The sequence below is a fragment of the Streptomyces sp. Ru73 genome (assembly GCF_002920575.1).
Lineage (GTDB): Bacteria > Actinomycetota > Actinomycetes > Streptomycetales > Streptomycetaceae > Streptomyces.
In genome coordinates this window covers 1-113,439 of sequence record NZ_PQSQ01000008.1, presented here as the reverse complement: position 1 = coordinate 113,439, position 113,439 = coordinate 1, and the positions used below count along the sequence as shown (strand labels likewise).

At 73.7% G+C, this 113,439-nt stretch carries 99 protein-coding genes and 1 pseudogene (1 of these 100 only partly in view); 44 read left to right on the top strand and 56 right to left on the bottom strand.

The window, feature by feature from the left end; translation table 11 throughout:
- On the top strand, window positions 1–302 hold the 3' portion of the coding sequence (locus tag C3486_RS06000; protein WP_103831520.1) for a helix-turn-helix domain-containing protein. Its footprint begins 274 nt before the window's first position; the window shows 302 of its 576 coding nt (coding positions 275–576); its start codon lies off the left edge, out of view; it ends in the stop codon at window positions 300–302.
- A gap of 158 nt (window positions 303–460) precedes the next feature.
- Entirely contained in the window at window positions 461–1,765 is a 1,305-nt protein-coding gene (locus tag C3486_RS05995; protein ID WP_258052625.1) for a DUF1479 domain-containing protein, read from the top strand.
- 61 nt (window positions 1,766–1,826) lie between these two features.
- On the opposite strand, the gene C3486_RS05990 is transcribed toward C3486_RS05995, so the two are convergent.
- Window positions 1,827–2,822 (bottom strand): hypothetical protein, encoded by a 996-nt coding sequence (locus C3486_RS05990; protein ID WP_146074967.1) that lies wholly within the window; start codon window positions 2,820–2,822, stop codon window positions 1,827–1,829.
- Window positions 2,823–2,937: 115 nt separating this feature from the next.
- The gene (locus C3486_RS05985) at window positions 2,938–4,134 is read right to left on the bottom strand and encodes an ROK family transcriptional regulator (RefSeq protein WP_103831518.1); all 1,197 of its coding nucleotides are present in this window, start codon (window positions 4,132–4,134) and stop codon (window positions 2,938–2,940) included.
- 172 nt (window positions 4,135–4,306) lie between these two features.
- Between C3486_RS05985 and C3486_RS05980 the strand changes: the two genes are divergently transcribed.
- Together C3486_RS05980 and C3486_RS05975 are read left to right on the top strand one after the other, a co-directional pair.
- Window positions 4,307–4,894: a nucleosidase gene (locus tag C3486_RS05980; protein WP_181138459.1), complete on the top strand. Its 588-nt coding sequence runs from the start codon at window positions 4,307–4,309 to the stop codon at window positions 4,892–4,894.
- 218 nt (window positions 4,895–5,112) lie between these two features.
- Entirely contained in the window at window positions 5,113–6,234 is a 1,122-nt protein-coding gene (locus C3486_RS05975) for an NADH:flavin oxidoreductase (RefSeq protein WP_103831516.1), read from the top strand.
- A 91-nt stretch (window positions 6,235–6,325) separates the two neighbouring features.
- On the opposite strand, the gene C3486_RS05970 is transcribed toward C3486_RS05975, so the two are convergent.
- From C3486_RS05970 to C3486_RS05950, 5 genes are all read right to left on the bottom strand, one after another.
- Window positions 6,326–7,246, bottom strand: a complete 921-nt coding sequence (locus tag C3486_RS05970; RefSeq protein WP_103831515.1) for an alpha/beta hydrolase fold domain-containing protein — start codon at window positions 7,244–7,246, stop codon at window positions 6,326–6,328.
- Between the two features lie 82 nt (window positions 7,247–7,328).
- Window positions 7,329–8,054: a TetR/AcrR family transcriptional regulator gene (locus C3486_RS05965; protein ID WP_258052624.1), complete on the bottom strand. Its 726-nt coding sequence runs from the start codon at window positions 8,052–8,054 to the stop codon at window positions 7,329–7,331.
- A 162-nt stretch (window positions 8,055–8,216) separates the two neighbouring features.
- Window positions 8,217–9,656 carry an APC family permease gene (locus C3486_RS05960; RefSeq protein WP_103831513.1) on the bottom strand — a complete coding sequence of 480 codons (1,440 nt, stop codon included), beginning with the start codon at window positions 9,654–9,656 and terminating at the stop codon, window positions 8,217–8,219.
- Between the two features lie 440 nt (window positions 9,657–10,096).
- The gene (gene pstS, locus C3486_RS05955) at window positions 10,097–11,254 is read right to left on the bottom strand and encodes a phosphate ABC transporter substrate-binding protein PstS (protein WP_103831512.1); all 1,158 of its coding nucleotides are present in this window, start codon (window positions 11,252–11,254) and stop codon (window positions 10,097–10,099) included.
- 57 nt (window positions 11,255–11,311) lie between these two features.
- Window positions 11,312–11,917, bottom strand: a complete 606-nt coding sequence (locus C3486_RS05950; protein WP_181138458.1) for a flavodoxin family protein — start codon at window positions 11,915–11,917, stop codon at window positions 11,312–11,314.
- Between the two features lie 324 nt (window positions 11,918–12,241).
- Between C3486_RS05950 and C3486_RS05945 the strand changes: the two genes are divergently transcribed.
- A complete protein-coding gene (locus C3486_RS05945; protein WP_103831511.1) occupies window positions 12,242–13,702 on the top strand; it encodes an aldehyde dehydrogenase family protein in 1,461 nt (486 codons plus the stop codon).
- 97 nt (window positions 13,703–13,799) lie between these two features.
- Here C3486_RS05945 and C3486_RS05940 read toward each other — a convergent pair whose 3' ends face one another.
- Complete coding sequence (locus C3486_RS05940; RefSeq protein ID WP_103831510.1) at window positions 13,800–15,161, bottom strand: MFS transporter; 1,362 nt, start codon at window positions 15,159–15,161, stop codon at window positions 13,800–13,802.
- A gap of 247 nt (window positions 15,162–15,408) precedes the next feature.
- A complete protein-coding gene (locus C3486_RS05935) occupies window positions 15,409–16,308 on the bottom strand; it encodes a LysR family transcriptional regulator (protein ID WP_103831509.1) in 900 nt (299 codons plus the stop codon).
- A gap of 131 nt (window positions 16,309–16,439) precedes the next feature.
- On the opposite strand from C3486_RS05935, the gene mdlC reads away from it, so the two are divergent.
- A complete protein-coding gene (mdlC, locus tag C3486_RS05930; RefSeq protein ID WP_103831508.1) occupies window positions 16,440–18,032 on the top strand; it encodes a benzoylformate decarboxylase in 1,593 nt (530 codons plus the stop codon).
- Between the two features lie 126 nt (window positions 18,033–18,158).
- Window positions 18,159–19,062, top strand: a pseudogene (locus tag C3486_RS05925) (NADP-dependent oxidoreductase).
- Between the two features lie 48 nt (window positions 19,063–19,110).
- Here C3486_RS05925 and C3486_RS05920 read toward each other — a convergent pair.
- Window positions 19,111–23,604: an HAD-IC family P-type ATPase gene (locus tag C3486_RS05920; RefSeq protein ID WP_219822198.1), complete on the bottom strand. Its 4,494-nt coding sequence runs from the start codon at window positions 23,602–23,604 to the stop codon at window positions 19,111–19,113.
- A gap of 244 nt (window positions 23,605–23,848) precedes the next feature.
- On the opposite strand from C3486_RS05920, the gene C3486_RS05915 reads away from it, so the two are divergent.
- The gene (locus C3486_RS05915; protein ID WP_103831506.1) at window positions 23,849–24,166 is read left to right on the top strand and encodes a hypothetical protein; all 318 of its coding nucleotides are present in this window, start codon (window positions 23,849–23,851) and stop codon (window positions 24,164–24,166) included.
- 126 nt (window positions 24,167–24,292) lie between these two features.
- Here C3486_RS05915 and C3486_RS05910 read toward each other — a convergent pair whose 3' ends face one another.
- Both C3486_RS05910 and C3486_RS05905 read right to left on the bottom strand, forming a co-directional pair.
- Window positions 24,293–25,261 carry a YihY/virulence factor BrkB family protein gene (locus C3486_RS05910; protein WP_103831505.1) on the bottom strand — a complete coding sequence of 323 codons (969 nt, stop codon included), beginning with the start codon at window positions 25,259–25,261 and terminating at the stop codon, window positions 24,293–24,295.
- A 149-nt stretch (window positions 25,262–25,410) separates the two neighbouring features.
- Window positions 25,411–26,205: an SDR family NAD(P)-dependent oxidoreductase gene (locus C3486_RS05905; protein ID WP_103831504.1), complete on the bottom strand. Its 795-nt coding sequence runs from the start codon at window positions 26,203–26,205 to the stop codon at window positions 25,411–25,413.
- A gap of 90 nt (window positions 26,206–26,295) precedes the next feature.
- Between C3486_RS05905 and C3486_RS05900 the strand changes: the two genes are divergently transcribed.
- Entirely contained in the window at window positions 26,296–26,901 is a 606-nt protein-coding gene (locus C3486_RS05900; protein ID WP_103831503.1) for an AAA family ATPase, read from the top strand.
- Window positions 26,902–26,961: 60 nt separating this feature from the next.
- Here C3486_RS05900 and C3486_RS05895 read toward each other — a convergent pair whose 3' ends face one another.
- On the bottom strand, window positions 26,962–27,495 hold the full coding sequence (locus tag C3486_RS05895) for a hypothetical protein (protein ID WP_103831502.1): 534 nt from the start codon (window positions 27,493–27,495) through the stop codon (window positions 26,962–26,964).
- A gap of 163 nt (window positions 27,496–27,658) precedes the next feature.
- On the opposite strand from C3486_RS05895, the gene C3486_RS05890 reads away from it, so the two are divergent.
- The 5 genes from C3486_RS05890 (at window position 27,659) to C3486_RS05870 (ending at window position 33,681) form a co-directional block, all read left to right on the top strand.
- A complete protein-coding gene (locus C3486_RS05890; protein WP_103831501.1) occupies window positions 27,659–28,153 on the top strand; it encodes a DUF2243 domain-containing protein in 495 nt (164 codons plus the stop codon).
- Window positions 28,150–28,989 (top strand): cytochrome c oxidase assembly protein, encoded by an 840-nt coding sequence (locus C3486_RS05885; RefSeq protein ID WP_258052623.1) that lies wholly within the window; start codon window positions 28,150–28,152, stop codon window positions 28,987–28,989. Before C3486_RS05890 ends, C3486_RS05885 begins: the two co-directional genes overlap by 4 nt.
- A gap of 115 nt (window positions 28,990–29,104) precedes the next feature.
- Complete coding sequence (locus C3486_RS05880; protein WP_103831500.1) at window positions 29,105–30,571, top strand: aldehyde dehydrogenase family protein; 1,467 nt, start codon at window positions 29,105–29,107, stop codon at window positions 30,569–30,571.
- Window positions 30,572–30,607: 36 nt separating this feature from the next.
- The gene (locus tag C3486_RS05875) at window positions 30,608–32,149 is read left to right on the top strand and encodes a GMC family oxidoreductase (protein WP_103831499.1); all 1,542 of its coding nucleotides are present in this window, start codon (window positions 30,608–30,610) and stop codon (window positions 32,147–32,149) included.
- Window positions 32,149–33,681 carry an APC family permease gene (locus C3486_RS05870; protein WP_103831498.1) on the top strand — a complete coding sequence of 511 codons (1,533 nt, stop codon included), beginning with the start codon at window positions 32,149–32,151 and terminating at the stop codon, window positions 33,679–33,681. Before C3486_RS05875 ends, C3486_RS05870 begins: the two co-directional genes overlap by 1 nt.
- Window positions 33,682–33,719: 38 nt before the next feature.
- Here C3486_RS05870 and C3486_RS05865 read toward each other — a convergent pair whose 3' ends face one another.
- Together C3486_RS05865 and C3486_RS05860 are read right to left on the bottom strand one after the other, a co-directional pair.
- Window positions 33,720–34,448 carry a hypothetical protein gene (locus C3486_RS05865; protein ID WP_103831497.1) on the bottom strand — a complete coding sequence of 243 codons (729 nt, stop codon included), beginning with the start codon at window positions 34,446–34,448 and terminating at the stop codon, window positions 33,720–33,722.
- A 106-nt stretch (window positions 34,449–34,554) separates the two neighbouring features.
- Complete coding sequence (locus C3486_RS05860; RefSeq protein ID WP_258052622.1) at window positions 34,555–35,577, bottom strand: SDR family oxidoreductase; 1,023 nt, start codon at window positions 35,575–35,577, stop codon at window positions 34,555–34,557.
- Between the two features lie 157 nt (window positions 35,578–35,734).
- Between C3486_RS05860 and C3486_RS05855 the strand changes: the two genes are divergently transcribed.
- The 11 genes from C3486_RS05855 (at window position 35,735) to C3486_RS05805 (ending at window position 48,893) form a co-directional block, all read left to right on the top strand.
- Complete coding sequence (locus tag C3486_RS05855) at window positions 35,735–36,226, top strand: SRPBCC family protein (RefSeq protein ID WP_103831496.1); 492 nt, start codon at window positions 35,735–35,737, stop codon at window positions 36,224–36,226.
- A gap of 1 nt (window position 36,227) precedes the next feature.
- Complete coding sequence (locus C3486_RS05850; RefSeq protein ID WP_103831495.1) at window positions 36,228–37,856, top strand: NAD(P)/FAD-dependent oxidoreductase; 1,629 nt, start codon at window positions 36,228–36,230, stop codon at window positions 37,854–37,856.
- A gap of 608 nt (window positions 37,857–38,464) precedes the next feature.
- Entirely contained in the window at window positions 38,465–39,637 is a 1,173-nt protein-coding gene (locus tag C3486_RS05845; RefSeq protein ID WP_103831494.1) for a Gfo/Idh/MocA family protein, read from the top strand.
- A gap of 7 nt (window positions 39,638–39,644) precedes the next feature.
- On the top strand, window positions 39,645–40,592 hold the full coding sequence (locus C3486_RS05840) for a PmoA family protein (protein ID WP_103831493.1): 948 nt from the start codon (window positions 39,645–39,647) through the stop codon (window positions 40,590–40,592).
- A 14-nt stretch (window positions 40,593–40,606) separates the two neighbouring features.
- Window positions 40,607–41,353, top strand: a complete 747-nt coding sequence (locus tag C3486_RS05835) for a cupin domain-containing protein (RefSeq protein ID WP_219822197.1) — start codon at window positions 40,607–40,609, stop codon at window positions 41,351–41,353.
- Window positions 41,354–41,355: 2 nt separating this feature from the next.
- Window positions 41,356–42,639 carry an ABC transporter substrate-binding protein gene (locus C3486_RS05830; RefSeq protein WP_103831492.1) on the top strand — a complete coding sequence of 428 codons (1,284 nt, stop codon included), beginning with the start codon at window positions 41,356–41,358 and terminating at the stop codon, window positions 42,637–42,639.
- A gap of 11 nt (window positions 42,640–42,650) precedes the next feature.
- Window positions 42,651–43,625 (top strand): carbohydrate ABC transporter permease, encoded by a 975-nt coding sequence (locus C3486_RS05825; RefSeq protein WP_103831491.1) that lies wholly within the window; start codon window positions 42,651–42,653, stop codon window positions 43,623–43,625.
- Window positions 43,625–44,461 (top strand): carbohydrate ABC transporter permease, encoded by an 837-nt coding sequence (locus tag C3486_RS05820; RefSeq protein ID WP_103831490.1) that lies wholly within the window; start codon window positions 43,625–43,627, stop codon window positions 44,459–44,461. The genes C3486_RS05825 and C3486_RS05820 overlap by 1 nt, the downstream gene beginning before the upstream one ends.
- Entirely contained in the window at window positions 44,458–45,063 is a 606-nt protein-coding gene (locus C3486_RS05815; RefSeq protein WP_103831489.1) for a hypothetical protein, read from the top strand. The genes C3486_RS05820 and C3486_RS05815 overlap by 4 nt, the downstream gene beginning before the upstream one ends.
- 147 nt (window positions 45,064–45,210) lie before the next feature.
- Window positions 45,211–47,742, top strand: coding sequence for an ATP-dependent Clp protease ATP-binding subunit (locus C3486_RS05810; protein ID WP_103831547.1), 2,532 nt, complete (start codon window positions 45,211–45,213; stop codon window positions 47,740–47,742).
- 122 nt (window positions 47,743–47,864) lie between these two features.
- A complete protein-coding gene (locus C3486_RS05805) occupies window positions 47,865–48,893 on the top strand; it encodes a CDP-alcohol phosphatidyltransferase family protein (RefSeq protein WP_103831488.1) in 1,029 nt (342 codons plus the stop codon).
- 27 nt (window positions 48,894–48,920) lie between these two features.
- Here the strand turns inward: C3486_RS05805 and C3486_RS05800 are convergent, their stop codons facing one another.
- The 4 genes from C3486_RS05800 to C3486_RS05785 form a co-directional block, all read right to left on the bottom strand.
- Window positions 48,921–49,937 carry an aldo/keto reductase gene (locus C3486_RS05800; RefSeq protein ID WP_103831487.1) on the bottom strand — a complete coding sequence of 339 codons (1,017 nt, stop codon included), beginning with the start codon at window positions 49,935–49,937 and terminating at the stop codon, window positions 48,921–48,923.
- Window positions 49,937–50,692 (bottom strand): SDR family NAD(P)-dependent oxidoreductase, encoded by a 756-nt coding sequence (locus C3486_RS05795; RefSeq protein WP_103831486.1) that lies wholly within the window; start codon window positions 50,690–50,692, stop codon window positions 49,937–49,939. The genes C3486_RS05800 and C3486_RS05795 overlap by 1 nt, the downstream gene beginning before the upstream one ends.
- Window positions 50,689–51,000 carry a hypothetical protein gene (locus tag C3486_RS38735; protein WP_374936839.1) on the bottom strand — a complete coding sequence of 104 codons (312 nt, stop codon included), beginning with the start codon at window positions 50,998–51,000 and terminating at the stop codon, window positions 50,689–50,691. Before C3486_RS38735 ends, C3486_RS05795 begins: the two co-directional genes overlap by 4 nt.
- Window positions 51,001–51,108: 108 nt before the next feature.
- The gene (locus C3486_RS05785; protein WP_103831485.1) at window positions 51,109–51,933 is read right to left on the bottom strand and encodes an amidohydrolase; all 825 of its coding nucleotides are present in this window, start codon (window positions 51,931–51,933) and stop codon (window positions 51,109–51,111) included.
- A 198-nt stretch (window positions 51,934–52,131) separates the two neighbouring features.
- Here C3486_RS05785 and C3486_RS05780 point away from each other — a divergent pair, with 198 nt between their 5' ends.
- The 4 genes from C3486_RS05780 (at window position 52,132) to C3486_RS05765 (ending at window position 56,642) form a co-directional block, all read left to right on the top strand.
- Complete coding sequence (locus C3486_RS05780; protein ID WP_219822195.1) at window positions 52,132–53,496, top strand: sugar porter family MFS transporter; 1,365 nt, start codon at window positions 52,132–52,134, stop codon at window positions 53,494–53,496.
- 86 nt (window positions 53,497–53,582) lie between these two features.
- Complete coding sequence (locus C3486_RS05775; protein WP_258052621.1) at window positions 53,583–55,292, top strand: alpha-L-fucosidase; 1,710 nt, start codon at window positions 53,583–53,585, stop codon at window positions 55,290–55,292.
- 35 nt (window positions 55,293–55,327) lie between these two features.
- Entirely contained in the window at window positions 55,328–55,867 is a 540-nt protein-coding gene (locus C3486_RS05770) for a cupin domain-containing protein (RefSeq protein WP_103831482.1), read from the top strand.
- Window positions 55,860–56,642, top strand: a complete 783-nt coding sequence (locus C3486_RS05765; protein ID WP_103831481.1) for an SDR family NAD(P)-dependent oxidoreductase — start codon at window positions 55,860–55,862, stop codon at window positions 56,640–56,642. Before C3486_RS05770 ends, C3486_RS05765 begins: the two co-directional genes overlap by 8 nt.
- Here C3486_RS05765 and C3486_RS05760 read toward each other — a convergent pair.
- The 5 genes from C3486_RS05760 to C3486_RS05740 all read right to left on the bottom strand — a co-directional run bounded on the left by C3486_RS05760 (window position 56,620) and on the right by C3486_RS05740 (window position 61,632).
- On the bottom strand, window positions 56,620–57,597 hold the full coding sequence (locus tag C3486_RS05760) for a LysR family transcriptional regulator (protein WP_181138457.1): 978 nt from the start codon (window positions 57,595–57,597) through the stop codon (window positions 56,620–56,622). The genes C3486_RS05765 and C3486_RS05760 overlap by 23 nt on opposite strands.
- Before the next feature lie 91 nt (window positions 57,598–57,688).
- On the bottom strand, window positions 57,689–57,925 hold the full coding sequence (locus C3486_RS05755; RefSeq protein ID WP_103831479.1) for a hypothetical protein: 237 nt from the start codon (window positions 57,923–57,925) through the stop codon (window positions 57,689–57,691).
- Window positions 57,926–58,129: 204 nt separating this feature from the next.
- Entirely contained in the window at window positions 58,130–60,211 is a 2,082-nt protein-coding gene (locus C3486_RS05750) for an ATP-binding protein (RefSeq protein ID WP_103831478.1), read from the bottom strand.
- Window positions 60,208–60,849 carry a DUF4255 domain-containing protein gene (locus tag C3486_RS05745; RefSeq protein ID WP_103831546.1) on the bottom strand — a complete coding sequence of 214 codons (642 nt, stop codon included), beginning with the start codon at window positions 60,847–60,849 and terminating at the stop codon, window positions 60,208–60,210. The genes C3486_RS05750 and C3486_RS05745 overlap by 4 nt, the downstream gene beginning before the upstream one ends.
- A gap of 141 nt (window positions 60,850–60,990) precedes the next feature.
- A complete protein-coding gene (locus C3486_RS05740; protein WP_103831477.1) occupies window positions 60,991–61,632 on the bottom strand; it encodes a response regulator transcription factor in 642 nt (213 codons plus the stop codon).
- 204 nt (window positions 61,633–61,836) lie between these two features.
- On the opposite strand from C3486_RS05740, the gene C3486_RS05735 reads away from it, so the two are divergent.
- Window positions 61,837–64,653, top strand: coding sequence for an AAA family ATPase (locus C3486_RS05735; RefSeq protein WP_103831476.1), 2,817 nt, complete (start codon window positions 61,837–61,839; stop codon window positions 64,651–64,653).
- A 48-nt stretch (window positions 64,654–64,701) separates the two neighbouring features.
- Here the strand turns inward: C3486_RS05735 and C3486_RS05730 are convergent, their stop codons facing one another.
- Genes C3486_RS05730 through C3486_RS05700 form a run of 7 tightly spaced genes read right to left on the bottom strand, consistent with a single transcriptional unit; the run spans window position 64,702 to window position 72,108 of the window.
- Window positions 64,702–65,973: a zinc ribbon domain-containing protein gene (locus tag C3486_RS05730; protein ID WP_103831475.1), complete on the bottom strand. Its 1,272-nt coding sequence runs from the start codon at window positions 65,971–65,973 to the stop codon at window positions 64,702–64,704.
- Window positions 65,970–66,539: a phage tail protein gene (locus tag C3486_RS05725; protein WP_103831474.1), complete on the bottom strand. Its 570-nt coding sequence runs from the start codon at window positions 66,537–66,539 to the stop codon at window positions 65,970–65,972. The genes C3486_RS05730 and C3486_RS05725 overlap by 4 nt, the downstream gene beginning before the upstream one ends.
- Window positions 66,536–68,494, bottom strand: coding sequence for a putative baseplate assembly protein (locus C3486_RS05720; protein WP_103831473.1), 1,959 nt, complete (start codon window positions 68,492–68,494; stop codon window positions 66,536–66,538). Before C3486_RS05720 ends, C3486_RS05725 begins: the two co-directional genes overlap by 4 nt.
- Window positions 68,494–68,994, bottom strand: a complete 501-nt coding sequence (locus tag C3486_RS05715; RefSeq protein WP_103831472.1) for a GPW/gp25 family protein — start codon at window positions 68,992–68,994, stop codon at window positions 68,494–68,496. Before C3486_RS05715 ends, C3486_RS05720 begins: the two co-directional genes overlap by 1 nt.
- Before the next feature lie 55 nt (window positions 68,995–69,049).
- Window positions 69,050–70,945, bottom strand: coding sequence for a VgrG-related protein (locus tag C3486_RS05710; protein ID WP_103831471.1), 1,896 nt, complete (start codon window positions 70,943–70,945; stop codon window positions 69,050–69,052).
- Window positions 70,945–71,670 (bottom strand): LysM peptidoglycan-binding domain-containing protein, encoded by a 726-nt coding sequence (locus C3486_RS05705; RefSeq protein ID WP_103831470.1) that lies wholly within the window; start codon window positions 71,668–71,670, stop codon window positions 70,945–70,947. The genes C3486_RS05710 and C3486_RS05705 overlap by 1 nt, the downstream gene beginning before the upstream one ends.
- On the bottom strand, window positions 71,671–72,108 hold the full coding sequence (locus C3486_RS05700) for a phage tail protein (RefSeq protein ID WP_103831469.1): 438 nt from the start codon (window positions 72,106–72,108) through the stop codon (window positions 71,671–71,673). It abuts the gene before it with no gap.
- A 1,781-nt stretch (window positions 72,109–73,889) separates the two neighbouring features.
- Here C3486_RS05700 and C3486_RS05690 point away from each other — a divergent pair.
- Complete coding sequence (locus tag C3486_RS05690) at window positions 73,890–74,309, top strand: hypothetical protein (protein WP_146074966.1); 420 nt, start codon at window positions 73,890–73,892, stop codon at window positions 74,307–74,309.
- Between the two features lie 1,276 nt (window positions 74,310–75,585).
- Here the strand turns inward: C3486_RS05690 and C3486_RS37160 are convergent.
- From C3486_RS37160 to C3486_RS05675, 4 genes are all read right to left on the bottom strand, one after another.
- Window positions 75,586–75,744: a DUF6760 family protein gene (locus C3486_RS37160; protein WP_181138456.1), complete on the bottom strand. Its 159-nt coding sequence runs from the start codon at window positions 75,742–75,744 to the stop codon at window positions 75,586–75,588.
- Entirely contained in the window at window positions 75,741–76,256 is a 516-nt protein-coding gene (locus C3486_RS05685; protein ID WP_103831466.1) for a hypothetical protein, read from the bottom strand. The genes C3486_RS37160 and C3486_RS05685 overlap by 4 nt, the downstream gene beginning before the upstream one ends.
- The gene (locus tag C3486_RS05680; RefSeq protein ID WP_103831465.1) at window positions 76,256–76,699 is read right to left on the bottom strand and encodes a phage tail protein; all 444 of its coding nucleotides are present in this window, start codon (window positions 76,697–76,699) and stop codon (window positions 76,256–76,258) included. The genes C3486_RS05685 and C3486_RS05680 overlap by 1 nt, the downstream gene beginning before the upstream one ends.
- 107 nt (window positions 76,700–76,806) lie before the next feature.
- Entirely contained in the window at window positions 76,807–78,390 is a 1,584-nt protein-coding gene (locus tag C3486_RS05675) for a phage tail sheath family protein (protein ID WP_103831464.1), read from the bottom strand.
- Between the two features lie 274 nt (window positions 78,391–78,664).
- On the opposite strand from C3486_RS05675, the gene C3486_RS05670 reads away from it, so the two are divergent.
- Window positions 78,665–80,068: an RICIN domain-containing protein gene (locus C3486_RS05670; protein WP_258052620.1), complete on the top strand. Its 1,404-nt coding sequence runs from the start codon at window positions 78,665–78,667 to the stop codon at window positions 80,066–80,068.
- 76 nt (window positions 80,069–80,144) lie between these two features.
- Here C3486_RS05670 and C3486_RS05665 read toward each other — a convergent pair whose 3' ends face one another.
- From C3486_RS05665 to C3486_RS05645, 5 genes are all read right to left on the bottom strand, one after another.
- The gene (locus C3486_RS05665; protein WP_103831462.1) at window positions 80,145–82,475 is read right to left on the bottom strand and encodes a glycoside hydrolase family 3 N-terminal domain-containing protein; all 2,331 of its coding nucleotides are present in this window, start codon (window positions 82,473–82,475) and stop codon (window positions 80,145–80,147) included.
- A gap of 119 nt (window positions 82,476–82,594) precedes the next feature.
- Window positions 82,595–83,017: a thioesterase family protein gene (locus tag C3486_RS05660; protein ID WP_103831461.1), complete on the bottom strand. Its 423-nt coding sequence runs from the start codon at window positions 83,015–83,017 to the stop codon at window positions 82,595–82,597.
- 63 nt (window positions 83,018–83,080) lie between these two features.
- On the bottom strand, window positions 83,081–84,727 hold the full coding sequence (locus C3486_RS05655) for an MDR family MFS transporter (RefSeq protein WP_258052619.1): 1,647 nt from the start codon (window positions 84,725–84,727) through the stop codon (window positions 83,081–83,083).
- Window positions 84,724–85,971, bottom strand: a complete 1,248-nt coding sequence (locus C3486_RS05650; protein ID WP_103831460.1) for a glycosyltransferase — start codon at window positions 85,969–85,971, stop codon at window positions 84,724–84,726. The genes C3486_RS05655 and C3486_RS05650 overlap by 4 nt, the downstream gene beginning before the upstream one ends.
- A gap of 56 nt (window positions 85,972–86,027) precedes the next feature.
- Entirely contained in the window at window positions 86,028–87,341 is a 1,314-nt protein-coding gene (locus C3486_RS05645; RefSeq protein ID WP_103831459.1) for a UDP-glucose/GDP-mannose dehydrogenase family protein, read from the bottom strand.
- 161 nt (window positions 87,342–87,502) lie between these two features.
- Here C3486_RS05645 and C3486_RS05640 point away from each other — a divergent pair, with 161 nt between their 5' ends.
- From C3486_RS05640 to C3486_RS05630, 3 genes are all read left to right on the top strand, one after another.
- Complete coding sequence (locus C3486_RS05640) at window positions 87,503–88,153, top strand: TetR/AcrR family transcriptional regulator (RefSeq protein WP_258052618.1); 651 nt, start codon at window positions 87,503–87,505, stop codon at window positions 88,151–88,153.
- A gap of 151 nt (window positions 88,154–88,304) precedes the next feature.
- Entirely contained in the window at window positions 88,305–89,438 is a 1,134-nt protein-coding gene (locus C3486_RS05635) for an LLM class flavin-dependent oxidoreductase (protein WP_103831458.1), read from the top strand.
- The gene (locus tag C3486_RS05630) at window positions 89,438–90,196 is read left to right on the top strand and encodes a glucose 1-dehydrogenase (protein WP_103831457.1); all 759 of its coding nucleotides are present in this window, start codon (window positions 89,438–89,440) and stop codon (window positions 90,194–90,196) included. Before C3486_RS05635 ends, C3486_RS05630 begins: the two co-directional genes overlap by 1 nt.
- On the opposite strand, the gene C3486_RS37910 is transcribed toward C3486_RS05630, so the two are convergent.
- From C3486_RS37910 to hsaA, 6 genes are all read right to left on the bottom strand, one after another.
- Entirely contained in the window at window positions 90,190–90,315 is a 126-nt protein-coding gene (locus tag C3486_RS37910; RefSeq protein ID WP_258052617.1) for a hypothetical protein, read from the bottom strand. The two genes, C3486_RS05630 and C3486_RS37910, sit on opposite strands and share 7 nt — an antisense overlap.
- A 166-nt stretch (window positions 90,316–90,481) precedes the next feature.
- Complete coding sequence (locus C3486_RS05625) at window positions 90,482–92,173, bottom strand: FAD-dependent oxidoreductase (RefSeq protein WP_103831456.1); 1,692 nt, start codon at window positions 92,171–92,173, stop codon at window positions 90,482–90,484.
- Window positions 92,173–92,670, bottom strand: a complete 498-nt coding sequence (locus tag C3486_RS05620) for a flavin reductase family protein (RefSeq protein WP_258052616.1) — start codon at window positions 92,668–92,670, stop codon at window positions 92,173–92,175. The genes C3486_RS05625 and C3486_RS05620 overlap by 1 nt, the downstream gene beginning before the upstream one ends.
- Window positions 92,658–93,551: a VOC family protein gene (locus tag C3486_RS05615; RefSeq protein WP_103831455.1), complete on the bottom strand. Its 894-nt coding sequence runs from the start codon at window positions 93,549–93,551 to the stop codon at window positions 92,658–92,660. Before C3486_RS05615 ends, C3486_RS05620 begins: the two co-directional genes overlap by 13 nt.
- A gap of 66 nt (window positions 93,552–93,617) precedes the next feature.
- Window positions 93,618–94,499 carry a 4,5:9,10-diseco-3-hydroxy-5,9,17-trioxoandrosta-1(10),2-diene-4-oate hydrolase gene (gene hsaD / locus C3486_RS05610; protein ID WP_258052615.1) on the bottom strand — a complete coding sequence of 294 codons (882 nt, stop codon included), beginning with the start codon at window positions 94,497–94,499 and terminating at the stop codon, window positions 93,618–93,620.
- The gene (gene hsaA, locus C3486_RS05605; RefSeq protein ID WP_103831454.1) at window positions 94,499–95,683 is read right to left on the bottom strand and encodes a 3-hydroxy-9,10-secoandrosta-1,3,5(10)-triene-9,17-dione monooxygenase oxygenase subunit; all 1,185 of its coding nucleotides are present in this window, start codon (window positions 95,681–95,683) and stop codon (window positions 94,499–94,501) included. The genes hsaD and hsaA overlap by 1 nt, the downstream gene beginning before the upstream one ends.
- Window positions 95,684–95,852: 169 nt before the next feature.
- Here hsaA and C3486_RS05600 point away from each other — a divergent pair, with 169 nt between their 5' ends.
- Window positions 95,853–96,698 (top strand): IclR family transcriptional regulator, encoded by an 846-nt coding sequence (locus C3486_RS05600; RefSeq protein WP_103831453.1) that lies wholly within the window; start codon window positions 95,853–95,855, stop codon window positions 96,696–96,698.
- A 24-nt stretch (window positions 96,699–96,722) separates the two neighbouring features.
- Here the strand turns inward: C3486_RS05600 and C3486_RS05595 are convergent, their stop codons facing one another.
- The 5 genes from C3486_RS05595 to C3486_RS05575 all read right to left on the bottom strand — a co-directional run bounded on the left by C3486_RS05595 (window position 96,723) and on the right by C3486_RS05575 (window position 101,104).
- Window positions 96,723–97,766, bottom strand: a complete 1,044-nt coding sequence (locus C3486_RS05595) for a ferredoxin--NADP reductase (RefSeq protein WP_103831452.1) — start codon at window positions 97,764–97,766, stop codon at window positions 96,723–96,725.
- The gene (locus C3486_RS05590) at window positions 97,759–98,010 is read right to left on the bottom strand and encodes a hypothetical protein (protein WP_219822194.1); all 252 of its coding nucleotides are present in this window, start codon (window positions 98,008–98,010) and stop codon (window positions 97,759–97,761) included. Before C3486_RS05590 ends, C3486_RS05595 begins: the two co-directional genes overlap by 8 nt.
- On the bottom strand, window positions 98,003–99,145 hold the full coding sequence (locus C3486_RS05585; protein WP_103831450.1) for a Rieske 2Fe-2S domain-containing protein: 1,143 nt from the start codon (window positions 99,143–99,145) through the stop codon (window positions 98,003–98,005). Before C3486_RS05585 ends, C3486_RS05590 begins: the two co-directional genes overlap by 8 nt.
- 203 nt (window positions 99,146–99,348) lie before the next feature.
- Window positions 99,349–100,260, bottom strand: a complete 912-nt coding sequence (locus C3486_RS05580; RefSeq protein WP_103831449.1) for an SDR family oxidoreductase — start codon at window positions 100,258–100,260, stop codon at window positions 99,349–99,351.
- Between the two features lie 67 nt (window positions 100,261–100,327).
- Complete coding sequence (locus C3486_RS05575) at window positions 100,328–101,104, bottom strand: SDR family oxidoreductase (protein WP_103831448.1); 777 nt, start codon at window positions 101,102–101,104, stop codon at window positions 100,328–100,330.
- Between the two features lie 88 nt (window positions 101,105–101,192).
- On the opposite strand from C3486_RS05575, the gene C3486_RS05570 reads away from it, so the two are divergent.
- From C3486_RS05570 to C3486_RS05550, 5 genes are all read left to right on the top strand, one after another.
- A complete protein-coding gene (locus C3486_RS05570; protein ID WP_103831447.1) occupies window positions 101,193–101,948 on the top strand; it encodes an enoyl-CoA hydratase family protein in 756 nt (251 codons plus the stop codon).
- Entirely contained in the window at window positions 101,945–102,808 is an 864-nt protein-coding gene (locus C3486_RS05565) for a CoA transferase subunit A (protein ID WP_103831446.1), read from the top strand. The genes C3486_RS05570 and C3486_RS05565 overlap by 4 nt, the downstream gene beginning before the upstream one ends.
- Window positions 102,805–103,575, top strand: a complete 771-nt coding sequence (locus C3486_RS05560) for a CoA-transferase subunit beta (RefSeq protein ID WP_103831445.1) — start codon at window positions 102,805–102,807, stop codon at window positions 103,573–103,575. Before C3486_RS05565 ends, C3486_RS05560 begins: the two co-directional genes overlap by 4 nt.
- Entirely contained in the window at window positions 103,572–104,660 is a 1,089-nt protein-coding gene (locus C3486_RS05555) for a nitronate monooxygenase family protein (protein ID WP_103831444.1), read from the top strand. The genes C3486_RS05560 and C3486_RS05555 overlap by 4 nt, the downstream gene beginning before the upstream one ends.
- A 115-nt stretch (window positions 104,661–104,775) precedes the next feature.
- On the top strand, window positions 104,776–105,693 hold the full coding sequence (locus C3486_RS05550; RefSeq protein ID WP_103831443.1) for a tyrosine-protein phosphatase: 918 nt from the start codon (window positions 104,776–104,778) through the stop codon (window positions 105,691–105,693).
- 15 nt (window positions 105,694–105,708) lie between these two features.
- Here C3486_RS05550 and C3486_RS05545 read toward each other — a convergent pair whose 3' ends face one another.
- Window positions 105,709–106,614, bottom strand: coding sequence for a DMT family transporter (locus C3486_RS05545; RefSeq protein WP_103831442.1), 906 nt, complete (start codon window positions 106,612–106,614; stop codon window positions 105,709–105,711).
- Window positions 106,615–106,682: 68 nt separating this feature from the next.
- Between C3486_RS05545 and C3486_RS05540 the strand changes: the two genes are divergently transcribed.
- Window positions 106,683–107,546 (top strand): LysR family transcriptional regulator, encoded by an 864-nt coding sequence (locus C3486_RS05540; RefSeq protein ID WP_103831441.1) that lies wholly within the window; start codon window positions 106,683–106,685, stop codon window positions 107,544–107,546.
- Between the two features lie 59 nt (window positions 107,547–107,605).
- Here C3486_RS05540 and C3486_RS05535 read toward each other — a convergent pair whose 3' ends face one another.
- The 4 genes from C3486_RS05535 to C3486_RS05520 are packed head-to-tail and all read right to left on the bottom strand — an operon-like array spanning window position 107,606 to window position 111,403.
- Window positions 107,606–108,763 carry an acetyl-CoA C-acetyltransferase gene (locus C3486_RS05535; RefSeq protein WP_103831440.1) on the bottom strand — a complete coding sequence of 386 codons (1,158 nt, stop codon included), beginning with the start codon at window positions 108,761–108,763 and terminating at the stop codon, window positions 107,606–107,608.
- Between the two features lie 55 nt (window positions 108,764–108,818).
- Complete coding sequence (locus C3486_RS05530; RefSeq protein WP_103831439.1) at window positions 108,819–109,406, bottom strand: TetR/AcrR family transcriptional regulator; 588 nt, start codon at window positions 109,404–109,406, stop codon at window positions 108,819–108,821.
- A 48-nt stretch (window positions 109,407–109,454) separates the two neighbouring features.
- Window positions 109,455–110,240, bottom strand: a complete 786-nt coding sequence (locus C3486_RS05525) for an SDR family oxidoreductase (protein WP_103831438.1) — start codon at window positions 110,238–110,240, stop codon at window positions 109,455–109,457.
- Window positions 110,237–111,403, bottom strand: coding sequence for an acyl-CoA dehydrogenase family protein (locus C3486_RS05520; RefSeq protein WP_103831437.1), 1,167 nt, complete (start codon window positions 111,401–111,403; stop codon window positions 110,237–110,239). Before C3486_RS05520 ends, C3486_RS05525 begins: the two co-directional genes overlap by 4 nt.
- A gap of 46 nt (window positions 111,404–111,449) precedes the next feature.
- Between C3486_RS05520 and C3486_RS05515 the strand changes: the two genes are divergently transcribed.
- Both C3486_RS05515 and C3486_RS05510 read left to right on the top strand, forming a co-directional pair.
- Window positions 111,450–112,301, top strand: a complete 852-nt coding sequence (locus C3486_RS05515) for an enoyl-CoA hydratase (RefSeq protein ID WP_103831436.1) — start codon at window positions 111,450–111,452, stop codon at window positions 112,299–112,301.
- Window positions 112,301–113,439, top strand: a 1,139-nt coding sequence (locus C3486_RS05510) for an acyl-CoA dehydrogenase family protein (protein WP_103831435.1), incomplete at its 3' end; no start/stop codon positions are given. The genes C3486_RS05515 and C3486_RS05510, both read left to right, overlap by 1 nt.

The window sequence follows — 113,439 nt, the reverse complement described above, 5'->3', positions numbered from 1 at the left end:
AGCGCTTCGAGGAGCCGCCGGCCGTCACCGACATCTTCCGCATCCGCATCGCCGCCGGCAGCGTCCAGGAGTCGGCCGCGCACATCGCGGACACGTCGGAGAGCCTGATGGTGCTCACGGGTACGGCCGTGGTGGGCGATCCGGCGGAGCCGCAGACGGCGGGTCCCGGCGAGTACGCGCACTGGCGTGCCGACGTCCCGCACGTCTACAGCGCCCCGCACGGCGACGTGCACGGCATTCTGTTCGTCCGCTACCCACAGGCGGCGGCCCCCGAGGCCCCCGAGACTCCCGCGGCCGACTGACCCGCACCCCTCCCCTCTGCCGCGCCGGAGCCTTTAGTCAGGAGGGTTGCCCAACACCGCCCCCGGCGTTAGGTTGCTGCGCACATGGTTAGTAAGGAGCCCTGACCAAAAACAAACACCCAACGCCAAACCCCACATCGCGACCGAAGGAGCCGGGCGTGGCCGACGTGAACACCGCATCCGCACAGGGCCGGGAACTCCCGCCCCTGCCCCACTGGCAGACCGTCCCCGACGACCTGCCCGCGGCGATCCGGCAGCTCAAGCCGGCGCTGCGCGCCCGTATCGAGGCTTCCGGGCGCAGCGTCGCCGAGGTCTTCGCCGCCGTGGAGCGCCGGGTCGCCGCCCGGGTGGCCGAGATCAAGGCCGAGAAGGAGCGCGGCGAGGGCGTGTGGCCGGTCATCGAGTACGCCGACATCGCGAACGGCACCGTGCCGGCCGGCCGGCTGGACAAGCTCCGGCGGCGCGGCTGCCTCGTCGTACGCGGCCACTTCGACCGCGACCAGGCGCTCGCCTGGGACGCGGACATCGTCGACTACGTCGAGCGGAACAGGTTCTTCGAGCACTACCGGGGGCCGGGTGACGACTTCTTCGGGAGCGTCGGTTCCAAGCCGGAGATCTACCCGATCTACTGGTCGGCCGCGCAGATGGAGGCCCGTCAGAGCGACCGGATGGCCCGGGTGCAGACGTTCCTCAACTCCCTCTGGAAGCACGAGTCGGAGGGCGTGCGGTGGTTCGAGCCGGACCGGGACGCGCTGTACCCCGACCGCATCCGGCGCCGCCCGCCGGGTGCGGACTCCGCGGGACTGGGCACCCACTGCGATCCCGGGACGCTGGACCTGTGGATGACCCGGGAGTACCAGCTCGCCTTCCGCCACCTCTTCGACGGCAGCGTCGAGGAGTACGACCCGTGGGACGCCGCCCACCGCACCGCCGGGCCCCAGTACCCGGGCTCGACCATGTGCTCGGCGTTCCGCACCTTCCAGGGCTGGACCGCGCTGTCGGACATGGATCACGACCAGGGCGTGCTGCACACCGTCCCGGTCCCGGAGGCGATGGCGTACCTGATGCTCCGTCCGCTGCTGCCGGACGTGCCCGAGGACGACATGTGCGGCGTCACCACCAACCAGGTGTTCCCGGCGAGCGAGAAGTGGCATCCGCTGCTCATGGAGGCCCTCACCGGCATCCCGGACGTCCGGGCCGGTGACTCGGTGTGGTGGCACTGCGACATGATCCACAGCGTCGCCCCGGTCACCGCACAGAAGGGCTGGGGCAACGTCATGTACATCCCGGCAGCGCCGTGGTGCCCCCGCAACGAACGGTACGCGGCCGAGGTGCGCCACGCCTTCCGCACCGGCTCGAGCCCCGCCGACTTCCCCGAGGAACACTACGAACGCACCTGGCCCGACCGCTTCCCCCCGGACCGCCTCAACTCCCGGGCCCGCCAGGCGCTGGCACTCCCGTAACGCCGGGCCGGGCGCACTCCCCTGCCCCGCCCGGGCCGCTGGGCGAGCGGGCGTGGGGCGGTCAGCGGATCGTTACGGAGTTGTGGGACTGGTAGAGGCCGCACCATTCGTTGTACGGGCGGCGGTCGCAGGTGTAAGGGTTCCTGATGGGGCGGCCGGAGTTGTCGACGTTGCGTACCGGGGTGCGGCCCGGCTTGTGGGCCCAGAGACCTCCTGGGTGCAGCCGGTACCAGTGGTAGTCGCGGAAGCCGCCCGGGAACGTGCCTGTCACGAGTGCGATGACGTAGCGGAGGGTGCCCTGCGGCTGGCAGTTGCCCCAGACCCGGATGCCGTCGCGCTGGGCGCCGATGGAGACCTCGTTGCAGCGGACGGTGCCGGGGATGGTGTAACCGTGTGCGCGGCCGGGCTGCGCGAAGGTGTTCGTGCGGCGGTTGACGGCGAAGTTGTAGCAGTTGTTCCGGGGCCGCGTGTCCGGCCGGTTCCAGAATCCCGGATTGTATGGCGTCACATCGTACGCACAGGCAACGGCGGCGGACGGGACGAGCGTCTGGAGCTGTTTCTCCACCTCCAATAAGCTGCCTTCGGAGAAACTTCCCGGCTCGGGCGGTTCGATGGTCATGGCCCCGCCGGCGCCCTCACGCACGGTGTGCCGGATCTGCTCGCGCACGGAATCGCGGAACGCCTCGGGATAGCTTTCCTCCGTAGGCTGTTCGCCGCCCGCCGCGGTCTCGTCGGGCGGCGGTTCGGCCGCGGCTCCGGCCCCGGTCGGCATCGTGTCCAGCAGCCGTTCGGCCAGTTCGGCGGCCGCGTAGGGGTCCTGCGAGCCGTCGCCGGCCACCTCGAACTCGGTCGGCAGTCCGGCGGTGTCCAGGTCATCGGTGAGCTCTACCTGAATACCACGGAATCCCAGTCCGGTGTATCCGGTGGCCGGTTCGGCGAGCGCGGTGCGATGGCCCGCCATGAACTCCAGCAGTTCCCGCACCTTTTCCGGTTCATGTATTTCCCAGGTCGGATTGGGAATTCCGGAGAAAATGTCCACGGTGATACGTATACTCATGCCGGCTTCTCCTCTCGCGAGTCGCGGCAATCGTCTTGTACTGCGGCGTTCCGGCAGCGTCAACGGCGGCGGTGGGTATTCCGAATACGGCCGGATTCCGCGTGCCGGGTGCGGGTCAGCCGTTCGCGCGGGACCACAGGTCCGTGCGGCCGCGGTGCACCGCCAGGGCCAGGGCGCCCCGGAGGGACGCGTCCTCGCCCAGCGTGCCGGTCCGCACCGGCGGGCTCAGCGGCGCGAGGTCGGCGACCGTGTCGCGGACCGGTTCCAGCAGCGCGGGGTGGGCGCCGATGGGGCCGCCGAGAAGGACCAGTTCGGGGTCGACGACCGCGCAGACCGCGGCGACGGCCTCGCCGATGGTGCGCCCCTCGCGCGCCACCACGGCCCGTGCCGCGTCGTCACCCTCGGCCGCCCGGTCCAGGATCGCGCGGGCCGACTCGACGGCCGCCGCGCCCCGCGACTCCGGCTCCCCGGGGGCCGCGAAGCCCTCCGCGACCGCCCGCGCGAAACCGTGCCGGCCGCCCGCCCGGCCGTGGCTCCCGCCGAGGTAGCCGATCTCGCCGGCCACCCCCCGGGCGCCCCGTACGAGTTCGTCGCCGATCACCAGGCCCATGCCCATCCCCGCACCGATGTGCACGTACGCGCAGCTGTCGGCCTCCCGCGCCGCGCCGTGCCAACGCTCCGCGAGCGCCGCGAGGTTGACGTCGTTCTCGACCAGGAGCGGTGCGTCGGTGAGGCCGGCCAGCGCCTTGCGGGGGCGGAAGAGGCCCGCGGGGTGCGGGGTTTCGGGCAGCGGGACGACCGCCGAGGTCTCGGGGTCGACGGGGTTGGCCATGGAGAGGCCCACCGCGAGCAGCGGGCCGCGCGCGGCCCGGCCGGCGGCGAGCGCGTCGCGCACCATCGTGCGCAGCTGGCCGGCCGCGTCCGCCGGGTCGCCGGAACCGGCCGGCGGGGCCGAGGTCTCGTGGAAGGGCGTGCCGAAGAGGTCGGCGGCGGTCAGCCGTACCTCGGTGGAGTTCAGCGCGGCGGCGATGACGAAGCCGGCCTCGGCTGCCACCTTGTAGTACGTACCGACCCGGCCCTGCCGGCCCGTCTGCGCACCGGCCGGCAGCAGCAGGCCAGCGCCCTCCAGACGGCGTACCGCCTCGGAGACGGTGGTCTTGGAGATGCCGGTCACCTGGGCGATCTCGGCACGGGTGAGGGGCGCCCGCTCGAACACCGTGTCCAGCACGATCCGGTCGGTGAGTTCCCGCAGCAGCGTCATGCTCGGCAGTGCGGCGCGGCCGAGCCCGCCGGGTCCCCTGCGGATGTCCATGCCGCCCCTCGTACGCGCCACGATCGTTGCTGACGTCGCTCACCCTATCGCCGGCGTGCCCGCTGACCGCGCGTGCGCGGAAGTGCTGCCCGACTGACCGCGCGCTGCCCGACCCGGGTTACCGCGGGCCCCGCTCGCCACCGCTGAGGCTGCTGAGGCTAACGTGACCTCCATGGAACTGATAGGTGAGATCGCCGCCGACCGCCCGCTGCTCGTCGTCGCCGTCAAGGAGGAGGCGCAGTTCCTCGGGGCCGGCCTCCCGGTCCTCCTCACCGGCATGGGCAAGGTCAACGCGGCCACCGCGCTCGCCACCGTACTGGCGCGCGGCACCCGCCCCTCCGGCATCGTCAACCTCGGCACGGCCGGCGCGCTGCGCCCGGGCCTGCGGGGCACCCATGTGATCAGCTCCGTGATCCAGCACGACCTGGACAGCGAGCTGCTGGCGACGCTGACGGGCGAGACCACGGGCGCGCCGCTGGACCTGGCCGACCGGGGCGGACCGGTGCTCGCCACCGGCGACTCCTTCATCGCCGACGACGCCGCCCGGGACCGGCTGGCGGCGCGGGCCGCGCTGGTGGACATGGAGGGTTACGCGCTGGCGCACGTCGCGCAGCAGGCGGGCGTGCCGGTCCGGCTCGTCAAGCACGTCAGCGACGAGGCGGGCGACGGTGCCGACCGGACGTGGCAGGAGACGGTGACGGCCTGCGCCCGCGAGCTGGCGGCCTGGGCGGCGGAGAACGTCCCGGCGGCAGGCAGCTGAGCCACCCGTCCTGAGGGACCCGCCCTGATGGCGCCCTTCCTGATGCGCCCGTCCTCAGGCGCCCGCCCTGAAGTGCCCGCGGCTCCTCACGGGCGCGCGCTGTGACGAAGGCCACGCCGATAAGCGGATGCTGGCTCCGGTTGGCGGTGTTCCGTACAGCGGAACGTCCGCCCACCGGCGGCGTTCTCCCAAGCTCTTTCCTACCGAGGAGAACCCACGTGACATCCAGCGACCGCGCCGCCCGGGCGGCCGAGGTGCTCTCCCGCCCCTTCTCCCTGGGCGGGCTCACCGTGCCGAACCGCATCGCCATGGCGCCGATGACCCGCGAGTTCTCGCCGGGCGGCGTGCCGGGCGCGGACGTCGCCGAGTACTACGCGCGCCGGGCGGCGGGCCGCGTCGGCCTGATCATCACCGAGGGCACGTACGTCGACCACCCGGCCGCCGGCACCAGTGGCGCCGTCCCCCGCTTCCACGGCGAGGACGCGCTGGCCGGCTGGGAGCGGGTCGTGGCGGCGGTGCACGCGGCCGGCGGGACGATCATGCCGCAGCTGTGGCACGTGGGCATGGCGCGCGAGGCGGGCGCGCCGCCCTTCCCGGACGCCCCGCCGTCCGGTCCGTCCGGCCTGGCCCTCGACGGCACGCCGTCCGGCCACGCCATGACGCAGCAGGACCTCGACGACGTGATCGCGGCGTTCGCCAAGGCCGCGGCCGAGGCCGAGCGCATCGGCTTCGACGGCATCGAGCTGCACGGCGCGCACGGTTACCTCATCGACCAGTTCCTGTGGTCCGGCACCAACCGGCGCACCGACGGCTACGGCGGCGACCTGGCGGCCCGTACCCGCTTCGCCGCTGAGATCGTCGCGGCCTGCCGCGCCGCGGTCTCGGCGGACTTCCCCATCCTCTTCCGGATGTCGCAGTGGAAGATGAACAACTACGAGGCCAGGCTCGCCGACACCCCCGAGGAGCTGGACGCCATCGTCGCGCCGCTCACCGCGGCGGGCGTCAGCGCCTTCCACGCCTCGACGCGCCGCTACTGGCTGCCGGAGTTCGAGGACTCGGACCTCAACCTCGCCGGCTGGGTGAAGAAGCTGTCCGGCCGTCCGACGGTCACCGTCGGCTCCGTCGGCCTCGACAACGAGTTCATCCAGGCGTTCAAGGGCGAGCAGGCCGGCGTGGCGGGCATCGACCGGCTGCTGGACCGGATGGAGCGTGACGAGTTCGACCTCGTGGCCGTGGGCCGGGCGCTGCTCGGCGACCCGGAGTGGGCCGCGAAGATCTTCGAGGGGCGTACCGACGAGCTCGTACCGTTCGACGCCTCGATGCTGCGCACGCTGAGCTGAGCGGTCGCGCCGCCGGGCCGCCGCCCGCTGGAACCCCGGCCCGGTCGCGCCGTTGACCGACGTGCGGCCGCCCCGGCCGCCGCGCGTCGGCTCAGCGTCCGGCCAGCGGCGCCTCGGCGCGGGCCGGCAGGGTCGCGAGCAGGTGGCGGCGGGCGCGGTGGGCCTCGGGCGTGGGCCAGAGCGGATAGACGTGGATCTGTCCCGGCTCCTCGGTGAAGTCCACGTCGACCCCCTCGGCGCTCGCCCGGTCGCGGAAGCCGCGGGCGTCGGCGGTGAGGATGTCACGGGTGCCGGCGAACACCGTCGTACGGGGCAGCCCCGCCAGGCTGCCGCGTACCGGGCTCACCCACGGGTGGGCGAGGTCCAGCTCGCCGGCCCACAGGGAGCCGCAGTACCGCAGCGCCTCCACGCCCAGCATCGGATCGTGCGGCTGCAGAGGCTCGATGCCCGGGTTGTCCAGTACGGCGTCCAGCCAGGGCGAGATCAGCACCAGCTCGGCCGGCGGGGTGCCGCCGGTGTCCCGCAGCCGCTGCGCCAGCGTGACGGACAGTCCGCCGCCGGCCGAGTCGCCCATGAACACGGTGGGGAGCTCGCCGTCCCCGGTGAGCCGGCCCGCCAGCGCGGTGAGGTCGGGGACGACCGCGGAGGCCGTGCCGCGCGGCGCGAGCGGGTGCACCGGGACGACCACGCGGGCCGCCCCCGTGGTCGCGAGCTGCTCGATCAGGTTCCAGTGGTTGTCGCCGATCTCCTCGATGTAGGCACCGCCGTGCAGGTACAGCACCTGCACCCGTGCGGCCGCGTCCCGCGGGGCGACCTCGTAGCAGGGCCAGCCGTGCCGGAAGTGGGCGGTCACCCGGCAGTGCCGGTCCAGCCGCCGGGGCGGCCCGAAGGCGGCGGGCCGCCGCTGCTGCTTCTCGACCTTCCGCCGGACCTCGTCCAGGTCGCGGTACCCCATCTTGTGCCCCAACGCCGAGGCGACGAGCAGCAGGGCCCGACTGCTCAAGCTGGGCACGGCGCCACCTTCCTCTCGCTGTGTTCTCGCGTCTCTCCGTGCACAGACGCGTTCCACACAGCGCGGATCGGAAACCGGTGGCCTACTCCGCGGCGGGCGGCCGGTAGTCCTCGCCGAGCCCCATCCGGGCCATCAGCTCCTGCATCAGCAGCTCGAACATCGGCTCCTGGTCGGGCACCAGCGGCGCGAAGTGGTCGAAGACCTCCAGCGCGACCTGGCCGTAGATCGACCGCCAGCAGGAGAGCATCACGACCAGGGCACCCAGGGGGATGTCGACCCCGGTGGCGGTGCGGTAGTCCGCCAGCTGCTGCCGCAGCCGCGGGTCCAGCTCCTCGTCCGGCCGGACGGGGTACGGGCGGGCGGCCCAGAGCTGCATGAACACCCGGCCCCACACCCCGGCGAGGTCCCGCACCCAGCCGCTGGTCATGTCCCGGTGCGCGTCACCGGCCGCCGTCGTCGGCGTCCCGAACAGCAGGCTGAACTCCTGCCGGTGGGCCAGGGACCAGCGGCGGAAGACCCGGGACGGTGCGATCGTCCGGGCCGCGTAGTCGGTCTCCTCCTCCGCGTCGACCGCGGCCTGCAGCTCGGCCGTGAGCTCGGTGACGATGTCCCGCGCGGTGTGCCGGACGATGTCGGCCAGGCCGTCGAAGTGGCGGTACAGCGCTGCCGGGGTGACCCCGACCCGGCGGGCGATCTCGGCGAGGGAGAGGGCTTCCACCCCCTCGCCGGTGATGATCTCGCGCGCTGCGGCCCGTACGTCTTCGGACATCTGGACGCGCAGTCGGTCGCGTCGGGTCGGTGTGCGCAACGGGCCGGGCCTTCCTCTGCCTCAGGTCTCCTTGAACGGCGTCTCGGGGTCGACGATAGGCGGTGGGACACGCCTCTGGGCGGGCCGGGATCGTCTTCCGGTCCGCCCAGGGATGTCCACACCTCCCTGACTCGCCGTCAGGATTACTGGCAGACAGGCTAGTTACTCGGTGACGGCGTCCTCGGGGAGGGTCACCAGCCAGTGGGTCTCCCGGCGGGGGCGGAGGTAGCACGCCCAGTACACGGTCGCCACGGCCATGATGCCGCCGGTCCACAGCAGGTACTGGGTCTCCTGCTGGCTGAGGATGTAGATCAGGACCGCGATCAGCAGCAGCGGCACCGCAGGCCACAGCGGCATCCGCCAGGCGGCCGTCTTCTTGTGCGCGCCGCGCCGGGCCGCGAGCGCGGCGATGGCGACGAGCAGGTACATGCCGCTGACCGAGACGCCGGTCACGCCGTAGAGCGTGTCGAGGTTGACGAAGCAGAGGGCGGCGCCGGGGAGGCCGACGACCAGGGTCGCCACCCACGGGGAGCCGAAGCGGCCGAGCCGGGACAGTGCGTCGTTGACCGGCTGGGGCCATGCCTTGTCGCGGGCGGAGGCGAACAGCACCCGGGAGTTCTGGATGACCATGACAATCCCGGCGTTGATGATCGCCAGGGCGACGCAGAGGCTGACGAAGGTGCCGACCGCCGAGTTGCTCCAGGCGATGACCATGGTGCTGATGTCGCCGGAGGTGAGCGCCTTCAGGCTCGGGGCGCCGAGGGTGATGGCGATGACCGGGACGAGGATGACGGCGGTGGAGATCGCCAGGGTGGCCAGCACGGTGCGGGCGACGTTGCGGCGCGGGTCCTCCAGCTCCTCGGAGAGGTAGACGGCGGTGGAGAAGCCCTGGGTGACGAAGAGCGCGATGGCCAGGCCCGAGACGATGAGCAGCGCGGTGACCGGGCCGGGTACGCCGCCGGGACCGGCCACGGTGCCGTGCAGGAGCGCCGAGCCGCCGCGCTCGGTGTGCGCGAAGCCGAGGACCGCCACGACGCCTGCCGCGATGACCTCCAGAACCAGGAAGATGCCGGTGATCCAGGCGTTGGCGCGCAGGTCCAGCAGGCCGGCGAGGGTGGCGAGCAGCATCACGGCCGCACCCGCGACGGGGGCCGGGATGTGCACGACGGGGGCGAGGTAGTCCGCCGTGCCCATGGCGATCACGGGCGGCACGATCATCACGACCAGCAGCGAGAGGACGAACACCAGCCAGCCGGCCAGCCGCCCGGTCAGCGTGGACACCATCGCGTACTCGCCGCCGGCGCTCGGTATGAGCGTGCCCAGCTCCGAGTAGCAGAAGGCCACCGCGATGCAGAGGACGGAACCGATCGCGATGGTCAGCGCGGTGGCGGTGCCCAGGTCGGCGAAGAGGTCCGGCACCACCACGAAGAGCGTGGAGGCGGGCGTGACGCAGGACAGGGTCAGCAGGGTGCCGCCGACGACGCCGATCGAGCGCTTGAGTGTGCGCGCACCGTCCGGAGCGGGGGCGTCGGCAGGGCGGGCGTCGGCGCCGGGCGCGTCGAGGCGGTCGCCCGCGGGTGGCTGGCTGAGGATGTCGGTCATGCAGCGGTTCCGATCGACTGGGTGTGGCATGTGCGGTCGGGAGCGGTATCGCCTCCGTGGACGGCTGAATCAGTGCTTCCGATGTGCTCCCGGCCGACATAGAAGCCCGACGAGATCCGGAGCGTCAAGGGCCTGCGTCATACGGAATCCGTTGCCCGCGGGCGACGTGAGTGCGCTTTCCGCAAAAGTCGACAGTGGCTGAACATAGAGCCGTCGGTGCCGAAACGGCGCGATGGCGTTAGAAAGTGCGGGCAGAACCCAGCGCATACCTTCGATCCGCAGGCGAGAGGCGTGCGGGAGTGAGGGGCGGCTGCACACACGCCGCTCACTACGGGAACCGCAGACCGTCCGCCGCGATCGATTTCCCAGGTCAGGGGTGATGCCGGGGCACGGCCATGACCGCCGTGCCCGGCGGGGTGTCCATCAGGAAGGGGCGCTGCTCAGGAGAGGTCCTTGAGCTTGGCGCGCACCTTGTCCATGACCTTGGCGGGGAGGGTCGCGTAGCCCTGGAAGGAGAGGTCCTGCTGGCCTTCGGCGCCGGCGGTGTAGTTGAGGAAGGCCCGGGTGGCCGGCCAGGTCGCCGCCTTGTTGCCCTTGTCGCAGACGATCTCGTACGTGACCATCGCGATCGGGTAGGCGCCGGCGGCCTTGGTGGTGTGGTCGAGGTCGAGGACCAGGTCGTCGCCGGAGCCGGTGGTCTTCGCGCCGGCGAGCGCCTTCGAGGCGTTGACGACGGTGGCCCCGACCGGCGCGGCGGCGCCGGTGTCGATCGCGGCGGTGGGGAGCGTCCTGCCGAGCGCGTAGGCCAGTTCGACGTACCCGACGGCGCCGCGGGTCTGCTTCACCTCGCCGGCCAGCTCCGAGGAGCCGCCCGCGGCGGTGCCGCCTTCCGCCGGCCACTTCTGACCGTGCGGGTGCCGCCAGTCGTCCGGGGCCGCGGCGTGCAGATACGCGGTGAAGTTGTCGGTGGTTCCGGAGGCGTCGGAGCGGTGCACCGCCTTGACGGGGGTCGCGGGCAGGTCGGCCTTCGGGTTGAGCTTCGCGATCGCCGGGTCGTTCCACTTGGTGATCCGGCCGTCGAAGATCCGGGCGAGCGTGCGGCCGTCGAGTACGAGCTTGTCGACGCCCGGCAGGTTGTAGGCGACCGCGATGGGGCCGCCGAGCATCGGCAGGTGGACGGCGCGGCCGCCCTTCCCGCACGCCTTCTTGGCGCGGGCCGCCTGGGCCGGCCGCAGCGCGGAGTCCGAGCCGGCGAAGGCGGTGCGGCCGCCGAGGAAGTCCGCCTGGCCGGCGCCGGAGCCGGACGCCTCGTAGTCGATCCGCGTGCCGTGGCAGCGCTTCTCGAAGTTCCTGATCCAGAACCGCATCGCGTGGTGCTGCGCGGTCGAGCCGGAGGCCCGTACCGTCGCGGCCTTGCCGCACTGCGCCGCGGAGCCGGGCGAGGCGGTGCGGGAGCCGGAAGCCGACGGGCCCGAGGCGCTGGACGACCCGTCCGACTTCGGCTCGCCGGAGCCGCAGGACGCGAGGACCAGTACGCCCGGGAGGACCGCCAGGGCGGCGGCCAGGGGGCGCAGGCCCCTGCGGCGCTGTGCTGTCACGGTGGACCACTCCTAGAGGGGGTGCGGCGGGATACGAGGCGGTGCGAGCGGGCGAGGTCAGGACGGCGGGACCGGGAGCGGGTGCTCGGCGAGGGCGCGGGCCGCGTGGACGAGGTTGGAGGCCATCGCGCGGCCGGTGGACGCCGACCAGTCGTGGCCGCGGCCGTCGTCGAGGTAGTCGGGGCCCGGCCCCGGGCCCAGGTGCCAGTACGTCCAGCTCTGGCCGGGGATGGTGTAGCCGATGTCGACCAGGGCGCCGTTGATCTCGCTGATGACGTGGTGCGCGCCGTCCTCGTTGCCGGTGACGACGACGCCGGCCACGCGGTTGAACGCGATCGGCCGGCCCTCGTCGTCGGTCTCGCTCAGCATCGCGTCCATCCGCTCCAGTACGCGCTGGGCGACGGAGGAGGGGCGGCCGAGCCAGGTCGGCGAGGCGATGACCAGGATCTCGGAGTTCACGATCTTCTCGCGTACGGAGGGCCAGTCGTCGCCCTCCCCCATGTCGCTCTCCACGCCGGGCCGGAGGTCCAGGTCGACGGCCCGCACCGTCTGCGAGGTGACCCCGTGGCCGTCCAGGGCCTTGACCACGACATCGGCAAGGGCTTCGGTGTTCGACGACTGCGGAGAGGGCTTGAGGGTGCAATTGATCACGAGGGCACGCATGGCACGTCTGTACCCCGGAAGGACGCCGGCCCCCGGGGAAAGGCGGGGGCTTCACCCGCACGGCAGCCCGTACGGCGGTCCGCACGGCAGTCCGGACGGCAGCCCGGACGCCTCGGCCGTCGCGGTGGCGCCCTGCGGCACGCGGTGGCGCCCTGCGGGACGGGGCGCGGATCTTGACATTCGGGACGGCCGGAAGCAGCATTTTCGGAACGAGTGAACGAAAGTTCACCATACGAACCTACGCACCTGCTGCGGACCCCGCCGCTCCGCGCGGCCCCTCCCCCGCTTCCCCCTGCCCGCCCGCGACAAAGGATCATTGACCTCATGGCGACCACCCGTGAACTGTTCATCGGCGGCGAGGACGTACCCGCCGCCTCCGGCCGCACCGCAGCGGACATCAGCCCCTTCACCGGCGAGGTCTACGCGACCGTCGCCGCCGGCGGGCCCGAGGACGTCACGCGGGCCGTGGACGCGGCGGAGGCGGCGTTCCCCGCGTGGGCAGCGCTCGCGCCGTTCGCGCGCCGGGCGATCTTCCTCAAGGCCGCCGACCTGCTCGACGCCAAGGGCGAGCAGGCGGTCGAGCTGATGGCGCAGGAGGTCGGCGGCACGGCGCCGTGGGCACACTTCAACGTCGCGCTCGCGGCCAACGTGCTGCGCGAGGCCGCCGCCGCGATCACCGCACCGCGCGGCGAGGTGCTGAGCACCCAGGAGACCGGCGCGCTGGGCATGGCGATACGCGAACCGCTCGGCGTCGTCGCGGCGTTCGCGCCCTGGAACGCGCCGCTGATCCTCGGCGTGCGCGCCGTCGCGGCGCCGCTCGCCGCGGGCAACACCGTCGTGGTCAAGCCGAGCGAGGACGCGCCGCTGGCCTGCGGGCTGTTCGTCGCCGACGTGCTGCGCGAGGCGGGCCTGCCGGACGGCGTGCTGAACGTGGTCACCAACGCCCCCGAGGACGCGGCCGAGGTCGCCGAGGCGCTGATCGCCGACGCGCGCGTACGGGCCGTCAACTTCACCGGTTCCACCGGCGTCGGCCGGATCATCGGCACCCACGCGGCCCGGCACCTCAAGCCCGCCGTGCTGGAGCTGGGCGGCAAGAACGCGATCCTCGTACTGGACGACGCGGACGTGGACTACGCGGTGGACGCGGTCACCTTCGGCGTGTTCATGAACGCGGGGCAGATCTGCATGTCCGGTGACCGCATCCTCGTGCACGAGAGCCTGGCCGAGGAGTTCACCCGGAAGTTCACCGAGAAGGTCGCGGCGCTGCCCTCGGGCGACCCCCGCGACCCGAACACGGTGGTCGGGCCGCTGGTCAGCGCGGCGGCAGCGGAGCGCGTCGCGGCGCTGGTGAAGGACGCGGTGGACAAGGGCGCCACGGTGCTGACGGGCGGCGGAGCGCCGGACGGCGCGGTGCACCCGGCGACCGTGCTGACCGGCGTGACCAAGGACATGGACCTCTACTACGGCGAGGCGTTCGGGCCGGTCTGCGTGGTCGAGACGTTCGCCGACGACGCGGCGGCCATTGAACTCGCCAACGACACCGAGAACGGCCTGACCTGCGGCATCCTCACCGAGAACGCCACCCATGGGCTGGCCGTCGCACGCCGGATCCGTACCGGCATCGTGCACGTCAACGACCAGTCCGTCGGCGACGAGCCGCAGGCCCCGTTCGGCGGCGTCAAGGACTCCGGGTACGGCAGGTTCGGCGGCCGCTGGGGCATCGAGGCGTTCTCCAGCACCCGCTGGGTCACCGTGGCGACGCAGCAGGCGCAGTACCCCTTCTGATCTGACGAACCGCTCACGGGGCGGCCGGCCTTCGGGTCCGGCCTCCCCGGCACGGTCGTGCTGTTGCGTTCATCCCGTCGCGGTCGTCCCGGCCCGGTCATCCCGTCGCCGCGACGTCGCGGGGCGCCGAGCGGTCGTCGCGCCGCGTCCGCCGTACGAGCGGGACCAGCGCGACGGCAGCGGCGCCGATCAGGCCCGCCAGCGCGAACGCGGTGAAGCCCCGCGCCTGGCTGCCGGTCGCGGCGAGGATGCCGATCAGCCAGGGGCCGAAGGCGGCGCCCATCCGGCCGACGCCGGTGACCATGCCGAGCCCGGCGGCGCGTTCGCTGTCGCGGTAGACCGTGTCGGTGACCGCGTAGACCATCACCTGCGCGCTGAACAGCCAGACGCCGGTGAGCGCGACGACCACGTACGTGACGCCGAGCGGCAGGTGCGACTTCAGGAGCAGCGCGCCGGCCGCGGTGAGGGCGAACCAGAGCGCCGAGATGCGTACGGCACCGAAGCGGTCGGCGGCGCGGCCCGCGACGAACATGCCGACGATGCCGCCGCCGTTGATGACCATCAGGAAGGTGACCGAGGAGCTGAGGCCGTAGCCGGAGGCGCGCATCATCTGCGGCAGCCAGGTGGACACGCCGTACACCAGGACCAGGCCGCAGAAGGACGCCAGCCAGAGCAGCAGGGTGGCCCGGCGGGACCCGGCGGCGAAGAGCGCGCGGACGGCGGCCAGCCGGCCCTTGGCGCCGGCGGCGGGAGCCTGCACGGGGGTGGGGCGGGGCAGGCCGTAGCGGTCGGCGACGGCGTCGGCGCGGGTGCGGTCGCCGCGCGCGAGCAGCACGCCGGGCGATTCGGGGAGGTACTTCAGCAGCAGGGGCACGGCGATGACGGCGGGCAGCACCCCGGCCCAGAAGACGGCGCGCCAGCCAGCGGCGGGCGCGAGGCCGAGGCCGATGCCGGTCGCCGCCATGCCGCCCGCGTGGTACGAGGACATCAGCAGGCCGGTGGTGAGCGCGGCGCGGCCCGGCGGCGCGAACTCCAGCACCATGGCGAGGGCGAGCGGGGTGAGGCCGCCGAGGCCGAGGCCCGCGACGAACCGGCCGGCACCGAAGAGGGCCGGTCCGGCGGCGAGGGCGCAGACCGCCGAGCCGAGGGAGAACAGCACGACGCTGGCGACGAGCGTGGAACGGCGGCCGAGCCAGTCGGTGAGGTTGCCGGCGGCGAGCGCGCCGAAGAGCATGCCGAAGGCGGTCCAGCTGCCGATGGTCCCGGCGGTCGCCGGGGTGAGGCCGAGCCCCGCGTCGTCGAGCATGTGCGGCATGACGGCGCCGTAGATGTTGACGTCCATCCCGTCGAAGAAGACGGCCAGCCAGCACAGGGCGAGGACCGGGAAGACCGTGCGGAAGGTGTGCGGCGGGCGAGCGGTGTGCGGGCTGCCTGGCCCGGGCATGCCGGAGGAAGTCATGGGTGTCCCTGGTGTCCTGGAGTCTGTGCGGCTCTTGCGTCCGCTGCGGCGCGGACGTTCCGTGCGGCTCGTGCGGGCGTGCACACCGGCACGCCGTTCGCCTGGTGAAAGGTCATTCACCAGATGAGTGGCATGAGTGTCGGGCCGCTTCCCCCGGCTGTCAATGGCCGGACGTGAGATACGCGGCCGTCAACGGCCGGACGCGGGATGCGCGGCCGTCACTGCCCGGATGCCGGATGCCCGGCCGTCAACGGGCGGACGCCAGCAGCCCGGTGACCGCGGCGCGCAGCCACTCCACCGCCGGCGCCGGCAGCGTCCTGCGGTACGTGTACAGCGCCACTTCGGCGGTGGGGATGTCGAACGGCAGGGTGAAGGTGCGCACCGGCGCCGCGCGGATGAAGGAGCGGACGGCGCGGCCGGGGACGACCGCCAGATACCCGGTGCGCGCGACCAGTTCGGGCAGCACGGCGAAGTGCGGTACGTGGGCCACGATGTCGCGCGGGTGGCCGAGCCGGGCCAGCACCTCGTCCGCGTCGACGTGGCCTGCCGCCGCCGCGACGGCGATGTGCCGCTCGGCCAGGTACTCCCCCAGCGCCGGCCGGTCGCCGATGCGCGGATGGTCCTCGGCGCACAGGCCGACGTAGCGCTCCTGGAACAGCGCGTCGCGCCGGAGGTCGGGCGCGTCGATGCGCGGCGTGCAGATGACGGCGTCGGCACGGCCCTGGCGCAGCTCCTGGGCGGCAGCGGCGGAGTCCAGCGGCGCGACCTCCATCCGGCAGTGCGGCGCGCGGGTCTCCAGCTCGGCGAGCACGGCCGGGAGCAGGATCAGCTCGCCGAGGTCGGTCGCGCGGAGCCGGAAGGTGCGCTGCGAGGTCAGCGGGTCGAAGGTGCCGGTGCCGGCAACGGTCTCCGTGATCACCTCCAGCGCCTGACGCAGCCGGGGGTACATGCGCGCCGCGGTCTCCGTGGGCCGGAGCCCGTCGGCGGAGCGGACGAAGAGGTCGTCGCCGAAGTGCCGGCGCAGCCGCCGCAGGGCGTGGCTGGCCGAGGGCTGCGTGATGAAGAGCGCCTGCGCGGTCCGGGTGACGCTCCGGGTCTCGTAGAGCAGCACGAACGTCTTGACGAGGTTGAGGTCGAGGTCCGGCACGCGGCCGACCCTAGAACACGCGAACGACCGCGTATAGATCTCTTCTATGCGGCCATCGAGAGCAGTCATTGGCCCTATGGGCGTGCCCTCCCTACCGTGAGGCGGGTCACCGCCGCAGGAACGGAGAACCGATGGCCACCGTGAGCGAAGCGACGTACGCGCTGCTGAGGGCGCACGGCCTGACGACGGTCTTCGGCAATCCGGGCTCGAACGAGCTGCCGTTCCTCGCCGGCATGCCGGCGGACTTCCGCTATGTCCTCGGGCTGCACGAGGGCGCGGTGCTGGCCATGGCCGACGGGTACGCACAGGCCCGTGGCGAGGCCGCGTTCGTGAACCTGCACGCGGCCGCCGGCACCGGCAACGCCATGGGCATGCTCACCAACGCGGTGTACGCGCACAGCCCGCTGGTGATCACCGCGGGCCAGCAGGTCCGCTCGACGGTCGGCCAGGAGGTCATGCTGGCCAGCGTGGACGCGCCCGCCCTGCCGAAGCCGCTGGTCAAGTGGGCCTGCGAGCCGGCCTGCGCGGCGGACGTGCCGCGCGCGCTGAGCCAGGCGATCCATCTGGCGAACCTGCCGGCCAAGGGCCCGGTGTATGTGTCGGTGCCGTACGACGACTGGGCGCAGGAGGCACCCGACGACGCCCGCCTCCTGACGGAACGTCGGACGGCGGCGGCCGGTGCGCTCGGCGAGGCACAGCTCGACGGCCTCGTTGCGGCCCTGGACGGCGCGGCCAACCCCGTGCTGGTGCTCGGCCCCGAGGTGGACGCCGAGGAGGCCAACGCCGACGCCGTACGGCTGGCGGACGCGCTGGGCGCGCCGGTGTGGATCGCGCCCTCCGCTTCCCGCTGTCCCTTCCCCACCCGGCACCCCGCCTTCCGCGGTGTGCTGCCGGCGGCCGTGCGGGGCGTGAGCGAAGCGCTGGCGGGGCACGACGTGATCCTGGTGGCCGGGGCGCCGGTGTTCCGGTACCACCAGTTCGTGCCCGGCGCGTATCTGCCCGAGGGGGCCCGGCTGATCCAGCTGACCAGCGATCCGGGCGAGGCCGCGCGGGCGCCGATGGGCGAGGCGCTGGTCGGCGGGGTGCGGGACGCGCTGGCGCGGCTGGCCGAGCGGGTGACGGGTGGGCGCCGTCCGGCGCTGCCGCCGCTGCCGGACTTCCGGCCCGCGCCCACGGCCGCTTCCGGGGACCGGGTGCACCCCGAGGAGCTGTTCGCGCTGCTGCGCCGTACCGCGCCGCGGGACGCGGTGTACGTGAAGGAGTCCACCTCGACCACCGGCGCCTTCTGGGCCCAGATGGACCTCTCCCTGCCGGGCAGTTACTTCTTCCCGGCCTCCGGCGGGCTGGGCTTCGGCCTGCCGGCCTCCGTCGGCGCGCAGCTGGCGCACGACCGGCGGCAGGTCATCGGCCTGATCGGGGACGGCTCGGCGAACTACGGCATCACCGCGCTGTGGACGGCGGCCCGGTACCGCATCCCGGTGATCATCGTGATCCTGAACAACGGGACGTACGGTGCGCTGCGCTGGTTCTCCACGGTCCTGGGCTCCGGGGAGACGCCGGGCCTGGACGTGCCCGGCATCGACTTCGTCCGGCTCGCAGGTGGTTACGGGGTACGCGCGACCGCGGTGCGCACGGGCGAGGACTTCGTACGGGCCCTCGAGGACGCGCTCGGCAGCGGCGAGCCGGCCGTGATCGAGGTCGCGACGGAGCTGACCGAGCCGTAGCCGTAGTGCGCGGTGCCGTGCCGTGAAGGGGCGGATCGTGCGGTGACGTACGGTGGGCGAGGCGTCCCCCGTGTGCCGTCGCACGCGCGGTGAGTGTGACGCCCGAGTCGACTTGCGGAGCACGTGATGAAGGCAGTCCGTTTCCACCGGTTCGGGGGCCCGGAGGTACTGGAGCTCATGGAGCTGCCCGATCCCCGGCCGGGCCCCGGCCAGGTGCGGATCGCGGTGCGCGCGGCCGGGGTCAACGCGAGCGACTGGAAGAAGCGCCGGGGCCTGATGGACCCGGAACTGCCGCAGCCCCTGGGCTACGAGGCGGCGGGCGTCGTCGACGCGCTCGGCGAGGGCGTGACGGACGTGGCCGTCGGCGACCCGGTCTTCGGCTTCTCGGCGGAAGGTGCGGCCCAGGCCGAACTGGCCGTGCTGGCCCACTACGCGCCGGTCCCGCCGTCGCTCGGCTTCGCGGACGCCGCCGCGCTGCCGGCCGCCGTCGAGACGGCCACGCGCGCGCTCGACCAGCTCGGCGTCGCGGGCGGCAGCACGCTGCTCGTCAACGGTGCCTCGGGAAGCGTCGGCAGCGCCGCGGTCCAGCTCGCCGTGGTGCGCGGCGCACGCGTCATCGGCACCGCGAGCCCGGCGAACCACGCGTACCTGCGTTCACTGGGAGCCGAGCCCGTCGCGTACGGCGCCGGCCTCGTCGAGCGGGTCCGCGCGCTCGCTCCCGACGGCGTCGGCCGTGGCGCTCGACGTCGCCGGGAGCGGAGTCCTGCCCGAGCTGATCGGGCTCGCCGGCGGCGCCGAACACGTCGTCACCGTCGCCGACTTCGAGGGCGCCCGGGAGCACGGGGTGACCTTCAGCCGTGGGGACGCCGGCCGTGCGCTCCACGCGCTCGCCGGGATCGGCGAGCTGGTCGAGGCCGGGCGCTTCGCGCTCCCGGTCGTGCGGACGTTCCCGCTCGCCGAGGTCGCCGAGGCACACCGCGCCGGCGAGGACGGCCGCGTACGCGGGAAGCTCGTCCTGCTGGTCGGCTGACGCGCCCGCGACCGGTGCGTGCGGCGGCCTCGGGCCACCGCCTCGGCCTCAGTCCACCACCGTGAGCCGGGCCGGAGCCGTGGCCCGGGCCGGGTCCGCCGACGGCTCCGTGTCCGATGCCTGTTCGGGTTCCTTCCGTCGGGTCGTCAGGGCCTCCATGCGGGTGATCAGGGGCGGGAGGAGGGACGAGCCCGCCGTCGCCGCGCCGGCCGCCGACAGGGCGATCGTCCAGGCGACCGGGCCGAGCGGGGTGCAGCCGAAGAAGTGGCTGAGCCCGGGGGTCTGGACGACGGCAGCGAGCGCCGCCATCGAACCGGCGGCCGAGGCCACCACCGACCGGTCCCGGCCGCCGATCAGCAGGGTCTGACCGAGCTGGGTGGCCACCAGCGCGGTGAGCGCCACCGTACGGGCGCGGGCCGGGCGGCCGGTGAGGCGTGCCGCGAGCCAGCCGGCGGCGGCACCGGTCGCCGTGGCGAGCGCCCGCTGCGCGGTCTCCTCGGTCAGCGCCGTGCCCAGTGACGCCTCGGGTCCCTCGCGCAGGAGGCGTGCCGCTGCCTCCGGGTGCGGCGCGCGTACCGCGAGGGCGATGGCCGGGAGCAGGTCGGTGAAGAGATTGACCAGCAGCAGTTGACGGGCCGTCAGCGGCGAGGTGCCGGAGACGGTGGCGCCGAGGACGGTGAAGGCGATCTCGCCGAGGTTGCCGCCGACGAGCATCGCGAGGGCCTGGCGTACCGAGGCCCACATGGCGCGGCCCTCGATGAGCACGGCGAGGATGGTCTCCAGCCGGTCGTCGGTGACCACCAGGTCGGCGGCGGCGCGCGCCGCCGGGGTGCCGCGGCCGCCCAGTGCGATGCCCACGTCGGCGATCCGGATGGCGGGCGCGTCGTTGGCGCCGTCGCCGGTCATGGCGACCGTACGGCCCAGGCGCTGGAACGCCTGGACGACGCGTACCTTGTGCTCCGGCGTGCTGCGCGCGACGACGCCGACCTCCGGCAGCGCCCTGTCCAGCGCCGCGTCGTCCATGCTGTCCAGCTCGGCGCCGGTGACCACGCGACGGCCGTTGATGACGCCCAGTTCCTTGGCGATGGACTCGGCGGTCTGCGGGTGGTCACCGGTGATCATGACGATGTGCACGCCTGCTTCGCCGAGTTCCCGCACGGAGCCGGCGGCGGTGCCGCGCACCTGGTCGGAGAAGGCGAGGAAGCCGAGGAAGCCGAGCTTGCCGACGGCCTCGTCGGTGAGCTTGCCGTCCACCGTGGGGTCCTTACGGGTACGGCGTTCGGCGACCGCGAGGACGCGGTGCCCCTCGGCGGCCAGCTTCTCGCCCTCGGCGAGGAGTTCTTCGCGGTCGGCGCGTTCCAGCGTGCGCCCCGCCTGGCTCGTGCACCGCTCGATGACTTCTTCGGGTGCGCCCTTCACCGACAGCACCCACTCCGTGCCGCTGCGGCCGACCGCCGCGTGGAAGCCGCGGCTCGGCTCGAACGGCAGCTGCGCGGTGCGCTTCCAGCCGGCGGCCGAGCGGGTGCGGTGCACCCCGGCCTCCTCGGCGCCGGTGACCACGGCGTTGTCGGTGACGTGCGCGAGCGGCTGCTTGCGGCGCCGCCGGGGCGTGGCGCGCAGCCCGGCCGCCAGTACGTCCTCGTGCTCGGCGCCGAGGCGTTCCAGGGCGAGGCTGCGGCCGGCCGCCGAGACGGCGCTGAGCGCGATCTGTCCGTGGGTGAGGGTGCCGGTCTTGTCGAAGCACAGGACGTCCGTACGGCCCACCGCCTCGATGGTGCGGGGGTCGCGGACGAGGACGCCCTGCGCCGACAGCCGCCGTGCGGCGGCGAGTTGGGCGGCCGAGACGAGGAAGGGCAGCCCTTCGGGGACGCTGGCCACCGCGAGGCCGACGCCCGCGCCGACGGTCTCCCGGGCGGGCCGGCCGCGCAGCAGGCCCACGGCCATCAGGGTGCCGGCCGCGCCGAGTGCCACCGGCATCGTGGTGCGGGTGATCTGCGCGAGGCGGCGCTCCACGCCGACCGGTGCGGCGGCGCCCCGTCCGGCCTGCGCGCCGCGGCCCGCCTCGGTGGCGGCACCGGTGGCGACGACCACGCCGCGCGCCCGTCCGGCGGCCACGGTGGTCCCCTCGTACGCCATGGAGGTGCGGTCGGCCAGGTCGGCGGCGAGGACGGGGGCGACGTCCTTGGCGACCGGCAGCGACTCGCCGGTCAGCGCGGACTCGTCCGCCTCCAGGCCGCGTGCGGTCAGCAGCCGGCAGTCGGCGGGCACCACGTCACCGGCGGCCAGCGCGACCACGTCGCCCGACACCAGTTCCTCGGACGGCAGCCGGCGCTCCTCGCCGTCCCGCAGGACGGTGGTCATGACGGCGGAGCGGCGGTGCAGGTCGGCGACGGCGCGGTCGGCCAGGTGGCGCTGTACGCCGCCGATGCAGCCGGACAGCAGGGTGACGCCGACGATGATGTACGCGTCCAGCAGCGCGCCCACGCCTGCCGAGAGGGCGGCGCCGCCGAGGAGCACGGGGGTGAGCGGGTTGGCGGTCTCGGTGGCGACCGCGCGGAGCAGCGAGGGCTGCTGGACCTGGTCCCCCGCCGTCCTGGTGCGGCTGCGTGCCTGACGGGTGGTCAGCCCGTCCTCGCTGCCGCCGGTCAGGCCCAGTACGGTGTCCGGGGTCATGGCGTGCCAGGGGCGGCGGGCCGGGATCGGGGCGCCGTTGACGTGCAGCACCTGCGCTGCCGCCCACACGCCCTGCGCCATGCCCAGCGCCGCGGCCGCGTTGACGGCGAGCAGGCTGCGCGCGGCCATCCCGCGCTTCCTGCGGCCCGCCAGCGTCGCGACGGCGCCGACCACGGCGGCCGCCTGGGCCAGCCGTACGCCGCGCTGGGACACCGGCCGGGCCGCGCCGCACGCCGCCACGAGCACGCGGACCCGCGCGAGGTCGGCCCCCACGTGGACGTCGGCGCCCCACGGGAGCACCCCGTCCTGACCGGTGACGCCGACGCCCACGTCGGCGACGGTGAGCGCGTCGCGGTCCGCCGAGACCAGCAGCACGCCGGTGCCGTCGCGCTGCAGGTCGCGTACGGAGCCGGCCAGCCGGTCGCCGCCGGGTACGGTGCCGTGCGCGTCGGACAGGGCGACGTGGGCCGCGTACCGGCCCGCCGTCAGGACGGTGAGGTGGCTCCGGCGGGCCGCCGTGACGAGTCCTTCGGCGGCCTCGTGCAGTTCGGGCACCACGGCGGCCAGCGCACGCGGCTTGCCCCGGTGCGCCAGTACCAGGACGTGCTCGGCGCCGTCGCGGCGCAGCCGGTCCGCCGCCTCCGCCACGGCCGCCGCGTTCTTCCCCTCCGCTCCCGCGCGGTCCGCGGGCTCCTCCAGCGGGGCCAGCGACCAGTCGTCGTCCTCGTGCGCGGCCGTGGGCCGCCGCCCGTCGAAGAGCCGGTACGCGGTCGCGGCGAGGTCGCCGGTGGCGTGCTTGCCGTTCAGCGGGGCGAGGTCGGCCAGCAGGTGACCGCCCGTCAGCAGGGCCTCGGTGTCCAGGACGACGGTGTGCACCCGGTCCAGCCGGCGCAGCGCTTCGGGCCCGGTGACGAGGGAGCCCTGCCGGGACAGGCCCCGGCCCAGGGTGCCGGCGAACGCCTCGCGCGCCGCCCAGGGCGGTTTGGGCACGGACGCCACGGCGGCGCCCGCCGCCGGTATCGCCTTGCGGGTCACCGCGAAGGTGCCGGCGAAGACGGTGCCGGCCACCCAGCCGGAGCGGCGCGCGTACCGCTCGACGGGCCCCTCCCGCAGCGGCACCGTGCGCTCCGCTTCGGGTACGGCGGCGGCACGTACGTGCCGCGCGGTCTCGGTGACGCGGGGTTCGGCGGACGCCCACGCCTCGCGGTGCGCGGTCGTCTCGGCCAGCCGCAGGGAGTGGCGCACGGCGTCCACGCCCAGCCCGACGAAGCCTCCGGTGCCGGCGTGGGCGAGCGCGCTCAGCCCGGCCAGCACCACGTCGATGTTGCGCGGCCCCACGACGGCCGTCAGCCTGCGGCGCAGCGCCGGCTGGGTGTCGACGACGGAGACCAGCGCGGACAGGGCGGTCGGCAGCGGCGTGCGCTGGGAGAGCCGGACGGCGGTGGCGACCGGTACGGCGGCCGCCTGGAAGGCGAGCGAGAGGGCGGCGCGCTGGATGCTCGCGGGCGACGCCGGGTGCTCGGGCAGCGGGCCGGTCAGCTGGTGCTCCTCCTCCACCGCCTCGACCGATTCCGCCAACGCCTGCGCTGTGGCGGCCAGTTCGAGGGGGCTGCCCTCTTCCAGTGCGGCCACGGCGTGGCCCAGTACGACGTTGACCGCGGCCCACCGTACGCCGGGCAGGGCGGCGAGCCGCTGTTCCACGGCGGTGGCCGCCGCCGTGGCCAGTGTGCTGTCCGCCTCCCGCAGTCCGCGCACCGCGATGTGTGCGCGGTCGCCGTTGATCCGTGTGCGTGGCCGCGCCGGCGCGCCGAGCGCGCTCACCGCCGACCGCGCCACCGTGTGCACGATGCCGATCCCCGGTACCTTCACCGTCCGCCACCCGCCTCCCCGGCATCCGGCCCCCCGAAGCCGGTGCCCGCCCGCTTCGTTCCGATGCCCCGGCGCGCGCTGGACGCGCCAGAATGGAGTGCGCACAGCACACCGTACTCGGGCCAAACAAGGAGTTGGGATGCCCAGTACAGCCGAAAGCACGCGGAAAACCGCTGCGAAACGGACGCCCGCTCAGGAGTCCGCAGAGGAAACGCACATACACCGCAGCAAGCAGGGCCTGAGCGTGCACACCCTCGACGTCCGCGCACCGCTGCACGTCCCGTACCTCACACCGGGCGACGTGGTGAACAACGCGCGGACGGCCACCGGATGGCTGCCGCCCCTGCCGCCTGCCAGGGAACTCGTGTACTACGGCGGCCTCGGCGCGCTCGCCGTCGCCGGGGCGCTGGAGTGGCCGGTCGCCCTGGCCGTCGGTGGCGCCACCGTCCTGATACAGCGCTCCCGGCGGCAGGAACCGGCCGAACGGGCGCAGCCGGCGGCCGAATCCGGCCCCGAGCAGGCCGCGCAGCAGGCCGCGCAGGGCACGAAGAAGAAGGACTGACGGCGGAAGAGGGGAGGGAGAGAGCCGCCGGGCAGACCGGCACCGGGCCCGGTTCCGTGGGGAACCGGGCCCGGTACCGTCTTCCGGCGGAGGGGCCGCGCGCGAGGTGCGCAGCGCGGTACGGCCTCAGAGCTTACGGGTGTCGCGCGGTTCGGCGTACGGTTCCTCGTCCCGCGGATGGCCGCCTTCCATGGCGCGGCTCCGCTCCATCTCGGCGTTGAGCTCCAAGCCGAGCAGGATGGCGAGGTTGGAGATCCACAGCCAGACGAGGAAGATGATGATCCCCGCGAGGCTGCCGTAGGTCTTGTTGTAGTTGCTGAAGTTGGCGACGTAGAGGGCGAAGAGGGCCGAGGCGACCAGCCAGAGCAGGATGGCCAGCACGCTGCCGGGCGTGACCCAGCGGAACCGGCGCCGGACGTTGGGCGCCGCCCAGTACAGCAGCCCGATGATGAAGCTGATCAGGATCACCATGACCGGCCACTTGGCGATGTTCCACACCGTCACGGCGGTGCTGCCGAGGCCGAGCGCGTCGCCCGCCTTGTGGGCCAGTGAGCCGGTGAAGACCACGGCCACGCTGATGACCGCGAGCAGGACGACGGTCACGACGGTGATCAGGAAGCGGGTCGGCAGGACCTTCCAGGCGGGCCGGCCCTCCTCGATGTCGTACACGGTGTTGGCGGCACGCATGAAGGCCGCGATGTAGCCGGAGGCCGACCACAGGGCGATGACGATGCCGATGACCAGCGCGATGCCGGCCTTGCCGCCGCTGCCCTGCATCTGTTTGAGCATGCTGGTGAGGACGTCGCGGGCGGCGCCCGGGGCGAACTTGCCGACGTTGTCGATCATCGGCTGGATCGTTCCGCTGCCCATCAGGCCGAGGATGGACACCAGGGCCAGCGCGGCGGGGAAGATGGCCAGCACGCCGTAGTAGGTGAGCGCTGCCGCCAGGTCGGTGAGGTTGTCCTTCTTGAACTCCTTCGCGGTGCGTTTCAGCACCGCCTTCCACGACTGCTTGGGCAGGTCGCCGGGGCCTTGCGGGATACCGGCGCTCGCCCCGCCGCCGTGGTGTTGCTCGTCTCGCTGATGCCCTCGCATGGGTACGGGACCTTCCGCATCGGGTGATCGGACATCCAGCCTCACCCGCCCGGCGGACGGCCGCCCGCCGGGCTGGTCCGTATGGAGGGACCGTGGAGTGACCGCGGCCGATGGCCCGCCGCGAGGGCCTGGAGAGGACCCGCGCGGCGTCAGGGCAGGATCGAGTCCACGTAGCCGCCGTCCACCCGGAGCGCACCGCCGGTGGTCGCCGACGCCTGGTCCGAGCTGAGGTAGACGACCATGTGCGCGATCTCCTCGGGCTCGATCAGCCGCTGCAGCAGCGACTGCGGGCGGTGCTCGCGCATGAAGACCCGCTGCGCCTCGTCCCACGGCAGGTCGCGGTCGACCAGTTCGTACACGAAGTCCTCCACGCCGCCGGTGTGCGTCGGCCCGGCGATGACGGAGTTGACCGTGACGCCGGTGCCCGCCGCCTGCTTCGCGAAGCCGCGGCCCACCGCGAGGAGGGCGGTCTTCGACATGCCGTAGTGGATCATCTCGGCGGGGATCACCACGGCCGAGTCGCTGGCGATGTACTGGATGCGGCCCCAGCCGCGCCCGGTCATGCCGGGCAGGTACGTCCGGGTGAGCCGGACCGCGGCCAGCACGTTCACCTCGAAGTAGCGGCGCCACTCCGTGTCGCTGATCTCCAGCGGGTCCCGGGCGCCGAAGATGCCGAGGTTGTTGACGAGGATGTCCACGTCCGGCAGCGTGTCCGCCAGCCGGGCAGCACCCTCCTCGGTGGTCACGTCGGCCGCCGCGGCGACGAACCGCCCGCCGGGCACGTCCTGCCCGAGCCGGGCGACGGCCTCGTCGACCCGGGCGGTGTTCCGCCCGTTGACCGCGACCCGGGCGCCCGAACGGGCGAGCCCCGCGGCGATCGCCGCGCCGATGCCCTGGGTCGATCCGGTGACCAGCGCGGTCCGTCCTGACAGGTCCAGCTGCATGCGTGCGCTCCGTTTCCCGATTCGGCTGCTGCCCGGCAGGCTGCCACGCCGCATCCGCTCCCCCGCCCAACGGCACGAAAGGTGTCCCCCATGTCGTCCCCCGTCTCGTCCCCCCTGTCATCCGTCCCCGCGGCCCGGCACGCCGCCCGGTTCCACGTCGTCACCGGCGGTCCCGGCGCCGGCAAGAACACGCTGATCGACCGGCTGGCGGCGCTGGGGTACGCCCGGTCGGAGGAGGCCGGGCGCGGGGTGATCCGGGACCAGACGGCCGTCGGCGGGCGCGGCCTGCCGTGGACCGACCCGGCGCTGTTCGCCGAGCTGATGCTGGGCTGGGAGCTGCGCTCCTACCGGCTCGCGGCCGGGGCCCCTCCGGGTCCCGTCTTCTTCGACCGCGGCGTCCCCGACCTCATCGGCTACCTGCGGCTAGAGGGTCTGCCCGTACCGGACCATGTACACGCCGCCGCACGGCGGTACCGGTACCACCGCCGGGTCTTCCTCGCCCCGTTCTGGCCGGAGATCTACACCGTCGACGCGGAACGCAGGCAGTCGCCCGAGGAGGCCGAACGGACGCACCGGGCGGTGGCCGAGGCGTACGAGGAGAGCGGCTACGAGCTGGTCGAGCTGGACCGGGCACCGGTCGAGGACCGGGTGCGTGCGGTGCTGCGGTCGGTGGAGGCGGGCCGGGAGGAGGCGTGAGGCGCGGGCTGCTGTACGGGGCCGGGCCCCGGGGGGGCGGCGGGGTGTGAGGGCCGGCTTCTACCGTCCGTGTGCCTCGCTGCGGGGCAGCGGGCCGACGTCCGTGTGCCGGCCCGGCCGGGCCGCGGCGTGCCGCTGTCCGGGGCCGGGGCCGGAGCGGGCCGCCAGCGCGTCGGCGACCGCTCCGGTGGCGAAGGCGTAGACGGTCTTGTGCAGCAGGTCGACGATCAGTTCCTTGCGTGGCCAGGTCTGCGGTGGCGCTCCGACGCCGGTGGCGTTCTCCAGGATCTGGTCGTTGGTCAGCCGCACCACGGCGAACTTCGCCGACGACCACGGCCCTCGCAGCCCGGCGTGTGCCATGACCGACCGCAGCACACCGAGCAGGGCGCCCTGGCCGTAGTGCATGGCCCAGTTCACGGCCACCGGCCGGCGCCCGGGCCGCTCCGGCAGGCCCGTCACCCGCTCCAGGGTGCGTGCCGGTACGTGGGAGTCTGGCCGGCCGGTCAGCCGCTGTTCGGCCTTCTCACCGAGCGTCATCACCACCACCCCGGCCGCGCCGGCGAGGAGGCCCTGCCACAGTGCGCGCTTCATCATGCCGCCACGGGTACCCGCACTCAGTTGCGCACACCACCCGGACGGCACGGCAGGCGTCCGGATGCGGCAGCGGTACTGCCCGAATGCCGCACCGAGGGAGCTTGCCGCGGGGCGACCGGGAAGGCGTAGCGCACTCACAGGCGTCTACCAGGAAGAGCCCAGGATGAGGAGCGAACCGACCCCGCCGCCCCCGCACGGCGACCGTCTTCAGCCGCGCCGGTCCCTCGCCGTGTGCGCCCTGATCGGCGTGGCCGTGATGGCCGCCCTCGATGAGATCGTCTTTCATCAGGTCCTCCACTGGCACCACTTCTACGACCGGTCCACGCCCGGCATCGCCCTGCTGTCCGACGGGCTGTTGCACACCGGTGAGCTGCTGGCCCTGGTCGCCGGGTTCGTCCTCTTCGCCGACCTGCGGCGACGCCGTGCCCTGGTGCCGGGCCATGCCTGGGCCGGCTTCTTCCTGGGGCTGGGCGGCTTCCAGCTCTTCGACGGCGTCATCGACCACAAGCTGCTGCGCCTGCACCAGGTCCGCTACGGCGTCGACGTCGCCCCGTACGACTGGGCGTGGAACCTGGCCGGGTGCGTCCTGCTGCTCCTCGGCATCGCCCTGGCCCTGCGCGCGGCGCGCCGCTCGCCGGACCGCTCGGAGCGCGCGTGATCCCGGCCCACACGCACCCCGCCACCCAACCCGGTACGGGCCTCTTCGGCACGACGGACGTCTTCGGGACGGTCGTCGTCCTGGCCGTCGTGCCGGCCGCGTGCGCGTATCTGGCCGCTGCCGCCCGGCTTCGCCGGCGCGGGGACGCCTGGCCCCGGCTCCGGGACGCCGCCTTCGCCGCCGGCAGCGTCACCCTGGCGTACGCGTCGGCCGCCCCGCTGCCGGGCGGGCCGTTCACCGCCCACATGGCCCAGCACCTCGCCGTCGCCATGGCCGCCCCGCTGCTGCTCGTCCTCGCCCGGCCGCTGACGCTCACGCTGCGCAGTCTGTCTCCCGGGCCGGTGCGGCGCGGGCTGCTGACGGTGGCGCACTCCCGGCCCATCGCCTGGCTGCTCCGTCCGCCCGTGGCCGCCGCGCTCGACCTCGGGGGCCTGTGGCTGCTGTACCGCACTCCCCTCCTGGCGGCCGCTCATCACCATCCGCTGCTCGGCACGGCCGTCCATGCCCACGTCCTGGCCGCCGGGCTGCTGTTCACCTTCGCCGTGTGCCGGCTCGACCCGGTACGCCACCGGTGGAGCGTGGCCGGGCGGGGCGTCACCCTGCTGGCGGCGGGGTGGGCCCACACGGTCCTCGCCAAGACCCTCTACGCCGCTCCCCCGCCGGGCACCGCCTTCACGGCGGCGGACCTGCACACGGGAGCCCGGCTGATGTACTACGGCGGCGACCTGGTCGAAGCCGCGCTCGCCGCCGTCCTCGCCGCCCAGTGGTACGCCCGCACCGGCCGCGGGGTACGGCAGCGGGCCCTTAGCCCGACCGAGTCACTTTCCCCCTCGTAGCCCGGGGTCCTTCGGTGCGCCCCGCCGTCCGCCGACGCGGACTCTGGACGATGGTGCGGTCCAGGCCCTGGCGCAGGCGTACGCCCCGGGTTCCGGGGAGCGAGGAGACCAGCAGATGGCTGACCTGTACATCGACGGTGAGTGGACGGCAGCCGCCGCGGGCGGCCGGCGTGACGTGATCAATCCGTTCGACGCATCCGTGGTGCGGACCGTCGACGACGCGGACGGCACGGACGTCGGCCGGGCGGTGCGGGCCGCCCGGCGCGCGTTCGACGACGGGGAGTGGGCGAACGCCCCGACCCGGCGCCGCGCGGACGTCCTGCACCGCGTGTACGAGCTACTGCTGCGCGACCGTGACGAGGTCGCCCGCATCGAGACCCAGGACACCGGCAAGACCATCGCGGAGTCCCGGCTCGACGTGGAGGACATCGCGAACGCCTTCCGCTACTTCGCCGAGATCGCCGACAAGGACGGCGGGCGGGTCGTGGACGTCGGCCCGGACGTGCTGAGCCGGGTGGTGTACCAGCCGGTCGGGGTGTGCGCGCTGATCGCGCCGTGGAACTACCCGCTGCTCCAGGCGACCTGGAAGGTGGCGCCCGCGCTCGCGGCCGGCAACACCTTCGTGCTGAAGCCGAGCGAGACGACGCCGCTGACGACGATCCATCTCTTCCGGCTGCTGGAGGAGGCGGGCGCACCGCCCGGAGTGGCCAACCTGGTCCTGGGGCCGGGCTCGACGGTCGGCGCGGCCATGACCCAGCACCCGGACGTGGACCTGGTGTCGTTCACCGGCGGGCTGGCGACCGGCCGCACGATCATGGCGGGCGCCGCGGCCGACGTGAAGAACATCGCGCTGGAGCTGGGCGGCAAGAACCCCAACGTCGTCTTCGAGGACGCCGACTTCGAGGCGGCGGTGGACTACGCGCTGGACGCGGCCTTCCTCCACTCGGGCCAGGTGTGTTCGGCCGGGTCGCGCCTCATCGTCCAGGAGGGGCTGCACGACCGCTTCGTGGAGGCGCTGGCCGACCGGGCCCGGCGCATCCGGCTCGGCAACGGCATGCACGAGGACACCGAGAGCGGGCCGCTCAGCTCGGCCGAGCACCGGGAGAAGGTGGAGGGCTACCTGGAGGTCGCGCGTGCCGAGGGCGCGCGTCTGGTGTGCGGCGGACGCCGCCCCGACGACCCGGAACTCTCCCGTGGCTTCTTCGTCCTGCCGACGATCTACGCCGACTGCGACCGGTCGATGCGGATCGTGCAGGAGGAGGTGTTCGGCCCGGTGGTGACGGTCGAGCGGTTCCGGGACGAGGAGGACGCCATCCGGCTCGCCAATGACACCAAGTACGGGCTGGCGGGCGCGGTGTGGACCAGCGACGCGAGCCGGGCGCAGCGGGTGGCGCAGCGGCTGCGGCACGGCACGGTGTGGATCAACGACTTCCACCCGTACGTGCCGCAGGCCGAGTGGGGCGGCTTCGGGCACTCCGGCGTCGGGCGCGAGCTGGGGCCGACGGGCCTGCGCGAGTACCAGGAGGCCAAGCACATCTACCAGAACCTGCGGCCGGCGCCGTCCGGCTGGTTCAAGGGCTGAGGCGGCAGGGTGACCGGAGGGAGCGAGGAGCGCGGCATGGGTGACGGTACGGAGTTCGACTACGTCATCGTGGGCGGCGGGACAGCGGGCTGTGTGCTGGCGGCGCGGCTGACCGAGGACCCGGACTGCCGGGTGTGCGTGGTCGAGGGCGGGCCCAGCGACGTGGGCGACGAGAAGATCCTGCGGCTGCGCAACTGGATCAACCTGCTGGACTCGGAGTACGACTACGGCTACACGACCGTGGAGCAGCCGCGCGGCAACTCGCACATCCTGCACTCGCGGGCGCGCGTGCTGGGCGGCTGTTCCTCGCACAACACGCTGATCAGCTTCATGCCGCTGCCGGAGGACATGGCGGAGTGGGCGGCGCTGGGCTGCACCGGCTGGGACGCCGAGACGGTCCTGCCGTACCGCGCCCGGCTGCAGAACACCATCGTCCCGGTGGCCGAGCAGGACCGTAACCCGATCGCGAAGGACTTCGTGACGGCCGCTTCGGCGGCGCTGGGCGTGCCGGTCGTGGAGGACTTCAACGCCCGGCCGTTCGCCGACGGGGTGGGCTTCTTCTCGCTGGCGTACGAGGCGGAGGGCAACAAGCGGTCCTCGGCGTCGGTGGCGTACCTGCACCCGGTCATGGACCGGCCGAACCTCACGCTGAAGCTGGAGACCTGGGCGCACGAGGTGGTGCCGGCCGGGGACGGCCGGATGACGTGCGTGCGCGTGCGGTCGGCGGACGGCACGGAGACCACGCTGCGGGCGCAGCGGGAACTGCTGCTGTGCGCGGGCGCGATCGACACGCCGCGGCTGCTGATGCTGTCCGGCATCGGCCCCGCTGACCAGCTGCGCGACCTGGGCATCGGGGTGCGGGCCGATCTGCCGGGGGTGGGCGAGAACCTGCTGGACCACCCGGAGTCGGTGATCCTCTGGGAGACGGAGGGGCCGCTGCCGCCGAACTCGGCGATGGACTCCGACGCGGGGCTGTTCCTGCGCCGCGATCCGGCGGGCGGGCCGCGCCCGGACCTGATGTTCCACTTCTACCAGGTGCCGTTCACCGTCAACACGCTGCGGCTGGGCTATCCGGAGCTGGAGCACGGCGTGTGCATGACGCCGAACGTGCCGCGGGCCCGGTCGGTGGGCCGGATGTGGCTGCGCAGCGCCGACCCCATGGAGAAACCGGCGCTGGACTTCCGGTACTTCACCGACCCGGAGGGCCACGACGAGAAGACGATCGTGGACGGGCTGAAGGTGGCACGCGAGGTGGCGGCGACCCCGCCGCTGCGGGACTGGCTGAAGCGGGAGGTCGCGCCGGGTCCCGACGTGACGTCGGACGCGGCGCTGTCGGAGTACGGGCGGCGGGCCGCGCACACCGTCTACCACCCGGCGGGCACCTGCAAGATGGGCGGTGACGGTGACCCCATGGCGGTGCTCGATCCACAGCTGCGGGTGCGCGGGACGGACGGTCTGCGGGTGGTGGACGCGTCGATCTTCCCGACGATGCCGACGATCAATCCGATGGTGACCGTGCTGCTGGCGGCCGAGCGGGCCGCCGACCTGATCCGGGTGGCGGACGGGGGCGGCCGGTGATGGCCTCGGCGAGTACGCCGGCGGGCGGCGGGCACGGGGCGGGACCGGCCGACGGGGAGCCGGCGGAGCCCACCGACGGCTCCGTGCCCGGCTCGGAGTTCCGCAAGGACATGGGGCCGTGGGCGAACTTCGCGCTCGGCTTCACCTACCTCTCCCCCGTCGTCAGCACCTACACCCTCTTCGCCACCGCGCTCGGCGAGGGCGGCCCGCCGATGGTGTGGGCGTTCGTGCTGGCCGGCTGCGGGCAGTTCCTGGTCGCGCTGGTCTTCGGCGAGGTCGTGGCGCAGTTCCCCATCGCGGGCGGGGTCTATCCGTGGGCGCGGCACCTGTGGGGCAAGCGCTGGGCGTGGATGACCGGCTGGGTCTACATGTGGGCCCTGCTGGTCACCATCACGTCGGTGGCGTACGGCGCGGGCCCGTACATCGCCATCCTGATCGGCTTCAAACCCACCGTCCACACCACCGTCCTGTGCACGGTGGTCCTCATCGTCATCGCCGTCCTCATCAACTACGCGGGGACGAAGGCGCTGTCGGCGGCGGCCGTGATCGGGTTCGGCGCCGAGCTGATCGGCGCGCTGATCGTCGGCATCTACCTGCTGGCCACGCACCGCGAGCACAACCTCGGCGTCATCTTCGACACGTACGGCACCCAGGGCGACGGCAGTTACCTGCCGGTCTTCCTGGCGGCCGCGATCATCGGCTTCTACCAGTACTACGGCTTCGAGGCGTGCGGCGACACCGCCGAGGAGGTCGCGCACCCGGGCCGGGTGATCCCCAAGGCGATGCGCCGCACGATCTACGTGGGCGGCGCTGCGGCCACCTTCACCTGCCTGTCCCTGCTGCTGTCGGTCGCCGACTACCGCGCGGTGATCTCCGGCAAGGACACCGATCCGGTGGTGCACCTGCTGTACGACGCGCTGGGCGAGGTCGGCGCGCGCCTGGTGATGGCCGTGGTCCTCATCTCCTTCCTCTCCTGCACGATCAGCCTCCAGGCGGCCGCCGGCCGGCTGATCTACTCCTACGCGCGCGACCAGATGATCGTCGGCCACCGGCTGCTGCGGAAGTTCGCGCACGCCAGGGCGGTGCCGGGCTGGGCGCTCTTCGTGTCGGCCGTGGTCCCGGCGATCATCGCCTTCGGCTCCCTGGTGTCGGAGGACGCGCTCACCAAGATCGTGTCGTTCGCGATCCTGGGCATCTACGGCGCGTTCCAGATGGTCGTACTGGCCGCGCTGCGCGCCCGCCTGAAGGGCTGGAAGCCCACCGGCGAGTACCGGCTCGGCCGCTGGGGCCTGCTGGTGAACGCGGGCGCGCTGGCCTACGGCATCTTCGCCATCGTCAACATCTGCTGGCCCCGCACCCCTGAGGCCCCCTGGTACGACAACTACATCGTGCTCCTCTGCGGCGCCGTCGTGGTCCTGGCCGGCGTCCTGTACATGTTCACCACCCACCACTACGGCCGCGGCGACGCCCCTTGCGGCGACGCGATCCCGGAGACGCCCCGGGACGGGGCGGGCACGGCGTCCGCGCCGTAGTCGGGAGCCGAGCGGTACCCGGTTCGGGCGCGGTGGGCTCAGTTGACCGGGTCGTCCGGGGACACCGGGTGTGCTTCCAGTTCCGGTGTGGTCAGGAGGTCGGCGATCAGTGTTCGGGAGCCGCCGATGTAGGTGCTGACCAGGTCCACGTCGCCGCCCAGGCACCAGGCGCGGTCCTCGGGCCACCACAGGTCGGGGAGTTCGTCGAACGGGTCGTGGGCCGCCGGTGAGACGGCGTCGGCCAGGGTGCCGGAGAGCAGCACTTCCTGCCGGCCCGGGGTTCGGAAGGTGCGGATCCGGCCGAAGTCGCGCCGTCCGTATCCCTCCCAGAGGCCGAACCAGCAGCGTTCCGGTGTCCGGGTGTGCCGGGCGAGGACCGGGATCAGGGCGTGGGCGACGTCCGGCGGGGTCGGGCCTTCCGCCGGGTGCTCGTCCCAGACGCCGGGCAGGCCGTACTCGGAGTCGTTGTGGTAGAAGGGCTCGGCGCCGATCAGCTCGTGCCACTTCGTGCCCGGTGTCATCGCGCGCCCGTGGGCGGCGGCCACCGCCGCCCACCGCACCGGCCGTTCGTCCAGCGAAGCCGGGTGCAGCACCCTGGCGTACGCGGCGAATCCGGGTGCGGCGACGCCCGCCACCGTGCCGAAGCCGCCCTGGCCCGGGGCGCGTTCGGTGAGCCAGCGGGCCGGGCTCACATCGGCGGCCGCCACGCGCAGCCGTCCGTACCGTTCGGGAGCGGGTGCCCGGAGCTGCGGGCTGACGTCATTCACCTCGCCAAGTCTGCCGGAAGAACCGGCCGGCGCGGCCGTCCGGTGGCGGGCCGCAGCTGCCGCACTCCTCGCGGGCCGCAGCGGTCGTACTCCTCGCGGGCCGCGGTCATCCGCGGCGTCCGACGGCCCGCGTGCGCCCGCAGAGGGGCTGCCGGCCGCGGCTCGCCCAGGCCGCCGCGTACGCCACGCCGGCCGCTGCCGCCGCCGTGGCCAGGCGACGGCCGGCCGTGCGCCGTGCGCCGTGCCAGCCGCCGTGGACGGCGCCGCCCGGGAGGGCGTGCGGGACGTTGCCCGCGGTGTCGGCGGCCGGTTCGGTGCGGGAGAGGTGGGACCGGTTCATCTGGTACGCCAGGACCTTCTCGGTCAGGGCCGGGAAGAGCTTGGTGCAGCGGGCCAGGACCGCAGCGGCGGGGCCGACGTAGACCTCGCGGCGGGGCGCGCGCGTCAGGCGCAGGATCGCGCGGACCGCCCGTTCGGGCGTGTAGACCGGGGCCATCGGAATGACCTTGCGGCCGGAGTAGTTGGCGGCGCCCTGGAAGAAGGGCGTGTCCATGGTGGCGGGCAGCACCGTGCAGACGTGGACGTCCCGGTGGCCCTCCAGCCACAGTTCCTGGCGGAGGCTGATGCCGAGCGACCGGACGGCGGCCTTGGTGAGCGCGTACGGGGCGTTGTACGGGACCGGGGAGGCGCCGACGACCGAGGAGACGTTGATCAGGGTGCCGCTGCCCTGCCGGCGCATGGCGGTGAGCGCGGCGCGGGCGCCGTAGACGTAGCCGTTCACGTTGGTGTCGACCACCTGGCGGCAGACGTCGGCGGGGATCTCGTCCAGCGCGCCGAAGGCGGCGACGGCGGCGTTGTTCAGCCACACGTCGATCCGGCCGAAGGCGGCGACGGCCTCCTGCGCGAGCCGGTCGACGGCGGCCGCGTCGGTCACGTCGGTGGGCACGGGGAGCGCGCGGCTCTTGCCGTGCCGGCGGCACCGGCGGGCGACCTCGTTCAGCTCCTCGGCGCGCCGGGCCGCCAGGACGACGTGCCACCCGCGCGCGGCGAACGCCTCGGCGCACGCCCGTCCGACTCCGCTGGACGCGCCGGTGATCACCACGACGCCGCCCTCACTGCGGGCCATCATGTCCGCCTCCTCCGCCGTAGGGCCGCGGACCGGGCCGCGGTGGTTGTCGAGGCCATCAAGTACCCGGATGGGCATAATGCACACATAACGGGTCACCCGTCAGCGTGAGCAGCAGTCCCAGCGCCGGCCCCGCCGGCACGACGCGGATGGAGCATCCATGGCCGTACGGCACCAGCTCATCGCCCGGAAGCCGGCCGCCGTCTGGACGGTACTGGAGGATTGCCGCCGCTACGGCGACTGGGTCGTCGGCCCGTCGGACTCCGGACCGCTGGACGACAGCTGGCCCGACGTGGGCGCGACCATCCGCTACAAGCTGCGGCTCGGCGTCCTCGAGCTGCCCGGCCGCACCGTCGTCCGGCGCCACGAACCGCCGCAATTCCTGGAGCTGGAGGCGCACTGCGACCCGTTCGGCTCCGCCCGGATCGCGCTGGACATCCGCCCGTGGGGCGAGGAGACACTGGTCATCCTGGACGAGCATCCGCTCCGCGGATTCGGCGGGCTGGTCCACAACTTCGCGCTGGACGCACTGCTGCAACTGCGCCACCGCAACATGCTCAAACGGCTGGCGAAGGTGGTCGAGGGCATGCCGCCCGAGGCGGACGGCGGCGCCGGGACGGTGCCGGGCCTCCACCGCCCCGCGGGGCGGTGACATGACCGACGCGGTGGTGATCGGCGCGGGACCCAACGGCCTGGTGGCCGCCAACCTCCTCGCCGACGCCGGCTGGAGCGTGACGGTGCTGGAGGCCGAGAAGGGGCCCGGCGGCGCCGTCCGGAGCGACCGCGGCGTCCATCCGGAGTACGTCAGCGACCTCTTCAGTGCCTTTTATCCGCTGGCCGCTGCCTCCCCGATCGTGCGCGGGCTGGAGCTGTACCGGGACGGGCTGCGCTGGAGCCACGCGCCGCACGTCCTCGCGCACCCGCTGCCGGACGGGCGGTGTGCCGTGCTCGACCGCGACCGGGCGGTGACCGCGAACGGACTGGCGGCCTTCGGGGACGGCGACGGCGAGGCGTGGGAACACCTGTGCCACATCTGGGACCGGCTGGGCCAGGACATCATGCACGCGCTGTTCACGCCGTTCCCACCGGTACGCGCCACGGCCCGGCTGGCGGTCCGGCTGCGCGGCGCCGGCGGGCTGCGGCTGGCCCGGAGCCTGGTGCTGCCGGTCCGCCGCTTCGGCGAGGAGGAGTTCCGCGGCGAGGGTGGCCGGCTGCTGCTGGCGGGCAACGCGCTCCACGCCGACCTGGCCCCGGAGGCGGCGGGCAGCGGCGGCTACGGCTGGCTGCTGTCGATGCTCGGCCAGGCGGTCGGCTTCCCGGTGCCGGTCGGCGGCGCGGGCGGGCTGACCGACGCGCTGGTGCGGCGGCTCACCAGAAGAGGCGGCGTGCTGCGCTGCGGCGAACGGGTGACGGAGGTCGAGGTGCGCGGCGGCCGGGCCGTGGGCGTCCGCACGGCCGACGGCGAGCGGGTCCCGGCGGAGCGGGCGGTCCTGGCGGACGTGCCCGCTCCGGCGCTCTACCGCGACCTGGTCGGCGCCGGTCACCTGCCGCCGCGGATCTTCGACGACCTGCGCCGCTTCCAGTGGGACTTCGCCACGTTCAAGGTCGACTGGGCGCTGTCCGGCCCGGTGCCGTGGACGGCGCCGGAGGCCGCGCGGGCCGGCACGGTCCATCTGGCGGATGACGTGGACGCGCTGACCCGGTTCGCCGCGCAGCTCTCCATGGGGCTGGTGCCGGACCGGCCCTTCGCGCTGTTCGGCCAGATGACCACCGCGGACGCCAGCCGCTCGCCGGCCGGTACGGAGTCGGCGTGGGCGTACACGCACGTACCGCAGACGGTGAAGGGGGACGCCGGGCCCGACGGGCTGACGGGCCGCTGGGACCGGGACGAGCAGGAGCGGATGGCCGACCGGGTGGAGCAGCAGGTGGAGCGGTTCGCGCCGGGCTTCCGTGACCGGATCAGGGCCCGTCGCGTCCTCGCGCCGCCCACGCTCCAGGCGGCGGACAGCAATCTGGTCGGCGGCGCGATCAACGGCGGTACGGCCGCCATGCACCAGCAGCTGGTCTTCCGCCCGCTGCCCGGCACGGGCCGCCCGGAGACCCCCGTGCCCGGCCTCTACCTCGCCTCCGCCTCCGCCCATCCCGGCGGCGGCGTGCACGGCGCCCCGGGCGCGAACGCGGCACGGGCGGCCCTGCGCTCCGGCGGCCGCGCCCGCGCCCTCTCCACGGCCCAGAGCGCCCTCTCGAAACGCGGCCGCGGCGGCCGCAAGGGCCGCACGTAGCCGCGCTGGCTTCTCCCACCCCGGCCCCCTCGGCGGCCCGGCGGCACCTCGGGGCGCCCATGGGACGCGTCAGTTGCCCGGCCGGACCGGCCTATCCGGTCGGGCCGGGTCGGGCCGGGTCAGGCCGGCGAAGAGGGTGCAGCCCCTGCGGGTGCGGCCGACCGGTCAGGGCTGTCGGTCTCGCGCGGGCCGCGCGCCCGGCGGCCGTGACGAGGTACCCGGCGTCGCCCCGGCCGAACGGTCAAGCGGTGGGACCGCACCATCGGGGGGCTCGACGCGGTCTCTCACGACGGTGTGCTGACGCGGGGCACTGCTGTTCCCCCTTGCGTGCCGCATTGCGCCCCGCACCCGTCGGCGCCTGGCAAGCCCCGGCTCGCGGCACCGGGGTTCCTTGCCGGGGCACCGGCAGACCGGGCCCGGCCGCACGGCGCCGGTGAGCCGCCACCGCAACTACGCCTACCGGCCAAGGGCACGGGCAGGTCGTCCCGGATATCGGACGGCGTTCGTCCCGTAGAACTCCCTTGCTGCACAGGTCTTGTGGCGGCGCGTGGCGCGGGCCTAGTGTCGCACGCCGGTAAGCGCTTTCTATCCGAGGGAGCTGTCACGGCATGCCCGTTGCGGAACCGGCCGCCGAGCCGTCACCCACCGGCACCATCCCCTCCTTTCCCGTCCGGGCCGCGGTCGTCGGCACCGGCGGCATCGTCACCGGGAGCCACCTCCCGGCCCTGCGGCAACTGAGCGACCGGGTGCGCCTGGTGGCCGCCGTCGACACCGATCCCGCGCGGCTCGCGGCCTTCCGCGACCGGGCGGGCGCCGACGTCACCGGCTACACCGGCCTGGACGAGATGCTCGCCGCCGAACGCCCGGGGCTCGTCCTCCTCGGCACCCCGCCCGCCCTGCACGCCGAGCAGACCAGGGCCGCGCTGCGGGCCGGTGCCTGGGTGCTGTGCGAGAAACCGCTGTGCCTGTCGCTCGCCGAGTACGACGCGATCGCGGCGGCGGAGGGCACCGGCGAGGACGGACCGGACGGCCCGTACGCCGCCGTCGTCTTCCAGCACCGGTACGGATCGGGCGCGGTGCACGCGCGGGAGCTGCTGCGCTCCGGGGAGCTGGGGCGGCCGCTGGTCGCGCACTGCCAGACCACCTGGTACCGGGACCGGGCTTACTACTCCGTGCCCTGGCGCGGCCGGTGGGCCACCGAGGGCGGCGGGCCGACCATGGGCCACGGCATCCACCAGATGGACCTGCTGCTGCACCTGCTCGGCGACTGGGAGGAGGTCCGGGCGATGGCGGGCCGGCTGGTGCACGACGTGGAGAGCGAGGACGTCTCCACCGCGCTGGTGCGGTTCGCCGACGGGGCGATGGCCACCGTCGTCAACAGCGTGCTCAGCCCCGACGAGGTCAGCCGCATCCGCATCGACTGCGCGGACGCCACGGTCGAGCTGACGCACCTGTACGGGCACTCCAACGACGACTGGGCGTACACCGCGGCCCCGCACGCCCGCGACGACGACCGGCGCACCGCGCACTGGCACACCCCCGCCGCCGACGTGCCCAGCTCGCACGCCGCACAGCTCGACGGCTTCCTCGACGCGATGGAGAAGGGCGTCCGGCCGCCGGGCAGCGGCGCCGGGGCGCGCCGCACGCTGGAGTTCCTCGCCGCGCTCTACAAGTCGGCGTTCACCGGCCGTCCTGTCCACGCCGGCGAGATCGGCCCGGACGACCCGTACTACCACGCCATGCACGGCAACCACCCCGACTGGGCACCGAAGGAGCAGTGACCGCAGCATGAGCGCAACCCCGAGCAACCCGACGCCGATCACCGTCACCCACACCCACGGCGAGCGCATCCGCGTGGCCGCCGCCGGCACCGAGCTGCTGTCCTACGTGTACGCGCCGGACCCGGTGGCCTTCGAGTCGCGCAAGCCGTACGTGCACCCGCTGCGCACCCTCTCCGGCAATCTGGTCAGCGGCTACCGGCCGCACGACCACCGCTGGCACAAGGGCCTGCAGATGACCGCCAGCCATCTGTCCGGGCAGAACTTCTGGGGCGGCAACTCCTATGTGCACGGCGAGGGTTACCTGCCGCTGCACGACCGCGTCGGGTCGATGCGGCACGACGGCTTCGGCTCCTTCGAGGTCACCGACGGCCGGCTGGCCTTCACCGAGGCGCTGACCTGGGTGGAGAACGGGGGCGAGGAGTGGGCGCGGGAGCGGCGTGCGGTCGCGGTGCACTCGGCCGACGCCGAGGCCGGCGCGTACGCGATCGACTGGTCGATCCACCTCACCAACGTCCGTGACCAGGCGCTGCACTTCGGGTCGCCGACGACGGCGGGCCGGGAGATGGCGGGTTACACCGGGCTGCACTGGCGCGGGCCGCGCGACTTCACCGGCGGGCAGGTGCTGACCCCGGCCGGACCGAGCACCGACCAGGAGACGATGGGCACACCGGCCGCCGAGCAGCCGTGGGTGGCGCTGGTCGGTGCGCACGACGGCGTGGACGCGCACTCCACGCTGGTCTTCGCGCACGCCCCGGAGAACACGGAAGCGGTGCACGCCTCGCACTGGTTCGTCCGCTCCGAGCCGGTGCCGACGGTGGCGTTCTCGTGGGCGTTCTTCGAGGAGTTCGCGCTGGAGCCGGGCGAGTCGTTCGCGTACCGGTACCGGGTGGTGGTCGCGGACGGGGCGTGGGAACCGCACCGCATCGAAGCCCACCTGAAGTCGCTGGCCTGGTAAGAGGGGAGCCGGTCATGGTCATGGACGCACCGCTGCCGGGCGGCATCGGTCTTTCGCACATCGGGGCCTACGAGTGGGAGGCCGCCGACGGCGTGTGCGGGGGCAGCCCGCACCTCCATCTGGCGTGCACGGAGGCGTACGTCGTCACCGGCGGCCGGGGCGCCGTGCAGACGCTGAGCATCGCGGACGGGTACCGGGAGACGCCGCTGGAACCGGGCGTGATCGCGTGGTTCACGCCGGGGACCGTGCACCGCATGGTCAACGGCGCCGGGCTGCGGGTGACGGTGCTGATGCAGAACGGCGGGCTGCCGGAGGCGGGCGACGCGGTCTTCACCTTCCCGCCCGAGGTGCTGGCCGACCCCGGGGCGTACGCGGCGGCCGCCGCGCTGCCCGCGAAGAAGGGACCCGAGGCCGAGGCGGCGGCACGCAAGCGCCGGGACCTCGCGGTCGAGGGGTACCGCGCGCTGCGTACGGCGCTGGCGGACGGCGACGACGGGCCGCTGCGCGCCTTCCACGCGGCGGCGGCCCGGCTCGTCGCGCCCCGGGTCGAAGCCTGGCGGGAGCGGTGGCGCGAAGGGGCCCTGGCCGCGGCCGAGCGCACCGGGACACACCTGGACGCGCTCACGGCGGGCGACGCCGGGCACCTGGCCGAGGGCCGGGTGCGCGCCGCGGAGCCGACGCGGCGCGGCGGGTACGGCATGTGCGGCCGCCGCGACGAGTACGAACTGCCCGGCACCACGCTCCCCTACTACGGCGAGTGACCATGGCGCGCAGGAGATTCACCGCGACCGCGGTCCTCGTGCTGTGTCTGGCCCTCGCGGGCTGCGGCGGCGGTGGTGGTGCCGCCACGTCCGCCGGCAGCGGCGGCAAGGTCACGCTCCGCTTCACCTGGTGGGGCAACGCGGACCGGGCGGCCCGTACCGAGCAGGCCGTCGCCGCCTTCGAGAAGGCGAACCCGGACATCGACATCCAGACGTCGTACTCCACCTACGAGTCGTACAAGCAGAAGCTGGCGACCCAGGCGGCCGGCGGTGACGTGCCCGACCTCATCCAGCTGGACTACCGGCAGATCAGCCAGTACGCGGGCTCCGAGATCCTGCTGGACCTCGGCACCCGCCGCAAGGAGCTGCCCACGGAGGAGATGGACGCCGGGCTGCTGAAGACCGGGCAGGTCGACGGCGTGCAGTACGCGCTGCCGATGGGCGTCGGCACGCAGGCCATGGCGTATGACAAAGCCGCCTGGCGGAAGGCCGGACTGGCCACGCCGAAGCCGGGCTGGACCTGGGACGACTGGGCGGACGCGCTGCGGAGGCTGAAGGCCGCCGGGTACGAGCGGCCGATGACCGACCCCGGTTCGTTCGAGGACTGGTTCGAGGTGTGGCTGCGCGGGCAGGGCAAGCGGCTCTACGGCGCGGACGGACAGACCGCGTTCACCGCGGCGGACCTGGCGCGCTTCTGGTCCTTCACCTCGAAGCTGCGCAAGGAGGGGCTGGTGAGCAGGGCCGAGGACACCACGCAGATGGCGGGCTCGGTCGAGGACTCCCCGATGGGCCGCAAGCGGGCCGTCGCTGAGTTCAACTGGGACGCGCCGTCGGCCGGTTACGAGGCGATCTACGGCGACCGGCTGGCGCTCGCGCCGATGCCGGCGGGCGAGGACGGTACGCCCGGCCAGTACTACAAGCCGTCGATGCTGCTCGGCATCGCCGCGGACAGCGCGCATCCGCGCGAGGCGGCCCGCTTCATCGACTTCCTGCTCAACTCCGACAAGGCCGCCGGCATTCTCGGCGTCGACCGCGGCACCCCGGTCAACGACCGGCAGCGGAAGCGGGTCCTGCCGCAGGTCACCGGCTTCCAGCAGCAGGTCGCCGGGCTCCAGGAGTCCCTGCAGGGCAAGCTGAAGGACCCGCCGGCCGCACCCCCGCGCGGCGACAACGGGCTGCAGTCGACCTTCCAGCGCGACTACGACCAGGTGTCCTTCGAGCAGGCGTCACCCCTGGAGGTCGCCGAGGACTTCCTGACCGAGGCACGGACGGAGCTGAGGCCGTGAGCACACGAGCGATGGACCAGGCGGCCGCACTCCCCCGGCAGCGCCCGGCGGCGGCCGGGCCGGCCGGGCCGGCGGGCGGCGCGGGGAAGCGGCGGCCGAAGCGTGAACGGGAGGGCGCCGCCTGGGTGTTCCTCTCCCCCTGGGTGCTGGGCGCGGTTGTCCTCACCCTCCTCCCGATGGCGGTCTCCCTCTACCTCTCCTTCACCGACTACGACCTCTTCGACCCGCCGTCCTGGGTGGGCCTGCGCAACTACACGCAGATGTTCACCGAGGACCCGCGGCTGCTGCGCTCGGTCCTCAACACCCTGCTCTACGTCGTGGTGGCGGTGCCGCTCCAGCTGGCGCTGGCGCTGGCGGTGGCGGTCGCGCTGAAGTCGATGAAGCGCGGCAAGGGCTTCTACCGGTCGGCGTTCTACGCCCCGTCGCTGCTCGGCGCGTCCATGAGCATCGCGCTGGTGTGGCGCGCGCTCTTCAATGACGGTGGCACCGTCGACAACGTGCTGGGCTCGCTGGGCCTGCACACCGGCGGCTGGATCAACCGGCCGGGCTGGGCGCTGCTGTCCGTCGCGCTGCTGACGGTGTGGCAGTTCGGCGCGCCGATGGTGATCTTCCTGGCGGGGCTCCAGCAGATACCGAAGGAGCTGTACGAGGCGGCGTCGGTGGACGGCGCTGGCCGGTGGCGGCAGTTCGTCTCGATCACCCTGCCGATGCTGTCCCCGGTCCTCTTCTTCAACCTGGTGCTGCAGACCATCCAGGCGTTCCAGGTGTTCACCCCGGCATTCGCGGTGAGCGGCGGCCGGGGCGGCCCGGCGGACTCCACGCTCTTCTACACGCTGTACCTGTACGACCGCGGTTTCACCGCCTCCCACATGGGCTATGCCTCCGCGATGGCGTGGGTCCTGCTCATCGCCATCGCCGTCGTCACCGCGGTGCTCTTCCGCACCTCGCGGTCCTGGGTCTTCTACGCGAACGAGGAGGGCCGCTGATGACCGTCGCCCGTTCCCGCATCGCCCTGCACGTCGGCTGTCTCCTGGTCCTGCTGGTCATGCTCTATCCGCTGGGCTGGCTGGTGGCGACGTCGTTCAAGCCGGCCGACGAGGTGCTCGCCAGCCTCGCGCTGCTGCCGTCCCGGCTGGCCACCGAGAACTACACGACGGCAGCGGCCGGCATCGAGGGCGTCAGCCTGCTGAAGCTGTTCGGCAACTCGCTGACCATCTCCGTCGGCGCCGTGCTGGGCAACGTCCTCAGCTGCTCGCTCGCCGCGTACGCCTTCGCGCGGCTGCGCTTCAAGCTGCGCGGGCCGCTGTTCGCCTTCATGATCGCCACGATCATGCTGCCGCACCACGCGGTGCTCATCCCGCAGTACATCGTCTTCAACCAGCTGGGCATGGTGAACACCTTCTGGCCGATGGTGCTGCCGAAGTTCCTGGCCACCGACGCGTTCTTCGTCTTCCTGATCGTGCAGTTCATGCGCGGGCTGCCGCGCGAGCTGGAGGAGGCCGCGAAGATCGACGGCTGTGGTCCGTTCCGTACGTTCGCGCGCGTCGTGCTGCCGCTCACCCGTCCAGCGCTGATCACCACCGCGATCTTCACCTTCATCTGGACCTGGAACGACTTCTTCACCCAGCTCATCTACCTCTTCGAGCCCAGCAAGTACACGCTCACGCTCGCGCTGCGCACCTTCGTGGACACCTCCAGCCAGTCGGCGTACGGCCCGATGTTCGCCATGTCCGTGCTGGCGCTGCTGCCGATCGTGCTGTTCTTCCTCGCCTTCCAGCGGTTCCTGGTGGAGGGCATGGCGAACTCGGGGGTCAAGGGATGAGCACCGCGACGGACGCCGCCTCGGGGCGGCGGGAGCCGGGCGAGCTGTTCGGGCCGCGCTTCGAGCTCTTCGCCGACGTCCTCGTCGTCGGCCTGGTCACGGCGGTGGCGTGCCTGCCGCTGGTGACCGCGCCGGCCGCGCTGGCCACGGCCTGCACGCTGCTGCGGCGGCGCCAGCGGTACGCCGAGCCGTGCACGGCGGGGCGCTTCGTGCGGGCCCTGCGTGCCCGGCGGTGGCGGGCCGACCTGGCCGCCGGCGGGCTGCTGCTCGCGTTCGGCCTGCTGTTCGCCGCGGACGCGGCGCTGGCCGGCGCCGGGCTGCCGGGGGCCGTACCGTTCGCGCTGTTCCTGGCGGCGGCCGGCACGGCGGCCGCGGTGACCGCGCTCCGGGCCTGCGCGCGGGAGGAGGCGGCAGGGAGCTGGCCGGCGGCGCTGCGGACGGCGGCGGCGCGCACGGTCGGCGATCCGGCCGGCTCGGTCCTGGTGCTGCTCGCTCTGGCCACGGCCGCGGTCTGCGCCTGGGTGCTGCCGCCGCTCCTCTTCCTGGTCCCGGGGCCGCTCGCGGCGGCGCTGACGGCGGTGGAGCGCCGGGTGGGCGGCTGACCGGCGCCGTCCCGCCATTCGGGCGCTGTCCGGATTCCTCCGCTCGCAGCCCGGTCCCCCACCGCTAAGACTGGAGGGGACCCAGGCAGCCTGACGACAGCGCGGTGGTGCGCCCTGGCGTGCCACCGTGCGGAGCGGGTGATCACCGTGACGACCTCCCCCTTCGGGTCCGGCGACCCGTTCTCCGACCTGTTCAACCGGTTCTTCGGCATGTCCCCCGCCGCCTCCCCGCCGGCCGTGCAGCGGGTGCCCATCGGCCGGCTCCTCAGCGACTCGGCGAACGAGCTGCTGGCCGCGGCGGGCGGCCGGGCCGCCGAGGACGGCTCCGACCTGGACACCGTGCACCTGCTGTGGGCCGCCACCCAGGTGCCGTCGGCCCGCCACGTACTCGAACAGGCCGGCGCCGACCCCGACCGGATGGGGCAGGATCTCGAGGAGTCGCTGCCGTCCGGTACGACGACGGGGGACCCGGCGCTCACGCCCGCCGCCAAGCGGGCGCTGCTCGACGCGCACACCCGCTCCCGGGCCGCGGGCTCCTCGTACATCGGGCCCGAGCACATCCTCGCGGCGCTGCTCGCGGACCAGCGCTCCGGTGCCGCGCGGGCGCTGCGCGAGGAGGGGGCGGCGCCGGGCGCGCTCCGCGAGGGGCCGGGCGGCAGGCGGGCAGCGGGTGGCGGGCAGAGCGAGACGCCGACCCTCGACGAGTACGGCCTCGACCTGACGGAGGAGGCCCGCAGCGGCCGTCTCGACCCGGTCGTGGGCCGCGCCGACGAGATCGAGCAGACGGTGGAGATCCTGTCCCGCCGGTCCAAGAACAACCCGGTACTGATCGGTGACCCCGGCGTCGGCAAGACGGCCATCGTGGAGGGGCTGGCGCAGCGGGTGGTCTCCGGTGACGTGCCGAAGGCGCTGCAGGGCCGGCGGGTCGTCGCGCTGGACCTGGCGGGGCTGGTCGCGGGATCCAAGTACCGCGGGGAGTTCGAGGAGCGGCTGAAGAAGGTGATCGACGAGGTCACCGCCGCGGAGAAGAACGTCGTGCTGTTCATCGACGAGCTGCACACCGTCGTCGGCGCGGGCGGCGGCTCCGAGGGCGCCATGGACGCCGGCAACATCCTCAAGCCCGCGCTGGCCCGCGGTGACCTCAGCGTGGTCGGCGCGACCACCATCGACGAGTACCGCAAGAACGTCGAGAAGGACGCGGCCCTCGAACGGCGCTTCCAGCCGGTGATGGTGCCCGAGCCGTCGGTGGACGAGACGGTGGAGATCCTGCGCGGGCTGCGCGACTCCTACGAGGCGCACCACCAGGTCCGGATCACCGACGAGGCCATCGACGCGGCGGCCTCCCTCTCCGACCGGTACGTCTCGGACCGCTTCCTGCCGGACAAGGCCATCGATCTGATCGACCAGGCGGGCGCGCGGGTGGCGCTGCGCGGCACGGGCGAGGAGAGCGCGGAGACCGTCGAGCTGCGGGACCGGCTCACCAAGCTGGAGCGCGAGAAGGACGAGGCGGTCAGCACCGAGGACTTCGAGCGGGCCGCGGAGCTGAAGCAGCGCATCCAGGAGACCGAGGGCCGGCTCGCCGAGGCCGGCGGCACGGAGGACACCGAGACGCCGCGGGTGACCGCCGAGGACATCGCCGAGGTGCTGTCCCGGCGCACCGGCATCCCCGTGTCGCAGCTCACCGAGACCGAGCGCGACCGGCTGATGAAGCTGGAGGAGTCGCTGCACAAGCGTGTGGTGGGGCAGGAGGAGGCGGTCACCGCGGTGGCGCAGGCGGTGCGCCGCGGCCGGGCCGGCATGGGCGACCCGGACCGCCCCACCGGCAGCTTCCTCTTCCTCGGCCCGACGGGTGTCGGCAAGACCGAGCTGGCCAAGGCCCTCGCCGAGCTGCTGTTCGGCGAGGAGGACCGGATGATCCGCTTCGACATGAGCGAGTTCCAGGAGAAGCACACCGTCTCCCGGCTGGTCGGCTCGCCGCCCGGGTACGTCGGGTACGAGGAGGCCGGGCAGCTCACCGAGGCGGTGCGCCGCAAGCCGTACAGCGTCGTGCTCTTCGACGAGGTGGAGAAGGCGCACCCGGACGTCTTCAACCTGCTGCTCCAGGTCCTGGACGACGGGCGGCTCACGGACGCGCAGGGCCGCCGGGTCGACTTCCGCAACACGGTCGTCATCATGACCAGCAACCTCGCCTCGCAGCGCATCCTGGCGCACCAGGGACCGGTGGAGGAGATCAAGGACGAGCTGATGGCCGAGCTGCGGGCGCACTTCCGGCCCGAGTTCCTGAACCGGATCGACGAGATCGTGGTGTTCCACGCGCTGGGCGAGGCCGACCTGGTGCGGATCGTCGGGCTGCTGCTGGAGCGCAGCCGGCGGCGGCTGCACGCGCAGCACATCGGGCTGGAGGTCACGGAGGCGGCCAAGCGGTGGCTCGCCGCGCGCGGCCACGAGCCGGAGTTCGGCGCCCGGCCGCTGCGCCGCACGATCCAGACCGAGCTGGACAACCGGCTCTCGGAGATGCTGCTCGACGGCACGGTCGGACCGGGCGACACGGTCGTCTGCGACGTGCGGGGCGACGAACTGGTCTGCACGGTGAAGACGTCGGCTGACGGCGCGACGGTGAGCGGCACGACGGCGGACGGAGCACCGGCGGGCGGCTCATCGGCGGACGGCGGGGCGTGATCGTCGGTTTGTCCGTGCTCAGACACTCAACTCGGCGAAAGGTTGCACTGGGCGAATCTTGTGCATAGCTCAATCACTTCCTTAACTTCAGGTGAACCCAGTGTGAATCCAGGAAGTTGAGCATGCGCAGAGACATACCGCCCCTCGCCGAGGTGCGTCGCCTCACCCAGAAGAAGCGTGACGCATGGTGGACCGTGCTGTTGGTCGACCCGGTCGCCACCCCCCTGGTGCGGCAGACCGCGATGCGCACCCGCATCACGCCGAACCAGATCACCTGGGGCGCGCTCCTCCTGGGCCTCGTCTCCGCCGCGTGCTTCGCGCTCGGCGACTGGCGCTGGCTGATCGCCGGCGCCGTGGTGTACCACCTGAGCTTCATCCTCGACTGCATGGACGGCAAGGTCGCCCGGCTCACCGGCCAGGGCTCCGTCTTCGGCGCGTGGCTGGACTACATCTTCGACCGCATCCGCGTCATGGCCTGCGCCGTGGCGCTGATGGGCGGCCAGTACCACCGCACCGGCGACACCCTCTACATCTGGCTGGCGGCCGCCGTGGTCGCGCTCGACGGCCTGCGGTACATCAACTCCCTGGAGATCTTCAAGACCCGGCACACGATGCGCAAGCAGATCAAGGCGCGGATCCGGGCGGCGCGGCGGGCCGAGGACGCGGCGGAGGTCGCGTTCATGGAGGACCTGCTGCGCGACAACCCCGAGGCCGACATCGAGCAGGACCTCCAGCGGGCCCGTACGGACGGCACGGACGGTGTCGTGGGCACGGACGGCAAGGCGGGCACGCCGGTCCTGGCCCCCGTCCCCGTCACGGTGCCGCGCCCGCGCCGGGCCGACGTCATCGACCTCCAGCGCGAATTCCGCAGCCGCTTCCCCGGCTATCTGCGGGCCCGTTCCTACCTGCTGCGGCACCGGGTGCGTACGCACCTCATCAGCGGCATCGAGTTCCAGATGGGCGTCTTCATCGTCGGCCCGCTCCTCGACGCGGTCATCCCCGTCACGGTCGTCTCGGGCGTGCTCCTGCTCGTCTTCGAGCTGGCCATCGTCTACAAGCTGCTGCTCTCCACCCGCGACTTCGCCCGCACCCTCGACGCCTTCGAGGAACGCAAGACCCCGGCGCCGGAACACGGCGTCACCGCGGCCTGAGCCGAGGGGCCGCCCGGAGCCGGCGCCTCACGGCACCGGTGCGTGCTCCGGGAGCAGGCCGGCCGCCCGCAGGTCGGACCAGACCGCGGGCGGTACGGGGCGGCGCAGCAGTGCCGCCGCGTCGGTGACCTCGGCGGGTGAGCGGGCGCCGACGAGGACGCTCGCCACGGCCGGGTGGGCGAGGGGAAAGTGCAGGGCCGCGGCGCGGAGCGGTACGCCGTGCCGTTCGGTGTGCTCCTTGATCCGCAGGGCGCGGTCCAGTACCGGCCGGGCGGCGGGTGCGTAGTCGTAGGTGGCGCCGGGGCGCGGGTCGGCGAGCAGGCCGGAGTTGAAGACGCCGCCGATGACGACGGAGCGGCCGCGCGCCGCCGCTTCCGGGAGCACCGCGTCCAGACCCGAGTGGTCGAGCAGGGTGTAGCGGCCTGCGAGCAGCACGGCGTCGACGTCGGTGTCGCGGAGGAAGCGGGCGAGCATCGCGGTCCGGTTCATGCCCGCGCCGATGGCGCCGACGACGCCCTCGGCGCGCAGCCGCTCCAGTGCCGGGTACGCCTCGCCGAACGCCTGCTCCGCGTGGTCGTCGGGGTCGTGCAGGTAGGCGATGTCGATGCGGTCCAGGCCGAGCCGGAGCAGGCTCTCCTCGATGCTGCGCCGGACGCCGTCGGCGCCGAAGTCCCAGACCCGGTGGTGGGTGGCCGGTACGGCGAAGCCGTGCGCGAGGTCGTCGCCGCCCGGCCCGCCGGGCCGCAGCAGCCGTCCCACCTTGGTGGACAGGACGTACTCGGCGCGCGGCCGGCCGCGCAGCGCGGCGCCGAGCCGCCGCTCGGACAGCCCGAGTCCGTAGTGCGGCGCGGTGTCGAAGGCGCGGATGCCGGCGTCCCACGCGGCGTCCACGGTGGCGGCCGCCTCGTCCGGGTCGACGGCGGTGTAGAGGTTGCCGAGGGGCGCCGCGCCCAAGGACAGCGCGGTGACGGGGACGGTGCTGCGGCCGAGGGTGCGGCGGCGCTCCGGTCCGGTGTCCGGTGCGTCCCGCGGCCCGTGGGTCATCACCGGGCCTCGGGGCGCAGCCGCAGTCCCGCCATGCCGCCGTCGACGGCGAGCGCGGTGCCGGTGACGGACGCGGCGGCGGGGGACGCCAAGTACGCGATGGCAGCGGCGACTTCGTCGGCGGTGACCAGCCGGCCCATGGGCTGCCGGGCGTTGAGCGCGGCACGCTCGGCCTCGGGGTCGTCGGCCGCGTCCAGCAGCCGCCCGACCCACGGGGTGTCGGCCGTACCGGGGTTGACGCAGTTCACGCGGATGCCCTCGCGTACGTGGTCGGCCGCCATGGCGAGGGTGAGGGAGAGCACGGCGCCCTTGGAGGCGGAGTACAGGGCGCGCTGCGGCAGTCCCGCGGTGGCGGCGATGGAGCAGGTGTTGACGATGGCGGCGTGCGCGGACTCCCGCAGGTACGGGAGGGCCGCGCGGCTGGTGCGGACGATCCCGAGCACGTTCACGTCGAGCACGCGGTGCCACTCGGCGTCGGTGTTGTCCTCGACCGTGCCGGCCGCGCCGATGCCCGCGTTGTTGACCAGGATGTCCAGCCCGCCGAGGCCGGCCACCGCCGCACGGACGGCCTCGCGCACGGAGTCGTCGTCGCTGACGTCGGCCCGGTAGCCGGTCAGCGGCTCCTCGACCTTGTCGGGCGCGAGGTCCAGTACGGCCACGCGGGCGCCGCGCGCGGCGAGCAGCTGGGCGGTGGCCAGGCCGATGCCCGAGGCACCGCCGGTGACCAGTGCCGTGCGGCCGCTCATGTCGTTCATGCGTGCTCCTCCTGGTGCGCGATCGTGGATGTGGTCGGGGGCGCCGTCCCGTGTGCCGCGCGGTCCGCCGTCCAGAACGTGCCGTCGGGGTAGGCGTAGGCGGCGGAGTGGTCGGGACCGGGGTTCATCGCGTCCGGGCCGTCCGGCTCCCGGGAGGTGGGGAAGCGGATGCCGTGGACGGTGAACGAGCTGATCCGCGCGGTGGCGGCGGGCCCGCCGGGCCCGCGGGCGGGTGCGGGCAGTACGGCCTGTGCGGCCTGTCCGGCCGGGGTCTCCGTGCCCGGTGTGCCGACGTCCGCCGGTCTCATGCTGGAGCCCCTTCCGTCAGCCCTTACCGGGATGGCGCACGCCGGGATACATCGGATGTCTGCCCGGCGACGCGAACATACGGTCCCGCCGAGCCATCGCACAAGAGGTCATCCGGTGTCCAGGCCGTAGACCCGGCGGGCCGTGCCGCCGAGCACGGCAGCGCGCTCCGTCGGGGTGCAGCCCGCGAGCAGGTCCTCGGTGAGGGCACACACCGCCCCGTAACCGCCGGCGAGTTCGCACACCGGCCAGTCCGAGCCGAAGAGCACCCGGTCGGCACCGAACGCCGCCAGCACGTGCTCCGCGTACGGCCGCAGCCCGTCCGCCGTCCAGTGCTCCCACGGCGCCTCGGTGACCAGCCCGGACAGCTTGCACACGGTGTTCGGGCAGGCCGCCAGCGCGCTGATCCAGCCGGCCCAGGGTTCCCACTCCCCCGCCGCGACGCCCGGCTTCCCCGCGTGGTCGAGCACGAACCGCACCTCGTCCAGGCCGCGTACGCACGCCAGCGCCGCCTGCCGCTGCGGCGCACGTACCAGCAGGTCGTAGGCCAGCCCGCGGGCGCCGAGCGCGGCGAGCGAGCGCCGGACGTCGGCGCGCAGCAGCCAGCTCGGGTCGGGCTCGTCCTCGGCCTGGTGCCGCAGACCGACCAGCAACGGGTCGTCGGGCAGGTCGAGTTCGGGAGCGGTGAGGTCGGCCCAGCCGACGACGCCCGCGATGAGGCCGTCCGACGCGCGGGCCGCGGCGAGGAAGTCGGCGGTCTCCTCAGCGGTGGCCACGGTCTGCACGAGGACGGTGCCGGTCACGCCGTGTGCCGCGGCGTGCCGCCGGAGGTCGGCCGGTGCGTAGCGGCGGTGGATCGGCGCGTGCGCCGCGGGGTCCAGCCAGGGGTACGCACGGACCGCCGGGTCCCACAGGTGGTGGTGCGCGTCGATCACTGGTCCTCCCGGAGCGGGCCTGCACCGCGTACGGCCCGTCAACTCGTCCTGCGGTTACGGGGATACCGGATACCTCCGGGGAGCCGGGATGACAATAGGTCGGACCTCTTGACGATGGATGGGGTACACACCATTGTCGCCCTCGGACCCGGCCCCGCCCGTGTCCTTCCCCTCGGCCGCCCCCCTCGGAGGTCACCCGTGGCACAGGTCCAGTCCCCGGCCGGAACCGCCCCGCGCAGCGGCGAGAAGGTGCCCCGGCGGGTGCACTGGATCTCCGTGCTCGGCGGCCTCTCCGGCCTGTTGTACGGCTATGACTCCGGGGCCATCTCGGGCGCGCTGCAGCCACTGACCGACCGCTTCGGCCTGGACGCCACCGGGCAGGGGCTGGTCACCAGCCTGCTGCTGCTCGGTGCGCTGCCCGCCATCGTCGGCGGCTCGCTCGCTGCCCGCCGCTGGGACCGCCGCCACCTGCTCATCCTGGCGGGCGTCATCTTCGTCGGCGGATCGGTCGCCTGCGGCCTGGCACCCAACGCCGGGACGCTGATGGTCTCCCGGTTCGTCCTCGGCTTCGCCGTCGGCCTGGCCAACATGTTCGGCCTGATCTACCTCAGCGAGCTGGCGCCCCGGCACCTGCGCGGCCGGATCACCGCGCTCTACCAGCTCGCCGTCAACGTCGGCATCCTCCTCGCCTACGCGGTCGGTGACGCGCTGTCGGCGGCCGCAGCGTGGGAGTGGATGCTCGGGCTGGGCGCCGTGCCCGCCGTCGTCTTCCTCGTCGGCATGCTGCTCAGCCCGGCCGGCCCGCGCTGGCTGATGACGCACGGGCGCGAGGCGGAGGCCCGTGGCGTGCTGCGGCGGCTGCGCGCGACGCCGGAGTCGGCCGAGGCCGAGGTCACCGAGATCCGCGAGAGCCTGGCGCAGCAGCACGCCGGACTGCGGGAGCTGGCCGGCACCTACCGGCCGGCGCTGCGCATCACCCTGATCCTGACCTTCTTCCAGGTCTTCACCGGCATCAACGCGGTCGTGTACTACGCGCCCGTCATCTTCTCCCACCTCACCGACGGCAACGGCGCACAGGCCGGCACGATCGCCAACTACGGCGTGGGTGCCGCGCTGGTGCTGTCCACCGCGGCGTCGCTGCCCTTCATCGAGCGGCTGGGCAGGGTGCGGCTGCTGACCCTCTCGCTGGCCGCGCAGGTGCCGCCGATGGCCGCCCTCGCGCTCTTCCCCGACGTGCCCGTGCTCGCGGTGGTCTGCGTCTTCGTCTACACCTTCGCGTTCGGCTTCGGGCTCGGGCCGGTGTTCTGGCTGTACTGCCCCGAGGTGCTGCCGCTGCGGGCCCGCGCGCTCGGCATGGGCGTGATCACCTTCACCCAGTATCTGCTCAACTTCGGCTTCGCGCTGGCCTTTCCGGACGTGCTGAAGGCGATCGGCAGCACGGTCTTCGGCATCTTCGCCGTGCTGTCCGCGCTCGCCGCCCGGTACGTCGCCCGCCGCGTCCCGGAGACCGCGGGCCGCTCGCTGGAGGAGATCGAGCAGTACTGGCAGCACCGCCCGGCCTGACCGCCCCCGTTCCCGCGCGCACCGCTCGTCCACCACACCCCACACGGAGGACCACGATGAGCCCGTCCCGGAGAACGCTCCTCGCCATGGGAGCCGCCCTGCCCGCCGCCGCGCTCCTCCCGCGCACGGCGGTGGCAGCGGGCGCCTCACACGGCACGGCCGGTGGCATCACCCCCGGACCGGTCGTCCCCGTCTCCCCCTCCGACACCGCCGAGCAGATCATCGCCAAGGCCGCGCACGTCGTCCCCACACCCCAGCAACTCGCCTGGCAGCGCAATGAACTGACCGTCTTCACCCACTTCGGCATGAACACCTTCACCGGCCGCGAGTGGGGGTCGGGCTGCGAGGACCCGGCGTGGTTCGCGCCGGAGCGGGTGGACGTGGCGCAGTGGATGCGCGCGTACCGCGCGGCCGGTGCGAAGCTCGTGATGCTCACCGCCAAGCACCACGACGGCTTCGTGCTCTACCCCACCCGCTACACCCGGCACTCCGTCGCGGCCAGCCCTTGGCAGGGCGACGTCCTCGGTGCGTACGTCCGTGCCGCGCGAGCCGCGGGGCTCAAGGTGGGCGTGTACCTCTCCCCCGCCGACGGCGCCGAGCTCCCGCACGCCTGGCACGCCGACTGGGTGGCCAGGATCCGTGCCAAGCAGCAGGCCGGCGAGCCGCTGAGCATCGAGGAGCAGGCCACCCTGGAGGACGGCGACCGCACCCCCGGCGGCCACGGCCGGTACGGCAACGGCAGCGCGCCCACCCGGCGCACCCTCCCCACGCTCGTCGACGGCGACGACCGCGCGGGGGCCGTCGCGCGGGGCGAACTGCCGGCGTTCGACGTCACGGTCAATGACTACGACGCGTACTACCTGAACCAGGTCTACGAGCTGTTCACCCAGTACGGCCCCATCGACGAACTGTGGCTGGACGGCGCCAACCCGTGGGCGGACGCCGGCATCCGCCAGGAGTACGACTTCGCCGCCTTCTACGACGTCATCGGGAAGCTGTCGCCGCACACCGTCGTCTTCAAGGCGCCGTGCGGCGTCCGCTGGATCGGCAACGAGGACGGCATCGCGCGCGAGTCGGAGTGGAGCGTGCTGCCCGTCACCGGCGACGGCATCGGCATGCAGGTCCCCGGCGGCGAGTCCGGCGCCGACCTCGGGTCCCGGGACCGGCTCACCGGCAACCCGGACATCACGTCGCTGCGGTGGTTCCCCGGCGAGGCGGACGTCTCGCTGCGCCCCGGCTGGTACCACCACCCGGACCAACACCCCAAATCCGCAGCCCAGTTGGTCGACCTGTACGAGAAGTCGGTCGGGCGCAACGCGGTCCTGCTGCTCAACGTGCCGCCCGCGAAGGACGGCCGGGTGGATGCGGCCGACGTCGCGGTGCTGACGGCCTTCCGCCGGGCGCTGGACGGTACGTACGGCACCAGCCTGCTCGCCGGGGCGCGCGGCCGGACCGCCGCCGCGCTCACCGACCCGCGCCTGACCACCGGCTGGTCACCGGCCGGCGGCGCGCGCACCGGGGCGGTGGAGCTGACGCTCCCGCGGGCCGCCGCCTTCGACCGCGTCCGGCTGGGCGAGGACATCACGCGCGGCCAGCGGGTCGAGGAGTGTGCCGTGGACGTGTGGGACGGGGCGGGCTGGCGGCAGGCTGCGGCCGCCACCACGATCGGGTACAGCCGCATCCTCGTCCTGTCCGAGCCGGTGACGGCCCGGCGCATACGGGTACGCATCACGGCGGCGCGGGCGACGCCCCGGCTGGCCTTCGTGGGCCTCTACCGGAGCGCCGAGCCCCACTGACCGCCCGCGCCGCCGCGCCGACGAGAGGGGTAGCCGTGTCCGGTACGGACGAGACGACACCCGCCGAGCTGGCCGAACGGTATGGACTGCGGCCGCTGCCGGCCGAGGGCGGACTGTTCCGCAGCACGTGGGCGGGGCCGCCGGACGCCACCGGGCGGCCGGCCGGCACGGCCATCATCGTGCTGCTCACCGCGGCCGCCGACGGCTTCTCCGCGCTGCACCGCCTCCCCCTGGACGAGGTCTGGCACTTCTACCGGGGCGACGCGGCCGAGCTGCTGCTCCTCGGTCCGGAGGGCGCCGACCGGGTGATCCGGCTCGGCGGGACGGACGGTGAAGTGCAGACGGTGGTGCCCGCGGGTACGTGGATGGGCGCCCGGGTGCTCCCGGGCGGGCGCTGGTCGCTGTGCGGTACGACCATGGCGCCCGGCTTCCTGCCCCGCGACTACGAAGGCGGCGACGTGGACGACCTCATCAGGCAGTACCCCCGGCAGGCGGAACGCATCCGGGCGCTGTGCCGGCCCGGCGCCCCGCTGCGGATGCCGGACGGCACGCCGGACGGGGCCGGCGATGAGTGAAGCGGCCGCAGCGGGCGTACTGACCGGACGGGTCGCCCTGGTCACGGGCGCCGGCGGACTGCTGGGCGGCGGGATCGCCCGGCGGCTCGCGCACGCGGGCGCCGCCGTGGTGGTCCACTGGCACCGCAGCGAGCGGGCGGCCGGTGCGCTGGTCGAGGAGATCACCGGGGCGGGCGGCGAGGCGGTCGCCGTGCGGGCCGACCTGACGCGGGAGGCGGAGTGCCACCGGCTGGTGGACACGGCGGCCGCCTGGCGCGGCCGGCTGGACGTCCTGGTCAACAACGCCGGCGTGCAGCCGGTGCAGCCGCTCGCGGAGATGACGGCGGACGACTGGCGGCGGGTCACGGAGGCCAATGTGACCAGTGCTTTCTGTTGCACCCAGGCCGCGGTGCGGGCGATGACCGGGGACGGCGGCGACGGCGGCTCCGTCGTCCACATCGCGTCCATCGAGGGGTCCCGTCCCGCGCCGGGGCACGCCCACTACAGCGCCGCCAAGGCCGCCCTCATCATGTTCGCGCGCTCCGCTGCGCTGGAGTACGGCCCCCTCGGCGTCCGCGTCAACACGGTCTCTCCCGGCCTGGTCGACCGGCCGGGCCTGGCCGACGACTGGCCGGACGGGGTCGACCGGTGGACCCGCGCGGCGCCGCTCACCCGGCTCGGCCGGCCCGAGGACATCGGCGACGCCTGTGTGTTCCTCGCCTCGGACGCGGCCGCGTGGATCACCGGCACCGACCTCGTGGTGGACGGCGGGGTCAGCGCACGTCCGACGTGGTGACGCCCTCTGCGGCGCCGGCATTCGGTACGTCGTCCTCCGCCGGTTCGTCGAGGTCGCAGCCGTGGTCGCAGACCAGGTCGATGAGGGAGTGCAGCAGCGGCGAGGAGTCGTCCGAGCGCCACACCAGGTGGAAGCGGTGCTCGGGGCCCGGCTCGGCAAGCGGCAGTACGGCGACGCCGGGGCAGGTCACGTTGGCGGGGTCGGTGACGTCGGCGGGGTGGGCGTGCACCAGCGCCGATGCGGTGCCGGCCGCCACCAGGGAGAGCACCTGCTCGGGTTCGCGCAGCCGGTGGTGCTGCCAGAGCGGCGCGACGCCGTGGTCGGCGAAGAAGCGTACGGTCGCGTCGTGCACGCCGGGTGCGATGTCCCGTTCGTTGATCAGGAAGGGCAGGCCCTCGAACGCGCCGAGCGGCACCGGGACCTGACGGGTCAGCGGGCCGGGCGCCGGGACGGCCACGTGCTCGTCGCGGTACCTGCCGACGATGAGGGACGAGGTGCCCTGCGGCGGCAGCGGGTCGCGGACCAGTGCCAGCTGGAGGTCGCCGCGCGCGACGGCGTCCAGTGCCTGCAGGCTCCACATGGGCGCTGCCAGTACCGCGATGTCCGCGTGCTCCCGCGCGACCTTGCCGATCAGCGCGTCGACCAGGCGGGCAGCGCCCGGTGCGCAGCCGATGCGCAACTCCCCCAGCCGGGCGGCGCGCAGGTGCCGCGCGGCGTCCTCGACCTCGCCCGTCGCGGCGAGCGCGCGGCGCGCCGCCGGCAGCAGTTCGCCGCCTGCCGGGGCGAGCGACAGCCGGCCGTCCGTGCGGTCGAACAGCACGAGCCCCAGCTCGCACTCCAGGTCCCGGATCCGCCGTCGTACGGCGGCGGGTGACACATGCAGCCGGGCCGCGGCGCGGCCGTAGTGCAACTCGTCGGCCACCAGGGCGAAGTACTCCAGATCACGCAGTTCCACGCGTCGCTCCCCCTCTCGATCGGGCCGACGGGTACCCGCGCCGGTCCGGTCTGCACCGGACCGGCGGGGCGGAGCTGACCGGAGGCGTCCGTCAGTCGTCGTCCTCGTCGTCCCAGTTGCCCGTCTGGACGAGCGAGGTGTGCGTCCCCGCGCCGGTGCTCTGCGCACCGTGGTCGCCCGCCGTCGCGTTCTGGTACCCGGAGTCGGTCGACGCGATCTTGCTGTTGAGGAAGTCGTCGCTGTCGGCGGCGGCGGTACCGCCGGCCAGCAGCACGAGGGCGGCGACCGGACCGACGACGGCGGCCACGCGCTTCACAGTGCGGTTCATGTTCGAGCCTCCATTGGTTCGCACAGGGAAGAGGCGGCTGCTCCGCCGCCTCGCAGACGATGGGTAACCACCCGTCCGTGACAGCACACGCTCCGTCACCTGAATGGCACGGACCGGTTCCCGGAGGCAGTCCTTCGTGCTAATCGCCCTGCTGCATGCTGCGCAGTACGGCGTGTTTCCGGTGCTCCCGCAAGGCCCGCGGCCTCACCAGTCGGCGTCGTCCAGCACCAGCCGGCCGGCCTTGCGGTACTCGCGGCGGGCGCCGTCCAGCAGGTCGGCGGTGCACACGGGGCCGCCGCGGCCGGCCGCCGCGTACGCCGCTGTGACGACGGCGCTGCGGATGGCGCCGCCGGCCAGCTCGAACTCCCGCGCGCACGGGCCCGGGTCGATGTCGTCGGCGCAGGGCACGTGCGCGAGGCTGTGCCGCCACAGGGCGAGCCGCTGGTCGGGCGCGGGGAACGGGAAGTCGACGACCAGGTCCAGCCGGCGGGTGAACGCCTCGTCGATGTTGGCGCGCAGGTTGGTGGTGAGCAGCGCGATGCCGTCGAAGGACTCCAGCCGCTGGAGGAGGTAGGCGCTCTCCATGTTCGCGTACCGGTCGCCGGCCTCCTTGACCTCCGAGCGCTTGCCGAACACGGCGTCGGCCTCGTCGAAGAGCAGCACGGCGTCGGTGCGGTCGGCCTCGGTGAAGATCCGCTCCAGGTTCTTCTCGGTCTCCCCGACGTACTTGTCGACGACGGAGGAGAGCTGGACGACGTAGAGGTCGAGGCCCAGGTCGGCGGCGACCACCTCGGCGGAGAGGGTCTTGCCGGTACCGGAGTCGCCCGCGAACAGGCCCAGGACGCCGCGGCCGCGCCCGCCGCCGGCGCTCAGCCGCCAGTCGCCGAGCACCCGGTCGCGGTGGCGGGCCCGGCGGGTCAGTTCCCGCAACGCGGTGAGCTGCGCGTCGGGGAGTACGAGGTCGTCCCAGCCGACGGCGGGGCGGATGCGGCGGGCGTGCCGTTCCAGGCCCGAGGCGGACTGCCGGCGGGCCGCGAGCCGCAGGTGCTCGGCGGTGAGCGGGGTGCCGTCGAACTCCGCCAGCTCGACGGCGGACCGGGCGGCGCGGCGGACGGCGTTGTCACCGAGCCGGTAGGCGGCGACGACCGGTTCCAGGTCGAAGTCCGGTGCGGCAGCGGGGCGTTCGGCCGGGGCGGCGCCGGGGCCGGCGGTCGCGGCGGCCAGGGCCGCCGTCCACGCCGCCACGTCGCCGGCGCGCTGCCGGGGCACGTCCAGGACGAGCGGGTCGCGGCTGTCCTCGCACCACTGCGGGTCGTACGGACGGGTGTCGGCCAGCAGCACGGTGACGTCGTCCGCGGCCAGCGCGCGCAGCAGGGCACGCGGCTGTTCGGGCAGCGGTGACACGACGATGGCACTGCCGGTGAGCCGCGCCTCCCGCAGCAGTTCGGCGCAGGGCGCCGCCTCGGGCTGCGTGACGTGCAGCGCGCCGATGCCGGCGGCGTGCAGGGCTGCCGCGGCGCAGGCGGGCCCGTCGCCCGCGCGGTGTGCGCGCAGGTACGCCGTGAGCGGCCCGCGGGCCAGCCGTCCGGCGAGCTGCCGGGCGAGCGGTCCGGGGCCGGGCGCGGCGGCGAACGTCCGTACGCTGTCGGCGAGTTCAGCATCCGGGGCGTCGTCGCCGAGGAGGTGGGCGAGCACCCGGTCGGGGACGCGCAGGACGCGGCTGAGGAAGGGGCGCTCCGGCTCGTCGACGGTGAGCAGGCCGCGTGCCAGGAGCGGCGCGGTGGGCTGGAAGCGGGCACGTGCCGCCGCGGCGTGCGCGGGCACTCCGCACAGGTCCAGCGCCAGCCCGGTGGTCGCGCGGCGGCGGCTCACGTCGTCGTTGAGATAGCCGTAGAGCGGCTCGAAGCCGCGGTCGAGGTCGGGCGCGAGGGCGACGAGCAGGATGGAGGTGTCGAGCGCGGTCAGGCCGAAGCGCCCGGCCAGCCACTCCAGCCGGTCGCCGGTGCCGGCCTCCGTCCCGGTCTGCGAGGGGTCCGGGCCGTTCGCCGGATCGGCGGGGTCCGGCCCGGTGTCCGCGTCCGGTGCCGGGCCGCGGTCGGTGTGCAGCAGGTGCCGCACCGACTCCTCGGACAGGTACAGCCCGCGCAGCGGGTCGGCTGCGGTGGGATCGGTGGCGCTGCGCCGTTCGACGAGCAGTGCCACCCGCTCACGGAGCCGGGCGAGCCGGCCGAGCAGCGGAGCGGCGGCCGGCGCGGGCGCTTCGGCCGCGGGTGCTGACGTGCTCACTGTGCGGTTCCTCCGGCGGCCAGGTGGCTGGGCCGGTGCCGGCGCTCGGCGTCTTCGAGGGCGCCGTCGACGGTGCGGACGCGGACCGCGGCGCCTTCGGTGACCGGCGGGCCCGCGTCGTACTCCGGGTACGCGGGGAAGGGCACGGTGAGGACGACGTCGAGCGACGGCTTGAGCTCGCCGCCGAGCGCGGACCAGACGTCGGCGAGCGAGCGGGCTTCGGTGTGCGAGCCGGAGACGGTCAGCGGGATCGTGAGGCCGAGTTCCGCGAGCGGGCCGGTCAGCTGCTCCGGCGACAGGGTCTCGTGCGGCAGCAGGGTGGCGAGCACCGCGGAGAGCAGCCGGTGCTCGTCCTGCGGGCGCTTGGTCCAGGCGGTGACGAGGTAGGCCAGCCGGAACCAGCGCGGCGACTGGCGCCGGGACCGCACCACGCCCTGCTCGTCGCGGACCGGGACGGTGCCGCGCTGGCGCCGCTGGAGGTCCTCGCGGATGTCGTAGAGGTAGGCGTCGACGGCCGGGGCGTTGCGCCGCGCCGCCCACTCCCGGGTCGGCGCGTCGAAGGCGATCTCGACGCCGGAACCGGCCAGCGCGCCGCCGCTCAGCAGCCCCTTCAGTACCTCGTCCACCTCGTGGATCACGGTCGTGCCCTTCACTACTTGCTGCGTGTCGTGGTGCCCGGCTCATGGTGGCGCGCGCGGTGCCGGTACCGGCAGCCGTTGCGGGGCCGCACGGAGGGCACCCAACGATGCCCCGGGGGCCCTTGACCCGCGCGCGACGCGTCAGATGTAGCCTTCACGCAGAGCAAAGGCCACGGCATGAGCCCGGTTGCGAAGGTGCAGCCGGGTCGTCAGGCCGTGCATCACGTTTTTGACGGTGCGTTCGGAGTACGAGAGCTTGCCAGCGATCTCCCCTGTGCCCAGGCCCTCGGCGACCAGCCGGAGCACGTCGACCTCACGCGCGGTGAGGCCGGACGCGGGCACGTCGGACGGTCCCGCCGCGCTGCGCTGCATGCTGCCTATCTGTGTGATCAGCCGTCCCAGCAGGTCGGACGGCAGGTCACCGTCCCCCCGGGAGGCGGCCAGTATGGCCTTCAGCAGCCGGTTCGCGGTGGCCTCGCGCCGCCAGACGATGGTGCCGACGCCGCACTCGATGACCTGGAGCAGTTCCGCTTCCCTGATCAGCTCGGTGACGAGCACCGCCCGGGCGCCGTCGTTCCGTACGAGTCTGCGCAGCCGCGCCAGCGCCGTGTCGTCCAGTTTCTCGGCGAGCAGCACGGCGACGGTGCCCGCCGGCGGCGCCGACGCGTCGTCGACGAGTTCCACTTCCGGTTGCGCTCGCAACTGGCTGACGGCTCCCGCGTGGGAGAGCGGATCCGACGCGTGGACGACGACCGGGACCCGGGTCCGAACGTGCACAACCATTCCCTTACGTGCTTGTCCTGCGGTACGACGTACGCGTCTTCGGGTACGTGACGCTCTGTGCTCAAGTGCCCTTCGGTACCGCACCCGTTCGCGGGGTGCGGGCTCCGTGGGCAGTGCGCGCGTCCAGCCTGCCGCCGGCACCACGAGGCTCGCAATCGTGGCCGACCACGAGACGAACCACGAGATCACGGGCGGTCGGCGCCCGTGACCGAGCTACTGGAGCGCGAGGCCGCGCTCGGCCTGCTGGCCGCCGAGGCCGCCCGCGCGCGGACCGGAGCGGGCCGGCTGCTGCTGTTCCGCGGACCCACGGGGACCGGCCGCAGTGCCCTTCTGGACACCGCGGCGCTGCACGGTGAGCAGCACGGGATGCGGGTGCTGCGGGCCGATTGCTCCGCCGAGAGTGCCCGTACCGTCCTCGGTCCCGTCGTGCAGCTGCTCGATGCGCAGCAGCCGGCGGGGGCGGACGAGGACGCGTCCCCGATGGATCTGGCGGCGCGGCTGTGGGAGCTGCTGCGCGAGTACGCGGACGCCTCGCCGCTGCTGCTGACCGTGGACAACGTGCACCTCGCCGACTCCGCTTCCCGGCGCTGGCTGGCCGAGGCCGCCCGCCGGCTCGCCGGGCTGCCCGTCCTGCTGGTGGCGAGCGAGCGGGTGCAGTACGACATCGCACCGCCCGGCCCCGGCCTGGCGCACGCCCTGTCGCCGTCGCTGGTGCGGGCGCACGCGCCGGCCCCGCTGAGCCCGGAGGCCGGTGCGGCGCTGGTGCGCGAGGCGTTCGGGGCGGACGCTGCGGACTCCTGGGTGGCCGACTGCGTGCGCGCGGGCGCCGGCCTGCCGCTGCTGCTGCGTGCCCTGCTGGACGACCTGCTGGCCGTGCTGCCGGACGGCGGCCGGGACGGCGCCGCGCTGCCCGTCAGCTGTGCCGACCTGTACCCGGGTGCCTACGCGGCGGCCGTGCTGTGGTGGCTGGACAGCGCCGGGCCCGAGACCGCCGCCGTGGCCCGTGCGCTGGCCGAGCTGGAGGCGAGCGGCGGGGCGCACGCCCACGTCACCGAGGAGCTGCTGGCCGAGGTGAGCGGGGCCGGCGTCGCCCGGGTGCCCGGGTGGCTCACCGCGATGACCCGGCTGGGCCTGCTGCGCCGCGACCCCGGCCACGGCGGCCCGCTCTTCGCCCACCCCCTGCTGCGCAGCGCGGTGCTGGACGGCTGGCCCGAGGAGGACCGGGTCGAACTGCACCGCCGGGCCGCCGCGCACCGGTACCGCAGGGGTGACCGGGCCGAGGCCGTGGCCGGGCACCTGCTGCGGGCCCGGCCTTCCGGCGGCGACTGGGCGACCGACACCCTGCTGGACGCGGCGCGTGAGGCGTCCCGCGCGGGCCGGGACGGCGATGCCGCCGCGTATCTGCGTGCCGCGCTGGACACGTGGATGCCGCGCGAACGCCGCGCCGAGGTGCTGACGCGGCTCGGCGCGCTGGAGTTCGCCACCGTGCGGTCGGCGGGTATACCGCGGCTGACCGAGGCGCTGCGGCTCCAGGAGCGGCCCGAGCAGAAGGTGGCGACGGCGCTCGGGCTGGGCACCGCGCTCGTCCACCGGGGCGAGGCGCGGGCCGCCTTCGATGTGCTGCGGGACATCGACGACCAGGACGACCCGGTGCTGGCCCGCACGGTGCAGACGGCGGCCGCGCTGCTCTCCGACCACGACCGGGACATCCGGCGCGAGGTGCACCAGCGGCTGCGGGAGACGGCCGAGCGGTCGCCCGACCTGCTCAGCCCGGCCGTGCGGACGCTGCTGGTGCGGTACGAGGCCGCCGCCGGGCTGCTGTCGGCCGAGGCGGCCATGCGGCAGGTCAGGCAGCTCGTCGCGGCGCCGGAGGACCGGATGCTGCTGCCGTACCAGCTGAGCGCGGCCTCCACCGTGGCGCAGTGGGCGGACGCGCTGGAGGACGCCGACCGGTTCGTGCGGAACGGCCTGACCGAACGCCTCTCGCCGCTGCACCCGGCCCACCACGCGCTGCTCAACACCCGTGCCGACACCGAGGCGGCGCGCGGCCGGTTCACGGCGGAGGAGTTCCCCGACCAGCGACCACCCGGGCTGCCGCCGGGGCACGCCGCGCCGACCAACTTGCGTGCGCACACGGTCATTTCGCTGGTGCGCGCCGGGCGCACCGCGGAAGCGCGGCGGATCGCGCAGGACGTCCACGTCGACGCGTCCACGGACGGCTGGCAGCTCAACCGCTTCCTCTACGCGCGTGGCGTGCTGCGTGCCGCAGAGGGCGACCAGCTGGGCGCGCTGGAGGACTTCCTCGACTGCGGGCGGCGGCAGTCGGCGCGGGACATCCTCAGCCCGGCCGTCTCCCCGTGGCGGTCGGCAGCCGCCGAGTGCCACCTGGCGCTCGGCCGGCCGCAGGCGGCACTGCCGCTGGCGGAGGAGGAGTACCGGCTGGCCGCGATCTGGGACACCCCGCGCGTCGTGGGCCGTGCGCTGCGCGTCCTCGGTGCGGCCACGGGCGGCCGGCACGGCCTGGAACTGACCGAACGGGCCGTCACCGTACTGCGGGGCGGGGCCTCGGAGCCCGGGCCGGACGCCGGTCAGGGCGCCGCACACGCCGGACCGGAGGACGGGCTGGACATCGAGCTGGTCCCGGCGCTGATCACGCACGGCCGGCAGCTCGCCGCCGCCGGGCATCCGCGCCGGGCCCGGCCGCTGCTGCGGGAGGCCGCCGCCACCGCCGACCACATGGGCGCGGCGCCACTGCTGGCCCAGGCCGAGCAGGCGCTGCGCGACAGCGGTGCGCGGCGCACGCCCGCCCGGCGGACCGGCGCCGGCGCCCTCACCGACAGCGAGCGCCGGATCGCCGCGCTCGCCGCCGACGGCCGGTCCAACGCCGAGATAGCGGCCCTGCTGCACCTCGCGCGGCGTACCGTGGAGACCCATCTGACCAGTACCTACCGGAAGTTGGGCATCCGGCGCCGCACCGCGCTGCGGGAGGCGCTGGACGAGGACGGGGGGACGGGCCCGTGATGCGCCGGTACGCCGGCCGACGGGCCCGTCCGTGGTCCTGCCCGTGTCTCAGGAACTCGACGAGTGGGAGCGCCCGAAGAACTCGATCTCGGCGAAGGAGACCTGCTTGTCGGAGCCGGAGTTGTAGGACGACTGCACGACGAACCGTACGGAGCTGACGTCGCCGACGCGGAAGTCGACGCGCTGTGGTCCGCTCGCCCGGTCGAGGACCAGCGGCTTGGTGAAGTGGTGCCCGTCGGCGGTGGTCACCAGGGCGTCGATCCGGTGCGGCAGGGCGGCCTTGGTGAGGTCGGCCGGCTTGGTCGAGATGCCGGGCGTGATCATCAGGTCCAGCAGTCGGACGGGCTCCTGGAACCGCGCCTCGATCCACTCCCCCTTGCCGGACTCCGAGACGCCCGGGCCCCACCAGGTGTTGTTGAACTTGTCGAAGGCCAGCTTGTCGCCGTGGTCCTCGTACGAGCGGGACGCCGCGTAGCTGTCCGGGTCCACCGGCGCGCGCTTGGCGAAGTGGTCGCGCACGGCGTCGACGGCGGTGCCGATGTTGAACGCGGCGAACACCACCAGGCCGACCACGATCAGACGGAACGTCCAGCTCAGGATGCGGCCCAGGTCCCGGCGCAGGCGCGGGCGGGTGCCGGCCCAGGGCGCCGGGCGGTTGCGGCGGTCCAGGATGCGGCGCCACCACGGCAGCCGCCGGGCCGGGCCCTCCGGGCGCGCGTCGAGCGACATGGCGCAGCGGCGGCAGAAGTGCCGGTCGGGGCGGTTGCCGGTGGAGCACCACGGGCAGGGTGTGCCGCCCTCCTCGCTGGGGTCGTAGGCCGGTCCCTGCGCCACGGGGCGGGCCGCTTCCGGGCGTCCGGGCAGCACCGGTGCGACGGCCGGCTCGGCCGCAGCGCGCGCCTCGGGGTCGGCCACCGGTATGAGCAGTGCCCTGGCCCGCTCGTCGGCCCCGGCGGCGTCCGGCTGCGCCCCGGAGGCGGGCTGCGCCTCTGCCGGGCCGCGGGGGTCGACGGCGCCCTGGGGCGCGGTGTCGGCGTCGGCGGAGACGGTGTCCTGACGGAGCGTCGTCTCCTCGGGCCCGGTGGTGTCCCGGGCGGGGGTTTCCCGGGCTGTGGTGTCCCGGGCGGCGGCGGGCTGCTCCGGCTCGGCGGGCGCGGCGGACGGGCCCGGCGCTTCCGTGACGAACTTCGGCGGCTTCCAGCCCAGTACCGTGCCGCAGCCGTCGCAGAACGACTGGCCCGGGGCCGTACGGGTGCCGCACTCGGGGCAGTCCGCCGGCCGGCCGCCGGCGGCGGAGGAGGCAGAGTTGTGGTCGGTCACCTGTCGGTTGTCCTTTCGGCTGCGGTCACCTGGACCGTGTAGGGCATGTGCGCGGGCCGGGCGGCTGCGACGAGCCGCTCCAGCCGGTGTTCGTCGTGCGGCCCCGGGTCGCGGAGCCGGAGTCTGACGTGCAGGCTCGGGCGGCGCCCTCCGGGGAACGGGCCGAGGGGCCGGGCGTCCCAGGTGGCGCCGCCGCTCTCGGCGATCTCCGGCGTGACGCCGAAGGTGAGCCGTACGGCCTCCTCCAGGCCGCGCCGGGTGCCGCGGATGCGGTGCAGGCGTACGGCCGCGGCGACCGCGGCACGCAGCTGCGCCGGGTCCTCGGGGAGGTCGGGGCCGCCGTCGGGCGCGGCACCGACCCACTCGCCGAGCCAGCGGGTGAAGTCGGCCGGCGCGAGCGAGGGGGTGAAGTAGGAGTCCAGGCAGTCCAGGACGTTGTGGATGGGCGCGAGCACCTCGTCCAGCCCGGCGACGAAGCGCTGGGCCAGGTCGTCCTCGGCGAAGACGGCGGGCAGCATGTCGCCCAGCGGTGCTGACGAGCCGAGCCCGTCGATCGATCCCCTCATGTGGCGTCCCCGATCACCCGGACGCGGTGGTCGAAGGAGAAGACCAGCGCGGACGGATCCAGGCCGATCCGGTCGGTGGCGTCGCCGCGCTTGCCGGTCAGCGGGTCGGCCGGGTGCAGCAGCACCTGGTCGACGAGCTCGACGCCGGGCACACGCTGGAGGACGGCGAAGACCTCACCGGCCTGCACGGGCCGGCCGAAGGGCCAGCCGGTGCCGTGCGCGCCGCCGGTCAGCGGGTCCAGATGGCGGTAGAGCGCGTCGTGCGCGTCCCTGCGGACCCGGTCGGTGTCGGTGCCGCGGAAGGCGTGCAGGGTCGCGACGACGGTGACGCCCTGGTAGTACGGCGGGCCGACGGCGAGCCGGGTGCCGATCAGCCGCCGGTCGTCGAGGTACCGGGTGATCCTGCCGAGCAGTGCGTCACTGGGCACCAGCTGCTCGAAGCGGAGCCGGCCGCCCGGGTCCGGCACGGCCTGCGGGATGACCAGGACGCGTACGGCGTGCGCGCCGTGCTCGTCCGGTTCGGCGGCCAGGCAGGTGATGCGGGCGGTCTCGGGCGCGGCACGGCGGGCGAGTTCCTCGTAGTCGCGGAGGGTCACGGCCCGGTCCTGGGCGCTCAGCGCGATGGGTGCGCGGACCTTGGCCTCCTCCACCGTCTCGCCGTCCACGCCGCCGACGGCCGCCTCGCGGTTGGTGACCTCGGCAACGTACGGCACGGAGTCGCGCAGCACCTGGATGGCGCCGCGGGCGACGTTCCCGGCCTTGCCGCCGCCGGTGCGGTAGCGGCGGGCGCGGATCATGGCGCCCTTGGGCGGTACGGCGCCGTACTGGCGCAGGGTGCCGTCGGGTTCGCGGACGGCGGGGCCGAAGGCGACCTCGCCGGTGGCGGCGTCGAGGGTGACGTGCCGGTCCTCAGGACCCGAGGCGGCGAAGTGCCCGACGACCTGCCAGTCGACCCAGCCGTCGCGCTCGGCGACCTGGAGGAGCAGCGGCGGCACGTCGCCGACGACGGGCGCGTGCGCGAGCCGCAGCCGCTGGGCCGGCAGCCCGGTGGCCTCGCCGAGGAGTTCGTCGCGGACGGTCTCGGCGTGCACGGCGCGGGTGGTGCCGCCGATGGTGAACGCCTCGGCCGAGCGGATGGTGGGCGAGACGGTGTAGAAGGGCTGGCCGGCGGCGGCCTCGGTGACCCGGCAGCGCAGCCAGCCGGCCTCCCGGCGCCCGGCGCGGGAGAGCACGTGCCCGCCGGGGACGTGCAGGACGACCTCGCCGGGGCGGTTCAGACCGCCGGTGGTGTCCCGCTCGACCTCGCACTCCGCCCAGCCGTCCGCTGTCCACGCCTCCCAGACCAGCGGGGGCTGCCGCGGGTCCACGCCGACGCCGTCGACGCGGCTCTCCAGGGTCAGCGCCACGGCGCAGTGCGGCACGGCGGCACTCAGCCCGAAGAGCATCCGGTCGCCGGGCCGCGGGGCCTCGGCGAAGCAGTTGACGTCCTTGGCCTCGGCCAGGTCGGAGGTCCGCTCGGTGGCCTCGCCGTCCTGCGGGTGGACCACCAGATGCGACAACTCGCTCGGCACGATGGTGAGTTCGTGCTCGGTGGCGAAGACGACCGCCTCCTCGCTCTCGGTGCGCGCGGTGGCCACCTCGGTGCCGACGGCGAGCCGTACGGGCTGTTCCTGGGGCGCGGAGAGCCAGAAGGTCACGTCGGCGCGGGCCGCCGACGGCGGGAAGAGGGTGATGCCGAGCAGGTCGAGGAAGGCCAGGTGGTTCTTCTCCGGTACCCGGTTGAGCCGGTAGACGACCTGGTCGGCCATGTGCGCGACCGTCTCCACCAGCGTCACGCCGGGGTCGGAGACGTTGTGGTCGGTCCACTCCGGGGCGCGCTGCTGGATGTAGCGCTTGGCGTCGTCGACGAACTGCTGGAAGCGCCGGTCGTCGAGGTTCGGGGAGGGCAGGGCCATCAGCGGTCGCTTCCAATGTGCTCGTCGGTCGTACGGGGAAGGGTGGCGGGCCCGGCTCCGGGCCCCGGCCCGCCGGGCGGGTCACCGTCACCCGCTCCGCCCGGCTCGTCGTGCGAAGGGATGACGTAGAACGGGAAGACCAGGCTGCGCGGGTTGTTGGTGCCGCGGATCGAGTAGCGCACGTCGATGTAGAGCACGCCCTGGTCGTCGCCCGCCGTCACGGTGACGTCGTCCACCTCGATGCGGGGCTCCCAGCGGTCGAGGCTGGCGTACACCTCGTGCTGGATGCGGCCCGCCGTGGCCTCGTTGACCGGCGCGAAGACCATGTCGTGGATGGCGCAGCCGAATTCGGGGCGCATCGGACGCTCGCCCGGCGCCGTGGCCAGCACGAGCCGCATGGCCTCCTCGACCTCGCGCTCCCCGCTGACCAGGGCGATGCCGCCGGTGGGTCCGATGCGCAGGGGGAACGCCCAGCCGGACCCGACGAACTGATCGGCCATCAGTGGGCCACCTGCCTTCTCTCTTCCGTGCCGTTCCCGGCGATCCGCCCGGCCGTCACGGGATCGGGTACGGCTTGTTGTTGACCAGCACGACGCCCTGGAGCATGAGCGTGGCGGCCCGGATGCCGACGTTGGCGACGGAGTTGACCTGGATGGTGCCGCCGGCGCTGACCGTCGCGGCGCCCAGCGCCTTCAGGCTCAGCGCGCCCACCGCGTCCACGTTGACCGCACCGCCGAGGGACTTGAGGTTGACCAGCCCCCGGCCCTCGATGTTGAGCATGCCGCCGCTCTTGATGGTCAGGTTGCGGCGGGCGCTGAGGTCCAGGTCGGTGCCCGCCTCCACGGACACCGACCGGCTGCCCTTGATGGTGACGCTGCCGGAGCTGTCGACGGTGATCTCGGTGTTCGTACGGTCCAGGTTGACCGTCAGCTTGTTGTCCCCGGTGCTCAGCCGTACGCCGCGCTTGCCGCCGGTGCGCTGGTCGAGGAGGTCGATGCGGTTGCCGCTGCGGTCGGCGACGGTACGCCGGGTGATGGTGCCCTTCGTGCCGTCGTACAGCGGCACGTCCACCGGGTCCGGCTTGTCCCGGCCGTTGTAGAGCCCGCCGATGACGTACGGGTGGTCCAGCGTCCCCCGGTCGAACGCGACCAGCACCTCGTCGCCCACGTCCGGGGTGATCACTCCCCCGCCCTTGACGCCGCCGAACTGCACGGTGCGCGTCCAGTCGCTGGTGTACTTGTCGTCCAGCCACGGGAAGCGGAGCTTGACGCGGCCCTGCTTGAGCGGGTCCTTGACGTCCGTGACCAGGGCGTTGGCGACGCTCGGCAGCCGGGGCTGCACGCTCGCGCCGCCCGAGGCGAGGCCGTACAGGGACCGCCACTGGCGGCCGCTGACGGTCAGCAGCGTCTCGTAGTGCCGGCCGTCGCCGAAGGAGTGGCGGGCCGCGGTCACCGTGTACTTGCCCTCGAAGGGCTCCCCCACGTCGGCGAGCGCGACCGGCACGCCGGGCCGCAGCTTCGGGTTGCCGCGCACGGTCACCTCCAGCTCGGCGAAGGCCCCGGTCACGTCGTCGGCGAGCGACTGTGCCGCGTACCTGACCTGTGCCTGGGTGTCGAGCGGCGTGTCGGTCTCCACGAGGGTGGCCGCGCCGAACGCCGTCGCGGCCCGGCCCGGGGTGGTCCCGATCGACACACCGGGCGTGGTCGCGGCGGTGGCCCGGCCGACCAGGTCCCGCTTGGTCGTCACGTCCCAGCCCCGGGCCTCCACCGAACTCACCTGGTCCGCCGAGGTCACCGCGGCCCGGCAGCGCAGGATGTCCACGCCCGCCTCCAGGACGAACGGGCTCTTCTCGCTCGGCGTGCTCACCGGGGGCGCGCCGGACGCCGGGTCGGCCTTGACGAACTGCAGCTTCCCCTTGGAACTGAGCGACAGCACCCGCTCGCTCTCGTCGGCCAGCCGGCACGCGAAGTCCCAGTCGGTGACGTTGGCCTGGGTGAGGAACTCGTACTTGGCGGTGGTGCCGTCGATCCGGCCGACCGGCACCCGGTCCTGGCCCGCCAGCTTCCGGACGATGTCGGAGGCGGTCATGGAGCGGTAGCCGGCCACCCGGCGCTGCCGCAGCATCCGGTGGCCGAGGTCGTAGCCGCGTACGACGGTGAAGGTGCCGGTCCCGTCGTAGTCCGTCTCCAGGCCCGTCACCTCGCCGGTGAGCAGCACGGACTGCGCGCCCTGTCCGTCGGCGACCGGCGCCAGCTCGACCTCGGTGCCGATCTTCACGCCTGCCTCGCCGAGCAGCTTCCGCTTCGGGTCGCGGAAGGTCAGCTGGAAGGCGCCGGGCACCCCGGCACCGAAGTCGACCCAGCCCGCGACGAGCAGCCGGGCGTGCTGCGGCCGCAGCGGCGCACCGCCCACCTTGACGTGGAAGACGTTGGAGTAACCGATCTGGGTCATCAGGAACCGACCTCTTCGGCGGCCGGGAGCACCAGTTCGGTCCCCGGCCGCAGCTGTGCGGGATTGTCGATGTCGTTGGCCTCGGCGATGGTGCGCCAGGCGGTGGCGTCCCCGTACTCGCGGAAGGCCAGGTACTGCAGCGAGTCGCCCGCCACCACGCGGTGCACACGGCGCGCGGTGAGCGCGCCGGACGTGGGGTTCTGGCCCGCGGTCCGGCTGGGGATCTCGTGCAGGTGCACCTGGCAGGTGGCGCGGATCGGCACGCCCGTCGTGCCGAAGAGGGTGTACGAGGCCTCCACCGCGCTCACGTACGCGGTGAACCGGGCCGTGGAGAACGACCCCCACTCGAACACCACCCACGGCGTCGACGGCTGCTTCGCCGCGATGCTCGCCGCCGTCACCTCGCAGCAGGAGAACAGCGCCTCGACGTTCTTGCGCACGTCGTTGCTGTCCGGCTCGCCGGACCGGTCGAGGAACACCTCCACCGTCATCTCGCGCGGCGCGGCACCCATGAACTCCGGGAGCGCGCCGTCGCGCACCGCGGCGGTGGGTGTGGTCTTCCACTCGGCGCGGCGGCTGAGCGCGAGCTGCGCCGGGTTGAAGTCGAAGGAGAAGGTGGTGATCAGTCCGCCGGGCTTGGTGCTGTAGCCGAGGGGCGGCTGGTGGATGGCGAGCGTCGCCCGCACCAGGCTCTTTCCGGCGCCGCCCCGTCCCTTGCCCGCCATTTACGCCGCCCCCGCGTCCGTGAACCCGTGGTGGGCGATCTCCAGCCGCTCGGTGGCGACGGCCGGGCTGGCCGGGTCCAGGGACGGCCCCTGCCAGCTGACGGGCAGCACGTCGAGCAGGCCCCAGCGCGCGACGACCGAGCCGTCCGCGCGCAGCGCGGCGATCTGCGCGGTGGGGCGCACCACGCCGTTGGTGACGGAGGAGACCCAGGCGGCCACCTTCGCGGTGTCCGGCGTGAGCGGCCGGGTCAGCGTGATGTGCGAGAAGCTCACGCGCGAGGGCAGCTGCCAGACGAACCCGTTGTTGCCGCCCTCCTGCCGCTGCTCGATCTCCACCTGCGACGAAAGGCCCTCGCACCCGTTGAAGTCGCCCAGGCTCTCACCGTCGATGGACAGGTTGAAGAAGATCGTGGAACCGGGGTCCTGGTCCTGGGGCATCGGGCTGGGCCTTCCTGGTGCTGCTCATCGGGTTCTGCGGTGGGTGTGTCGGACGGCGGGGCGGACGGTCGACGGCGGGCGGCGGGGACGAAGGACGGGCGGCGGGTGGCGGTGGTCAGCGGCGGGGGTCGCGCACCCTCCCGATCCGCTCCCGGTCGAGCCGGAGCTCGTGCCTCAGGAGCCGGGTGAGCGGCCCGATGAGCCGGTGCGTCAACTCATCGACCTGCCCGTCCGTCAGCTCCCGTGCGTCGAACCCGCCCCCGCCGCCCGACGCCGACGCACCCTCGTCCCGCCGCGCCGCACCGGCCACCCGGCGCGACGTACTGTGCCCGCCGCGCGACGTCCCGGCGGCCGACTGCCGGGTGGTCTTGCCGGCTCGCTGGACGATGGGGGTGGGCGGGGCCGAGGACGCTTGCGGTGCGGGGGTCGATTGCGACGTGGCCGGTGGCTGAGGTGCGGGGGTCGGCTGCGGTGCCGACGACGGCTGCGGTGCCGGCCGGGGACCGGACATCGGCATGGCGGGCCGGGACGGCGTGGCGGGCGCGGCGGTACGCACGGGGGCTACGGCGGGCTGTACGGGGACGGCCCCGGAGGGCACGGCACCGGACGGCGCCGCACCGGGCGTACGCGGCTGAGGCTGACCGGCCGGCGACGTCGGCCGCGGGGTGGCCGACGGCGTCACCGGCGGCGTCGCGGAGGCCCGCTGCACCGGCTGCTGCATGGGCGGCATGGGCTTGGGACCCGACAGCGGAACACCCAACGGGACGGCGACCCGGGCGTTGGCCGCGTGGGGCGCCGACTGCGGTGACGGCTGCGCGTGGGGCACCGACTGCGCGTGCGGGGCCGGTTGCGTGCCCGGGGCGAACCCGGTGGCCGGTGCGGACCCCGTGGACGGCGGCTGCGGGAGCGGAGACGCCTGCGGGTTCGGGGACGCCTGCGCCTGGGGGGCGAGTTGAACGGCAGGGGAGGTGTGCGCAGGCGTCGGCGACTGCGGGGCCGTCACAGCCTGGCGCCCGGTCACGGGATGGGTTCCCGAAACCGGCTGACGCCCCATCACGGGCTGGGCTGCCGACACCGGCTGACGAGCCGTGACGTCCTGCGGAGCTGCCGTCACGGACTCGGGTGCCGTCAGACGCTGGAGCCGCACGGGAGCCGTACCAGGGACCGTGCCCGGAGCCGTACCGGGTGAGACCGCAGCGGGCGCGCCGGAGGCCGCTGGCGGGGCCGAGCGGGTCGGTTGCGCGGCGCGCTGGACCGGCGCGCCGCTGCCCGTACCGCCGACGGCCCTCACGACCTTCCTCGGCGTACTCCCCTGCTCGCTCGGCCGCCCCTCACCAGTGCCTTCGGCGGGGATACGGCGCAGCGCGACCGGCGGGTTCGGGGCAGCCGGTGCGGCCGACGGGGCAGTCGGTACTGCCGGGGCGGCCGGTGCCGGGCCCGATCGCGGGGACGGCCGGGCAGCGGACAGCGGTACCGCAGGCGCCGCGCCCAGCAGCGGGGCATCGGCCTGCCGCCGCTGCACGGGCCGCTCCAGCGGCGCGCCCAGCCCCGGCGTCGGCGCCTGGGCGGACGACCCGTCGTCGGCACCCGCCTCAGCCGCGGAGCCAGTCATGGGCGCGGCAGAGGGGGCCGCGGAAGCCGGTCGCGCCGGCCGTGCCGATGCGGACTCCGGGCGGGCCGATGCGGACTCCGGGCGCGCCGGTGCGGATGCCGGTCGTGCCGGTGTGGCTGCCTCTCGTGCGGGTGCGGCCGCCCGCTGGACAGCCGCTCGGTTGCCGGTGTTGCCCTGGCCACCGGGCGACGTGGCCGCCGGGCCGGTCGCGGCCACCGGGGCGCCGAGCCCCGGACGGCGCGTGGGCGCGGACGGCGGGGTGACCGCCGGACGCGCGCTCGCGGATGACGGCGCGCTGGGATCGCCGGCCGCACCGGGCGGGGCCGACGACGCGACCGCCCCCGGAGCCGCGTCGCGCTTCTTCGCGACGGGGCTCCCGAGCCCGACACCCCGGCTCGGCCGCCCGGACGTACCGGCAGCACGCGGCGTCTCGGCAGTGCGCGGCGTGCCGGCCGCCGGCGTACCGGACGCCGCGTTCCCCGACGCCGAAGGCCGCTCCCCCGTGGAGGCCGACGCGGGCGCAGGCGTGGCCTCCCGCTGCTGGGAAGCCGACCGGGACGCCGACGTCTGGGGCGACGCGGACCGCTGAACCGGGCCGCTCTCCCCCGCCTGCTTCCGTACCCGCTCGCCGACCGGCACCGACCGCTGGGCCGTAGCACGGCCGGGGGCCGGTTCCTGCCGCGCTCCGGCCGCACGCGCCGGCCGAGCGACAGGCCCGCTCCCCGACGCCGACGGCTTCGACTGCGACTGGGGCTGCGGCTGCGGCTGCGGCTGCGGCTGCGGCTGCTTCGACTGCGCGGGCGAGCCGGCCGGCGTACGCAGCGGTTCGGCGGCGGACGCCGACCGCTGGACGGGAGCCTCCCCGGGCGCCGCCGACGCCCGGCCCGCCGCGCTCTCCGACACCAGCGGACGCTGCTCAGCAGCGCTCGCGGACGACCCGGGACGGGATCCCGTCTCCGGCACGGCAGCCGGAGACGGCTCAGCGGCGTGTACCGACTCCATGGCGGACTCGCTCCGAGCAGGCCGCTCAGCCGACTTCACGGACGGCTGGGCGGACGGCTGAGCAGTCGGCTGGACGGACGGCTGGGCGGACGGCAGGGTCCGCCGCTGCACAGGGCCGGGCAGCGCCGCCCTGGTCAGCGACGCCGGAGACGCAGTACTCCGAACGGCCGCTCCCAGTGCGCCAGTTGAAGGCGCAGTACTGCTCCCCGTCGGAGCCTCCGGCCGCGCCGGGCTCACCGGTACCACTCGCGGCCCCCGCGCACGCTGGACCGACGGCGCCGCGCCGCTCGACGGAGACGGGGCCGAGGCGGGAGCAGGAGAGACCGGCGAGGACGGCGAGGACGTGAACACAGGTGCCCAGCCGCTCCCCGGCACCGCCTGCTCCCCCTCCGGCTCCGGGCGGGCGACCGGAAGGGACAAGGCAGGGTTGCCCAGGCCGGGCACGGGCGTCACCGCCGGGGTCAGCGCGTCCCGGACCAGGCCGGTCGGCGCGCTGTCCAGGACGGCGTGCGAGAGCGTGCCCATGAAGGCCGGGTTCTGCCAGGACGCCAGCGAGCCGGCGAAGTCCGGCGCCGAGACCGTACTGCCGCCCGGCCGCCCCAGCGCACGCTGGATCGGCGGCAGGCCGACAGGCCCCGTGGGCCCGGCAGCCGCACCGCCGGCAGCGGTCCCACCGCCAGTAGCTGCCGCACCGGCAGCAGAAGCCGCAGCGGAAGCCGCACCCGCGGCAGCCGCGTCATCGCCCGCAAGTGACACCTCACCCGCGGACGACACCTCGCCAGCGTCCGTCGTCCCCCCGGCGGCGGCACCCCGTGCCGCCGCCGCGTCCTCCCGGCTCCGCCGGAACCGGTCGAGCATTCCCATCAGCGTTCGGCCTCCGCGCGCGTCACCAGCGTGGCGATCTGCTCGACGTACCGCCGGCGGTCCCGGTGTTCGAGGTCCAGGATCTCCGCCTGACTCCAGTGGAAGTGGTAAGCGATGTACGCGATCTCCTCATGCATGCGGTCGGTCGCGTACGTCACGATTCCCCCAGGCGGCTCCCGCCGAGTTCGACCTCGAACGACTGCTCGCAGTGCGGGCAGGACACCCCGGCCCGCGTGTGGCCCTCGGCGTTGATCTGCCGGTAGAAGTCCTGCAGGAAGGCGAGGTCGGAGGCGAACATGTTCTCCACCACCCCGTCGTGCACCAGCGGCAGCGTCCCCAGCCGGGTGATGACCCGGCCGAGCAGCACCACCGAGAGGTACGCGGGGTTCTCCTGCACCCGCAGGTCCCGGAGCGGTACGAGTTCGTCCTTGGCGGTCGCCAGGCGCATGACCCCGTGCCGGTGCACGGTGCCCGACTCGTCGACGTAGCCGCGGGGCAGCTCGAAGGCGAACTCGGTGCTCAGGGTGGGCTGCGGGGTCTCGACGGGGGCGGCCGGGGCCGCCGGAGCGGCGACCGCGGCCCCGGCCGCCTCCGCCGCGGCCTCCGGCCCGGCCTCGGGTCCGGAAGCCGCCGGCACGCCGGCCGGCGGCCTGGGAGCGGTACGGCGCATTACTCGATGACCAGTTCTTCGAACGTGATCGTCACGGTCTCGGTGAGCGCGGACGCCTCGCCGGCCTTCACGGTGCTGGTGTCGACCTTGCTGCACCAGGCGTTGCGCATGTTGTACCGCTTGACCGGGTTGTTCTGGTAGTCCATCACCATGATGGTGGCGTTCTTGCGGGCCGTGCTCATCTGGCCCGCCACCGACTCGGTGATCCACTGGTTGAACGCCGCCGACTGGGTCATGCCGCGGACGACCGTGCAGGTACCCGCCTTCTTCACGCCGGGCAGCTTCTTGGTGACGGGCTTGCCCTGCGCGGAGACCTGCTGGTACTCGATGACGTCCTGCTCGATGGACAGGCCGTTGACCTCCTGGAGGTACTCGACCATCACACCGTCGATCTGGAGGCCGAAATTGTGTGAGGTGAGCGCGTCACCTGGCTGGAGACTCATGAACTGTCGGGTGTCCTTTGCTGATTACTGACCGACGGGAGGTGCCGCGCGGTGCGCGGCGGGGCGGAGGAGGGAGGGGCGGTGCGCGCACCGCCCCTCGCGGCCGGCTACTCCTCCAGTTCGCCGCTGCCGCTGGAGAACTGCGCCAGGCGGAAGATCACGAATTCCGCCGGCTTGACGGGCGCGATGCCGATCTCGCAGATGACCCGGCCGAGGTCGACGGACTCCTGCGGGTTGGTCTCGGCGTCACACTTGACGTAGAACGCCTCCTCCGGGCGGGAGCCGAAGAGGGCCCCCTCGCGCCACTCGGTGACGAGGAAGGCGGAGACGTTGCGCCGGATACGGGCCCAGAGGTTCTGGTCGTTGGGCTCGAACACCACCCACTGGGTGCCGATCAGGATCGACTCCTCCAGGTAGTTGAAGTACCGGCGGATGTTCAGGTAGCGCCAGGCCGGGTCCGAGGACATGGTGCGGGCGCCCCAGACGCGGATGCCGCGGCCGGGGAAGGCACGGATGCAGTTGACGCCGATCGGGTTGAGCAGGTCCTGCTCGCCGCGGGTGATCTGCATCTCCAGGTCCACGGCGCCGCGGACGACCTCGTTGGCGGGCGCCTTGTGCACGCCGCGCTCGGAGTCGTTGCGGGCCCAGATGCCGGCGATGTGGCCGCTCGGCGGGACCGTCCTGGACTCGCCGGTGGCCGGGTCGAAGACCTTGATCCAGGGGTAGTAGAGCGCCGCGTACTTGGAGTCGTAGCCGGCGGTCTCCTGGCGCCAGACGCGGATGTCGCGGGCGTTGAGGCCGGGCGGCGGGTCGATGACGGCGACCCGGTCGCCCATCAGCTCGCAGTGCGCGATCAGGCCGAGCTGGACGGCCTTGACGGCCTCCAGGTCGATCGCGCCGCGCTGGTAGGCGGCCATCAGGTCGGGCACGGCCACCATGGAGATCTCGTCGACCGCCTCCAGGCCGCCGAAACCGGTGCGGTCGGCGGAGTCACCGAGGTACTCGGCGGGGCCGGGATGGCCGGTGGGCGCGGCGGCGGGCGCCGGCGCCGCGGGCGCGGGGGCCGGCGCGGGCAGCGCCACGGTCTGGTTCTCCGGGCGGGCCAGCTGCGCGGCGGGCGCGGCCTCCTGCACGGTGATCAGCTTGGAGCGGTCCTTGACCTGGGTGACGACGTAGTTGCGGCCGCCCTTCTTCGCGGTGACGTCGAAGGTCTCGGCGGGCTTGCCGCCGTCCTTGACGACCAGCCGGAAGCGCTCGGCGGGGCCCTCGCCCTCGGCGTCCGTCACCTCGACGCTGAGCCCCTCGCCGCCGCCGGGCGCCAGGGCCGCGACCTTGAAGGTGCCGAGCTGCTGCGGCTCGCCGGGCGGCAGCGCCGCGGGGGCGGCGGCCTGCTCGACGGCGGGCGCCTGGCCGTTCTCGCCGCCGGGGGCGCCGCCGACGCGTACGACGTAGGCGGCGGAGCCACCGTTGTTGAAGAAGCCGTAGACGGAGTGCGCGAGGTAGTACCCGTCGGTGAACTCACCGAACTCGGCAACGTACTGGGTCCAGTTGGTCACCAACGTCGGCTGGTTCAGCGGTCCGCTCGGCGCGAGTCCGACGAAGGCTGCGACGGATGTGCCCACCCCCTCGATCGGGCGCGAGCCGCCGGCCACCTCCTCGACATAGACGCCCGGCGACAGGTACGACGACATGCTCTGCTCTCCTCGGGGTACTGGACACACGATCCGGAATTCACCCTCCGGGACGGAGGGAGCAGGGGAAACGTCCTCCGGTACCTACTTCGGGGCATCGCGCGTGCCCGAGCGGGCAGCCTTGTCCGTGCCGGTGTGTGCCCTCGGGCCGCTTCCGGGCGCACCGGTACGCGGGATTCCGGGGCCAAGGGGGCAGCGCACTGCGCGCGATCGGGCACCACCCCTGCCCCAACACCTCCTGACCTGCGGCGGGCCCTGCCGTAGCGTCGCGTGCGTGAGCATCTGGACCTCCCTCGAACCCTCGTCCGCCACCGTGGATCCCGGCAGCACCGCGTCCGTACGGCTGAGACTCCGCAACACCGGAGACGTCGTCGACGAGTACCGGTTCGTGCCGGTCGGTGACGTCGCCCCGTACACGACCGTGGAACCGGCAACCGTACGGCTGTACCCGGGGACGACGGGGACGGTGGAGCTGACGTTCGCACCGCCGCGCACCCCCGACGCCGCCGCCGGGCCGACCCCGTTCGGCGTGCAGGTGGTGCCGACCGAGCACCCCGAGGCGACCACCGTCGTCGAGGGCAACGTCACCGTCACGCCGTTCACCGAGATACGGGCCGAACTGGTCCCGCACACCGTCAAGGGCCGCTTCCGCGGCCGCCCGAAGCTGGCCGTGGACAACCTCGGCAACACCAAGCTCACCGCGTCGATCACGGGCGCCGACCGCAGCGACGAACTCTCCTACGAGATCCGGCCCGCCAACGTCCAGATCGATCCGGGCCGTGCCGCGTTCGTGGACGCCGTGCTCAAGCCGCGGCAGATCACCTGGGCCGGGCACAAGCAGCAGCGGCCGTTCAGCCTGGCGGTGCGGCGCTCGGGCAGCGAGCCGCTGGCCGTGGACGGCAACTACGTGCAGCGCAGCGTCTTCCCGTACTGGATGATGACGCTGCTGGGCCTGCTGCTCGCGCTCACCATCACGGGCGTCATCCTGTGGTTCGCCTACCAGCCGAACGTCACCAGCGTCGCCCAGGAGAAGCCGCAGGAGAACGCCCCCTCCGCGCTCCCGAAGCCGCAGGCGCCCGAGCCGACGCAGCAGGCACCGACGCAGCAGCCGCAGGAGCAGCAGCCGCAGCAGCCGGAGAAGCCGGCCGACGACAAGCCGGCCGGCAACGGCGGGGGCGGCGGCGGCCAGCCCGATGACGGCATGCCGGTGAACCGCACGAAGATCCTCATCAAGAACTTCACGAACGGGACCTGCGCCGACCTCCCCACGTTCGAGGCCAAGAACGGCGGCCCGGTGCACCAGTCGGACTGCAACAACAGCCCGGACGACAACCAGCTGTGGACCCTGGACAAGAAGTTCGACCACGGCGGGCCGAACGGCGCGGCGCTCTTCACCATCCGCAACGTCAAGGACAACCTCTGCATGGACCTGCCCGGCAAGGGCGGTGCCCCGGCCGCGGCACGGGTGGACGAGTGGGCGTGCGACGGCTCGAAGGACGACAACCAGCTGTGGTGGGTGGAGAAGCGGACGGAGAACCGCTGGTGGATCCACAACTTCGCCAGCGGCAACATGTGCCTGGACTCGCAGGACAAGGACAACGAGGACCGCAACCTGAGCGTCTGGCACTGCCAGGCGGAGGACCAGAACAACCACCAGTGGCTCTTCACGCCCCACTAGGCGGCAGCGAGGTCCACTGACTGCGCTCGCCCCTGGCCCGTCGGCCGGGGGCGAGCGCGTTCCGGAGCGGGGCCGGTCAGGTCACCGTCAGGGTGACCTTGTCGTCGGCGGCCGAGCTGGTGCCGACGTAGAGGTCGAAGGTGCCCTCTTCCAGCACGAAGCGGCCGCGGGTGTCATTGGTCCAGAAGCCCAGGTCCTCGGCGCCGAGGCGGAACCGCACGGTGGTGCTGCCGCCCGGCTCCAGCGTCACCCGGCGGAAGCCCCGCAGCTTGCGCACCGGCTGGGTGATCGAGGCCGCCTTGTCGTGCACGTACAGCTGCACGACCTCGTCGCCGGCCCGCTTGCCGGTGTTCCGCACGGAGACCGAGACCTCCAGGGTGTCGCCCTTGCGCAGCGCCTGCGCCGGGACGCTCGACCGGCTGAGCTTCGGCCCGCCGAGGGTGAACTCGGTGTAGCTGAGGCCGTGGCCGAAGGGGAACTGCGGCCCGTTGGGCAGGTCCAGGTACTTGGACGTGTACTTGTTGTCCGGGTCGTACGGGCGGCCCGTGGACTCGTGGTTGTAGTGGATCGGGATCTGGCCGACCGTGCGGGGGAAGGAGACCGGCAGCTTCCCGCCGGGGTTGACGGTGCCGAAGAGGACGTCCGCGAGGGCGTTGCCGGCCTCGGTGCCCGGGTGCCAGGCCACCAGGACGGCGGGGGCCTGCGCAAGCCAGCCGCCGAGGGTCAGCGGACGGCCGTTGACGAGGACGACGACGAACGGCTTGCCGGTGGCCGCGACCGCCTCGACCAGCTTCTCCTGAGCGCCCGGCAGCGAGATGTCGCTGCGTGCCGCCGCCTCGCCGCTGATCGAGGGGGGTTCGCCCACGACCACCACCGTCACGTCTGCGGCCTTCGCCGCGGACACCGCGGCAGGGATGCCGGAGGTGTCCTCGCCCGCCGCGTCCACGCCCTTGGCGTACGTGACCTTCGCCTTCGGCGCGGCCTTCTTCACCGCGTCGAGCACCTTGACCGCGGGGAACTTCTCCTGGGAGGCGGGGATCACCCAGGTGCCGAGCAGGTCGCCGGAGTCGGCGAAGGGGCCGACGACCGCGATCGAGGAGGCGGTGGCGGAGAGCGGCAGCACCGACTTCTCGTTCTTGAGCAGCACCATCGAGCGGGCTCCGGCCGTGCGGGCCGCCTTGCGTGCCTCGGCGGTGGGCTTGTCGACGGCGCCGTCCTCGTCGACGTACGGGTGGTCGAAGAGGCCGAGCTGGAACTTCAGCTGCAGCACCCGGTACACCGCGTCGTCCAGCCGGCTTTCCTCGATCTTCCCGGCGCGCAGCAGCTTCTTGCCGTTGTCGACGAAGTGGGTGCTGGTCATCTCCATGTCGACGCCCGCGTTGAGCGAGAGCCGTGCCGCGTCGGCGCCGTCCTCGGCGAAGCCGTGCGCGATGAGTTCCTGTACGCCGGTGAAGTCGCTGACCACCAGCCCGTCGAAGCCCCACTCGCGCTTGAGGATCTCGGTGAGGGTGTGGGGGTTGCCGTGCGCGGGGACGCCGCTGATGGTGTTGAAGGAGGCCATCACGGTGGCGGCGCCGGCGTCCAGCGCGGCCTTGAAGGGCGGCAGGTAGAGGTTGCGCAGCCGGGACTCGGAGACGTCGACCGTGTTGTAGTCGCGGCCGCCCTCGGCGCCGCCGTACGCGACGAAGTGCTTGGCGCAGGCGGCCAGCCGGTCCTTGTCCTTGAGGCCCTTCGCGTCCTTGCCCTGGTAGCCGCGCACCTTGGCGGCGGCGAACTGCGAGGTGAGGTACGGGTCCTCGCCGTTGCCCTCGGCGATGCGGCCCCAGCGGGGCTCGTGGGTGACGTCCATCATGGGCGCGAAGGTCCAGTGCACGCCGTTGGACCGGGCTTCCTTGGCGGAGACCTCGGCGTCGGCCGCCGAGACCGCCGGGTCGAAGCTGGCCGCCTGGGCGAGCGGGATGGGGAAGTTGGTCCACATGCCATGGATGACGTCCAGCCCGAAGACGAGCGGGATGCCGAGCCGGGACTCCTCGACGGCGATCTTCTGCAGGGCGTTGGTGGTCTTCGCGCCGAAGATGCTGAAGACGGAGCCGAGCATGCCCTTGCGCGCGGCGTCCTCGACCGCCTTGGTCTCGCCGCCGCCGGGGCCGGTGTCCCAGGTCCAGGGCAGCTGCTGGAGCTGGCCGAACTTCTCGTCGATCGTCATCCTGCCGAGCAGTTCCCTGATCTTCCGGTCGTACGGCCCTGCGGCCCGGGGGCCGTCCGCCGCCGCGCCCTGCCCCGCGTCCGTGGCCGTGCCCCGCACGGCCGGCGCGGCGGCCTGCGCGCTCCCCGCCCCGAGCAGTCCGCCGGCAACGGCCGTACCACCGGCGGCGCTCAGCAGCGTGCGTCGTCGCATCCCCTGCATGACTTCACCTCTTCGGCAATGGGCAGGCCGCATTGCCTGCCCCGAATTCAGAAGGTGAATGGACGTTAAAATCTGATGCCGGGCGGGTCAAGGGTTGCGACAGAAGCGGCCGCGTCGTGTCAGAGGTTGAACAGCGTCAGGTCCTTCGCGGTCGAGCGGAAGAACTGCGCCGGGTCGCTCAGCAGCCGCCGGGCGGTGAGGTCGATGATCCCGCACACGCTGACCACCTCGGCCGCGACCTCGCCGTCGGCCCGCAGCACCTCCTGCTCGATCCGGTAGGTCTTCCCCTCGCCCCACTCGAACCGGCAGGTCACCGACACCTCGTCACCGGCGCGCAGCTCGCGCCTGAACCGCACGGTGGTCTCCAGGTTCACCGGCCCGACGCCCTGGTCCAGCAGGTCCGACTGGCGGATGCCGGCCGCCTGCAGCAGGGACCAGCGGGCGTGCTCGGCGTACTGCATGTACACACTGGAGTTCAGGTGCCCCTGTGCGTCGGTCTCGTAGCCGCGAACGGTGATCTCCACGGCGAACGGCAGTGCCATCGTCTCCCCCATCCTCTGTCCCCGGCAGGGCCGCCGGGGACAGGTGAGGCTACACGGCCCTCCCTACTCGTCCGACAACTTCAGGTTCGGCACGCGGAACGCCGCGATGACGAAGGCCAGCAGGGTCACGGCGGCGCCGGTCAGGAAGACCGTGCGCATGGCGGCGACATAGCCCTCCAGGAAGGGCTGCGCCAGGCGCGGGTCCAGGGTGTGCAGGAAGGCGGAGTCCTCCAGGTTCAGGCCGCCGTGCGGACGCAGTACGCCGCTCAGTGCCTGTGCGTTGTCGGGCTCTTCGGCCAGTCGGCGCAGCTCGGGCCGGCGGAACGCCGCGTCGAGCCGTTCGCCGATGCGCGAGCCGGCCAGGGAGAAGAGGATCGACAGGAACGCTGCGGCGCCGACCGTGCCACCGTTGGAGCGGAAGAAGTTCACCGAGGCGGTGGCCGCGCCCATGTCCGTGCGCGGCACCTCCGACTGTGCCAGCGTCGTCATGGTCTGCATCGCCGCGCCCAGCCCCGCGCCCATGAAGAGCATGCCGATCGCGACGTACCAGAGCGGGCTGCCGGCCCGGAGCGTGGCATAGACGAGCATGGCGGCGGTGAAGCAGCCGACGCCGGTGACCAGGTGCACCTTCAGGCGCCCGGTACGGGAGATCAGCCGGCCGACCGTGAGGGTGACCGCGACGTTGGCCAGCGTGGTGGGCAGCATGGCCAGGCCCGCCGCCATCGGGCTCATCCCCTGCGCCAGCTGGAGGTAGAGCGGCAGCGTCGTCATCGCGCCGAACATGCCGATGCCGACGACGAAGTGCAGCAGCACACCGAGCCGGAAGGTGCGGACGTGGAAGAGCCGGAGCGGCAGGAGCGCCGCCTCGCCCATCCGCCGTTCGATCACCATGAAGGCGGCGAGCCCGGCCGCGCCGGTCACGTACAGGGCGAGGGCCCGCGGCGAGGTCCAGCCCCAGCCGCGGCCCTGTTCGGCGACGACGAGGAGCGGGACGACGCCGAGGGCGAGCGCGAGGGCGCCGCCGTAGTCCAGCCGGTGCCGCACGGGCCGGTGCGGTACGCGGCGCAGCACGCGGGTGATGACGGCGAGTGCCACGGCGGCCAGCGGCACGTTGACCAGGAAGATCCAGCGCCAGCCGGTGATGCCGAGCAGGCTGCCGGCGCCCGCGAAGAGGCCGCCGACGACCGGCCCGACGATGCTGGATCCGGCGAAGACGGCCATGAACCAGCCCTGGTAGCGGCCCCGTTCGCGCGGTGAGGTGATGTCCGCGATCACGGTCATGGCGAGCGACATCAGCCCGCCGCCGCCCAGCCCTTGAACAGCGCGGAACGCGGCGAGCTGGTGGATGGACGCGGCGCAGCCGCACAGCAGCGAGCCGCCGGCGAAGAGCACGATCGCGACGAGGTAGACCGGCCGGCGGCCGTGGATGTCGGACAGCTTGCCGTACAGCGGGGTCGCGATCGTGCCGGTGACGAGGTACGCGGTGGTCACCCAGGCCTGGGCGGTCAGCCCGTGCAGGTCGTCGGCGATGGTCCGCAGCGCGGAGGAGACCACGGTCTGGTCCAGCGCGCCGAGGAACATGCCGAGCATCAGGCCCGACATGACGATGACGACCTCGCGGTGCGACAGCCGCGCGGGCGTGCCGGCCTGGCCGGCCGGTACGCCCGCGGGCTGCGGCTCCTGCTTCCGCAGCGCGTCGGAGGAGGTCACGCGGGGTCTCCGACGAGCCTCTCCAGGTCGGCCACCGCGTGCTCGATCTCCGGCAGGGTCAGCATCTCCAGCCGGGCGCGGCTGGCGGTGGCGGCGATGCGGGAGTCGGCCAGCACCTCGCGGCAGACCGCGGCGATGCCGTCCGGGGTGCGGTCGGTGATCTCCCGGCCGAGCCCCAGCTCCTCGACGCGCCGGGCGTTGGGCGGCTGGTCGCCGAACTGCGGCAGCACCGCGAGCGGGGTGCCGGTGCGCAGCGCCTCGCGGATGCTGTTGAAGCCGCCGTGGGTGAGGAACAGGTCGACGGCCTCCAGCAGTACGGGCTGCGGCAGCCGTTCGGTGAGGTGCACGTGCGGCGGCAGCCCGGCGGTGTCCACCGGTACGCCGGAGGTCGCGACGACGACCGTGCACTCGTCCAGCTTCGCCGCCGCCTCGATGATGCTCTGCAGCGTCTTGACCGGGTCGGGGAACTCGAACGGCATCTCCGGGGGCTGCTCCTCGCCCTGCTCCTTCCGCTTCTGGATCAGCGGCAGCGCCGTGCCGATGGCGGCCCACACCAGCGGCCGGTCGGTGGGCAGTTCGGCGACCCAGCGGGGCAGTGTGGAGTCGCGGTCCACCTGGACCGTCTGCCGGTACGCCAGCGGGGCCGGCAGGTGCCGCGCGAAGGAGAAGGACGCCGGTACGTAGTCGACGCGGCCGTGCGCGACCACCGACAGCGGGTCCTCCTGCGCGGGCAGGCCCACCTCGGCACGCAGGGCGTTCAGGCCGGCGTGAACCTGCGCCGGGTCCAGGACGTTGCTCGATCCGGAGGGGGTGGGGAGCTGGGGAATGCCCAGCTCCTCGGCGATGAGGACGGAGCCGAGGTCCATGCCGTCGCGCAGGATGACGTGCGGCCGGAAGTCGCGCGCCACGGGCAGCATGACCTCCCGCAGCTTCCTCGCCATCGGACCGGAGAGCAGCCGGACCATGAAGCGCATCATGGCGGCCTCCTGCTGCTCAGGGCCGGACTCCGCGGCACCCGGGGCGGGCTCGTCGCCGCCGGCGGCCAGCTCCGGGTCCATGAACATCTGCGGTGTGAAGGACGGCATGCAGGTCATCACGTCGAGCGCGTCGGCGCCGAAGAGCGGCGCGACCTCCTCGGTGGTCGCCACGCGTACCTGGTGGCCGGCCGCGGCGAGGGCCCGCAGCAGGGGCAGCTGGGCGCGTCCGTGCGAAGGACTGCCGATGGTGGTGCACAGGACTCGCATGAGAGAGCCTTTCCGGTCGTCTGGGGTGGGGGGTCGGGGCCGGACGCGCGCTGCGGTCAGCCGGCCATCGTGTACGGGCTGCCGATGCTCTGCCGGACGAGTCCGGCGCGCTCCAGCCGGCCCTGGTCGAGGACGTTGCGGAAGTCGTGGACGATCCGGCCGTCGAGCCGCTCGGCCACCGCCGCCCAGTCGAGTTCCAGGAACTCCGGCCATTCGGTGAGCACGAGGCAGGCGGCGGCCCCGTCGGCCGCCTTCAGCGGGTCGTCGGTCAGGGTGAGCAGATCGCTGAGGTCGGGCCGGGTCTCGCACAGCGCGGGGTCGTAGGCGTACAGCTCGGCGCCGCGCTCCCGCAGCTGCCGGGCGATGGCCAGCGCGGGCGAGTCCCGCAGGTCGGAGGTGCCGGCCTTGAACGCCAGGCCGTAGAGCGCGAGCCGTACCCCGTCGAGCGAGCCGTCGCCCCGCGCGCACTGTGCGGCGACACGCTCCACGAGGCGGTGCTGGTGCGCGACGTTGGTCTCGATGGTGGCGCGCAGCAGCGGGAAGTCGATGCCGGCCGCCTCGCAGACGGACAGCAGTGCGTGGGTGTCCTTGGGCAGGCAGGAGCCGCCCCAGCCAGGGCCCGGCTGGAGGAAGGCGGCGCCGATGCGCGGGTCGTGGCCGATGCCCGCGGTGACGTCGCCGATGTCGGCGCCGAAGCGCTCGCAGAGGGTCGCCAGGTTGTTGGCGAAGGACAGCTTCATGGCGAGGAAGAAGTTGGCCGCGTACTTGGCGAGTTCGGCGCTGGCGGCGTCGGTGACCACCAGGGGCGCGGCCAGGTCGGTGTACAGCTCCGCCACCCGCCGCGCGGCCCCGGCCTCCGTGCCGCCGACCACGATGCGGTCGGGGTGCAGGAAGTCGTGCACGGCGCGGCCCTCGCGGAGGAACTCCGGGTTGCTGACGACGGCCACGTCCGGGCGGCCGATCAGCGCGGCGACCCGCTCGGCGGTGCCGACCGGCACGGTCGACTTGTTGACGACGACCGCGCCGTGCGGCAGGGCGGCACGGATCTCCCCGGCGACGGCCTCGACGGCCGCCAGGTCGGCGGCGCCGCCCGCGCCCATCGGCGTGGGCAGGCAGAGGAAGACCACGTCGGCGTCGCGCACCGCGGCCGGGGTGTCCCCGACGAAGGCGAGACGGTCCGATTCCAGCCCCTCTTCGACCAGTTCCGGCAGTCCCGGTTCCAGGATGTCCACCTCGGCCCGCCGCAGCCGCTCGACCTTGCCCGGGTCGGCGTCCGCGCACACCACCCGGTGTCCGAGCGAGGCCAGGCAGGCGCCGGTGGTCAGCCCCACGTAACCGGTACCGATGACGGCGACGCGTCTCTCACTCACGGATAATCACCTTTTCGCATGATCGTCGGCGGCGGATTCGACCCTATGTCACGCACACTGTCGGCGGTCAACGATTGATGACAACGAACGATGACTTCCGGACACGGTCCGGATCCAGGACCATGTGCTGCTGAACGAACGAGCCGAAGAGGTACGAACACGTGGACGGATCGACAGCCAAGGCGGCGGAAGAGACCGGCGGGCGGCCCGCGGAGGGCCGTACGCGCAGCGCGGCCGGCACGCGGAGCGCCCTGATGGCCGCGGCGGCCCTGCGCTTCGGCAAGTACGGCTACGACGGCGCGAGCATCCGGGACATCGCCGGGGACGCCGGGGTGGACGCCGCGCTGGTGTACCGCTATTTCGGCTCCAAGGAAGCCCTGTTCGCGTCGGTCGCCACGGATCCCGCGATCTTCGATCCGCTGCTGGAGGTGCCGCTCGACGAGGTCGCCGCCTGGGTCTGCGACTTCATCACCAGCGGGCCGCCGGACGAGGAGATACCGCACCCGGTGCTGTCCGTGCTGCGCTCCTCCAGCCGCGAGGAGGCCCTCCGGCACTTCCGCGACAAGGTCGCCGAGGTGTTCTCCCGCGACTTCGCCGAGCGCCTGGAGGGGCCGGACGCCGCGCTCCGCGCCGAGCTGCTCGCCGCCTGGCTCCTCGGCACGAGCCTGATGCGCAACGCCTTCCGCACCCCCGCGCTGGACGCCGCCTCCGACACCGCGCTGTACACCCACCTCCGCGCCGGCATCGCCCGCCTCGTGCAGCCGGAACAGCGCTCCTGCACGTGCTCCTGCGACTGTCCCTGCGGGCTCTGAGCCCGCCCCCCTCCCTCGCCCCGACGGGCCACGGCCGCTCCAACGGCCGTGGCCCGTCGGCGTTTTCGGGCTCCGCACACCGCCTTCCCTCCCGTTCATAGTTCTGATAGGAGTATTTCTAATAGGAATACTCGATGAGGAGGAGCCCGTCGTGAAGTTCTCGATGATCTTCGAGGCCCAGCTGGCCGATCCGTCTCCCGAGCACGAGCGCCAGGTCATCCACGACTGCGTCGAACAGGCCGTGTACGCCGAGGAGATGGGCTTCGACCGGATCTGGGCGGTCGAGCACCACTCACTGACGCAGTACGCGCACATGAGCGCGTCCGAGGTCTTCCTCTCCTGGGTCGCGGCGAAGACGTCCCGCATCCGCATCGGCCACGGCGTGGTGACCATGCCCTTCGGCTACCAGCACCCGGTGCGGGTGGCCGAGCGCGCCGCCATGCTCGACGTCCTCTCCGGCGGGCGCGTGGACATCGGCGCAGGACGCGGCGCCACCCGGCAGGAGATGTCCATGTACGGTGTGCGCCCCGAGGACACCTATCCGCAGATGGAGGAGGCGCTGCGGATCGTCAGCAGCGCCTGGCGCGAGCCGGAGTTCGAGTGGCACGGGTCGCTGGACATCGGCCCCGGCGCCGTCCTCCCCCGCCCCGTGCAGACCCCGCACCCCCCGCTGTTCATGGCGTGCAGCAAGCACGACACCCTCAAGCTCGCCGCCGAACTCGGCATCGGCGCGCTGGTGCTGGGCTTCGCCGGCGCCGACGACATCCGCGAGATGCGCAAGGTGTACGACGAGGCCATCGCCGTACGCGGCACGGACCGCTTCGTCTCCACCGAGGTCAACAACCACTTCTCGGCCCTGTGCCCGACGATCGTGCTGGACGACGCGGCGGCGGCCTACCGGATCGGCACCCGCGGCCAGCGCTTCTTCGCCGAGTCCATCGCCCACTGGTACGGCAACGGCCCGAAGCCCACCGTCACGTACGAGGAGGACGAGGACCACGCGGCCGCGATGGCGCGCCGCCGGGACGAGCTGGTCGCCAAGCTGCACGAGGCCGACATCCCGGCCCGGCCCGCCGACACCGGCACCTACAACGCCGAGCACGCCTACGGCACCGCCGAGACCGCCGTCGACTACGTCGAGCGGCTGCGCAGGATCGGCGTCGACGAGGTGATGTGCCTGGTCCAGATGGGCACGGTGCCGCAGGACGTGTGCATGGAGACCATCCGGCAGTGGGGCGAGAAGGTCATCCCGCACTTCCGGGCGCTCGAGGAGCGGACCGCCTGATGGCGGCCGAGGCGGCGGGACGGCTGGCCGGGAAGGTCGTCGTGGTGACCGGGGCCGGCCGCGGCCAAGGCGCCGCGGAGGCCGAGCTGTTCGCGGCGCACGGGGCGCGCGTCGTTCTCACCGACGTGCAGGAGGAGGCGGGCCGGGAGGTCGCAGCGGGCCTCGGGGAGCAGGCGGTGTTCGTTCCGCACGACGTGACCGAGGCGGCCGGCTGGCGGCGGGTGACCGAGGCCGCGCTCGCCGCGTTCGGCCGGATCGACGCGCTGGTCAACAACGCGGCGCTGTGGCGCACCGCGCCCATCGAGGCGGAGAGCGAGGCCAACCTCCAGCGGCTGCTCCAGGTCAACCTGGTCGGCCCCTTCCTCGGCATCCAGGCGGTGGTGCCCGCGATGCGCGCGACGGGCGACGGCGGATCGGTCGTGAACATCTCCTCAACGGCCGGGCTCGTCGGCATCCAGGGCCACGCGTCGTACGGCGCGGCCAAGTTCGGGCTGCGCGGGCTCACCAAGTCCGCGGCGCTCGACCTGGCCCGGCACCGCATCCGCGTCAACTCGGTGCACCCCGGCATGGTGGACACCCCGATGGTCGCGGGCGCACTCGGCGCGGACGCCGGGGAGCGGGAGTGGCCGAACGTACCGCTGCGCCGGATGGGCCGCCCCGCTGAGGTGGCCGAACTGGTGCTGTACCTGGTGTCGGACGCCTCGGCGTACGTCACCGGCGCCGAGTTCGCCATCGACGGCGGGCTCACCGCTCAGTGAGCGGCGGCGGGTGACTCCGCCGGGAACCAGGCGAGGCAGTCGTCGGCCGGTGCCGCGGCGCACTCGAAGGTGAGGGCCGGGCCGTACGCGCAGGCGTCGAGGTGCTCGATGGGGTTCAACTGCGCGCGGAACCACTGCGCGTGCGCGTCCGGCTCGCCCTGCGGAGTTCCCGCGCGGGGTCGGCGACGTCGCTCATGCCGCAACTCTATGTGCCCGCGGCCCGACAGGGGTGCGTACGGCAGAAGGCCCGCCGGTCGCCGGCGGGCCTTGTACCGCGTGCGGGTCTCAGTCCCGCTCGGGGCCGAGCCGGGACGCGATGTCGTTGACCGCGATCCAGCTGAACGTCATCGCGGGCCCGATGGTCGCGCCGGGTCCCGGGTAGGTCTCGCCCATCACCGCGGCGGAGACGTTGCCGGACGCGTACAGGCCCTCGATGGGCGAGCCGTCCTCGCGGAGCACCCGGGCCGAGGCGTCGGTGACCGGGCCGCCCTTGGTGCCGATGTCACCGGGATGCACGGGGACCGCGTAGAACGGCGGCCTGGTGAGCGGCGCGAGATTGGGGTTGCGGAGCGTGGGGTCGCCGTAATAGCGGTCGTAGACGCTCTCGCCGCGCCGGAAGTCCGCGTCGTGGCCGTCGCGCGCGAACCCGTTGAAGCGGTCGATCGTGGCGCGCAGCCCCTCAGCGGGCAGCCCGGTCCGCCGGGCCAGCTCCTCGACCGAGCCGGCCTTCGTCACCAGCCCGGCGTCGCGCCACTTCCTGGGGAACGGCTGTCCCGGCAGCAGGCCCATGAAGACGTACCGGGCCTTGGCGGTGGCGTCGAGGATCAGCCAGGACGGGACGGTGGCGGCGCCCGGCCGGTGGTGGGCGTACATCGCGTCCACGAACTCGTGGTACGGCGCCGCCTCGTTGGCGTACCGCGCGCCGCTGCCGTCGACGATCACCATGCCGGGGATGCCGCGGTCCGCCACCAGGAAGAACGGCTTCGCGCCCGGCACCACCACGGACGGCGCGCCCCACACCTTGTCCATCAGGTCGACCGCTGCGCCCGCCGCCACGGCCGCCTCCAGCCCGTCCCCGGTCTGCCCCTCGGCCGCCGCCGACCACTCCGCGGACGTCGGCGCCGGGAGGTATTTCTCGCGGAGCCGCCGGCTGTGCGAGAAGCCCCCGGAGGCGAGGACGACGCCGCCGGAGGCCCGTACGGTGACCTCTGCGCCGCCGCGGGCGATGCGTACGCCCGTCACCCGGCCGTCCTCGGTCACGAGCGAGGTGAGCGGCGCGGAGAGCCACAGGTCGCCGCCGAGCCGGTCGAGGGAGTGGCGCATCCGGGCGATCAGCGCCTCCCCCAGCGCGACCGGTTTCCGGCCCGTGGCGAGGTCCGTCAGCGCCCGCAGGCCGAGCTTCACCGAGGTGCGCCGGCCCGCCCAGGTGCGGGCCGCCATGTTGAGGTACCGGAAGTCGTGGGAGGTGATGGTGAGGCCGTACGTGGGCAGCCCGGCGCGGCGCATGGTGGCGAGCTGGTCCGGGGTGAGCCGCCGCAGGTCGAAGACCTCCGGTTCGATGGAGCGGCCCTGCGGCGCCGCGCCGAGCCGTTCGGGGTAGTAGTCGCTGTAGCCGGGGGTGTGGCGGAAGCGGACGGCGGTGCGGTCGTGGAACTCGCGCACCATCGCCGGGCCGTGCTCCAGGTACGCCTCCTTGCGCGCGGCGGGCACCCGGTCCCCGACGGTCGCGTCCAGGTACGCGCGGGCCTTCTCCCGGGTGTCGCCGAGCCCGGCGGCGTCCAGGTGGAAGTTGCCCGGCACCCAGACGGCGCCGCCGGACAGCGCCGTCGACCCGCCGTACTTGTCGGTCTTCTCGGCCACGAGCACGGTGAGGCCGCGCAGCCGGGCGGTGAGGGCGGCGGCCAGCCCGGCGGCGCCGGACCCGATCACCACCACGTCGTACGTGTGGTCACGGGAATCGGTGGTGTGACGCGTCATCAGAAGGCCCCCACGGCATAACGGCTGCGGAAGTACAGGAGCGGGCGGCCGTCCTCGCGTGCGTCCAGCGCCAGGACGCGCGCGGTGACGAGGTAGTGGTCGCCCTCCTCGTACACGGCCTGCACGGCGCAGTCCACGTGGGCGAGCGCGCCGTCCAGGTGTACGGTGCCGTGCTCGCCGGTGGTCCAGAGCACCCCGTCGAACTTGCCGGGGCCGCTGCGGCCGAGCGCGGCGCAGACGTCCTGCTGGTGCGCGGCGAGGATGTTGACGCAGAACCTGCCGGTCCCGGCGATCCGCGGCCAGCTGCTGGACTGCCTGCCGACGGCCAGCATGACCAGCGGCGGGTCGAGGGAGAGCGAGGCGAAGGACTGGCAGGCGAAGCCGGCCGGGCGGCCGTCGCCGTCGAGCCCCGCCACGACGGTGATGCCGGTGGCGAACCGGCCGAGCACGTCGCGGAATCCGGCCGCGTCCACCGCGGCGCCGCTCAGCCGTTCCACCGGTGGCCCCAGAAGCTGTCGGCGGTGATCTCCTTGGCGGTCCAGGTGGCGGGGTCGACGACCAGGCCGTCCCAGCCGTACTCGACCTGGAAGCCGCCGGGCGCCTGGGCGTAGAAGGAGACCATGCGGTCGTTGGTGTGCCGGCCGAGGGTGGAGGCGATGGCGATGCCGGCGTCCTGCATGCGGTCCAGGCCGCGGCCCACGTCGTCCAGGGTCGCCAGCTCGACCATGAAGTGCACGACGCCGGGCGGCAGTGCGCCCGGGTACAGGCCGAGGCTGTGGTGGCGCCGGTTGGGGCTCAGGAAGTGCATCCAGTGGTGGTCGCGCTGCTCGGCGGCGGTGGGCACGGCCGCGGGCGGCAGCCTCATCGAGTCGCGCAGCTGGAAGCCGAGCAGGCCCTCGTAGAAGTCCAGGGCCGCCTCGGTGTCCGGCACCGGGAGGACGACGTGGCCGAGGCCGAGGTCGCCGGTGACGAAGCGGTTGCCGTAGGGGGTGCCGAGCGGGGTGTGGTCCTGGGCCTGGCCCCAGTAGATCTCCAGGGGGTTGCCGCAGGGGTCGGCGCACTGGATCAGGCCGCGTACCCGGCGCTCGGCGAGCAGCGCGTCGTCGGCGTGCTTGACGGCGACGCCCGCGGCCTCCAGTTCCCGTGCGGCCGTGGCGAGCGCGGCGGCGTCCGCCACCTCCCAGCCGGCGGCCTGCAGCCGGTCGGCGGTGGAGCGGACGACGGCGATGCGGTGGGCGCGGTCGTCCATCCTCAGGTACAGGGTGTCCTCGTCGGTGCCGGTGGCCGCCACCATGCCGAGGAGGTCCAGCGCGTACGTGCGCCACTCCTCGAACCGGGTGGTCTCCACCCGCAGGTAGCCCAGGGCGCGGATGTCCATGGCGTACGCCTCTCTGTCGGTGGGGCGGTCGGTGGGGTCAGTGGAGTCAGTGGGAGAAACTGCTGTTCACTGGGAGAAGAAGCCGGCGGCGAGCCGGTTGAACTCGTCGGCCTGCTCGGCCTGGGCCCAGTGGCCGCAGTGCGGGAAGACGTGCAGCCGGCAGTCGGCGATGGTCTTCAGCGCCACCAGCGCGCCGTCGAGCGGGTTGGTCCGGTCCTCGCGGCCCCAGGTGAGCAGGACGGGGTGGGTGATGCGGTGGGCCTCGCGCCACAGCATCCAGTCCTCGCGCCACTCGGGACGGGCGAAGGCGGCGGCCAGCCGGGCGGCGCCCAGCCGGTTCTCCGGGTCGGTGGCCGAGGCCCACCGTTCCTCGACGAACTCGTCGGTGACCAGGGACTGGTCGTACGCCATGACGCCGAGGAAGTCGCGGAGCTGGTCCTTGGTCGGTCCGGGCGAGGTCTGGAAGGCGAAGAGCCGCTTGATGCCTTCGGTGGGGTCCGGCGCGAAGAGGTTCAGGGAGATGCCGCCGGGGCCCATCAGCAGCAGCTTGCCGACCTTGCCGGGGTGGTCCAGGGCCATCCGCACGGACGTGCCGCCGCCGAGCGAGTTGCCGACGAAGTGAGCCCGCTCGATGCCGAGTTCGTCCATCAGCGCGGCGATGGTGCCGGCGCTGTAACTGAAGTAGTCCCGGTCGGGCTCGGGCTTGGCGGAGCGGCCGAAGCAGGGCTGGTCGACCAGGAGGGTGCGGAAGGTGCGGGCGAAGAAGGGCAGGTTGCCGCCGAAGTTGCTCCAGCCGGACGCGCCGGGCCCGCCGCCGTGCAGCATGATCACCACCGGTGCGTCCGGGCGGCCGGCGGGCCCGGCCTCGTGGTAGTGCAGCTCGGTCCCCGCCGCCTTGGCCCGCCGCGACGTCGACTCGTACGTCAGCTCCGTCATCTGCTCCCCCATCAGAGCATCGTGTCCTGGATGTCGATGCCGAGCGCCGCCTGCCCGAAGAGGACCAGCGCGCGCTCGGGGTCGTTGGCGGCGTGCCCTCGGCCGGTGTGCACATCGCGCCAGGCACGCTGCACGGGGCTGGGCCCGGTCCGCATCGCACCGCCGCCGGCGTTCTCCACCAGCAGGTCCACGGCGCCCACCGCGCGTTCGGTGGCGAGCACCTGGTCGCGGCGGACGCGGGCGCGCAGCCCGGCCGAGGGGTCGGCGCCGCGCGCGACGCACGCGTACAGCTCGGACATGTTGCGCCGCAGCTGCAGCCAGGCGGCGTCGATGTCACTGGCCGCGCGGGCGATGCGGACCTGCGCGAAGGGGTCCTCCGCGACCTTCTGGCCGTAGGAGACCCGGAAGCGTTCCCGGGTGACCGCCGTGTACGCCTCGTACGCGCCCTCGGCGATGCCGACGAGCGGGGTGGAGATGGTGGTGGTGAAGACCGCCGCGTACGGCAGCCGGTACAGCGGCTCCGGGTTCAGCTCCTGGCCGGGCGTGCGCAGGGCGCTGACCGGGCCGAAGCTGAGCGCCCGGTGCTCGGGCACGAAGGCGTCCTCGATCACGATGTCGTTGCTGCCGGTGCCGCGCAGCCCCACGGTGTCCCAGACGTGGTCGATCGTGTACTGGGTGCGGGGCACCAGGAAGGTCCGCATGTCGACGGGCGCGCCGTCCTCGCCGAGGACCAGGCCGCCGAGCAGTGCCCAGTCGGCGTGGTCGCAGCCGGAGGAGAAGTGCCAGCGGCCGGAGATCCGGAAGCCGCCGTCGGCCACGGTGACCTTGCCGGTCGGCGCGTAGGAGGAGGCGATACGGGTGGTGCGGTCGACGCCCCACACCTCCTCCTGGGCACGCGGGTCGTACAGGCCCACGTGCCAGGGGTGGACGCCGAGCACGGAGGCGGCCCAGCCGGTGGAGCCGCACGCCTTGGCGATCTCCTTGACCGCCTCGTAGAAGACCACCGGGTCCGCCGCGTGGCCGCCGTACGCGCGGGGCTGCAGCAGCCGGAAGAAGCCCGTCTCCTCGATCTCCTTGACCGAGGCGTCTGGCACCCGGCAGAGCCGCTCGGCCTCGGCGGCGCGCTCGCGGAGCGCGGGGGCGAGTTCCCGTACGGCGGCGAGGACCGCGTGCGCGCTCATGGCGTCTTCGCTCATGGCGTCCCCTCTCGGGTCGTGAATGTCGGCGTGTGGTGCGGAGGTACGGAGCTGCGAAGGTGCCGCGAATCTACGGCTGACTATTTCTTTTAGAAATAGTGGGTTCCCGCTCAGCGGGAACCGTGGCAGGCTCGCGGCACCCCCTCCCCGCTCCTCGCAGGAGTCGCCGATGACCGTGCAATCGCCGTCGCTTCTGGAGAAGGCCGCGCTCGTCCTGGGCGCCTTCCAGGGCGCCACGCCCCGGCTGACGCTCACCGAGGTGGTACGCCGCTCAGGGCTGCCCCGCTCGTCCGTGCACCGCATACTCGACCAGCTCGTACGGCTGGGCTGGCTGGACCGCGACGGCCGGGACTACCGGCTGGGCATGCGGATGCTGGAGCTGGGCGCGACGGCCGCGCACCACAACCGGCTGCGCCGGGCCGCGCTGCCGCACCTGCACGCGCTGCGCGAGCGGACCGGGCACGTGGTGCACCTCGCGGTGCTGGACGGGCCCGAAGTGGTGTACCTGGAACGGCTCGGCGGCACCGCCGACGCGTCGGTGCCGTCCCGGACCGGCGGCCGGCAGCCGGCGTACTGCACGGGCACCGGCAAGGCGATCCTGGCGTTCAGCGAGCAAGCGCTGGTCGCCGAGGTGCTCCGGGCCGGGCTGCGGCCGCGCACGCCGTACACGATCGTCCGGCCGCGGCACTTCCACGCGGAGCTGGCGCGGATCCGCGAGCGCGGCGTGGCCTTCGACCGGGAAGAGGCGTTCCGGGGCGTGGCATGCGTGGCGGCCCCGCTGCGGGGCGCCGGACGTGCGGTCGCGTCGGTCTCGGTGTGCGGCAACGGCATCCACCGCGAACTGGAGCGGCTCGCGCCCCTGGTGCTCGGCACGGCCCGGTCGGTGTGGGCCGCGCTGTACGGGCCGGGGCGCACGGTGCCGCCGCGCGCGACGGACGGCCCCGCTGCCCCGGCCCTGGAGCCGGCGCAGATGGACACGATGATGTCGTGGATGCGGTTCGCGGAGTGGATGTGAGCCCTTGCGAGCCGGGCTCCAGGGTCAGGAGTAGCTGACCGCGACCTCGTTGGTGAGGGGTACGGCCTGGCAGGCCAGCACGTATCCCTCGGCGAGGTCCTGCTCGTCCAGTACGTCGTTGCGGAACATCTTCGTCTCGCCGGAGACGATCCGGCAGGCGCAGGCGCCGCAGGAGCCCTCACGGCAGGAGTACGGGGCGTCGACGCCGTCGGCCAGCAGCGCGTCGAGCAGCGGGGTGCGGACGGGCCAGCGGACGACGTGCGTCTGGCCGTCGAGCTCCACCTCCGCCGTGCTGTGCCCCTCCCCGGCCTCGTCCTGCACGGTCTCGCCCTGGGCGGTCTCGTCGCCCGGCGCATCGCCCGGCGCCGCGAAGACATCGGCCGACAAGGAGAAGAAGCGCTCCCGGTGTACGCGCCCGCCGCCCAGCGCGGCCTCCACCGCGTCCATCAGCGGCCCGGGCCCGCAGACGTACGTGTCCCGGTCCGCGTACGGCGCGACCACACCCGCCAGCCGGTCAGCGGCGGGCAGTCCCTGGACCGACTCCAGCCAGTGGACGGCCACCAGCCGGTCCGGGAAGCCCTCGGTCAGCTCCCGCAGTTCGTCGCGGAAGATGACGGCGGACTCGTCGCGGTTGGCGTACAGCAGCGCGACCTTGCCCGTACCGCCCACGAGCACCGACTTGGCGATGGAGATCACCGGTGTGATGCCGCTGCCGCCCGCCACGAGCAGCAGGTCCCGGTCGAGGGAGGCGGGCGTGAAGGTGCCGGCCGGGGGCAGCACTTCCAGCTCGTCACCGGTGGCCACGCGGTCGCAGAGCCAGTGGGAACCGTACCCGCCGGCCACCCGCTTGACCGTGATCTTCAGGGGTTCGACGGTGTGCGGAGAGCTCGCGAGCGAGTAACAGCGCGCCACGCCGGCGCCCGGCACCCGTACCGTGAGGAACTGGCCGGGCCGGTGGGCGAACCGGCCGGCGTCCTCGGGCCGCGGCCGGAGCACGAAGGACCGGGCGTCGGCGGTCTCCTCGACCACCGCGGTGACGCACAGCCGGTACGTACGCGGCTCAGGCATCGGCGGCCTCCCGTGTGGTGACGCGCAGGGTTCCCTCGGCCGCGGCCCGGTCGATGCTGTCGCGCAGCGCCGCGCAGGTCCGGATCCGGGCGCCGGTCTCCCCCGCGGCTGTCCGGGCCCCGAACTCCGGGCAGACGGCGGCCGCTTCGGCGGTCCACTGCACGGACGTATGGGCCGGGCTGAACTTCTCGCACAGGACCTGGTTGCCGCAGGCCGCGCACTCCACCGGCCGCACGTCAGGCACCGCCGGCGGGGCCTGCGGCGCGGCGCGCCAGGTTCTCGTCGACCTCGGCGCGCCAGGCCCGGTTGGCCCGCTCGGTGTCGATCTCGAACTCGAACCGGCGGACCATCTCGTCCTTCACGTCCGCCACGTCCACGTAGAACTGCTCGTACCAGCGGCGCAGTTGGTAGACCGGGCCGTCCTCCTCGGTGAGCAGCGGGTTGTCGATCCGGGTCTTGTTCCGCCAGATCTCCACGTCCTGCTCGAAGCCGGTCGCCAGTCCCTGTGACGTGAGCCGGGCTGCCTCGGCGGCCTCCTCGTCCGTCATGCCGGGCAGCTTCTTCACGATCGCGCCGTACTGGAGCAGGAAGCTGTCGGCGTCGATCGGATAGTGGCAGTTGATCAGCACCATCTCCGTCTCGACGCCCTCGGCCACCGGCGTCCAGAGGTAATCGATCATGTAGGACGGGCCGTAGTACGAGGCGTCGGAGCGCAGCGGCGCGCTGAGGGTGCCGAGGTCGACGTCCTCGCGCGGGGTGCTCTCCATGTACTGGGTGGCGATGTGCCCCTCGAAGACGTTCTTGAAGTAGGTGGGGAAGGAGTAGTGCACGTAGTAGAAGTGCGCCATATCGACGATGTTGTCGACGATCTCGCGGCAGTTGGCGCCCTCCACCCTGAGGGCGTGCCAGGTCCAGTCGCTCCAGTCGGCGCTGAAGGCGCCCTCGATGCGCGGGATGGTCACGTCGGGCGGGGGCGGGTTGCCCTCGGGGTCGTGCCAGACGAAGAGCTGGCGGTTCTCCTCCAGGGTGCGCCAGGCGCGGGTGCGGGCGCGCGGCGGGACCCGGCGGGCGTACGGGACGCCGGCGCACCGGCCGTTGCCGGACCAGCGCCAGTCGTGGAAGGGGCAGGCCACGGCGTCGCCCTTGACCGTGCCGTGCGCCAGGTTGCCGCCCATGTGGGGGCAGTAGGCGTTGAGTACGTGCAGCGCGCCGTCGTGCTCGCCCTGGAAGACCACCAGCTTGGTGCCGAACGCCTCGATCTCGTGCGGCCGGCCGTCCTTGAAGGCGTCGGCGAGGCCGAGGCAGTGCCAGCCACGGGCGAACCGGGCGGGCGGACGGCCCGCGTCGATGACGCGGGCCTCGTCGTGGGGAGCAGTCATCTTCTCTCGTCCTCCTGCCGGGCAAGGGGCTGTCCGGGGAGGCTAGGGCGGACCGCCGGCGGGACGGGAGGCGGAATTCCCGGTGAGCGGGAAAGGGGGCCGCGCGTAACGGGCGCCCACCGACGCCGGGTGCCATCACCGCCCGCTGCCCGGCCTGCCGCTCCGGCCCGCCGTCCTGAAGTCCCGGCGTCCCGGCGTCCCGCTCACTGTGCCCCGTACACCGGCTGCGGCGGTTCGGCCTCGGCGAGCAGCTTGCGTGTGGCCTCGCCGGCCTCGGCCGGGGTCCAGCGGGCGCCCTTGTCGGCGGTGGGGCCGGGACGCCAGCCCTCCATGACGGTGATCCGGCCGCCCTCCGCCTCGAAGACCCGGCCGGTCACCCCGGCGGAGTCCGCTGAGCCCAGCCACACGACGAGCGGCGCGACGTTCTCGGGCGCCATCGCGTCGAAGGCCCCCGCAGCCGGCGCCGCCATCGTCCCGGCGAAGGTCTGCTCGGTCATCCGGGTGCGGGCGGCCGGCGCGATCGCGTTGACCTGGACGCCGTACCGGCCCAGTTCGGCCGCGGCCACCAGGGTGAGTCCGACGATGCCGGCCTTGGCGGCCGCGTAGTTGCCCTGGCCGACGCTGCCGAGCAGGCCGGCCCCCGAACTGGTGTTGATGACCCGGGCGGCAGGCGTCCGGCCGGCCTTGGCCTCGGCGCGCCAGTGCGCGGCGGCGTGCCGCAGCGTCAGGAAGTGGCCCTTGAGGTGGACCCGCAGCACCGCGTCCCAGTCGTCCTCGCCGAGGTTGACCAGCATCCGGTCGCGGAGAAAGCCCGCGTTGTTGACGAGGGTGTCCAGCCGGCCGTACGTGTCGAGCGCGGCGGCGACGAGCGAGGCTGCGCCGTCGGAGGCGGCGATGTCACCGCCGTGCGCGACGGCCTCGCCGCCCGCGGCCCTGATCTCCTCGACGACGTGCTGCGCGGGCTCTCCGGCGCCCCCGCTGCCGTCCAGGCCGACGCCGAGGTCGTTGACGACGACCCTGGCGCCCTCGGCGGCGAGGGCGAGGGCGTGCGCGCGGCCCAGTCCGCGGCCCGCTCCGGTGACGACGGCGACGCGTCCGGTGCACAGTCCGGTCATGGTGGTTGTCCTGCCTTTCGAGGCGTGGGCGGTGTGCGGGTGGGTCGGTCCGGTGGCCGAATGCCGGTCAGTTGTTGACCGTGGCGGCGTCGAGGAACGCCGGGCGCTCGCCGCCGCCGTGTACGTGCAGGCTCGCGCCGCTGACGTACCCGGCGCGGCCGGAGGCGAGGAAGACGCAGGCGTCGCCGATCTCGGCGGGTTCGGCGAGCCGGCCGAGCGGCACGGTGCGGCCCACGGCCGCCACCCCGGCCTCGTCCCCGTAGTGCAGGTGGGACAGTTCGGTGCGGACCATGCCGAGGACGACGGTGTTGACGCGTACCTCCGGGGCCCATTCGACGGCCATCGAGCGGGCGAGGCTGTCCAGGCCCGCCTTGGCGGCTCCGTACGCCGCCGTGCCGGGTGACGGACGGGTGCCGCTGACGCTGCCGATCATGATGACCGAGCCGCCGGCCGGCGCGGCGCGCAGCAGGTCGTACGCCGCGAGCGAGGCGTGCAGCGGGGCGAGCAGATTCAGCTCGACGACCCGCGCAGCGTGCCGGCCGCCACCGTCGGCGAGCGTGCGGAACGTCGTGCCCCCGGCGTTGTTCACGAGGGTGTCGAGCCGGCCGTACTCCTCGTGCACCCGGGCGAAGAACGCGCCGACGGCGTCCGGGTCGCGCAGGTCGACCGGGCGGAAGCGGGCGGTGCGCCCGGCCGCCCGTACGGGTTCCTCCGGTGGCCGCCGCGCGCACGTCACCACCTCGGCGCCGGCCTCCAGGAAGGCGCGGGCGATTCCCGCGCCGACGCCCCGCGTTCCGCCCGTCACCACGGCGACGGTTCCGCTGAGATCGATGATCGCTGGCATTGAGCACCTCCCGCGGCGCGCCGACCGCTGCTACCTTGCCTGGACACGCCCCTAACAAACGTTTGGTGGAAAGGTAGCTGATCTGCTCATGGGTGTCTCCACCTCCCCACCCGAAGAGGGCATCGCGGTCGTCACCGTGGACTTCCCGCCGGTGAACGCCCTTCCCGTACAAGGCTGGTACGACCTGGCCGCCGCGGTCCGCGCTGCGGGCGCTGATCCGGCGGTGCGCTGCGTGGTCCTCGCCGCCGCAGGCCGCGGTTTCAACGCCGGGGTGGACATCAAGGAGATGCAGCGCACGGCGGGCCATGACGCGCTGCTCGGCGCGAACCGCGGCTGCTACGAGGCGTTCGCGGCCGTGTATGACTGCGAAGTCCCCGTGGTCGCCGCCGTACAGGGGTTCTGCCTGGGCGGCGGCATCGGCCTGGCGGGCAACGCGGACGCGGTGGTGGCGAGCGACGACGCCACCTTCGGCCTGCCGGAGCTGGACCGGGGCGCGCTCGGCGCGGCAACCCACCTCGCCCGGCTGGTGCCGCAGCACCTGATGCGGACGCTCTACTACACCTCACGCACCGTCACCGCCGAGGAGCTGCACCGGCACGGCTCCGTCTGGCGGGTCGTCCCCCGCGACCGGCTGATGAAGGCGGCGCGCGAGCTGGCGGGCGAGATCGCCGCCAAGGACGGCACCCTGATCCGGCTCGCCAAGGCCGCGATCAACGGCATCGACCCGGTCGACGTGCGCCGCAGCTACCGCTTCGAGCAGGGCTTCACCTTCGAGGCCAACCTCAGCGGCATCGCCGACCGCGTACGCGACACCTTCGGCAGCGAGAAGGAGCGTCAGTCATGAGCGACAAGACGATGACCGCCGACGAGGTGGTCGGCCGGCTCGCCGACGGCATGACGATCGGCATCGGCGGCTGGGGGTCGCGTCGCAAGCCGATGGCGCTGGTGCGCGCCCTGCTGCGCTCGGACCTCACCGACCTGACCGTGGTGTCGTACGGCGGTCCGGACGTCGGGCTGCTCGCCGCCGCCGGGAAGATCCGCCGGCTCGTCACCGCCTTCGGCACGCTGGACTCCGTGCCGCTGGAGCCGCACTTCTGCGCGGCCCGGCAGCGCGGCGGCCTCGAACTGACCGAGCTGGACGAGGCGATGGTGATGTGGGGCCTGACCGCCGCCGCGCACCGGCTGCCGTTCCTGCCGATCCGGGCGGGCCTCGGCTCCGACGTGATGACGGTCAACCCGTCGCTGCGGACGGTGACGTCGCCGTACCAGGACGGGGAGGAGCTGGTCGCCGTCCCCGCCCTGCGGCTGGACGCCGCACTCGTCCACCTCGACCGGGCCGACGCACAGGGCAACGGCCAGTACCTCGGCCCCGATCCGTACTTCGACGACCTGTTCTGCCAGGCCGCCGACACCGCCTATGTCTCCTGCGAGCGCGTGGTCGAAACGGCCGAGCTGCTCAAGGACCAAGGACCACAGTCGCTGCTGGTCAAGCGGGCGTTCGTGACCGGCGTCGTCGAGGCACCGCACGGCGCGCACTTCACCTCCTGCGCCCCCGACTACGGCCGCGACGAGGCGTTCCAACGGGCTTACGTACGGGCGGCCAAGGACCCGGAGGCGTGGCGGGCCTTCGCCGAGCGGTTCCTGTCCGGCGACGAGCACACCTACCAGGCCGCGGTCGCGGCGTTCCACGAGGAGACGGCATGACGAGTGCGACGACGACCACGGCGACCCGGGCCGAGACGTGCGTGGTGGCGTGCGCCGAGGCATGGCGCGGCGCGGGCGAGATCCTCGCGAGCCCGATGGGCACCATTCCCTCGATCGGCGCCCGGCTGGCGAAGCTCACCTTCTCCCCCGACCTGCTCCTCACGGACGGCGAGGCGCTGCTGATGGGCGACGTGCCGGCGGTCGGCGCGCCGTCCGAGGTGGCCGAGGGCTGGCTGCCGTACCGTCAGCACCTGGCGCTGGTCGCCACCGGGCGGCGGCACGTGATGATGGGCGCGAGCCAGCTCGACCGGTACGGCAACCAGAACATCAGCTGCATCGGCGACTGGGAGCGGCCGAAGCGGCAGCTGCTCGGCGTACGCGGGGCGCCCGTCAACACGTTGAACAATCCGACGAGTTACTGGGTGCCGCGGCACTCCACCCGGGTGTTCGTCGAGCGGGTCGACATGGTGTGCGGCGTCGGGTACGACCGGGCCGCTGCCGCCGGTCCGTCGGCCTCGCGGTACCACCGCATCCCGCAGGTCGTCAGCGACCTGGGCGTCTTCGACTTCGAGACGCCGGACCGCACGATGCGGCTGCGCTCGGTGCACCCGGGGGCCACCCTCGAGCAGGTCCGGGAGGCCACCGGTTTCCCGCTCTCCGTCCCCGCCGAGGTGCCGTACACCCGCGAGCCCACCCCCGAGGAGCTGCGGCTGATTCGCGAGGTCATCGACCCCGACGGGCTGCGGGGCCGGGAGGTGCCCGCATGACGGCGGCGGAGCGGCCCCGCACTGCGGACGCCGCGTTCGAGACGCCGCTCACCCGGCTCGTCGGCGTGCGCCACCCCGTCGTCCAGACCGGCATGGGGTGGGTCGCCGGCCCCCGGCTCGTCTCGGCCGCCGCCAACGCGGGCGCGCTCGGCATCCTGGCCTCGGCCACCATGCCCACGGACCGGCTGCGGAGCGCCGTACGGGAGGTCGCGTCCCGCACCGACGCGCCGTTCGGGGTGAACCTGCGCGCCGACGCCGGTGACGCGGCCGACCGCGTACGGATCATCATCGAGGAGGGCGTACGCGTCGCCTCGTTCGCGCTGGCGCCCTCCCGCGAGCTGATCGCCCGGCTCAAGGACGCGGGGGTGGTCGTCATCCCGTCCGTCGGGGCCCGGCGGCACGCGGAGAAGGTCGCCGCCTGGGGCGCCGACGCGGTGATCGTGCAGGGCGGTGAGGGCGGCGGGCACACCGGGGAGGTCGCCACCGGCGTGCTGCTGCCGCAGGTCGTGGACGCGGTGGACATCCCGGTCGTGGCGGCGGGCGGCTTCCACGACGGCCGCGGGCTGGTCGCGGCGCTGGCGTACGGCGCCGCCGGCATCGCCATGGGCACCCGCTTCCTCCTCACCTCCGAGAGCACCGTCCCGGACGCGGTCAAAGCCCGCTACCTCGCCGCGACCGTCCAGGACGTCACCGTCACCACCGCCGTCGACGGCCTCCCCCACCGGATGCTGCGCAGCGAGCTGGTCGACGCGCTGGAGCGCTCGGGGCGGGTCGCCTCGCTGGTACGGGCCGTGCGCCACGCCGCGGCCTTCCGGCGCGACTCCGGTACGAGCTGGGCACAGATGGTGCGTGACGGCCTCACGATGAAACACGGCAAGGAGCTGACCTGGAGTCAGGTCCTGCTCGCCGCCAACACGCCGATGCTGCTCAAGGGCTCGATGGTGGACGGCCGTACGGACCTGGGCGTGATGGCGGCCGGGCAGGTCGCGGGGCTGATCGACGACCTGCCGTCCTGCGCCGAGCTGGTCGGCCGCGTGATGGCCGAAGCACGCGCGACGCTCCGCGCCCTGCCCGCCCCGGCCTGACCCCGGGCCGCGTCCTGCCCTGCCCGCCGCGGCCCCCGGCCCCGGCCCGCGCACCACCCGAGGAACTTCCGGCACACCGCACCCCGGACATCCCCTCTCCCCCTTGGAGTGACCCATGCGCGCCACTCGTCCCCGCCGTACGGCGGCGGTCCTGCTCACCGCCGCCCTCGGCCTCCTGCCCGCCTGCACCGCGGCCCCGGCCGACGACCGCCCCGCCGCTTCCTCCGGCCCGGCAACCGCCACCGTCCACCGCGTCCCGCTGCACGGCGCGGTCAACGTCCGCGACCTCGGCGGCTACCGCACCCGCGACGGCCACCACGTCCGGTACGGCCAGCTGTTCCGGGCCGACGGGCTCGGCGGGCTGACCGCGGCGGACCGCGGGAAGCTGGCAGGGCTGGGCCTGCGTACCGTCGTCGACCTGCGCATCCCCGCCGAGATCGCACGGGACGGCGCCGACCGGCTGCCCCGCGGCGTCGCCGTCGTCTCCCGGCCGGTGCCGGACAGCGAGCTGAACGACACCACCAACGCGGCACTGGGCAGCAAGGACCCGGACCGGCAGCGGAAGCTGCTCGGCAATGGCCGCGCGGAGCGGCTGATGCGGGCCACCTACCGGTCCTTCGTCAGCAGCGCGCCGAGCCGCCGCCAGTTCGCCGCGACCCTGCGGGACGTGGCGGACGGCAAGGGGACCCCGCTGCTGTTCCACTGCACGGCGGGCAAGGACCGCACCGGCTGGCTGAGTTACGTGCTGCTGCGCGCCCTCGGCGTACCGGAGGCCACCGCCACCCGTGACTACCTGCTCTCCAACCGCCTCCGCGCGGCGGCCGACCGCAGGACCCGCGCCGGACTGGCGAAGAGCGGCCGGATGCGGGACCCCGAGCTGCTCACTCCCCTGCTGGAGGTGCGCGAGGACTATCTGCGGGCGGCGCTGGACCAGGCGGACCGGGAGTACGGCGGTGTCGACGGCTACCTCACCGAGGGGCTGGGCCTGGATTCCGGGACCCTCGCGGCGCTCCGCTCCCGCCTGCTGCGCTGAGCGGCTTCGGTCTGCTCAGCGCCGGCCCGTGCGGACCGCTCCCGCGCTCGCCGCGACCACCATCGCGATCGCGGCGCACTGCACCGCCGAGAGCCCCTGCCCCAGCACCAGGTAGCCGGCCAGCGCGGCGACGGCCGGCGCCAGGCTCGTCAGCACCGCGAAGGTGGCCGCCGGCAGCCGGCGCAGCGCGAGGAGCTCCAGGGCGTACGGCACGCCCGAGGACATCACCGCGATCACCACCCCGAGGGCGAGCACCGCCGGTTCGAGCAGTGTCGCGCCGGACGCGCCGATGCCGAGCGGCAGGGCGACCAGGGCGGCGACGGTCATCGCGATGGCCAGCCCGTCCAGCCGCGGGAAGCGGGCGCCGGCGCGCGCGTTGAGCAGGATGTACGCGGCCCACATCGCCCCGGCGCCCAGCGCGAAGGCCACGCCCGCGGGGTCGAGCCCCTGGAAGTCGCCGCCGCCCAGCAGGTAGACCCCGGCGAGCGCGAGGCCGGCCCAGAGCAGCCCCGCGGCGCGGCGCCCGGCGACGACGGACAGCAGCAGCGGCCCCAGCACCTCCAGGGTGACGGCGGCGCCCAGCGGGAGCCGGTCGATCGCCTGGTAGAAGAGGATGTTCATGCCGCCGAGGGCCAGGCCGAAGCCGACGGCCACGCACCGGTCGGCGCGCGAGTAGCCGCGCAGCCGCGGCCGGGTGATCACCAGGAGCAGTACGGCGGCGAGCGCGATGCGCAGGGCGACCGTGCCGAGCGCACCGGCCCGCGGGAAGAGCAGCGCGGCGCAGGCCGAGCCGAACTGGACGGACAGCGTGCCGGCCAGTACCAGGCCGACGCCGGTGAGGCTGCCGCGCCCGGCGGCGGCGCGTACGGGGGCGGGGGTGGTGGTGGCCGTCGGTGAGGAGGTGCGTACCGGTGAAGTCATGCCTTCACGCTAGGAGTCCGGCTGCGCCGCGTGAAATGCCAGTTCCGCTGCGGTTATGCTTCCGCGGCATGACCATGGAACTGCGGCACCTGCGTGCCTTCCTCACCATCGCCGAGGAAGGCAACATCACCCGCGCCGCCGCTCGCCTCCACACCGGCCAGCCCGCGCTCTCGCGCACCCTGCGCCAGCTGGAGGACCACTTCGGGGCCCGGCTCGTCGACCGCTCCACCCACCACCTCGCGCTGACCGCGGCGGGGCGCACGTTCCGCGACAAGGCCGCCGCCGCGCTCGCCGCGGTGGAGGCGGCCCTCGATCCGCGGGGGCTGACGTCGTGGCCGCTGCGGCTCGGCCACACCTGGGCCGCGCTCGGCGACCACACCGTGCCGCTGCTGCGCCGCTGGGACCAGACGCACCCGGACGTCCCGCTGGAGCTGCGCCGCATCGACGACGCGACGGCCGGGCTCACCCAGGGCAAGGTGGACGCGGCCCTGTTGCGCGGTGACGTCACCGCGTCCGGCGTCACCACCGAGGTGCTGCTGTGGGAGGAGCGGGTGGCGGTGCTGCCGGCCGACAGCCCGCTGGCCGCGCTGGACCGGGTCACCCTGGCGGACCTCGCCGGCCGCCCGCTCGTCCTCAACACCGTGTCCGGCACCACGACACTGGATCTGTGGCCGCCGGCCCAGCGCACCGCCACCACCCTGGAGGTGACCAACACCGACGAGTGGCTGGTGGCGATCGCAGCGGGCCGCGCCGTGGGGATCTCCACGACCGCCACGCCGCGCAACCACACCCATCCCTCGGTCCGCTACCGCCCGCTCGTGGACGCCCCGCCCGTCCCCGTCGTCCTCGCCTGGCGCGACGTGCCGGGCCACCCGGCCGTCCCCGACCTGCTGGCCCTGGCCCGCGAGGTCGTGGGGGCCGGAGGGGACTGAGCCGCCCGGCCCGCCGTGTCCTTCTACGGCCTCACCGGCGCACCGCCGCGGCGGCGTCCTCAGAGGCGTTCGATGATGGTCACGTTCGCCTGGCCACCGCCCTCGCACATGGTCTGGAGGCCGTAACGTCCGCCGGTGCGCTCCAGTTCGTGCAGCAGGGTGGTCATGAGCTTGGTGCCGGTGGCGCCGAGCGGGTGGCCGAGCGCGATGGCCCCGCCGTTGACGTTCACCTTCTCCGGGTCGGCGCCGGTCTCCTTCAGCCAGGCCAGGACGACCGGCGCGAACGCCTCGTTGATCTCGACCAGGTCGATGTCGTCGAGGGTCAGACCGGTCTTCTTCAGCGCGTACGCGGTGGCCGGGATCGGCGCCGACAGCATGCGGATGGGGTCCTCGCCGCGCACGGAGAGATGGTGGACGCGGGCCCTGGGGGTCAGGCCGTGCGCGCGTACGGCGCGTTCGGAGGCGAGCAGCATCGCCGAGGCGCCGTCGGAGACCTGCGAGGAGACGGCGGCGGTCAGCCGCCCGCCCTCGACCACCGGCTTGAGCTGCGCCATCTTCTCCAGCGAGGTGTCCCGGCGGGGGCCCTCGTCGGCCGTGACGTCCCCGTACGGGACGAGCTCGCGGTCGAAGCGGCCCTCGTCGGCGGCGCGCAGGGCCCGCCGGTGGGAGCGGAGCGCGAACTCCTCCATGGCCTCGCGGGTGATGCCCCACTTCTCGGCGATCAGCTCGGCGCCGTGGAACTGGTTGACCGGCGCGTCGCCGTACCGGGCCCGCCAGCCCTCGCTGCCCGCGTACGGGCCCTCGGTCAGCCCGAGCGGTTCGGCGGCCTGCCTGCTGGCGAAGGCGATCGGGACCATCGACATGTTCTGCGTGCCGCCCGCCACGACCAGGTCCTGGGTGCCGGAGAGCACGCCCTGCGCGGCGAAGTGGACCGCCTGCTGCGAGGAGCCGCACTGCCGGTCGACGGTGACGCCGGGCACCTCTTCGGGCAGCCCGGCCGCCAGCCAGCAGGTCCGCGCGATGTCACCGGCCTGCGGCCCGACGGTGTCCAGGCAGCCGAAGACCACGTCCTCGACGGCGGCCGGGTCGATGCCGGTGCGCCGCACGAGGGCCTTCAGCACATGGGCGCCGAGGTCGGCCGGGTGGACGGCGGCGAGCCCGCCGTTCCGGCGCCCGACGGGCGTGCGTATCGCGTCGATGATGTAGGCCTCGGCCATGGCTGCTGCTCCTCCGGTTCACAGGGCGCGCGGGCGCACGGGCGGCGCGCGGGAATCAGGTACGTACGGCGACACCGTCCAGGACCATGGACAGGTACTGGCGGGCGATCTCCTCCGGGCTGTGCTGTCCGCCCGGGCGGTACCAGCTGACCGCGACCCAGACGGTGTCGCGGATGAAGCGGTAGGTGAGCCGGACGTCGAGGTCGGCGCGGAAGACCCCGGCGGCCACCCCGCGCTCCAGCGTGCCCAGCCATGCCTTCTCGAACTTCACCTGCGAGTCGGCGAGGTAGGCGAAGCGCGGCTGGGCGGCGAGGGCCCTGGCCTCCTTCTGGTAGATGGCGACGGCGGCGCGGTGCCGGTCGATCTCCCGGAAGGACTCGGTGACCAGGGCCTCGATGGTCTCGCGGGGGCCGAGCCCGGCGTCCAGCACGGTGTCGTAGCGGGCCCACAGCTCGTCCAGGAAGGTCGCGAGGATCTCGTCCAGCATCGATTCCTTGGAATCGAAGTGGTAGTAGAGGCTGCCGGCCAGCATGCCGGCCGCGTCCGCGATCTTCCGTACGGTGGTGGCGTTGTAGCCCTGCTCGGCGAAGACCTCGGCGGCGGTGTCCAGCAGCTCGCGGCGGCGCTCGGGGGACGGGCTCATGTTCGGCTTCTTCTTGGCGGTTGGCACCGCACCATTGTCGCCCGCCCCTCACGCGCGCTGACTGCTGACCGGCACGACCTCGCCCGTCATGTAGGAGGAATAGTCGCTGGCCAGGAAGACGATCACGTTGGCGACCTCCCAGGGCTCCGCGTACCGCCCGAACGCCTCCCGCTCGGTCAGCTCGGCCAGCAGTTCCGGCGTGGTGACCTTCGCCAGGTGCGGATGCATGGCCAGGCTCGGCGCCACGGCGTTGACCCGTACCCCGTACTCGGCCGCCTCCACCGCGGCACACCGGGTCAGCGCCATCACGCCTGCCTTGGCTGCGGCGTAGTGTGCCTGGCCGCGCTGGGCGCGCCAGCCGACGACGGAGGCATTGTTGACGACGACACCGCCGTGGCCCGCGGCCTTCATCCGGCGCAGTGCGGCGCGGGTGCAGCGGAAGGTGCCGTTGAGGGTGACGTCGAGGACCCGGTCCCACTGCTCGTCGGTCATGTCGACGAGGTCGGCGGTGCCGCCGAGCCCGGCGTTGTTGACGACGACGTCGAGCCGGCCGTGCCGTTCCCCGGCGAGGTCGAGCAGTGCGTTGACCTGGTCCTCGTCGGTGACGTCGCAGGGCAGGGCGGCGACCCGGCCGGCGCCGAACTCTTCCGCGAGGGCGGCCTCGGACTCCTTGAGCCGGCGGGCGTGCGCGTCGGAGAGGACGACGCTCGCGCCCTCTTCCAGGAGGCGGCGCGCGGTGGCACCGCCGATGCCCGCGCCCGCGGCGGCGGTGACGACGGCGGTGCGGCCGGCGAGGAGCGCGTGCCCGGGGACGTACGGGGGCGGCGGGGTCATGCGCGTGCCTCCTTGGGCAGGCCGAGCACGCGCTCGGCGATGACGTTGCGCTGGATCTCGTTGGACCCCGCGTAGATCGTGTCGGCGCGGGAGAAGAGGTAGAGCCGCTGCCAGTCGGTGAGGTCGTACGGCTCGCCTGCGGCGAGCATCCCGTCGGCGCCGCAGACGTCCATGGCGAGTGCGCCGAGCTCGCGGTGCCAGGTGGCCCAGAAGATCTTCCCGATGGACGCCTCGGGACCCGGCGCGCCGGCGGCGACCCCGTCGAGCATCCGCAGCGCGTTCCAGCGGATCGTCTCCAGCCCTGTCCAGGCGCGGGCGATCCGGTCGCGCATCAGCGGGTCGGCGGCGGCGCCGTTGGCCTTGGCCAGCTCGGTGAGGGCGGTCAGTTCGCGGCGGAAGCCGACCTGCTGGCCGAGGGTGGAGACGCCCCGCTCGAAGCCGAGGGTGGCCATGGCGATGCGCCAGCCGTCCCCGGGTTCGCCGACGAGGTGGGCCACGTCCGTGCGCGCCCCGTCGAAGAAGACCTCGTTGAACTCGGAGGTGCCGGTGAGCTGGGTGATCGGGCGTATGTCCACGCCGGGCTGGTCGAGCGGGACCAGCAGGTACGACAGCCCGGCGTGCCGGACGGAACCCGGCTCCGTACGGGCGACGACGAAGCACCAGTCCGACTCGTGCGCGAGCGAGGTCCAGGTCTTCTGCCCGGTGACCACCCACTCCCCGCCGTCCCGCTCGGCCCTGGTCCGTACGTTGGCGAGGTCCGAGCCCGCGTCCGGCTCGCTGTAGCCCTGGCACCACAGTTCCTCGACGGCGACGATCCCCGGGAGGAAGCGGTCCCGCTGGGCGGGCGTGCCGAAGGCGATGAGGGTGGGGCCGAGCAGCTGCTCGCCGATGTGGTTCACCCGGGCCGGTGCGTCGGCGAGGGCGTACTCCTCGTGGAAGGCGATCTGCTCGGCGAGGCTCGCGCCCCGGCCGCCGTACTCCTGCGGCCAGCCGATACAGGTCCAGCCCTCGGCGGCCATGTGCCGTTCCCAGGCGAGGCGTTCGGCGAACGCCTCGTGCTCCCTGCCAGGGCCGCCGCGGCCGCGCAGGTCCGCGAACTCGCCGGTGAGGTGGGCCCGCAGCCAGGAGCGGACCTCGGTGCGGAACTCCTCGACGCTGCTCATGCCGTTACGTTAACCTACCAAACACTTGTTAGGGAAGGAGTGGCAGATGCCCGCTGTACCCGACGACGAGCCGGTGCGGTACGCACGGCAGGGACCGGTCGCGACGGTCACCATGAACCGCCCCGATTACCGCAACGCCCAGAATTCCGCGATGACCTACGCGCTGGACCGCGCCTTCTACCGCGCGGCCGAGGACGACGAGGTCAAGGCCGTCGTCCTCGCGGGCGCCGGCAAGCACTTCTCCGCGGGCCACGACATCGGCACCCCCGAGCGCGACGCGCACCTGCCCTTCGACCGCAAGGCCGGACTGTGGTGGGACCACAGCGACAAGGCGGGCGCGGAGAGCCGCTTCGCGCGCGAGTCCGAGGTGTACCTCGGCATGTGCCGCCGCTGGCGCGAACTGCCCAAGCCGGTGATCGCCAGCGTGCAGGGCGCGTGCGTGGCGGGCGGTCTGATGCTCGCCTGGATCTGCGATCTGATCGTCGCCTCCGAGGACGCCTTCTTCGCCGACCCGGTGGTCCGCATGGGCATACCGGGCGTGGAGTACTTCGCCCACCCCTGGGTGATGCCGCCCCGGATCGCCAAGGAGTTCCTCTACACCGGCGACCGGATGACGGCACGGCGCGCGTACGAACTCGGCATGGTCAACCGGGTCGTACCGCGCGATCAACTGGCCGACGAAACAACCGCGTTGGCACACCGTATCGCCGAGATGCCGCGCATGGGCCTCGCCCTCACCAAGCGCGCGGTCAACCAGGCCGAGGACCTCCAGGGCCTGCACACCGGGCTGGACTCCGTCTTCGGCCTGCACCACCTCGCACACGCGCACAACGCCGAGACCGCACGCGACTCGCTCGGCGGCATGGACATCCGGGGCATGAAGGAGGCGTCCTCCTGATGGACCTCGATCTCTCCCCCGCGGACGAGGCATTCCGGGCCGAGGCACGCGCCTGGCTCACCGCCCACGTGCCCCGCACCCCGCTGCCCTCCCTGGAGACGGCGGAGGGCTTCGCGGCCCACCGGGAGTGGGAGCGCACCCTGCACGACGGCCGCTGGTCGGTGGTCTCCTGGCCCGAGGAGTACGGCGGCCGGGGCGAGTCCCTGCTGCGCTGGCTGCTCTTCGAGGAGGAGTACTACGCGGCCGGGGCGCCCGGCCGGGTGAGTCAGAACGGGATCAGTCTGCTGGCCCCGACGCTCTTCGCACACGGGACGCCCGAGCAGCTGGCACGCGTACTGCCCGCCATGGCGCGCGGCGAGACGGTGTGGGCCCAGGCGTGGTCGGAGCCGGAGGCCGGTTCGGACCTGGCGTCACTGCGCTCGACGGCGGTACGGACCGAGGGGGGCTGGCTGCTCAGCGGCCAGAAGACCTGGTCCTCCCGCGCCGCCTTCGCCGACCGGGCCTTCGGCCTCTTCCGCAGCGACCCGTCCGGCGCCGCGGAGGGCAAGCCGCACCGGGGCCTGACGTACCTGATGTTCCCGCTGGACGCGGACGGGGTGACCGTAAGACCCATCGGCCGGCTCGACGGCAAGCCCGCCTTCGCCGAACTCTTCCTCGACGAGGTCTTCGTCCCGGACGCCGACGTGATCGGCGAGCCGGGGCAGGGCTGGCGGGTGGCGATGAGCACGGCGGGCAACGAGCGCGGGCTGACACTGCGCAGTCCGGGCCGCTTCCTCGCGGCCGCCGGCCGGCTGCTGGCACTCTGGCGCGAGCGGGCCGACCCGGCCGACACCGCGCTGCGCGACCGGGTGGCCGACGCGGTGATCGGCGCCCGCGCGTACCAGCTCTTCACCTACGGCAATGCCTCCCGCGTCGCCGCCGACGGCTCACTGGGCGCCGAGTCCAGCCTGAACAAGGTCTTCTGGTCCGAGTACGACATCGCACTGCACGAGACGGCGCTCGATCTGCTGGGCCCGGAGGGCGAGCTGGCGGACACGGCCGGGGACGCGCCCGCGCACGGCGGCTGGGCCGAGGGCTACACCTTCGCGCTCGCCGGCCCGGTCTACGCGGGCACCAACGAGATCCAGCGCGACATCAT

What these genes read in the sequence shown, in the direction of transcription:
- C3486_RS05990 (WP_146074967.1), bottom strand. Translation starts at nt 2,822, where the DNA reads ATGAGTATACGTATCACCGTGGACATTTTCTCCGGAATTCCCAATCCG.
- C3486_RS05985 (WP_103831518.1), bottom strand. Translation starts at nt 4,134, where the DNA reads ATGGACATCCGCAGGGGACCCGGCGGGCTCGGCCGCGCCGCACTGCCG.
- C3486_RS05980 (WP_181138459.1), top strand. Translation starts at nt 4,307, where the DNA reads ATGGAACTGATAGGTGAGATCGCCGCCGACCGCCCGCTGCTCGTCGTC.
- C3486_RS05960 (WP_103831513.1), bottom strand. Translation starts at nt 9,656, where the DNA reads ATGACCGACATCCTCAGCCAGCCACCCGCGGGCGACCGCCTCGACGCG.
- C3486_RS05950 (WP_181138458.1), bottom strand. Translation starts at nt 11,917, where the DNA reads ATGCGTGCCCTCGTGATCAATTGCACCCTCAAGCCCTCTCCGCAGTCG.
- C3486_RS05945 (WP_103831511.1), top strand. Translation starts at nt 12,242, where the DNA reads ATGGCGACCACCCGTGAACTGTTCATCGGCGGCGAGGACGTACCCGCC.
- C3486_RS05940 (WP_103831510.1), bottom strand. Translation starts at nt 15,161, where the DNA reads ATGACTTCCTCCGGCATGCCCGGGCCAGGCAGCCCGCACACCGCTCGC.
- mdlC (WP_103831508.1), top strand. Translation starts at nt 16,440, where the DNA reads ATGGCCACCGTGAGCGAAGCGACGTACGCGCTGCTGAGGGCGCACGGC.
- C3486_RS05910 (WP_103831505.1), bottom strand. Translation starts at nt 25,261, where the DNA reads ATGCGAGGGCATCAGCGAGACGAGCAACACCACGGCGGCGGGGCGAGC.
- C3486_RS05905 (WP_103831504.1), bottom strand. Translation starts at nt 26,205, where the DNA reads ATGCAGCTGGACCTGTCAGGACGGACCGCGCTGGTCACCGGATCGACC.
- C3486_RS05900 (WP_103831503.1), top strand. Translation starts at nt 26,296, where the DNA reads ATGTCGTCCCCCGTCTCGTCCCCCCTGTCATCCGTCCCCGCGGCCCGG.
- C3486_RS05895 (WP_103831502.1), bottom strand. Translation starts at nt 27,495, where the DNA reads ATGATGAAGCGCGCACTGTGGCAGGGCCTCCTCGCCGGCGCGGCCGGG.
- C3486_RS05890 (WP_103831501.1), top strand. Translation starts at nt 27,659, where the DNA reads ATGAGGAGCGAACCGACCCCGCCGCCCCCGCACGGCGACCGTCTTCAG.
- C3486_RS05880 (WP_103831500.1), top strand. Translation starts at nt 29,105, where the DNA reads ATGGCTGACCTGTACATCGACGGTGAGTGGACGGCAGCCGCCGCGGGC.
- C3486_RS05875 (WP_103831499.1), top strand. Translation starts at nt 30,608, where the DNA reads ATGGGTGACGGTACGGAGTTCGACTACGTCATCGTGGGCGGCGGGACA.
- C3486_RS05870 (WP_103831498.1), top strand. Translation starts at nt 32,149, where the DNA reads ATGGCCTCGGCGAGTACGCCGGCGGGCGGCGGGCACGGGGCGGGACCG.
- C3486_RS05860 (WP_258052622.1), bottom strand. Translation starts at nt 35,577, where the DNA reads ATGATGGCCCGCAGTGAGGGCGGCGTCGTGGTGATCACCGGCGCGTCC.
- C3486_RS05855 (WP_103831496.1), top strand. Translation starts at nt 35,735, where the DNA reads ATGGCCGTACGGCACCAGCTCATCGCCCGGAAGCCGGCCGCCGTCTGG.
- C3486_RS05850 (WP_103831495.1), top strand. Translation starts at nt 36,228, where the DNA reads ATGACCGACGCGGTGGTGATCGGCGCGGGACCCAACGGCCTGGTGGCC.
- C3486_RS05845 (WP_103831494.1), top strand. Translation starts at nt 38,465, where the DNA reads ATGCCCGTTGCGGAACCGGCCGCCGAGCCGTCACCCACCGGCACCATC.
- C3486_RS05840 (WP_103831493.1), top strand. Translation starts at nt 39,645, where the DNA reads ATGAGCGCAACCCCGAGCAACCCGACGCCGATCACCGTCACCCACACC.
- C3486_RS05835 (WP_219822197.1), top strand. Translation starts at nt 40,607, where the DNA reads ATGGTCATGGACGCACCGCTGCCGGGCGGCATCGGTCTTTCGCACATC.
- C3486_RS05830 (WP_103831492.1), top strand. Translation starts at nt 41,356, where the DNA reads ATGGCGCGCAGGAGATTCACCGCGACCGCGGTCCTCGTGCTGTGTCTG.
- C3486_RS05825 (WP_103831491.1), top strand. Translation starts at nt 42,651, where the DNA reads ATGGACCAGGCGGCCGCACTCCCCCGGCAGCGCCCGGCGGCGGCCGGG.
- C3486_RS05820 (WP_103831490.1), top strand. Translation starts at nt 43,625, where the DNA reads ATGACCGTCGCCCGTTCCCGCATCGCCCTGCACGTCGGCTGTCTCCTG.
- C3486_RS05815 (WP_103831489.1), top strand. Translation starts at nt 44,458, where the DNA reads ATGAGCACCGCGACGGACGCCGCCTCGGGGCGGCGGGAGCCGGGCGAG.
- C3486_RS05805 (WP_103831488.1), top strand. Translation starts at nt 47,865, where the DNA reads ATGCGCAGAGACATACCGCCCCTCGCCGAGGTGCGTCGCCTCACCCAG.
- C3486_RS05800 (WP_103831487.1), bottom strand. Translation starts at nt 49,937, where the DNA reads ATGACCCACGGGCCGCGGGACGCACCGGACACCGGACCGGAGCGCCGC.
- C3486_RS05795 (WP_103831486.1), bottom strand. Translation starts at nt 50,692, where the DNA reads ATGAACGACATGAGCGGCCGCACGGCACTGGTCACCGGCGGTGCCTCG.
- C3486_RS38735 (WP_374936839.1), bottom strand. Translation starts at nt 51,000, where the DNA reads ATGAGACCGGCGGACGTCGGCACACCGGGCACGGAGACCCCGGCCGGA.
- C3486_RS05775 (WP_258052621.1), top strand. Translation starts at nt 53,583, where the DNA reads ATGGGAGCCGCCCTGCCCGCCGCCGCGCTCCTCCCGCGCACGGCGGTG.
- C3486_RS05765 (WP_103831481.1), top strand. Translation starts at nt 55,860, where the DNA reads ATGAGTGAAGCGGCCGCAGCGGGCGTACTGACCGGACGGGTCGCCCTG.
- C3486_RS05755 (WP_103831479.1), bottom strand. Translation starts at nt 57,925, where the DNA reads ATGAACCGCACTGTGAAGCGCGTGGCCGCCGTCGTCGGTCCGGTCGCC.
- C3486_RS05740 (WP_103831477.1), bottom strand. Translation starts at nt 61,632, where the DNA reads ATGGTTGTGCACGTTCGGACCCGGGTCCCGGTCGTCGTCCACGCGTCG.
- C3486_RS05725 (WP_103831474.1), bottom strand. Translation starts at nt 66,539, where the DNA reads ATGAGGGGATCGATCGACGGGCTCGGCTCGTCAGCACCGCTGGGCGAC.
- C3486_RS05720 (WP_103831473.1), bottom strand. Translation starts at nt 68,494, where the DNA reads ATGGCCCTGCCCTCCCCGAACCTCGACGACCGGCGCTTCCAGCAGTTC.
- C3486_RS05715 (WP_103831472.1), bottom strand. Translation starts at nt 68,994, where the DNA reads ATGGCCGATCAGTTCGTCGGGTCCGGCTGGGCGTTCCCCCTGCGCATC.
- C3486_RS05710 (WP_103831471.1), bottom strand. Translation starts at nt 70,945, where the DNA reads ATGACCCAGATCGGTTACTCCAACGTCTTCCACGTCAAGGTGGGCGGT.
- C3486_RS05705 (WP_103831470.1), bottom strand. Translation starts at nt 71,670, where the DNA reads ATGGCGGGCAAGGGACGGGGCGGCGCCGGAAAGAGCCTGGTGCGGGCG.
- C3486_RS05700 (WP_103831469.1), bottom strand. Translation starts at nt 72,108, where the DNA reads ATGCCCCAGGACCAGGACCCCGGTTCCACGATCTTCTTCAACCTGTCC.
- C3486_RS05685 (WP_103831466.1), bottom strand. Translation starts at nt 76,256, where the DNA reads ATGCGCCGTACCGCTCCCAGGCCGCCGGCCGGCGTGCCGGCGGCTTCC.
- C3486_RS05680 (WP_103831465.1), bottom strand. Translation starts at nt 76,699, where the DNA reads ATGAGTCTCCAGCCAGGTGACGCGCTCACCTCACACAATTTCGGCCTC.
- C3486_RS05675 (WP_103831464.1), bottom strand. Translation starts at nt 78,390, where the DNA reads ATGTCGTCGTACCTGTCGCCGGGCGTCTATGTCGAGGAGGTGGCCGGC.
- C3486_RS05665 (WP_103831462.1), bottom strand. Translation starts at nt 82,475, where the DNA reads ATGCAGGGGATGCGACGACGCACGCTGCTGAGCGCCGCCGGTGGTACG.
- C3486_RS05660 (WP_103831461.1), bottom strand. Translation starts at nt 83,017, where the DNA reads ATGGCACTGCCGTTCGCCGTGGAGATCACCGTTCGCGGCTACGAGACC.
- C3486_RS05650 (WP_103831460.1), bottom strand. Translation starts at nt 85,971, where the DNA reads ATGCGAGTCCTGTGCACCACCATCGGCAGTCCTTCGCACGGACGCGCC.
- C3486_RS05630 (WP_103831457.1), top strand. Translation starts at nt 89,438, where the DNA reads ATGGCGGCCGAGGCGGCGGGACGGCTGGCCGGGAAGGTCGTCGTGGTG.
- C3486_RS05625 (WP_103831456.1), bottom strand. Translation starts at nt 92,173, where the DNA reads ATGACGCGTCACACCACCGATTCCCGTGACCACACGTACGACGTGGTG.
- C3486_RS05615 (WP_103831455.1), bottom strand. Translation starts at nt 93,551, where the DNA reads ATGGACATCCGCGCCCTGGGCTACCTGCGGGTGGAGACCACCCGGTTC.
- hsaD (WP_258052615.1), bottom strand. Translation starts at nt 94,499, where the DNA reads ATGGGGGAGCAGATGACGGAGCTGACGTACGAGTCGACGTCGCGGCGG.
- hsaA (WP_103831454.1), bottom strand. Translation starts at nt 95,683, where the DNA reads ATGAGCGAAGACGCCATGAGCGCGCACGCGGTCCTCGCCGCCGTACGG.
- C3486_RS05600 (WP_103831453.1), top strand. Translation starts at nt 95,853, where the DNA reads ATGACCGTGCAATCGCCGTCGCTTCTGGAGAAGGCCGCGCTCGTCCTG.
- C3486_RS05595 (WP_103831452.1), bottom strand. Translation starts at nt 97,766, where the DNA reads ATGCCTGAGCCGCGTACGTACCGGCTGTGCGTCACCGCGGTGGTCGAG.
- C3486_RS05585 (WP_103831450.1), bottom strand. Translation starts at nt 99,145, where the DNA reads ATGACTGCTCCCCACGACGAGGCCCGCGTCATCGACGCGGGCCGTCCG.
- C3486_RS05580 (WP_103831449.1), bottom strand. Translation starts at nt 100,260, where the DNA reads ATGACCGGACTGTGCACCGGACGCGTCGCCGTCGTCACCGGAGCGGGC.
- C3486_RS05575 (WP_103831448.1), bottom strand. Translation starts at nt 101,104, where the DNA reads ATGCCAGCGATCATCGATCTCAGCGGAACCGTCGCCGTGGTGACGGGC.
- C3486_RS05570 (WP_103831447.1), top strand. Translation starts at nt 101,193, where the DNA reads ATGGGTGTCTCCACCTCCCCACCCGAAGAGGGCATCGCGGTCGTCACC.
- C3486_RS05565 (WP_103831446.1), top strand. Translation starts at nt 101,945, where the DNA reads ATGAGCGACAAGACGATGACCGCCGACGAGGTGGTCGGCCGGCTCGCC.
- C3486_RS05560 (WP_103831445.1), top strand. Translation starts at nt 102,805, where the DNA reads ATGACGAGTGCGACGACGACCACGGCGACCCGGGCCGAGACGTGCGTG.
- C3486_RS05555 (WP_103831444.1), top strand. Translation starts at nt 103,572, where the DNA reads ATGACGGCGGCGGAGCGGCCCCGCACTGCGGACGCCGCGTTCGAGACG.
- C3486_RS05550 (WP_103831443.1), top strand. Translation starts at nt 104,776, where the DNA reads ATGCGCGCCACTCGTCCCCGCCGTACGGCGGCGGTCCTGCTCACCGCC.
- C3486_RS05545 (WP_103831442.1), bottom strand. Translation starts at nt 106,614, where the DNA reads ATGACTTCACCGGTACGCACCTCCTCACCGACGGCCACCACCACCCCC.
- C3486_RS05540 (WP_103831441.1), top strand. Translation starts at nt 106,683, where the DNA reads ATGACCATGGAACTGCGGCACCTGCGTGCCTTCCTCACCATCGCCGAG.
- C3486_RS05535 (WP_103831440.1), bottom strand. Translation starts at nt 108,763, where the DNA reads ATGGCCGAGGCCTACATCATCGACGCGATACGCACGCCCGTCGGGCGC.
- C3486_RS05530 (WP_103831439.1), bottom strand. Translation starts at nt 109,406, where the DNA reads ATGAGCCCGTCCCCCGAGCGCCGCCGCGAGCTGCTGGACACCGCCGCC.
- C3486_RS05525 (WP_103831438.1), bottom strand. Translation starts at nt 110,240, where the DNA reads ATGACCCCGCCGCCCCCGTACGTCCCCGGGCACGCGCTCCTCGCCGGC.
- C3486_RS05520 (WP_103831437.1), bottom strand. Translation starts at nt 111,403, where the DNA reads ATGAGCAGCGTCGAGGAGTTCCGCACCGAGGTCCGCTCCTGGCTGCGG.
- C3486_RS05515 (WP_103831436.1), top strand. Translation starts at nt 111,450, where the DNA reads ATGCCCGCTGTACCCGACGACGAGCCGGTGCGGTACGCACGGCAGGGA.